The sequence below is a fragment of the Mycobacterium sp. NGS29 genome (genome assembly GCF_059812965.1).
Map to the genome: position 1 here is coordinate 112,551 of NZ_JCALDR010000007.1, position 112,908 is coordinate 225,458.

Below are 112,908 nucleotides of genomic sequence, written 5' to 3' on the forward strand. Positions count from 1 at the left end.
CACCTGGTCGAACATATCTTCGATCAGGTCGTGCTGTGCTTTGAGGTAGGCAACAACTTCTTCCGGAGTTTCAACAATCATTTCGGCCACGCTGATACACCTCCATGGGTGGAGTTTGCGAATGCGGGCGGGGGGCTGTGCGCCGCTAAAGGCGGCATACCCGAGCTGTTGAACGCTAAAACGCCTGACGACCCCCGGCCAGCCGCTGCACCTCACGCAGGTCGAAGGGGGCACGAAGGCCGAGGATCAGGTGATCGGCCCCAGCCTCGACCAGGGATCGCATCAGACCCGGTTCCGCGCGCTCGATCCACGCGGTGCGCTCAATCTGGTGCGGGTCGCGGCCAACTTCGCCACACCACCGGTCGATGACCTGGTTCTTTCGTCGGATGGTCGCCGGATCGCCGTAACCGTTCCACATGTCGGCGTACTGAGCGACCAGACGCAAGGTGCGCTGCTCACCATTGCCGCCGATCAGCAGCGGCAGCCGACCGATCGGAGCAGGCCGAAGCAGCCCGATGCGGTTGCGAATGCGGGGCAGCGCCGCGGCAAGAACGTCGAGGCGCTCGGCTGGAGTCCGGACGGGGTAGCCGTATTCGGTCTCGTCGCGCTCCATCCATCCCGAGCCGATGCCCAGCACCGCTCGCCCACCGGAGAGATGGTCGAGCGTGCAGGCCATATGTGCCAGCAGGTCGGGGTTGCGGTAGCAGGATCCGGTCACCAACATGCCGATCTGGGAAACGTTGGCTGTGGTGACGGCCATGGCCGCCAGAATCTGCCAGCCCTCGAAGTGCGGTTCGTCGGGCGAGCCGTACAGCGGAGGGAAGAAATGGTCCCAGGTCCACAGGCTGTCGACGCCCAGGTCGTCGACCCCTTGCCAACCGGCACGCAGCGCGGCCATGGTCGTGTTCTGCGGGTGAATCTGAACGCCGATCTTCACCATCACCGGTCCGGTAGATCGAATTCGAGTTGCAGTCGCGCGGGTCCGCTCATGCCGAGAAATGGCCGCCACGAGGGGGTTTCGGAACACCTCGGATTCGGCAGCCGGTCAGAGCCATGATCGGCCAGGAACTGACTCACCGAAGTCGCAACCTCGGCGTCGGATTCGGGGCTGGGGCTGATCAGTTCGATGCCCCGATCCCAGTCCAGCAGGACCCGAAGCCCCAGATGCTCCAGATCGATGTCGTTCAAGGTGAACCCAAGTTCGGTGAATAGCTTTCCCACTGCATCTTGCCGCTCCCGTGCCACCGCGAACACGACATGGTGCAACCGTGGCGGGTCGGTCATTAGCGGACCAGACCCCGCGGCTGAATCAAACCGAGATCGTAGTGAGTGAGCCAGCCCGGTGCGGCGTCACAGACGTCGGGAATGGCATTGATAGCGCCCATCGCAGTCCAGTTGTAGCCGGGATGTGAGGTGGTCCCGTCCGGGGATTCGAGCCCTTCCAGGGTCAGGACACTTGCTGGATCGCCCTCGATCACGATGCGGTAGCGGGTTTTTCCCCAGTCCCAGGCTGGCTCGATGCTGGTCGGACCGCTGGTGAGGTAGATGGCGTGGAAAGCGATGAACGGCTGTCCGCCGACCTGTGCCGTCCAGGTGTGATGCTGCGCGGCCACCGTTCCGCTGGCGATGGCGCCGAGTTCGTGCGGGATGTCCTCGGTGGCGGTGGCGACGGCCAGATCTGCGGTGATGTCGTCTATTTCGACGCCCAGCCCATCGGCGATCATGTACATCGATTGGGCGAAGAACGGCAGACCCATGCCCAGAATGGTTGGGGTGGAGAGAAATTCATCCTGGGGCTTACCGAAACCCAACCAGTCGATGTGGTCCAGTGGTGCGTCGGTGAGCACGTTGACGACCTCGTACACTTCGATCTTGTCGATCCTGCTGGCGACGCGGGCGAGGGTGAGCGGCAGTAGGTCTCCGGCGTAGCCGGGGTGGATGCCACCGCCGTGAAAGCTCGTGCCACCGTCACGGCAGGCGGCCTCGATCTTATTCGCTTCCTCCCGAAAGTACTTGGACGGATGAAAGAAACCGCTCGTGGTGACAACGTTCTTGCCCGATCGCAACAGCCGGCAAACGGTGTCGACATCCATGATGATCGGTGTATAGAACACGCAGTCCGCCTCGGTCGCCATGACGGACTCGACGTCGTCGGTCGCGACGATGCCCGTCGGTCCGATGCCGATGATGTCCCCGGCATCCTTGCCGACCTTCTCCGGTGTGTGCACCAACACGGCGACCAGGTCGAAGACCGGATTGTCGGCGAAGTGCCGCAGTCCGACTTGTCCGACATCCCCGGTCATCCATTGGATGACGCGATACTTCTCCGTCATTGTGCGCGCGTCCTTCCGTTGCGTGCCAGGACTCCCCGCGGTAACAGCAGGGGCAGGTCGGTGTAGGTGGCGATGCCGGGTGGCGCGCAGACGACGGCGGGTATCGCGGTGATGGGCGGCATGGCTGTGATGGTGAGACCGAGCATGATGTAGTCGTCGATCGACTCCCCGTGGAAGTCCGGGGGCGGCTCGAAACTCAGTGTGGTCTTGATCGTGGGCCGGCCTTCCACCGTTACGGTATAACCGAAGTTCGTCGACCAACGCGGTTCGAGGGATTGCCCTTTGGTCCACACGGCGCGGGCCTCGACTACCTCGCGGCCTTCGGCGATGCCCCGCCACCGCAGATTGATGCCTGCGACGCAACCTTTTTCGATCGTCCAGTCTCCGGGCAGCAGCAGATCCTCGGTGGTTTGGGCATATTCGACGTCGCATCTCATTTCGTCGAGATCGACTCCCAGGGCATCGGCGATCAGCAACAGGGCCTCGCGGAAGATGCCCGACCCTTTCTCGGTGAGAGCAGGCAGGTCCGGCTGATCAATCGGACGACCGAAGCCCATCGGAATCTCGGTGGCCGGAGAGTTGTAAATCGTCGTGTCGAACGATTCGACGATGCAGATGCGATCCACCCGGTCGGACAGTCCGGCGGTGACGATCGCCAGGAGTTGGATGAACCCGGGATTGATGCCGCTGCCGAAAATGGTTGAGTCGCCTTGCATGCAGGCATCGACGATGCGGTCCCGGGCAGGGCCGAGTTGGTGTCCGGTAATGAATTCCGACGTGGTGACGACGTTGATTCCAGCCCGCAGTATGCGGATCACTTCGTCCACGTCGGCGAACATCGGGTTGTAGACCACGCAGTCGGGTTTGAGGCCGAGCAGCGCGTCGACGTCGTCGGTGGCCTGCACTCCCAGTGGTTCGATCCCGCACAGTCCGCCGACATCACGGCCGACTTTGTCCGGCGACCACGCGTAGCAGCCCACCAGTTCCAACAACGAGTTCTCGGCGATCGCGTGGACCGACTTCCTGCCCACATTGCCGGTGGTCCATTGGACGACGCGCAGCCTCCTGGTCACTTGGCGCCGGCGTGCTGGCGCGCGATGCGTTCATCATGGATGCGCACCAGTTCACGAAAGCCCAGACGGTGGTACTTCGGCGTGGGCTGGATACCCCAGACGTCCCGGGCGGTGTCCTTGCCTTCGGCGCCTTCCGGCGGACCCAACGGTGGGTAGGGGTATTTGCATTCCAGGGCGTCGTCGGAGTAGCGGACTTTGAGCAACTCGCTGCAGATTTCAGTGAGGCTCAGCGTGGGATACCCGTAGTAGACGGCCATGAACGGCAACGTGAATGCGCCCTCGAGCACCAGGGCCACCAGGCACACCAGCACCGCCCGCTTGATCCACTTGTGCATGCGCGCGTAGTAGGGCGTGGTGCCCGGCGGCAGGTCTTCGGCCGGTTCTTTGTCATCTGTGACAGTCGATTTCGTCGTCATGGGGATGCTCCTTCATGCCCTAGTCGGAGAAGATTTCGCGATTGACGGTGTGTAGGTAGGGGATGGCGAGGAACGGCGTGATGTAGAAAATGTCGTAGAGCCACCAGCCGATCACCGGGAAAACCACACCGGCATAACGCACGTCGGCGTACATGGTCATGTTGAAGACGTAGGCACACCAGATGACGGTGCCCATCCAGCATGTGACCACCATCCACTGATGGCCCCACCGTTTCATCTGCAGGAATCCGATAGCCGCGGCGACCCGCATGGAGAACACGGTCAGGATCAGACCGGCTACGTACGCTTTCTCACCCGGCCCCGATGCGCCGCCCACCCAGGATTCGTTGTAGTGCCAGAAGTAACCGGCGTCGAACATGTTGCCCCAGCCGATCATCAGCACCCTGTTGATCAGGGTGTGGTTGGCGACGAGGTCCAGTGCCCATCCCAGGCTGTTCAGCATTCCGTCGATCAGCACCAGGTAGCCGATCAGCGTGACGATCATGGGGCGAACCGACAGCCCGGCACGTAAAGCCTGACGCTGCAGCCACACCCCACGCATGAAGATGGGGAATCCGATCAGGCCCGGGGCCCAGCATCCCATCAACCCGGCACCGACGATCATCCATTTGTCGGCTCGGCGCTGGGCTTGTCGTGATTCGTCGTCATGCTCAGAGAGGTTGACCGAGTCGCCCGGAGAGACGACGGCGGTCACAGGTCCCACCAGCCACGGGCGAAGGACATGTACAGCTGAATGCTGAACATGATCAGCAGGTATCCGTAGATGAAGATCTGAAAGACGATGAGTGCCCGCTTGCGTTTGCGCTCTTGTTGATCCACCATTTCGTCCGCCTTTCCTAGAAAGTCCCTGAGGGTTCGGTGTTCAAGGTCGCTGCTGCGACTTCGCGCAGACCGTCGTTGATGGCACCGTCGGTACTGAGCGGTGCGAGTATGCAGGCTTCGGCCGCGCTGATCTCGGTGGCTCCGGCCGCGATCAGCTTCGCGGCCGTGACCAACACCCGGGTAGAGGGCGGCTCGAAGTGGAATACGGCGTCCGCAGAGCGAATAGCGTTGGCGCAGGAGACAAGTCGGTGCGCCGTCGCGATCTCTACGTCCGATTCCGCCACAATCACCTCGGCCTCCTGCACGGCGGGCAGATATGTCATCGGCAGGGTCGCGAATCGCTGACGGAAGGACGGCTTCAACTCTTTCAACGAACTGCGGTAGGCGGGATTGTAGGAGCAGACCAGCATGAACGAGTCGGGCGCCCGGACGACTTCGTCGGCGCGATCCAGATAGAGAGCGCGACGGTGATCGGTCAGGGAGTGCAGAATCGCCAGTGAGTCGTGTCGGGCCTCGACCACCTCGTCGAGGTAGCAGATGGCGCCGGCCTTGACTGCTCTGGTCAGCGGGCCGTCTTTCCAGATCACATCTCCACCGGTGACCATGAAGCGGCCGACCAGGTCCGAACTGGTGAGGTCGTCATGGCAGCTGATGGTGACGACAGGTTGCCGGAGCAGAGCGCCCATGTGTTCGACGAAGCGGGTCTTGCCGCATCCGGTGGGCCCGGTCAGCATCACCGGAACGTGTTCGCGGTAAGCCTGTTCGAACAACTCCACCTCGTTGCCGCTGGCGATGTAGGTGTCGGTGGTCATTTCTCCCCTCAGGTCTGCGCCGGTCACGCGGAGACAAGCTCTCGGTGGACGTGCGCGAGTACTCGCGGCAGTTCTTCGACACGTTTGATCCGTCGCGACCGGCGGGATCCGAACACCTCGGGTAGCGGATCGACCCGCGTTGGGCCGACGCCCACGTAGTACACCGAGACGCCGGCGTCGTTGGCCTCCTCGACCGCATGCGCCACGTCGGCCCACGCGTAACGGCCTTCGTATCCTTCGTCAGAGATCAGTCCGTCGCCGATCACGATGAGCAGACGGCGTTCAGCCGGTTGGGTCAACAGCCGCGAGGTCAAGTGTCGAATCGGCGCGCCGAGCCGGGTGTAACCACCGGTCATCAGCCCGAGCTTGCCCGGCGCTATGAAGTGGCCGTCCTGAAAGTCTTTGAGACAGCGCACTTCGACGCGGTGCCGGGTGTTTCCGGTGAACACAAAAATGCCATGGCGTTCACGAGCGAGTGTCATCGCGCGGGACAGCGCATCGGCGCATTCGAGTTCCAAGCGGAAAATGCGGCCGCCGTGCACGCCCAGTGAGGAACTACCGTCGAGCAACAGCGCGGTGGCGACGTCGCGGCTGTGCGGCAACAGTTCCCGGAAAATCCTTGGTTCGCTTGCCGTCTGGGTCAACATGTCAATGTAGTGCCGCACGTATTGCTCGACGTCGAGATCGGATCCGTCCTCGAGCCGGTTGGTCATCGCGCGATGCGTGTGCTCCTCGAACCACTTTCGAAGGTTTTCTGCGACCGGGGCCGGGTGACCGGCCTGCGGGTGGGAGGGAAACTCCAGCACTGCAACATGATTCGCCAGGAAGGTCTTTGTCCAGGCGTTCCACTCCGGATACGGGATACCTTGCCGGCGTTCGGGACTGGTGTCGAGGTCGTTATCCTCTGGTCGGCTGGGCGGTGGCAGGTTGGGGTTGCGAACGCCACCATCGCCGCCCACCGGCACCGAATATGGGCGCGGATGACGCTGTTGGGTGCTGGTCCACGGCATCCTGCCGAGTCGCTTGATTGCGCTGGCTAATCCGCCGGCGCTGAGTTGGGTGCGCGACAGCATGCCGAGCAATGGGTGCTCGACGATCGGCTGTCTACCGCGCGCAATGTCGATCGCTTGGTCGAACATGGTCGCGGCATCCAGGTCCGGATCGCGAATCGGAATGTCGGACAACGCTCTTTTTAGCTCAGGCATCAGTCCGGGCCAGTGCGCAGCGATCCAGCCCATCGCGACACCTGCTTCGACGAAAGCCAGGGCGCGGTGTTCGCGGGGCGACAGGTCGGACAACCGGTAGTGGGCGAGGCGTTCTTTGGACGGCGAGCATTGCAACGCGACACCACACGTCAGGGTGCGGCGGGTCCAGTCGTCGCCGACGCCCGGGTAGGGAACGTGCACGAGGTCCAACGCGGGGCTCAAACCGAAGCTGCGGCCGGCACCTGTGAGTAGGCGGGCACCGTCGCGGCGCTGTCCACTGAGCGCCACTGCCGTCAGTGCACAACTGCGCTCGATCGCCATCGCCGATGAATCGGCCGTCCCGGCCACGCGATCAGAACGTTCCGATGTTGGAAAACATCCAGTACCAGAACCAGATGATCAATCCGGTTCCGCCCCAGGCGGCGACGTACCGCAGCAACTCCCAAACCATATCCATACGAATCTCCCTGGTTATTGTCGAGGCTCGAGACTTCGGACTGCCGTCGCGACCAGCTCGGCCAGCATGGTGTCGCGACGGGTCCCGGCGGACGTGGTGCTCAATGCGCCGTAGACGCCGAGCAGGAAGAACACCGCGCTGTAGAACGGATCGACCGCGGCGTGTATCTCGCCGCGGTCACGTGCCTGCTGAATCTGCTTGACCAGCAACACGATCACCGGGTGATCGGTCCATTCCTCGTCGCGCTTGGGCCGCGTGGACGAGAAGTGTATGCCCAGGAAGTCCCGGAAAAGTGGACCGCCCAAACGTTGTTCGAGGTCGACGACCAGGTGCGCCGCCTCGGTCAGCACGGCGGTCAGGTCGGGCGACGTGCCGAGGAACCGGGTGAGTTCAGCGGCGAGCCGCGCCTCTTCGCGGCTTTCCAATTCGAGTAAGACATGCTCTTTGGTGGGGAAGTGGAAGAAGAAGGTGCCGTGCGCGACACCGGCAGCACTGGTGATCACGCCGACCTCGGCAGCGGCCATTCCGCAGCGCTGAAACTCGGCAAGTGCCGCACCGAGCAGGCGCTGCCGGGTCTGCAGTCGCTGCGTTTCGCGCACCGAGGTTCTGACCTGTGCCGTCATGGTGTGTTCTGTTGTAGACCCTTTACTGACTGAAGTCAACGGCGCCGTTCCGGCTCGGCAGCGTTTTCGATGATGAATTGACCTGAATGCATGAGTGATTCAGCACTTAGCCGAACGTGATGTTGCATGACCTCGGTCATCGAGCTAGTCCGAGAAGATCTCGCGGTTGACGGTGTGCAGGTAGGGGATCGCGAGGAACGGGGTGATGTAGAAGATGTCATAGAGCCACCAGCCGACGACCGGGAATATCACACCGCCGAAGCGCACGTCGGCGTACATGGTCATGTTGAACACGTAGCCGATCCAGATGACCGCACCCATCCAGCAGGTGACCACCATCCACTGGTGTCCCCATCGTTTCATCTGCAGGAAGCCGATGCCCGCGGCGATTCGCATGGTGAACACGGTGAAGATCAGGCCGACTTCCCAGCCTTTCTCCCCGGGACCTGCCGCGCCGCCGATCCAGAGTTCGTTGAAATGCCAGAAGTAGCCAGCATCGAACATATTGCCCCAGCCCACCAGCAACACTCGCCCGAGCAGGGTGTGGTTGCCCACCATGTCCAGCGCCCAGCCCACGGTGTTGATGGCGGCATCAATGATGACCAGATAGCCGAGCAGCGTGACGAGCATCGGCCGCACCGACAACCCCGCCCGCTGCGCGCGTCGCAGCAACCAGACTCCGCGCAGGAACAGTGGGAGGCCGAAGACGCCGAGCGCGGCGGTGCCGATCAACAGCGAGCCCGAAATCAGCCACTTGTCGGCCTGTCGCTGCGCGAGTCGGGATTCCTCCATGTGCTCGTCGAAGGCTAATCCGTCCCCGGCGCCGGGGGCCGGCGCGCTGCTCCAGCGGCGAAAGTTCAGCGTCGGCAGATTCAATGTGGCCTCCCTCAACCTCGCCTGTTGTAACGCAGAAACTGACTGAGGTCAACCACGTGGACTCAGCGAGCCGCCATGCTCTGCATCGTTCTGGCCACGTAATCGGCGAGCATGGCATCGCGGGTGGGCCAGGTGTTGGTCGTGATGAGCAGTGCGTACAAACCGAGCAGGAAGAACACTGCACTGTTTATCGGGATGACGTCGGCGGCAACGCTGCCGTTCCGCTGCGCCCGCTCGATCTCGCCGGCCACCGCCATGATCACCGGATGATCTCTGCCGTCCTCGACCGGTGGGCGGGTCTGTGAGAAATGCAGCGCGAGAAAGTCTTTGAACAGACCATCGCCCAGTCGGCGTTCGAGGCCGGCGACCAGTCGAACCGCCTCACCGAGAGCACCGGCAAGATCGTGTTCGGTGACCAGGAATCGGGCGAGCTGGCTCGCGATGCGTTGTTCTTCGCGGCGTTCCAATTCGAGCAGCACGTGTTCTTTGGTGGGGAAGTGGAAAAAGAATGTGCCGTGTGCAACTCCGGCGGCCGCCACGATCGCGGCGACGTCAGCTTCGGCCATCCCGGAACGCTTGAACTCCGCAACCGCAGCACCCAGCAATCGCTCCCGGGTCTGCAGTCGTTTGGTCTCGCGAGCCGAGATCTTGTTGCCTGCCGTCATGTTTCCTCCGCCGAATTCGACTGCAAACAGTATCGCGGCGGCGCTGGTCGGGCCAGTGACACTGCACCCTGCACCGGAGCGGATCGTTGACTTAAGTCAGTTTCAGTCGTTAGATGATGTCGGCGTCAAGTCGGGGCAGAGGAGCTCAGGTGGCTTTGGAGCAGTTCGATTTGGCAGGGCAGGTCGCGATCGTGACAGGCGCCGGCAAAGGTGTGGGTCAGGGCATCGCCCGGGTGCTGGCCGAGGCCGGTGCGACGGTGGTCGGCACCGCGCGGACGGAAGCGGACATCCTGGCAACGATCAACGGCATCGAGGAGGCAGGCGGTCAGGGACTGGCTGTGGTTGCCGACGCGATGAGCCGTCCCGATGGTGAACGCGTGGTCTCGACGGCCATGGAGCGCTTCGGCCGCATTGATATCTTGATCAACAATGTCGGGGGAGCCACCTACGCGAGGTTTCTCGATATCACCGACGACGATTTCAGGCTCGCGTTCGACTGGTGCGTCACGTCTACGTTCATCATGAGTCAGTTGGTGGCTAGGCACATGATCGACGCCGGTCGCGGTTCGATCGTCAATATCTCCTCAGGCTCAGCGCGTTTCGGCATCCGCGCGCTGGCTGCCTACTGTACGGCCAAGGGGGCGCTCGAAGCGCTGACCCGGGCGATGGCCCAGGAGCTGGCCCCCAAGGTCCGGGTCAACGCCATCGCGCTCGGATCATTCGCCACCGATGGGCTCCAAAGCAGTCTCGACCTGATGCCGGGTTCGCTGGAGAAGATGCAGGAGGCGACGCCTCTGCACCGCCTTGGCAACGTCGAGGATCTGGGTCGGCTGTGTGTTTACCTGAGCACATCCGACTGTTATGCCACCAACGCGATATTCCACGTCGACGGCGGAATCGATTCCAACAATTCGCCGCTACCCATCCCCGACTACTGAGGCGGCCGTCGTGCGCAGGGTGATTCAGTTCTCGACCGGCAACGTAGGACGACATTCGTTGCGGGCCATCATCGGACGCCCAGATCTTGAACTGGTCGGAGTCCATGCCTCGGGTCCGGATAAGGTCGGCAGAGACGCCGCCCAGCTGTGCGGGTTGAACGAAGCGACCGGACTGGTCGCCACCGACGACATCGACGCTCTGATCGCGCTCGGGGCCGACTGCGTGGTGTACACCGCGTTGGGTGAGACGCGGCCCATGGAGGCCATCGACCAGATGTCACGATTCCTGGCGGCAGGCACCAATGTTGTCGGCACCTCGTTGGTCTGGCTGGCCACGCCGCACCACGCTGAGGATTGGCTCCGACATCCGCTGCAGAGCGCGTGCGAAACCGGCAACTCATCGCTGTACGTCAACGGTATCGATCCAGGGTTCTCCGGTGACACCCTGGTCTACGCGGCCTGCAGCCTCAGCACCCGCGTTTCCTCGATCACCGTCCAGGAAATCTTCGACTACGGGAATTACGACGACTACGAATTCACCGGTACGTCAATGGGTTTCGGACTGAAGCAGGATGACGATCCGCCGATGCTCTTCCTGCCCGGGGTAATCGTGTCCATGTTCGGTGGCGCGGTGAACAATTTGGCGGAACAGCTCGGGATAGTTCTCGAGGAAGTGCGGCAGCGGGATGAGCGCTGGTACACAACCGAACCAATCGACTGCATCATGACCAAGGTGGAGTCCGGCGGGATGGCTGCGGTCCGGTTCGCGGTCGAAGGTGTGGTGGACGGCGAACCGGTGATTACCATCGAACACATCACCCGACTCACTGACGCTGCCGCGCCGGATTGGCCGTTCCCGCCGGCGGGCCAGCCTGGGGTGCACCGGGTCGTCGTTGAGGGAGAACCCCGGATAGAGATCAATACCCATGTCTCCCATCCGTTGTACGACACGACAGTCGCCGGTTGCATCTCGACAGCGGCGCGCGCAGTCAATGCCATCGAATCAGTGTGCCGTGCCCCAGCGGGACTGATCGCCGTCGAAGAGATTCCGGCTGCCGAGGCGCTGCGCGGCCTCAGGTGGATGGAGTAACAATCACGCAAGCGGCGGGAGCGAAGCCGTCTGCGATGCGCCACCAGGATTCTCACTCACCAGGAGCTTGGACTCGCGAGGCTATGCGGGGTAGTGCGTAGATAATCAGCCCTCGCGCGCCAGGCGAAACCGCTGCATGACCATGTCCAGAATCTCCGGGGTCAACATGCCGCCGGCGTATTCGACCCAGCACCAGCTGCGTGACAGTGCCTCGCCGGACGGATCGCCGGTCAGGTTTCCGAACACATGCAGCGGGCTCCCGCTGCTGGTGAATGTGAAAACGTAGGTGTCGTCACCGATTACCGTCTCTAGGCTGGCGACTTTCCCAGCCGCGTTGAAGCGCGGAGTAGCGACGATGTCGTCATGGACAGTCGTCACGCCGTCCTTCAACTGATAGCCGGGACCGAAAGCCAAGTCATCGCGGCCCTGCCAGAAGCTGCCACCTCCCAAGCGGCCGTCGTCGTATTTGTGCAGCCAGGAGACCCACATCCCCTGCAGGTGACGGGCGATGGGTAATTCGGTGTAAGACATCCCCGGCGGCCCGTAGGCGAAGTCCTGATGCGCATAACCGGAAACCTGCTCGCCGTCGATGGTGCCGGTCACATAGAGCAATTCGTGCCGGTAGTACACGTCGTGGTCGAGGTGATAGTCGCCCTGCTGTTGTGGAACGTGCGTGACCACCACATCACTGACCGTTCGGCCGTGCATCTCCCAACGTCCGCTGGCGTCGTACCAGTGCAAGCCGTCAGCGTCACGCGCAACGCGGCCACTGGCGTAAATCATCTGCAGCGTGTTGCCGTCATCGCTGTACTCGAACGGTTCAAACCAGTCGATGGAGGAGTACTCGTCAAACAGGTGCGGGGCGTCGGATTCCAAAGCCTCTGGCAACGAACGAAATCCACAGATGGGAGACACCACGTGCGTCATGCCGACGACGAAGTCGTCCATGCCGCGCAAGCCCCAGTAGTTGTGACCCGAATCGTCGCTGACGACAGCGCCGAGCCAGATGCCGGCCAAAGCTACGTCGGGACTTGGTGTCCACGATCGGCGGTAGTGATCCAGTGACGCTTGGCAGCCCGTTACTGTGAACTCGATAGTCGGCATTGCGCCCTTCTCACTCGAATGTGATTACGCCGCGGATATTCTTGCCGGCCCGAAGATCCCGCATCGCCTCATTGATGTCGTCGAGTTTGTATTTCTGCGTGATGAGTTGATCCAACTTGATCAGGCCGGCCTCGTACATCGCCAGCAGGCGGGGCATGGCTTCGCGTGGATTCAGCTCGCCATAGAGCGCGCCTTTGAAGGTCTTGCAGGAGTAGATCATGTCGGTGAGGACCATCGGCACCATCAGGTCGCTGACCTTGGGCATTCCCGTCAACACGCAGGTACCCCCTTTGCGCAGCATCATCAGGGCGAGCAGCACCATGTCCGGAGGTACGACACCCGGCGTGAGAATGACCCGGTCGGCCATGAGTCCCCAGGTGATCTCGGTGACCAGTTCCATTGCGGCGCCGGTGTCGACGACGGTGTGGGTAGCCCCGAAGGTCGGCGCCATCTGACGTTTGAAGTCGTTGGGATCGACCGCAACGATGTGCTTGGCACCGGCGATCTTTGCGCCCTGGACGGCGTTCATGCCTACTCCGCCAACGCCGACGACCACGACGGTGTCACCGGCTTCGGTACCGGCGGCCACCGAGCCCGATCCGAATCCGGTTGTCACACCGCAGGAGACCAGACAAGCTGAGTCCAGCGGGATCCAGTCGTGAACTTTCACCAGTGACCGCTCGGATGCCACCACGTATTCGGAAAAGGTGCCGACTTGCATCATCGCCATCAGATCTTCACCGTCGAGGTGGCGGCGCCGCGTGCCGTCGGTGGTCATCGCTTTGCTGTGGATGTCGGCGCCCACGTCGCACAGATAGGTGCGGCCGGTGGTACACCATCGGCAGTTACCACATGACGGATAGAACGAAATAGCAACGTGATCACCAGGTTTCAGGGTCTTGACCTCTGGCCCTATCGTCTCGACGACGCCAGATCCTTCATGCCCGCCAAGCATCGGGAACCACTCGGGCACCGTACGGCCCGCTGCCCGCATCATCTCTTCCATCTCCGGGGTGGGCACACTGTCGCCGGTGTGAAAATGCTCGTCGGAGTGACAGATCCCCGCGTAGGCCATCCTGACCAGAACTTCGCCCGCATGCGGGGGATCGAGCTCGACTTCGGTGACGTCCCAATCGAGTCCGACTCCGCGCAGCACCGCCGCCTTGGATTTCATTGCTGCCTCCATCGTGAAAGAATCTGGGTCACCAATTCCGGAGCTCCTGCACTGCGTCGGACGAGCGCGGGGCCAGTGTCATGTATGGGACGAAACCGCTCTTGCCGCAACGGATTATGTTGTTGACGACGTCGGTCAGATGTTCCTGGTCAATCAGCCCGCCCTGCATGTAATTGTGGTCCATCCAGAATCGGATCGCCTTTTCCAGGACTTCTGGGTCCCAGTCCTTGTTGAACTCGGTCATCGAGTCGCCGGTGCCACCCATGCTGTCGCCCACGGCGAGGCGAGTGAAGCCGATTTCGGGGTGCTCGATACGCCATGCCTCGACGAGCTTGTCCAATGCGGCTTTGGTGACCGCGTACGACCCGAGCATCGGCCACGGTGTCGTGTAGGACGCACTCAGCGAGGACAGATAGACGGCCGAGCCGCCGGCCGCAGCCAGGTGTGGTGCCGCAGCCGCAGTGACGAGGGATGCACCGGTGACATTGGTGGCGAACAACCGTCCCCACTGTTCGGCTGTCACCTCTTGCAGCGGCGCCAACACCCCCATGCCGGTGGTGTACACCAACGCGTCCAGTCCACCCAGCGCGCCGACCACCTCCGCTATCGCTTGCTGGCAGGTCTCGGCGATAGTGACATCACACGCGACGGCCACCGCGCCGTTGCCGGCCTCCTTGGTCGCGTCGACCAAGCGGGGATATCGACGGGCGAGCAGGGCAACATGGGCGCCGCGCTTGGCGAGCCCGGTGCCTATGCACCGGCCAAGGCCGGCGGATGCGCCGACGACCGCGACCCGCAATGGTTGTTGCTCAGTCTGCATGGGGCTCCTGGGTCGCCGGGCTGAGAGCGAAATTATTCACTTGCGCAAACACACATTTACACACGGATCAACGGTTGCCCATAGTCGGAGCAAAACACTCACCGCCGCAGTGCTTTTCGCTCGTCCACCGCAAAGCTCAGCAGCAGACGGTCGAGTACCTTGGCGGCTCGTCGGCGCGCCCTTGCTGGATTCGCCGCGTGCGCGACCATTCTGGAGGCTTCTTCGAGTGCGGCGACGATCATGTGGGTGAGCTCTCCGACGGGTTGATCGTCGATGATCTTGTCTGCGATGGCCGCGCGGACCATTTCATTGATCAAGGCGATGCTGTTGCCCTCTTGAATGGCTCGCAATGTCTGCCAGCCAAGGACCACCGGCCCGTCGACCAGCATTACCCGCTGCACTTCGGGTTCGAGGGCCGCTTCGAGAAATCCCTGCATGCCGCGGGTTAACCGTTGCCACGGGTCCGCACCGGGCGGGGGGTTGGCGATGGAGCGCAGCGTGAGGTCGCTCTCGACTTCTTCGAAGACGGCGCGGAACAACTCAGCCTTGTCTTTGAAATGGTGGTAGAACGCGCCACGGGTACCGACACCCGACTTCGTCACCAAGTCGCCGACGCTGGTGTTGAAGTATCCCTGCGCCACGAACAGTTCTCGCCCCGCATCGATGAGGTCACGCCGCGTTTGATCGCCGCGCGCCCGGCGGTCGTCGTCAGATCCTCCACGCTGGGCCACGACGATGATCGTAGCAACATACGTCCTGTATGTTGCCGGGTATGGCAGACGACGTGGTTCGCGCATACGGGTCGGTCGCACCACTGAAGGTGGGATTGCTGAACGACTATCCGACGAGCGGCGATACCGACGACAACACCGTCGCCGCGTTGCAACTGGTGCTGGACGAGGCTGTCGCCTCGAGATTGATCGACCGGCCCGTCGATCTGATTCAACGCAACGTTGTGGGTCTGCCGAACGGGACCTATCAGGCGGTGGAACGCACCTTCGATGAACTGGTGGCCGAAGGGTGCCTGGTCATTTTTGGACCGTGGGTTTCTGACAACGTGGTGCCACTGCGGGCGCACGTCGATGCGACAGCCAAGGTCCCGATCATCACTTTGTCGGGATCAGAAGGCGCGCTGGGCGAGTGGTGCTTCGCCCTGAACAACGGCTCGATGGCTGAAGAACCGGTGATGCTGGCGGCGGTCATGATTGGCGACGGCCGCTCGCGCATCGCCGTTGCCTACGAGGCGTCGCTGATCGGCAAGGAGTATCTGTCTTTCGCGGAAAAGGCTTATGCGGCTGCGGGTTTGCAAGTGGTTGCAACGGTCGCAATTCCGCAAGTGGAGGCCGATAAGGCCGACACGGTGGCAGCCTTGCGGGCGTCGCATCCGGATGCCGTCGTCCACGTGGGTTTCGGGCACGGCTTGTGGGGGTTCAGCGACGCACTGCGCGCTGCCGGCTGGGATCCTCCCCGGTACACCACCACCGCCTTTGAGATGGCACATATCAATGCCGAGTGGATGCGACACCTCTCGGGCTGGATCGGGCTGGACAGCTACGACGAGCGCAATCTGGTCGGGCAGGCATTCCTGGACCGATTCGAGACCAGATACGCTCGGCGGCCGGGGCATTCGATGCCCGGCTTGTCCCACGACGCCGCCACCGTCATAACTCGGGGGCTGGCCGCGGCGCGTCCGCTGACCGGCGAGGGCGTCAAGCTTGGGATCGAACAAGTCAAGCTCATACCGTCGGCCAGTGGCGCGCCCGGAACCTTCTTGCGGTTCGGCCGATACATCCGGCAAGGCTGGCTGGGGTCGGACTACCTGATCGCCCGTCGGGTGCTGCCGGACGGCTCGGGGCACGTATTCCACGCCGCGCCGAGCGAGCACATCTCACGCGCGGTCGGTGTCGCTGCCGGCTAATTGGATGGCGCCGAATACGGGCGCGGTCACGATCCCGGGCGGTTGACCCAGCACGTACGGAATGGCGCGCACCGCCCCCATCGCGATCATCAGATGGCCCGGCTGGGCGTGCCGCCCCGTGGCCGGTTGTCCATCCCAACCGACATCGAGTTGCAGTTCAAAGCTCGGCACGCCCTTGATGACCGCTCGGATCAGCGGGGACTTCTCACCCGGCGCCAACGGTGTGATGCCCCACTGCGGTAGGTCCCGGGTCAGCACCCATTCCTCATGGATGGCCAGCAGAGGCCGGCCCGACCAGTGACCGACCCAGGAGAACCGCTGTCCGACAACGGTTCCCGCTTCGATCGCACCAGCCGTCACCACGATGTCGTGGGGGAGTGTGGTGGCGTCCACGGACACATCGATGTGTGACAACGAGATTCCCAGGACGTCGGCGGTGGCGTTGAGTGCCTGGCGGTAGGCCAGATCCAGTTTCTTGATGATCGGGGAATCAACGGTGACGTCCTCGGGTGGGCGGCCCATGCCCATGAGGTCGACGAGCATCGGCCGACTGGGGACGGCTGACACATCGGTGGCCTCGTACAGATCGATGCGGTCGATCGTCTTGCTCAACCCGGTGACGGTCGCGATCAGCCGCTCGAACATGAAGCCGGGATTCTCGCCTGCGGCGTGAAAACGCGACTTGCCCTGCCGGCACGCCTGCACAAACGTGGCTTCGGTCTGTGCGCCATAGGTGGGCAGATGGTTGTACGACGTGGTCGTGATGACGTTGGTGCCCACCGCGAGCAACCGGCAGATGTCCTCGGCGTTGGTCTCGACGGCGTGCGCCTTGCTGGCGGCGTGCACCACGACATCCGCTCTCAACGAGACGATTTCGTCCTTGTCCGTCGTGGCGGCGACCCCCGTCGTGGCGGGTAGCCCACACAGTTGTCCCGCGTCCACACCGTTCTTGGCGGGGTCGTATACGAGCACTCCGACCAGTTGATAATCGGGATTCTCGATAAGCTCCTGCAGCGCAGCACGGCCTACCGCGCCGGTAGCCCATTGCACGACTCGAATGGCCAATCGAATACTCCAGGTTGCGCTTTGGGGGTCGGCTCGCTTCTGGTCGGTTCAACATACATCATGTAGGTTTGCAACCGACGGACTGTAGGTTGATACCGGTAGGGAGGCTTACGTGGCGGAGCCGGCGGTCACCGACGATATCGACCAGCGCATCCGCGAAGCGCAGGAGAAGTTCAACGCCGGCATGGGCGCAGACGGAGACGCGACGCCCTATCCGCTGCTGCGCGAGTTACGGGCGAAGGGCGCCGTGCACCCTGGATGGCCGGAGATGGGCGTTCCCGAAGATGTCGGAAACGGTAGAAAAACCTATACCGCGTACTCTTTCGACGCTGTCAAGAGTGTCTTCATCGACAACATCACCTTCAGTACCCGGTGTTACGAAGACGTGGTGCGGCCGTTACAGGGGCCGACAATCCTGGAAATGCAAGAGCCCGAGCACGCCGTCTACCGCAGGTTGCACGAATTCGCTTTCGCACGTTCATCGATGAAGCGTTGGGACGCAGAACTTGTCGGCCCGTTGGTGGACCGCACCGTCGCGAAGTTCCGCGACAACAAGCGCGCCGATCTGGTGGACACGGTCTTCATGCCCATTCCGGTTCGGGTGATCGCCGCCCTGCTGGGGTTACCGCAGTCCGATATCGGCGAGTTTCATCGACTCGCCATTGATTTGCTGGGCTTCCGTGGCGACATGGATCGCGCGATGAAGGCGTCCGCCGAAATGAAGGAGTACTTCGTCGGCGTGCTTGCCGACCGGCGCAAGTCGCCGAAGGACGACATGGTGACCATCCTGTCGCAAGCCGAGATCGACGGCGTCAAGATGTCTGACGAGCAGATCTATGGGTTCATGCGAAACCTCCTACCCGCCGGCGCCGAAACCACGTCCAGATCGACAGCCAGCCTGGCGATGGGACTGCTGACCCATCCCGATCAACTCGACGCCGTGCGCAATGACCGGAGTCTGCTGCCGCAAGCCATCGAGGAAGGCATCAGGTGGGAGACGCCGCTGCTGAACTTCATGCGTGAAGTCACCAGCGACATCGAATTCTTCGGAGTAGGGATCCCCAACGGCGCGACGATGATGCTCAGCCTGGGCAGCGCCAACCACGACGAGACGCGCTGGAACGATCCCGAATCTTTCGACATCTATCGAGAGCGTAAGCCGCACATCGGGTTCGCCCACGGCGCTCACGTATGTCTCGGCATGCACCTGGCACGGCTGGAAAGCATCAGAATCTTCAACGCGCTGTTCGACGAACTGCCCGGCCTGCGACTCGATCCAGAGGCGCCGCGCCCGTATGTCACCGGCACCATGTTCCGTTCACCGCCGCGACTCGACGTGGTCTGGGACTAGGGGGGATCTAGTGCTCAGCTTCGCGGCAGCAGGTCACTCAACTGCTGTGACAGCTCTGACTTCTTGACCTTTCCGGTCGCGGTGAACGGGAGGTCCTGTTTCGCCGCGACCCAGATGTATTTCGGCACCTTGTACGCGGACAGGATGCCGCGCAGTTCCGTTCGCAAGGCCGCCCCGTCGAGAACTGACTCACCGCGCGGTACCACCGCGGCGGCGACCACTGTCCCGTTGTCAGCGTCCTGGACTCCAACTACGTAGGCCTCCAGCACACCCGCGCAATTGGTGAGCGCACGTTCGACTTCGCTTGGTGTGACGTTGGTGCCGCCGCCGGTTTTGATCAAGTCGCCCAACCGGCCGGTGAACTTGATCCAGCCGTCGTCGGATTCGACGCCGCAGTCACCGGTGCGGTAGTAGCCGTCCGGAGTGAATACCTCTTCGCGTTCCTGCTTGTGCAGGCGCTGCATCAGCGAGTAACCGCGTACCCAGATTTCGCCGGGCGTGCCGCGCGGCACCGGGAGGCCGGTATCGGGGTTTACGAGGAGGTGGCTGAGTCCCTCGATGGACACGCCGCCTGTTTCCAACCGATCAACCGGCTGTTGCAGATATTGATCCACACCAATGTGGTTGCCGCACAATTCGGTCATGCCCAGCGCGTTGGGGCCCTTCGGCCGGTGCTCAGGTGGCACCATCGCGGGCATGCTGGTGCGCCGAACCGATTGCAGGTCGCGGCGCGGGAAGTCGGGGTGCTCGGCGAGGGTCTTGCCTTGCTGGGGCCAGCCGAGGGCAATCGTCGCCTGATGGCGTTCGATGAGTTCCAGGGCTTCCCCCGCGTCGAAGGCCGGCTGGGTCACGAGAGTTGCGCCATGGTGAATCACGGCGTGCAAACCGGTGATCAGCCCGCCTACCCAGAAGAACGGCATCGAGGTGAACATGACGTCTTCATGCGTCACGCCGTAGGAGAAGGTCAGATTATAGGTATGGCGAACGAGCGCACCCTGGGTGTGCACCGTGCCTTTTGGATTCCCGGTGCTTCCGGAGGTGTATATGATCGTCACTTCGTCGGCCGGTGTCACACATGATTCGACAGCGGCCAGGAAAGCGGCATCGATGCCCGGCGCCGCAGCGCCGACTGTGGTTGTGGCATAGGCTCGATCGCTGGATCCCCAGACCATGACGGTGCGCAGGAATGGCGCATCAACAACGGCGATTCGTCCCGGCTCGCGCTGATCGGCCATCCCGGGGAGCGCCTCTTCGAGGCGGGCGATGAAGTCATGGTTGCGGAAATGTGACCACGTCAGGACAGCCCGCAGGTCAGCGTGCCGTGCGGTCCAGGCCATCTCGGACGCCTGGTAGAAAGTGTTGAGCGGCACGGCGACCGCACCGATGCGCGTGGTGGCGAACCAGGCCAGCGCCCAGTCAACGCTGTTGGGCATCAGGATCCCGACGTGGTCGCCTTTGCCAATCCCCGCCGCCAGCAACGCGATCGACAAGTCGGCTGAGCGCAGGTCGAGATCGGCGTAGGTCAGCACCCGGCCGTCGACGATCAGAAACGGCTTGTTCCCGAAACGCTCGGCGCACGACCTGATCAGTGCAGGAATCGTGGGCGGGATGTTCGGGAAAGGCACCTTCGTAGGATAGTAGCCTTAACGAAAATCGAGAACACAGGTTCTCAACGTGGGCCCACACCGTCGCCCCGGTCGGCGGCCCTAGTCGGCCAAGCTACCAGCAAGGTAGAATGGTCATTCTCATACGAGATCCCTGAACCTGGTCGACACACCGTAGAAATATTGCTGGATGCAGGGTTGGATTGGGTTGGATTGCGACACCATCATGGCCGATAAGGAGTCCGGGTCGATCCTATGAGCGCCGCCACGTCCGATGAACCCTTGGACTTCGACCCGTTCTCGGACGACTTCTTCAACGGTGCCTTCGCCACCTATCGGCGGATGCGGGATGAAGCACCGGTGTATTACAGCGCGAAGTGGGACTTCTGGGCGCTGACGAGGTACGACGACGTGGCACCGGCTACAAGGGATTACCAATCCTATTCGTCAGCTAAGGGCGCGACCCTGGACATGGTCAAGGCGCACGACAACGCCATTCCGGTGCCGAAGGTGATCATCTCGATGGATCCGCCCGAGCATCAGAAGATGCGCAGACTCGTGAGCAACGTCTTCACCCCGCGCGCTATCGCGGCGCTGGAAGACATGGTGCGCGAGAAGGTCTATGAACGCGTCGAAGCGCTCGATCCCCAATCTTTCGATGTGGTGGCCGACTTCTCGGCGCTGTTCCCCAATGACGTCATCACCACGATGCTCGGGGTGCCCAAAGAAGACCGCGACCAAATCCGGGTCTGGCTGGATCTGCTCTTGGAGCGCCACCCTGGAGAGAACGCCACCACCGCAACAGGTTATGACGCCTCAGTGCAGACCGGGATCTATTACTGGAACCTTGTGCAGAAGCGTCGCACCGAACCGCAGGATGACATGATAAGTCGGCTTATCGAGACCGAGATCGAGCGCGACGGGCAGATCGAGAAGCTCACCGACGTGGATATCACCGGCTTTGCCACCATGCTCGGGGGAGCGGGCGCTGAAACGGTGACCAAACTAATTGGCAATGCCATGGTGGCGTTCGCCGACTTCCCCGATCAATGGCAGAAGTTGCGCGCGGACCGCAGCAAGATTCCGGCTGCGGTTGAGGAATTGTTGCGCTACGAGGCACCGTCTCAATACCAGGTCCGTACCGCGACCAGAGATCTTACGTTGCATGGCAACACGATTCCAGAAGGTGGCGCGGTTTTGCTGGTGACCGGCTCAGCGACACGCGATGAGCGGATGTTTCCCGATCCCGACCGGCTGGACATCGACCGGCAACGCAAGATGGGCTTCAATCTGGCACTTGGTTACGGTGTGCACAGCTGCCTGGGTGCCGCGCTGGCCAGAATGGAAAGCCGTATCGCGTTGGGCGCATTGCTGGATCTCGTTCCCGAATACGAAGTCGACCGCAGCGGGCTGCGGCGGGTGGCGATGTCCAACGTCTGCGGCTGGTCCAACGTTCCGCTGCACAACCTTGCCGTCACACCGCGACCTTGAGTCCTAACTGTTCAATAGCGTTGCCGCCCATGATCTTCGCCTTCGCGGTTTCCGGGATGCCATCGAGTCGGTCTACGAAGCTCAGTGGGTCGCCCATGCCCTCGGGGTGCGGAAAGTCAGAGCCGAACATCACATGGTCCTCACCCATGATGTCGACGATCCCTTTGACGTCGTCTTCGAGGAACGGGTGAATGTAGATGTTGCGCTTGAAAACCTCGACGGGGTGTTCGTCGAATTCCTTGGGCATGATGCGGTACGCCGTGTTGAGTTGTTCCAGCAGATTCCTCACCCAGCCGCTGCCGTTTTCGACACACAGGATCTTCAGTTCGGGAAACCGCGACAGTGCCCCGTGACAGATCATCGCCGCCAGAGTGTCTTCGATAGCTCGGTGTCCCATGACAACCTCGCGCAGGGCACTGGGCTTGAACGACAGGTATTCGCCACCGCCCTCCCACTCCATGAGATGTTTTTGATAGCCGCTGTCCGAAGCGTGCATGGTGACCGGCATGCCGGTCTTGACGACCTCTTCCCAGAACGGGTCGAACTCGGGCAGGCCCATCGAGCGCGATCCGCCGAAGCGACTGGGCACTGGCGCGGGCCGGACCAGGAATGTCTTCATACCGCGCTCGAGTCCCCAGTGGAATTCCCTGATCGCCTCGTCCACCAGCGGTAAACAAATGACCGGCGTCGCGAAGATGCGGTCGTTGTAGTTGAACGTCCAGTGTTCGTGCATCCACTCGTTGAGTGCGTGAATGATCGCGTGGGTCAGGATGACGTCGTCAGTGGTGCGCTCCTCGATGAGACTGGCGAGGGTGGGGTACATAACACATTGGTCGATGCCCAGCTCGTCCATCAGTTCGAGCCGTGGAGCGGGAGCCTGATAGGCGGGTATGACATCCATTGCCTCGCCGACGAACTCGCGGAAGTTGAGACCCTCCGGGTTGTTGCCGAGAAAGTAGTCCTCGGCACTGCCGGGCCTGGCCACCCGCGAGAAGGTCGGGTTGGGGATCATGTGGCTGATGTGATCCTTGACCACGAGCTTGGGGCGGCCGTTGACCTCGACGTAGCCGACCTTTCCCCGGTGTTCCATCGGCAGATATTTGGTGAGCGCGTCCGTCGTCTCGTACATGTGGTTGTCGATATCGAAAACCGGGTACGGCAATGAACGGGCAGGCATCTTATCCTCCTGAGCAGCGAATATGAGCATTTACGCTAAGTGAGAATGACGTTATCACCTTCCTGACCGGGCGTCGACCACCGCCCCGGTGGTGGTGACGGACGCTTCTCCATCAGCCAATGCACGACACGAACCCCGGCGGCGCGGGCGGCGGTGAGCAGTCAGGTGAGGTGCTCTTTACGTCGCGATGAACTCCGTGGCGAAGGCCTGGGACCGCTCGATGACTTCCGCTCGGTCCGCCCCGGTCGGTGCGATGGTGAGCCAGGTGACGCCCGCCGCGTGCAGCCTGTCGATGGTGGCGTGCCGTTCATCGGTCGACTTGTTGTCGTCCAACAGGTTTCCCGCCGAAAAGCAGATGTCGAGCGGTGCAGTACGACCGATCTCGGTTGCGTAGCTCTTGACCCAGTTGATGGCAGCCTCCAGGTCATCGAGCGTCGAGATCTCCGCGGTTCGTGATGCGGTGGCGTAGCCGAACGTGTTGAACGGCGCCCATCCTTGGGCACGGGATACCGCGCGGCGGATCGCCGGCTTGCTGTTGCCGCCCACCCAGACCGGTGGTGTGGCCGGGGGCAGTGGACGTAGCCGGACCCCGCGGGACGCGAATGACGTTCCCTGATAGGCGATGTCTGCACCGGTCAATACCTTGTCGAGCACATCCAGAGCTTCGTCGAGCAGCGCCCCACGACTGTCGAAATCGATTCCAAGGGCGTGGAATTCGGGCCTGAGGTAGCCCGCTGCCGTTCCGAGGATGAGGCGTCCATTGGACAGCACGGCCAGGCTCTGGATGGATTTGGCGCCAAGGAACGGGTTACGGTACGCCGCGATGTAGACATTCGTCAGCAATTTGACGTCGGTGGTGGCGGCAGCCGCGAACGCAAGGGCGACGAACGGGTCCAGCGCGTGGTGACCCCCGCGGTCGAGCCACTTGGCATCCGGTGCGGGATGGTCGGTCACGTGCACGGCCGCGAATCCGCTTGACTCGGCTGCCCTTGCAATGGCGGCGATGGCGTCGGCGGTAACGAACTCGTGCGCCGCCGCGACCCGCTGGGTAGGCAGCTCCAGGGAGAACGAGATGGTCACGTGTGCCCTTTCTGAGCTGAAGTCGCCACGAGCTCACCCAGCCGCTGTGCGTGATAATCCGGGGTTCCAAAGATCAACTGACTTGCCTTGGCGCGACGGAGGTACAGGTGGGCATTGTGTTCCCACGTGAAACCGATGCCACCGTGTATGCGCATGTCGTCCAGGGCAACCTGCAAAAACGCCTCCGAACACACCATTTTCGCGACTGCCGCTGCGGTCGACGGCTCGTCGGCGTCAACCACCTCGGCGGCACGCGTTGCTGCCGAACGCGCCCCCTCAACCAGTACCAGCATGTCCGCGCACCGATGCTTGATCGCCTGGAAGCTGCCGATCGGCCGTCCGAACTGGATGCGGTTTCTCGCGTAGTCGACCGCCATTTCGAGGCAGCGCTGCGCCGCGCCCAGCTGTTCGGCGGCCAGCGCGACAATGGCCACATCCGAAGTACGCGCCAGGAAGTGCGCGGCACCGCCGTCGGCTCCGATCAGCTCGGCTGCGACGCCGTCGAACTCGACCCGGGCGACCTTGCGGGTGCGGTCGAGTCCAGCCATCAGTGTCCGGCGTAGACCGGCTGCGTCGGCGGGTACCGCGAATAGCGAGATGCCTGCTTCGGTGCGGGCCGCCGCGAGAATCACATCGGCGGTGTGGCCGTCGAGCACCAGTGGCGCAGTACCGTGCAACCGATAACCGGTGCGATGTTGCTGTGCACGCAAGCACACAGTGTCCGAGTCCCACGGTCCCAGTTGGCCATTGAGGATCAGGGTGGCGGTGCTCGTCCCGTCGACGAACCCTGGAACGAACTTCTCGGTCGCAGCTTCGTCGGCGCTGGCGAGAATCGCGGGTATGGCCAAAGCAACCGTGGCGAAGAAGGGCGCACACAGCAGAGCGGCGCCCATCTCCTCGAAAACTACTGCCAGTTCGGCCATTCCCGCGCCGGCCCCGCCCCAGGTGTCAGGAACCGCGATGCCAGTCAGGCCCAACTCGCCGGCAAGCTGCCGCCAGGACGCCGCGTCGAACCCGGTGTCTGTTGCCATCAGCGCGCGCACCGTCTCGATGGGTGACGTCGCATCAAGGAACTCGCGGACAGCGGCACGGAGCTCGTCTAGCTCGCTCTTTGCCACGCGATGTCTCCAAACGGACCCGAGATAGTGGTTGGGGGATCAGGATAGTATGTTTTCTGAATTAGAGAATAGCCATTCTCGTAAGAAGGAGCGACGCGGTGACGAAACTCGACTACGGGATTTTCGATTGCGACACCCACTGTTATGAGACCCGGGACGCGTTCACCCGCTATCTTTCCAAGAAGTTTCATGACCGCGCGATCACACCCGTCGTCGGCGCCGACGGCACGGAAGTCATCCTGGCCGGACATCGGATCGCTACGTTCAACAGTGAGGCCGGATTGGGCTTCGATGTGGCCTACCGACCTGGCTCGCTCAAGGAAATGCTCAAGCAGATGGGTTCGGGTAACCCGGACGAGACCTACGAACCGCAGCCGATGCGGCCGGAGTATCTGGAGCGAGAGCCCAGGCTGACGGTCATGGCCCAGCAGAACGTCGAACGCGCGGTAATCTTCCCCGCCGGTATGGCGCTGGCCGCTGAGCATTACGTTGACGACACCGAGGCCCTGTACGCGAACCTGCGCTCGTTCAACCGCTGGTTCGACGAGACGTGGGGCTTCAACTACCAGGACCGGCTGTACGCCACCGCCTTGCTGTCGTTGCGGGACCTCGAATCGTCGATCAAAGAGACCGAAGCGATCATTGAGCAGGGCGCACGGTTGGTGCTGCTGCCGACCGGGCCGGCCTACGGTCGCTCGCCCGGTGACCCGTACTTCGACCCGATTTATGCGCGGCTGCAGGAAGCCGGTTGCACGCTGGTCTTCCACATTCAACCGTTCTGGTATTTCAACGCCATCTCGCCAGCCTGGGGACACAACCCCGACCCGGCGGCGTGGCACATGTCCGCGTGGCAGTGGATGAACATCTACGGCCAGCGTCCGATAGAGGACACGCTGTCAGCGCTGATCTTCGACAACCTGTTCGGGCGATTCCCCGGACTGAATGTTCTTGTTGCCGAACATGGTGCGGAATGGGTGCCGCAGTTCGTCATTCACATGGACAAGAGTCGCGGCATGGGGCGAAACGGTCCGTGGATCGGCGGCAAGCTCACCGAACGTCCGTCACACATTTTCCGCCGCCATGTCGGTGTGGTCCCGTATCCCGAAGACGACATTCCGACCATCGTGGAACGGTTGGGCTATGACGAATGCCTGCTGATGGGCTCGGACTATCCGCACGCCGAAGGGCTGGCCGAACCGGCGGACTTCGTGAAGCTGCTCGACCCGCTCGACGATCCCGCCAAGAAGCGGATCATGCGCGACAACGCCGACCAGCTGCTGCGCCGGAGCTAGACGCTCGATGGCTGACGACCCCGAGGCTGACGTCGACCTCGATCTGCTGCGGGGGTCAGCGCGAAAATTTCTGGCGGAGCGCAACCACAAACAGTCCACAGCCGATCTGGCGACGATGGACTGGACAGGATTGCTGGTCGACGAGGCGTCGGGCGGGGCCGGCTGGCGGCCCGTTGAATCATGCATTGTGGCCGAGGAACTCGGTCGGGCGCAGGACGGATCGGCGTGGTTGGGGACCGTCGTGGCCGCCGCAGCGGTCGCATCCGGGCCCGATGAAATCAGGCAACAATGGCTGCCCGGGTTGCTCAGCGGTGCGTTCACCGCGGGGCTGATCAGCCACGAATCTGCGCGCGCCATCCGCGGAGACGAAGTGAACATTTTCGTCACACTGAGCGACAACGGCATTCACCTTGCCGATGCTTCAAAGGTCCAAGTGCGCCGCCTTGACGGCGATCTGCTGGATGTCACCCGTCCGGTCTGGCGTGTTGAGATCGACGAGGCTTCAACAGTGTTGATCGGATCGCCCGAGCATGCCCGGCAGCTGACCCCGCTGGCCCGGCTGCTGGTCGCTGCCGATTCCGTCGGCGCCGTGTCGATGACTCTCGAGCGGTTGACGTCATATTTGAAGGAGCGCATCGCGTTTGGCGTACCCGTCGCGAGCTTCCAGGCGATCCAGCACCGACTGGTGGAGCTTCTCGTCTTCGTAGTCAAAGCACGCGCTGTCGTGATGAAGGCTGCCCGCGCCGTCGCCGCCGCCGATGATCGGGCGATGGTGCTGGCGACCGTCGCACACGCCTTCGTTACCGCGAAAGCGACTGCCGCCGTGGACGAGTGCATGCAACTCTCCGGAGGGATCGGCTTCACCTGGGAGTATCCGCTGCACTATGAACTGCGCCGGGTTTTCACCAACGGCCACCTGATGGGCACGGCACGATCAAGTCGTGCGCTGGTCGCCGAGGTGTTGCGCTGGTGAATGGTGTGGGCAGCAGGCCGAGCGCGGAACAACTTGCGGCGTTTCGGAACCGGGTAAGGGCGCACATCGCGCAGCACGCGCCGGCCATCGAAGCACGTGAGGGGCATCGCGCGCCGGTTGATGCCGCGCAGGAAGCCCAGTTGCGCAACTGGTTCGCCGGATTGTTCGACGCGGGTTTCGTCGGCGCGGATTGGCCGGTCGAGTACGGTGGGCGCGCCGAGCACCATCCGCTGCATGACCGCGTTGTCAGCGAGGAGATTCTGCGTGCGCGTGCACCGCGCCCCGTCGACCAGGTAAATCTCGCGGCCCATGTGCTGCTGCACTTCGGGTCGCAAGAGCAGAAGCAGGCGTTGCTGCCGCCGATCCGGCGCAGCGAACACGTGTGGTGCCAATTGCTCAGCGAGCCCGATGCGGGCAGTGACATTGCCGCCGTCCGCACCCGCGCTGTGCAACGGATCGACGGCAGTTGGGTGATCGACGGACAAAAGACGTGGATCACCGACGGGCACTGGGCCGACATGGGCCTGGCGCTCGTTCGGACCGACCCGACTTTGTCTCGTCACCATGGACTTTCGGTGTTCACGGTGCCGCTGTCGGCACCCGGAGTCGAGGTCCGACCCATCCGCACCGTCGGAGACGCGATCGAAGTCAACGAAGTCTTCATGACCGGTGTGGTGGTCGACGCGAACAGTCTCATCGGCGAAGCCGGCCATGGTTGGTCGATCATCATGGCGGGCTTGGACTTCGAGCGCTTCGGCATCGGCGGCAACGTGATCCTGCTCGAATTGCTGATCGACGACGTTGTGACCGTGGCACGACAGGCACTCGTCGACGGCGCGCCGGCGCTGACCCACAACGACATTCGCCAAGCCATTGCAGAACTCGCCGTCGAGGTCGAGGTAGCCAAGTCGTTCATCGACGACCACGTCGAACGGCTCGTCATCGGAGCCGACCAACCCGGTGACGGCTCGATCGCAAAGTTGAGCTTCGCCGAGACCTACCACCGGGTTTCGGCCTACGGGGCAGAACTTGCCGCCGCCGCAGTGGATGCCGGCACCGACGACGTTCAGCAGGCGAAAGCGCGTCTGCGAGAATGCTGGTTATGGTCGCGGGCCTATACGATTTCCGGCGGAAGCTCGGAGATGATGCGTAACATCCTCGCGAAACGTCGCCTGCTGTTGCCGAGCGGGTGAGCGGGCAAGTGGGTGGGGAGACATATTGGGGTCTCGTCGACGCGGCGGCGGATGCCCATCCGGACCGCGTCGTCCTGACCGATGACTACGGTCGCAGCCTCACCTGTGCGCAGCTTCGAGATGAAGGTCTGCGCACGGCGGCGGCACTGTCGGAATCCGGAGTAGGCGCGGGCACCGTGGTGTCGTGGCAGTTGCCAACCACGCTGGAGACGGCGGTGGTAATGGTGGCACTCGCCCGCCTAGGCGCGGTGCAGAATCCGATTCTGCCGATCTGGCGCGAAAGCGAAGTCCGTTTCGTCACAGCACAACTCGCCACCGAGGTACTCATAGTCCCGGGCCGGTGGCGTGGGTTCGATCACACCGCGTTGGCTACCGAAGTGGCCGGGCAGCGACCGATGTCAGTGGTGGTGATCGATCACGACGCCCCGATAACGGGGTCTCTTCGGCTACCTGCGGGCGACCCCGCAGCGCTGCCCCCTGCGCCTTCTTCGGGAGAAGGTCCCCGCTGGATCTACTACTCCTCGGGCACCACCGCCGCGCCAAAAGGCGCCCGCCATTGCGACCGCTCGGTGATGGCAGGTGCTGCGGGAGTACTCGGCATCGTAGGGGCGTCGAATACTGATGTGAACCCGATAGCCTTTCCCATCTCGCACATCGGTGGTGCGGCAATGCTCGCGGCTAGTTTGCAGAGCGGCATGCGATTGGTGTTGTTCGACTCGTTCGACCCCGTGGCCACCCCCCAGGCGCTCGCGGTGCACCGGCCGACGCTATTAGGTACTGCCACCCCCTTTTTCGTTGCATTCATGGCTGCGCAGCGCGCCCACGGAGCCGAACCGCTCTACCCCGATCTGCGCGGCTGCGTAGGTGGTGGGGCGCCCATCACTGCCGAATTGGGACGCCAATTGCGGGAAACGTTCTCGGTTAATGGTGTCGCCAATTCGTGGGGCCTGACCGAATTTCCGGTGGCGACGTCGCAGACTCCGGAGGGTGCACCCGACCTGCTTGACCACACGGTGGGACTTCCTGTCCCAGGAGTATCGGTGCGCGTTGTCGACAGCAGTGAACGCGAGGTGGACATCGGTCAGGAGGGTGAACTGCGACTCAAGGGACCGCAGTGCTTCCTTGGGTACGTCGACGAATCGCTGAACGCCAGTGCTTTCGACCGCGAGGGGTGGTTTCGCAGTGGCGACCAAGGAAGACTCGACACTGACGGCAACGTCATCATCACCGGGCGAATCAAGGATGCGATCATCCGCAATGCGGAGAACATTTCGGCTCTCGAGATCGAGGGGGTGCTGGCAACGCACCCGGCGGTTGCCGATGTCGCGGTCATCGGCGTGCCGGATCCGCGGACCGGCGAACGGGTTTGCGCCGTGGTAGTACCTCAACCAGGAAGTCCGGTCACGCTCGCCGCGCTGGCCGAGCATTGCCAGAAGCAAGGTCTGAGCCGGCACAAATCCCCGGAGCGGCTCGAAATCTTGGAAGCGTTGCCGCGAACCCTCACTGGCAAGGTGCTGAAGAACCAACTCCGCGTGCGCTTTAGCGTCTGACGCACCGCCCTCGCGCGTCAAGTGTGGGGGAATTGTATTTCTTCTCAGCGCTTTTCGTTCAAAGGGCCCACACTCGGTGCGGTTCGCGCACGAGCAATCTGCGCGGCCCCGTTCCCGGTGATGAGCCACAGCGTCGCGAGTTGGGCGATGAAATCATCGAGAGATAATTCGACGTCGCCGTTGACGTAGCACAGGATTGCGTCTGCGGTGCCTCCGACGATGAAAGCCGGCGCGACCTTGGCCAATGGGTCGGTCTCCAATTCGACGCCGTGCACCATTCGTCCGTGATCGATCAATACACCGGTGAGGCGGTGCATGACCGTGACGCGGTGGTCGCGCAACTCAGGCGATGCCGCGACGCCCCCCAGCAGTACACGCGCGCGGCGCGGATCGTCAACCAGCTCGCGCACCGCAGCGGCCACACCGGCTAATGCTTGCGCCTCCAGTGGCCCGTCAGCTGACTCGTCTGCTGCCCGGACTGTGGCGGCACGAACATCCTCGGCGATGTCGTCGACAACGGCGGCAGACAAGGCATCGAGATCGGTGAAACTTTCGTAGAAGTATCGCTTGTTCAAACCGGCTGTAGTACAAAGCTTTTCGACCGTCGCACTGCGCCATTCGTCGCGCGACATCACCTCCATCGCGGCATCCAGCAGACGCCGGCGTCGCTGCGCGCGGCGGGAGTCCGCGGATTGTCCACCGTAGGAACGCTGCGTGGAGTCAGGCACCGCTCGATCGTTGCAGATTGACTGCACCCACATAGTCTGGCACGGTGTCGTACCAGATGACCACGAATAAGGAGGGCTCATGATGACCTCGGCCGCAGACGCCATCGAAAACCCGGTAGTGACGACATCAGTGCTTGACGACCTGCGGTTGCTATCCCAGAACTCGCCCGTCCTTGCGCAACGGCAGGGCTGGAGTTACCTCCGCGAACTCGGTGAGGCTGGTCGGCGCGACCAATTGTCCGCACTTTTCGAGCGCGGCGACGCCCCCGACGGTCCGCACGGCGCATTGGAGGGGCTGATCGTCGGCAACCTCTTCGGTATACCGGAGGCCGCCCTGGCCAACCCCTTGTTGAAGATCAATCCGACCTGGCGGGGAAAGACTTTCGATACCGACACCGGCTTCAACCGGCTGGCGCCGTTGGCCCGGTATGCGCTGCGCGCCATTGCGCCCCTCTACTCCGGGCTGCGCAGAGCTGGCTCTGAGATAGAGGGCTTTTCCTTCAATCATCGGATCGACACCGCTGCAGTTGCGCCGTACATCAAGGTGCGAGCATTGGACTACAGCCCTGAGGAGTACCGCAATCCCAGCGTTCGGACATTCCCGATCAAACGGACCCGCGACGAGGTGGTGGAACTCCTGCCCGGTCTTTACCTTGGCCGTGCGTTGTTGATGATGCGTAGCGGCGAAATTCGTCTCATCGCCTACTTCGCACTGCGAGAGTTCGCCGACGAGCGTTCAAGCCGATGATCGACCTCGCCGGAGCGGTTGCGTGCGTCACGGGTGGCGCACGCGGCATCGGTCGAGCGACGGCTGCGGCCTTGGTCGCCCGGCGGGCAACGGTATGGATTGGCGATCTTGACGCCGACGAAGCCGAACGCACTGCCCGCGAAATCGGGGCCAGAGCAACCTGTCTGGATGTGACCGACGAATCCAGTATGGCGGCGTTTCACCAAGCCGCCGCCGCCGACGGTCCGGTCGCGATGCTGGTGAACAACGCCGGCATTCAGTACATGGGCCCCTTCGTCGAGCAGAAGCTTTCGGCCTATCACCGGGAAGTAGCGGTCAACCTGGTTGGCGTCATCAATGGCATGCACGAGTTCCTGCCCGAGATGGTGAACCGCAATCACGGGCACATCGTCAACCTCGCGTCGATGGCGGCAAAGGTGACCACGCCAGGGATCTCGGTGTATTGCGCGACGAAATCGGCCGTGGCCGCACTGTCTCGCGCCGTCCGTGCCGAAATCGCTGATACCGACGTCACTATCACCACGGTCATGCCGACCGCTGTGCACACCGAGCTGACCGCGGGGGTGACGCTGGACCTGCTGCCGACCAGGCAACCCGACCAGATTGGCGCGGTCATCGCCGACAGTGCGCGGCGGCCGGGACGGGAGGTCACCGTGCCGCGGTGGCTGGCACCGTTCGGGCTGGTAGAAGAAGTCACCCCAGAACCCTTGCTGCAGATGATCAAACGGCTCGCCACCCGGAACGAGCCACCCGGGCATTTCGACGAGACCCAGCGCCGCAATTACCTTGATCGGATCGGCGGGTGAGGGCCCTGACGGCCGTCTGGCAACCCTTGTTGCCAAGCATCGCGTGCCGGCGCTTGAACCCGCACTTACCTCATGATTCGCGAGCCGTCATGGGGAATTACGGATTCCCGTTGCTGGGTGATGGGTACGTTGTCGTAACCTTGACTCCTGATTACACGCCTTTTAGCGTGGATTCGGAATCCCGAGGAACTTGTCTCGGACGCTCGAGAATCGACAGCCAGGCTGGTGGCGAATGAGTGCCGTGGGGTCGCGAATCTCTCATGTTGTGCGCGATGCCGCCGGGGGTGGCGTGGCCCTATCCGAAGCGCTGCGCAGAGTTGGCATAGCGAGATGGGGAGGGGAGCGAGAGTGGTCGACGAGCCTGGCGGTAAACGGCCCCGAGTGGTGCATGTGGGCACCGGACTCACTGGTAAAGAGGCATTGCGTGCGGTAATCGGCGATCCTGCGTTGGACCTGGTGGGAGTGAAGGTCTCTACTCCGGACAAGGTCGGCGTCGACGCCGGTCGCCTTGTCGGACAGCAGGACACCGGCGTGACGGCGACGGACGATGTCGAGGCGGTACTGGCCTTGAAGCCGGATTGCGTTCTTTACTGCGCTACCGCCGTACGGCGCGAGGCCGATGCGATCGCCGACATCGTGCAGTACCTCAAGGCAGGCGTCAATGTCGTGACGATCTCGCTGATCCCGCTGGTGTATCCACCTGCTGCGCCGGCAGAGTGGCGCCAAGCCGTGAAAGACGCTTCTGAGCAGGGAATCTCGACTTTCTACGCAACTGGTAGTGAGCCCGGCTTCATCAGCCTCAACCTACCCACTGCCTTACTCTCCGGCGCGGGCACTGTCGAGTCCTATCGGATGGACGAGTACGCGTTCGATCTGGACACGTCCTACCCGATCTGGGACGTCCTGCACGAATCCATGGGTTTCGGGAAACCGGACGGCCACGTTCCGGTCCGTATCGCCTCGGGCAAGGTGAACCATGATTGGGAGACCGTGGTGCGCTATATCGCTGACATCCTTGGGCTGGAACTGGATTCGGTCGAGCTCGATTGGGAGACGTTGCTCGCGCCCTCGGATCTGCAAACCGCCTTGGGCGTCATCGAAGCGGGAACGATTTGCGCTCATCGCTGGCAACTGGCCGGGATCATCGAGAAGAAAGCAGCGGTCGCCGTGCAATATTTCGCTACCGTCAGCAGCACGCCCTGGCCCGACCGCTGGCCCAAGCCGGCGCGAGAAGGTCAAGGCGGCATGGTGTTTCGGATCGAGGGTGACCCCAGCATGAGCTTGGCACTGCATCTTCCACAGTCACCCGCTGATCGCGTGAATCCGGGTATCACGGTCACCGCGATGGCCGCGGTGAACGCGATACCGGATGTCGTGTGTGCGCCACCGGGGCTGCTCACCAATCCGTTGGCGGGTCCGTCAGTCGTGAGCAGGCAGTCGCGCTCTAAAGGCCGATGAGTTCCCTGAGGTTGCCACCCATCACCCGTGCGGTGGTGACGGCGGGCAGGTTCTCGAGTTGCTTGATGAAAGTGGCTGGCTCGGCGAGCCCCTCCGGATGCGGAAAGTCTGAACCGAACATCACCCGATCCGCGCCGATTACCTCGATCAGGTGCGACATATCTTCTTCGTGGAACGGGTTGACCCACACGTGTCTACGGAACACGTCACAAGGATTCTCGTTGAAGTCCCGCGGTTTCTTGCGGTAGACGCGGTCGAACACCTCCATCAGGCGCTGAGCCCACGACCCGCCGTTCTCGACCACCCCGATGCGGAGTCCCGGGAATCTTTCGAACACACCATGGGCGATGAACGCCGCCAGCGTGTCAAAGATGTGCCGGCTCTCCTCGTAGATGAAGCCGCGAAACTTGGTCAGTTGGAAGCCCTGAAACTCGTCGCCGCCCTCCCAGTCGTTCAGGTAGCGGTCATACCCCGCATCAGAGTTGTGCATCTGAACGGAAATTCCGGACGACTCGACCAGACGCCAGAATTCGTCGAATTCGGGCAATGCGGGGGAGCGCGAGGTGCCGTCGTCACGCGGCACCGGTGCCGGCCGAATAAGTATCGTCTTGGCGCCGTTGGCCAGGCACCATTCGAGTTCCTGGACGCCTTGGGCGGGATCGTTGAGCGAGACCGCAGGAACGGCGAGAATCCTGTTCTGATAATTGAATGTCCAGTCATCCAGGAGCCAACGGTTGAAGGCGTGCGTAATCGCATGAGTGAGCTCGGAATCCGACTTCGTCCGTTCCTCGAGCATCCCGGCGGTCGTCGGGAACATCACCGCACCGTCGACACCCTGGCGATCCATCAGCGCCAGTCGCAGATCCGGCCTTCGGAATTCGTCCGGGCACCGGATGGGTTCGGCCAGCTCGCGCAGCGACTTGCCGTCGGGGTTAATGCCCCGGTAGTAGTCGGCCCAGGCGCCCGGGGTGGGGATTACCTCGTAGGTGGGGTTGGGGATGCATTCCGTGACGACACCAAGGATCTGCAGCTTCGTGCGACCCTTCACGTCGACGAACTTCAGTGCCTCGGAATACTTCTCCGGCAGATAGCGGGTGTAGGCGTCGATGGACTCGTACATGTGGTTATCGGCATCCCACACCTCGAAAGCCTGTCCATCCTTCACGGCCGCCTCATCTGCACGTTGCTGTCGGAGACAACTATATCCGAATACGAGAACTGACATTTCCGCTACTGGTCCAAGAGGTCGGTGCAGTAACCGCCGTCAACGCCGGGGGTTGGACTGGGACGTTGCGGATGCGCCATCGGCGAGCACAGCCAGGTCGCGCTTGACAACTTTGCCAACTTCGTTGCGCGGCAGCTGATCCACGAACACAACACGAACCGGAACCCGATAAGGCGTCAGTCGCTCCCGGCACCAGGACAACAGCTCGATCTCGGAGAGCGATTGGTTGGCGCGCACCACAAATGCCCACGGCACCTCGCCCAGCCGCTCGTCGGATACCCCTACCACCGCCGCATCGCGCACTCCGTCGGCGGCCACCAGCACATCCTCGACCGCGCCGGGAAACACCTTGAGCCCGCCTCGATTGATCATGTCCGACACCCGGCCGTCGAGCCACAGGAAGCCGTCGTCGTCGAACCAGCCGAGGTCACCGGTGTGGAACCAGCCGTCCTCGGTGAGACGGTCGAGGAAGGCCGGGTCGATCTTGCGGGCCGCGGTGGTCGGTGTCCGGACCATCACCTCGTCGTCGGTGACCCGCACGTCGATGCCCGGCAGCGGACGGCCCACGGAGCCGAGCTTGGCTTCACCCCATTCGCGCGCGTCGGCGGCCGACCAACCCACTACTTCGCCGCCGAGTTCGGTCTGACCGTAGGAGTTGAGCACCAGCACGCCGAACTTGTCGCGGAATCGCGCGGCCTGAACCGGAGACAGGGGAGCGGTGATGGACCGGACGATCTCGAGCGGCGACAGGTCGGTGACTGTGTCGTCGTGCAACACCATCGTCAACGCCGCAGGCGGTAATACCGTGGAGCGCAGTCGATGTCGCTGAACCAGCGCCGCGAAGTCAGCGGCCGAGAACCGATCCATCAGTACCACACCCGAACCCGCGCGAAACGCGAACAGCACCTGGTAGATGCCCGCCCATAACGACAAAGACAGCGGTACCAAGTTGGGCATCGGGGCACGTCTCCCGCTCTTGCCGGACTTTGCTCCGCGTAGCTTGGCCAGCAACCGGTCAATGAGATCCAACACAGTGGCATGGCGTAGCGGCACCGGTTTCGGCGGGCCGGTGGTGCCCGAGGTGAACTGCAGTAACGCGACATCGGCGTCGTAGCTGCATGGCTCGGACGATTCGGCGATGGATGTGCTCGCCGACCACGTCAGCCCAGAACGCGTGACGACGGGTAGCTCGAAGGCCGAAAACCGTTGAGCCAGCGAAGGGGTGGTGACTACCGCAACGGGCCGCAACGTTTGCAGCTGGGCGACAAGCTCAGCTTCGGCGACCCGCGGGTTCAGCGGGGTGTACACGCCGCCGGCGTGCCAGGTGCCGAAGAGCGCAGCGACCGTCACGGCGTCATTGGGCAGCATCGCGGCGACTACTTGGCCGGTGGTCAAGCCGATGTCAGTGAGCACCCGACCCATCTGCTTTGCGCTGGCGGTGAGGTCTGCGCGGGTCACCTCGCCGTCGAGGGTGTGCACGGCGACGTCGGGCAGGCCCTTGAGAACCTCGGTCAGACTCACGAATCCCTCTGCAACGGCAGCCAATTCGGTGTTCTCTTGTCGGCGAAGGCTAACGGCCCCTCATTCTGGTCAGGGTGTCCCCACATCGATGTCAGATGCTTGGCGCCTGCCCTGCACGCGTCGGTCAGCCCATGCTCCAGCGCACCCCACAGCGCACGCTTGGTGGCCCGCATGGCCGCGGGCGAATTCTTGGCGATCTGCTCCGCAAGCTGCTGCGCGGCGTCCCGCAATCTTTCGGGCGGATCGATGATTTCGCTGATCATCCCGAGTTCGTATGCGCGTCGTGCGGTCAGCCGCTCGTGACTGCCGACCAGCGCCATGCGCAGCACCGCTTCGGCCGGCACTTTGCGCATCAGGGCGATCGTCTCCAAAGCCGAGACCTGACCGATGGAGACATGCGGGTCGACAAATGTTGCGTCGGACGCGGCGATGACGATGTCGGCGTCGGCCACCCAGTGCAGACCGCCGCCCGCGCAGACACCGTTGACCGCGGTGATCACCGGCTTGCCGACGTTGCAGTGCCAGGCGGTGAGTTTGAGGTCGAGTGTGCGCATCGTCTCCTGGAACTGCAGCACGGCTGCACCGTCGAGTTCTTCGACGTCGGCGCCCACCTGGAAACCCCGGCCGTTCCCGGTGTGCACGATGACGCGGACATCGGGGTCGGCGTCCAATTCCGCCCACGCTCTGGGGAATTCTTCGCGCATCGTGGCGTCGTAGGCATTGAGGCGGTCCGGACGGTTGTTGATGATCCAGCCGACGGGTCCGTGCCGCTCCACGACAAGCCGCTGATAGGTCATGAAACCTCCGCGGATTCGAGTGGTTCCCAGCGCGCGGGCCGCTGCTCCGTCCAGGCCCGGACGCCTTCGGCGTGGTCGGGGTGATTCCGGAGGCGCCAGATCTCTTCGGCCGCATCGTTGCGCGCCTGGGTGAGTCCGACCTCCAGCGATCGCCACAGCGCTTTCTTGGTGGCGCGCATCGCCGTTGGCGAGTTGCGGGCGATGACGGCGGCCAGCCGTGCGGCCGCTTCGCGGAGCTCGCCGTCCGGGACCACCTCGGACAGGATTCCCAGCTCGTACGCGCGCTGGGCCGAGATTCGCTCGCCCTTGCCGCTGAGCGTCATTCGGGCGATCGCCTCCATCGGGGACTTCCGCAGCAGGGTGATCGCCTCGTAGGCGACCGCTTGTCCCACCGATACGTGCGGATCGACGAAAGACGCCGACTGGGCTGCGATGACGATGTCGGCATCGGCAACCAGGTGCAACCCCCCGCCCGCGCACACACCGTTGACGGCCGCGATCACCGGCTTCCACACCTGGCAGTGCCAGGACGAGATCATCAGCGCCGCATCCTTGGTCCGCCGTGAGTGCCGGCGCATCGCCTCCTTGTCCCGGGCTACCTGCACGACGTCCATGCCCGTGCAGAACGCGCTACCGTTTGCGGTGTTGACGATCACCCGCACCTCGGGGTCGGCTTCAAGAGTGGCCCACGCGGATTCGAGCTCGTCGAGCATGAGTGCGTCGAAAGCGTTGCCGGCGTCCGGACGATTCAGGATGAGCCATCCGATGCCGTCCGACTTTTCCACTACGAGTCGTTCATAACCGCTCACGAGCGGGGAATGTCTCGCCACGGCTTGCCTTTCCACGGGTCGGGTTCGCGGGGCAGGCCGAGCACCCGCTCGCCGAGAATGTTCTTGTTGATGTCGGTGGTGCCGCCTTCGGTTGCATTGGCGAGGCTGCGCAGCATGCCGTGCACCTCGGGCGGCATGGCATCCGGATCGTCGGCAGCGGGCCATGCGACTGCATCCGTGCCGAGCAGGTCGACCATCAGGTCTTGAATCTGCTGATTGAGGGTGGCTTGGTGCACTTTGCCGATCGACGACGCAGCGCCAGGGGACTGGCCGGCCGAAAGTGCCGCCCGCACGCGGGCATTGGTCCAGCCCCGGACCTTTTCCTGGGCCCACAGACGCATGACTTTCACTCGGACCACTGGATCATCCCAGCGGCCGGTTTCCTGAGCGAGGGTGATCAGCCGCTCGGCGCTGAAGCCGCCGAGACGTCCCATGCCGCCGGACCCCGACCCCGAGACCATCTGGCGTTCGCTGGACAGCGTCGACGCGCTGACCCGCCAGCCGTCATTGATATCGCCGACCCGGTGCTCGTCGGGAACACGGGCACCGTCGAGGAAGACTTCGTTGAATTCCTTTTCGCCGGTGATCTGACGCAGCGGGCGGACCTGGACGCCTGGCTGGCGCATGTCGAGCAAGAAATAAGTGATGCCTTGGTGTTTCGGTTGGTCTGGATCAGTGCGGGCCAACAGGATGGCGAAGTCGGCTTCATCTGCCCAGGTGGTCCAGACCTTCTGGCCGGTAATGATCCACTGATCACCGTCGCGCACGGCACGGGTGGCAAGTGAAGCGAGGTCGGAGCCGGCGCCGGGCTCACTGAACAGTTGGCACCACTTCTCCTCGTTGCGCACGATCGGCGGCAGGAAGCGCCGTCGTTGCTCCTCGGTCCCGTGGCTGAACAGTGCGGCGGCGGCATTATTGAGGCCCAGCGGGTTGAGCCGGGAAAACCGCAACGGCCGCAGCACGGTTTCGATGGCGCGGGCGGCGTCATCGGTGATGCTCAGCCCGCCGTGTTCGGTCGGCCAGGTGGGCGCGACCAAACCCGACTGTGCGAACGCCGGGTACCACTGCCGGTAATCAGACGGACTCCGAACGGTGCGTAAGGCGTCGGGCCCAGCGGCCGCCGCGGCGCGCCACGTTTCTGGCACCTCGTCGGTGATCCACCGCTCTACCGCGGTGACCGCTTCAGCGACGCTGGTGGCAGGGCCGATTGGTACCGGTGTCATCGGCCCTGAAACTTTGCATCGCGTTTGTCGCGAAAGGCAGCCAGACCTTCGCGGAAATCTTCACTGCGGCTGGATAATTCGAGCGCCATCGCCTCATTCTGCAGGTGACGGTCGAGGTCGAGCCCGTTGCCGCTCTGCAGCAGCCACTTGGTGAGGCCGAGCGCAACCGTGGGCGCAGCACTGAGTGTCGACACCAGTTCGGTTGCGGCAGCTTCCAAGTGGTCAACCGAGACTGCACTGTGGATGATGCCCCACTGTGCTGCGGTGGCACCGGAGATCTCTTGACCCAGCATGAGCAACTGGCGGGTGCGGACCATACCGATCAGGCGGGGCAGCAGCCATGCCGCGCCACTGTCGGGCGTGAATCCGCGTGCCATGAATGGTTCCCAGAACCGGGCGTCGTCGGTGGCCACACAGAAATCGGCGGCCATCGCGACGTGAAACCCCAGCCCCGCCGCCCAGCCACGCACTACAGCCACGATCGGCACCTGGGTTTCCAGCATCAACGGGATCAACCGGTTGGCTTTACTGGGCAACCGGCGCTGCGTGCTGCCCACGCGGGGCTTACGTTCCGATTTCGCATTATTGGCGATCAAGTCGGACCCCGCGCAGAAGTCGGCTCCTTCGGCGTCGATTCGGATGACACGCACCGACTCGTCGATTCCCGCAGCCGCGATATGGGCGATCAGGGCGTCGAGCATCACATCGTCGACGGCGTTGCGGCGATCAGCACGATCAAGGGTCAGCCGCAGTGTCGAATCATGTTGTACGGCTTGAAGTCCCGGAACAGTATTGTAAGTCATTTGGTCAGCGCTCGGTGAATTGCGCTGACACGGCGGTCAATAGGTCCGTCAAGTTGGTGGCACTGCCGGGCGGATCAGGTAGTCGCACCGGTCCGCGATCGCGGCTGGGCAATAGAATCGAGGCATGCCCGGGTGCGGTGACCTGACCGCGATGACTGGTCGCGGCCAGCTCAAGATCGACAGCGGGACGGTCGCCTTCGGCGAGGTACTTACGCACGACGGTGCCGGTGATGGTGTGTAGGTCGCCCACGTAATTGAACAGGCGGAATTCGCAATCGAGTTTCCACAGCCAGGCGTCGTCGCCCATCCAGTCCGTACAGAGGTGGATCAGCCAGGTCTCGCGCATCCGGCCGTAATCAAAGGTGCTGGGATTGCCTGCGTTCCTGGCCGCGCCGGGATCCCAGTGCACCCGCTGCTGAACATCGGGCACGCCGTACTCGTTCCGGGTATAGAAGCGGGGAATGCGTTGCCGGTTGCGCCACGCCAACCGCAACGGTCGAACGCCGTACATCCCGGTGCCCATGCCGACGTGCCAGCAGACCATGTCGGTCACCGTCAGCGGCCCTTTGGTCAGCGGTCCGACCACATCCCCTTCGGAGACGTCCTCCCACCAGCGTGGTTCGGCACCGCGCACTGTCTCGTGCGCATAGCGTTCGTCGAGTTCGGCGATCTCCTCGGCAGTCCACGTCTTCAGTTCGACAGCGTCGTACTTCTTGCGGCCGCGGGCCTTAGTTCGCTCGGTGCGAATCATGTTGCGGTACTGGCCGCCCAGGATCACGCCCTCGTCGTCGCGGAACACCTGGGCCGACCACTCGTGGATTGCCCGGTCTGCGAACTCACTGGGTTTGTCCAGTGCCGCCACCAGCGCATTGCGCCGGTATACCCGATGATTGGCGCGCAACGGCGCCCACCATTCCCGCGCGGAGGACGCGTAGAAGGCGTGCACGCCCCGCAACGGGTCGCCCTTGGTCAGGGCGCGGTCATCGTCGGAGAGCGTGTCGACCTCGTCCTCGCCGATCAGCGTGTCGCCACCGACCAGGGCGGGCGGCGCGACTGACTCAGCCCAGACCGACTTGGCCGCGTACTCCGGATCCGCCCACAGCGGGTTGGCGTCACCGTAGCTCTCGGCGACGTGTCGAAACGCGTCCTCATTGGGACGAATGTAGTGGGGAGGTTGCGGGTGCGGGACGGCGATACCGATGGTGGCGCGCAGTCTGGCCAGTCCCTCATCGGTGATTTGGCCGGTCTCCGGCATCGGATCGCCTCCCCGTTGTGGCCGGTGTGCTAGCCGGACAAGGTGGAAATTAAGATACCCGAAAAGCGGAAACGCCGTTAACGCAGGTCTGAACGGGATGGTTTGCGAGATGAATGAAGAAGTGTCCGGAATAGTGGTGTCGCTCGGCGAGGATGCGGTCGCCCGGGTCACGATCGACCGTACTCAGGTAGGAAATTCGTTGTCTCCGTTGGCACGTGACGCGCTGACCGAGGTTTTCCTACGCGCTAAAGATGACTCCGCCGTGCGCGCTGTCCTGCTCGGCGCCGCCGGCACCCGACACTTCTGTACCGGGGCAGGGTTGGCAGCCACCACGGGGGATCCGCAACCAGAGCGGCGGCCCAGCGACGTGGCGCGGATGTTGCAGCAGGGCTGGCAACGCCTCATCGCATCGGTGCTTGACTGCGACAAACCGGTGGTTGCCGCAGTCAAGGGCGCTGCCGCCGGAGCGGGTGCAAGTCTGGTCCTGGCGTGTGATCTGGTGGTGATGTCTGCGCAGGCAAAGCTCGTCGAGGCATTCGTGCATCGCGGCATCTTGCCCGACTCCGGTGCCGTCCACTTGCTGACGAGAATTGTCGGATTGCGCAAGGCCACCGAACTGTTGATGCTCGGTGAGCCGGTCGACGCAGCGACGTGCGAGCGCCTCGGGTTGGCCAATCGTATAGTGGCACTGGGCGATACCGATGCGGCCGCCGAGGAGCTCGCCGTGCGTCTGGCGGCCGGCCCGACGGTGATGCTGGGGCTGACCAAGCGCTTGTTGTCGGTGTCGTCCGAGTCTGGGCGCGACCGGGCTTTCGAGGAAGAGGCCTGGGCGCAGGAGGTGGTGTCGCGAACCTTGGACCTGCAGGAAGGGCTGGCGTCGTTCGCCGAGCGGCGTCAGCCGCGATTCCTTGGGCGCTGATCTCAGGCCGGTCCGCCGCGAATCGTGAAGGTGGCGCTGTCATCGATCTCGTCGATCGAGTCCGCCACTTGTTCCGCCGACAGCGCTGCGTCCTCAATTCCCTTGGTCACACCGATGAACACCCGCGACACCTTCCCGGCGCCCACCGAATAGATGTGCGCCGTGCGGTCACAGCTGCGGTGCGACAGGTAGACCACCACCGGTGTGACCAACTCTGGATCCATCACCTTGCCCGCCTCGCCCAGGATCTTCTCCGTCATACGGGTGCGAGCGATGGGGGCGACCGCGTTGATCGCGATGCCGTTGCGGGCCCCTTCGATGGCCAGCACATGCATCATGCCGATCAGACCCATCTTGGCCGCCCCATAGTTGGCTTGCCCAAAATTTCCGAAAAGACCAGTGCCCGAAGTTGTTTGAACGATCCTGCCGTAATTCTGCGCCCGCATGACCGGCCAGACTGCTCGGGTGACGTTGAAGGCTCCGGACAGGTGCACCGCGATGACGGCATCGACCTGGTCGGCCGTCATGTTCTTGAACGCGGCGTCCCGCAGAATTCCTGCGTTATTCACCAGTACATCGACCCGGCCGAAGGCGTCGGTCGCGGCGTCGACGATCGCGACTCCGCCCTGCTCGGTCGCCACCGAGTCGCCGTTGGCTATCGCGGTGCCTCCGGCAGTGGTGATCTCGTCGACCACCGACTGGGCTGCCGACGTCGAAGCGCCGCTGCCATCGACAGCGCTACCCAGGTCATTGACCACCACCCGCGCGCCCCGGCGAGCGAGTTCGAGAGCGTGACAGCGACCCAGGCCGCCACCCGCGCCGGTGACGATTGCTACCTGATTGTCGAAAGTCATTGATGGCATGGGTGAGAGGTTACATTTGCTCAATCGAGAACTGACATTTGCATCGGAGGACCCATGGGCGGGTTGCTGCACCAGGCACGCCAGCGGGCCGAGGCCTTGCGCCCTCGTTACCGCGCGGCGGGCCTGTGGTCGGCGACGCCTGTCGATCTGGTGCGTAGCACCGCGGCGCGGTATCCCGGCCGGCTCGCGGTGGCCGGGCGAGCGGTTGAAATGACTTATGCCGAACTGGATGAACGCATCGATTCGGCCGCTCAGGCGATGACCGACGCGGGTGTCACGCCCGGGCGCCCGATAGTGGTGGTGGTCGGCAACGACGTCGAGTCGATGGTGGCCGTGCACGCTGCGTTGCGCGTCGACGCAGTGGTGTTGCTGGTACCGCGCAGTGCGGGTGCCGCGCAGGTTGCGGACATCATCACGCGCACCGGCGCGCACCTTGGGGCGGCGCCGAACTGGGCTGCCGAGGTGCCTGAGTGTCGCTGGATCGAGACGGCCGCGGCCGCCGGCGCCGTCACACCCTCGCGCCCCTCGCGGTCCGCCGATGAACCATGTCTCGTGCTGTACACCTCGGGCACTACGTCACGACCCAAGGGCGTCATTCACTCGCTGAGCACCTTGGCCAAAGCCTCGGCCAACTACATCACGGCGGCGGGTCTCGGGTCTGATGACCGGATCTTGCTCGTCAGTCCACTGGCGTCGGTGACCGGAGTGGTGCAGGCCCTGTTCATCGGGCCGATGCTGGCGATACCGGTAATCCTCGAGGATCGGTGGGATCCTGCGTCGACGAGCGACCTGATGGTCACTTCGGGTGCGACGTGGTACGGGGGACCAGATCGGTTGTTGGACAGAATGCTTGACAGCGCAGTGGGACAGGAGTCCACCGTGCCGTTGCGGGCGGTTTTCTTGGGCGGCACCATGCTGGACCGTCGGATCGTCGAACGTATCGAGGACGATTTCGGCGTCGTGGTCATGCGTGCCTACGGCTCGTCGGAAGTGCCGGTGAGCACGGCCGGCTTGCGCGACGAAGCCAGGGATTTGCGACATGCCGACGACGGGGCGGCGCTCGACGATGTCGAGGTGCGGGTCGGTTCGGTGGCAGAGCCGACAGAGTGTTGTATCCGTGGCCCGCACACGTTTCTTGGTTACACCGACAGCGATGACGACGTAGCTGCTTTTGACGGCGAATGGTTCCGCACCGGGGATATCGCGGAACTGGTAGACGGCCGCGTGCGAATCATCGGCCGCATCAAGGACATTGTGATTCGCAACGGGCTCAAGATCCCTGCTGCGGAGGTGGAGGATGCGGTGTCGCGGATCGCGGGTATCCGCGAGTGCGCCGCCTACTCGGTGGCCGACGCCATCACCGGCGAACGTCTGGCGATGGCTGTCGTACTCGAACCCGGCGTCGAGATGTCACTGGCCGACGCCGTTATTGCGCTGACGTCGGCGGGGCTGCCGAAGTACAAGCTGCCCGAGGAACTGGTCATCTGGACCGAGCCGCTGCCCGTCAATGCCAATAGCAAAGTCGAGCGCGCAAAACTCCACGTTGCAGCCGAGGGACGTCGGCGACTGATCGCCGAGCGCCTGGCTGATGCCAAATGAAGGGGTGAAGGATCGGCGGGACGGTGATCCGTTTCATCGATATTACGAGATAGGAGCACGGGCCGGTGCCCGATGAAGCTTGATGCCGCGGTGGGAGGTCGACCGTCCTGCCGCTACTCGGCGTTGGCGGGTCGAAACACAGGGATGACGAAGCCGTCGTCGTCGGTGCGGAAGGCGATTTCCATTTCCATCTCGGCGCATAGATCCTCGGCGCGACAATCCTGCACGACCGTCATCAGGCGGGGTCCCTCCTCGAGATCCACCATCGCAAGCAGGTAGGGCGTGCGCGCATCGAAGGGTGCCGCGTTCTGGTGGACCACGCTCCAGGTGTAGAGGCGGGCCCGTCCGCTCGCCGGCGCCAACGCGACATCCTCACTCCAGCAGTGTGGACAGAACGGCCGGACGTACAAGGACGTCTTGCCGCAGGCGCGGCACGCGTTGACCATCAGCGTCCGATCCTGGACCGCCGACCACCATGCTTGGCTGTCGGTGTCAATCGTCGGCCGGTCGGTCACGGCCGTCGTCCGAGAATCATTGTGGCGCTGTGGGTAAAGAACCCACCCATAGCGTGGACGCAGGCCACCTGCGCGTCGGGGACTTGGCGCGATCCGCATTCCCCCCGCAACTGTTTGACCGCCTCCACCATGAGGAACATGCCGCGCATGCCCGGGTGACACGAGGCCAGGCCACCGCCATCGGTGTTGGTCGGCAGTGCGCCGCCGGGACGCAGGGCACCGGACCCGATGAACGGTCCCCCCTCGCCCTTTGCGCAGAAGCCGAGGTCTTCTACGGTCAGCAGCACGGTGGACGTGAACGAGTCGTAGAGCTGGCACACGTCGACCTCAGCCGGGCGCACCCCGGCCTGTGCGAACGCACGCGGCCCCGACGTTGCCGCCGGGGAGGTGGTGAAGTCAGGCCACTGGCTCATGCTCACATGTGACGTCGCATCGGCGGCACCAAGGATCCAGATCGGTTCGTGGGAAGAATTTTTCGCGACCCGCTCGCTGGCCAACACCACCGCGCCACCACCGTCGGTGCGCAGACACACATGTTTGGTGGTGAACGGGTCAGCCAGCATCGGCGCGGCCGCGACGTCGGCCGCGGTGATGCGGTCGCGCTCAAAAGCGTTCTCGTTCATCACCGCCCACTCATGGGCAGCGACGGCGACTTCAGCCAGTTGATCGACGGTGGTACCGAATTCGATCATGTGGCGCCTGGCTGCCATCGCGTACTTGGCGATCAGGGTTGCGCCGTAAGGCGCTTCGTACTGCAGTGCGCCACCGGCATCCAGCGCAGCTGCCGACGCGCGTATTCTTCGCTTGACGTCGGAGCGTGCGGTTGATCCGTAGGTCAACAGCGCGACGTCGATCTCGCCCGTCGTGATCGCCGCCGCCGCATGACGAGCCATCACTTCCCACGAAGAACCACCGACATTGGTGGCGTCGACCCAGGAAGGTCGCAGACCGAGGTATTCGCAGACTTCTGCCGGCGGGAGCAAGGATCCGTGCCCACCGAAACCTTCGATGTCGTCCTTGGTCAGGCCGGCGTCCGCGATGGCGCGACGCGAGGATTGCGCCATCAGCGCCATGGCGGTTTTGTCGGGAACGCGCCCGCAGTCCGACAGGCCGACGCCCACGATGGCGACGCGGTCGGACGGCATAGCTAATGGGTACCACATTGTAGCGACCACTGATAACGGTCATTACCCAGATGACGGAAACGGTATTCTCACATCGGCTACGGTGAGCCTATGACGGGAGCGTTGCGGGAAGCGTTGCGGGGCGATTCGCTGGTTTTGTGCCTCGCGTTGCAGAATGCCCGCACGCCGGATGTGCCCGCCATCGCCGCGACGTGTGGATACGACGCGGTCTACGTCGATCTCGAACACACCTCTACGTCCCTGGAAACGGCGCAGTTGCTGTGCGGCAGCGCACTGGCGGCGGGTATCTCGGGTCTGGTGAGAGTGCCGTCCCAGGACCCCAGCTTCATCGCGCGGGTCTTGGATGTCGGAGCCGTTGGTGTCATTGTGCCGCATATAAATTCACGTGAACAAGCTCAAGGCGTCGTCGATGCGGCCCGCTTCCCGCCCGTCGGGCACCGATCGATTTCGGGCCCCAACGCGGTCAGCGGCTATGTCGTGCAGCCGGCTTCGGAACTGATTGAGACGCTGGAACGCAGGACGGTAGTGGCGGTGATGATCGAAACGCCGCAAGGGGTGCAGGCGGCTGATTCGATTGCCGCGGTGGCCGGCATCGACATGATCCTGATCGGACCGAGTGATCTGACTGCCGAGATGGGTATCCACGGCCAGTATGAGAATGATCATTTCCGCCATGCAGTAGAATCGGTTGCGGCGGCTTGCCGTAAGCACGGCGTGGCGCTCGGTGTGGCCGGAATCAAGTCCCTCGACCTGCTGGAACGCTACATAGGACTGGGATTGCGATTCATCTCGGCGGGAACGGACGTCGGAATGATGACCGAAGCCGCCACCAACCGTGCGCAGGCGCTCCGTGCACTCGGGAGCCGCAGCGACGATTGACGGACAACAGGAGGACCGGATGCCGACCGCCATCTTCACCGAACAGGTCACCGACCCGATGGGCTGGACCGGTGCGGACTTCGAAGGCAAAGAGGACTTTGCCTTCGACCTGTCCTCGCGCAATGTGGCTGCGCTGGAATCTATTTTGGCCAAGACCGCATCCAAGGACCGCGACGACATCAGTCCTGACGACGCCCGGCATCCCGACCTTGATGAGGATCTTGCGCGGCTCTACTCGGAGCTGATGTTCGGCAAGGGTCTAGCATGCGTACGCGGCTTTCCCGTCGAGCAGCATTCGGTGGAAGACCTGGAACGCATCTACTGGGCGTTCTGTACCCATCTGGGCTATCTGGTGTCGAACAATTCCTTCGGGCACCGCATGGTGCGGGTGCAGGAGGAGGTGCTGCCGGGCGGAGTGCAACCTGCCCGCGGCACCAAGTCGCGGGCCGAGCTCGCCATGCACAACGACGCCGCCGACATCCTGTCGCTGCTGTGCGTCTATCCGGCCGCCCAGGGCGGCGAGAGTCAGTTCGCCAGCGGCCCGGCCGCACACAATCGGCTGCTGGCTGAGCGTCCGGACCTGTTAGGCGTTCTGTACCAGGGTTTCCCGCACCACCGGCGCAGTGAGCAGCCGGACGATCAGCCCGATGTGACGCCGTACGATGTGCCGGTGTTCTCCCAGATCGACGGGCGGATCTGCATCAACTTCACCTACAGCAGCATCCTGCCCGCCATGAAGACACTCGGTCGGGAATTCACCGCCGAACAGGCTGAGGCAATCGAGCTGCTGCGCAATGTCCTTGTCGAACAACAGGTCGAGTTCCGCCTCGAGTCCGGCGAAGCCGCCGTCGCCAACAACTTTGCGATGTGTCACTCGAGGTCCGATTTCGTCAGCAGCACCGACCCGAAGAAGGCGCGGTGCTTTCTGCGCGCCTGGATGGAGGTGCCTCGCCAGGACCGGCGGCTGCCCATCGGTCGCGAGTACTTTCACATGGAGAACAAAGATCTGCGGCTGGGCTACGACGTGGTGTCGGGCCGCGATGGTTCGATCGCGCGCAACGACTACAAGAACGTCGACGCGGCCCTCGCTGACATGTTCAAGGCTGCCCAGGCGAAGCCAAACGTCAAGCGATGACGACTCGTCCGCGACTGGTCTTCGAACGCTGGACCGATCCGGTGGCCGGCGACATTCTCGAATCAACCGATGTCGATGTCGTCAGGCTCGATCTGGACGCACCTGAGCAAGGATGGGCGGCACTCGGTTGCGCCCACGGCTATCAGGTGGCCACCCGCACCGACGTCGCGCCCTTCGCCGACGGTGCGCAGTGGCTGGTCGGACCCAAAATGGTGCAACGCTGCCAGCAGCTACTGGCGGTCTGCTCGGCGGGTGCCGGCTATGACGTGATCGATGTCGACGCGTGCACAAGAGCGGGAATCGCGGTGTGCAACAACTCCGGTCCGGGCGCCGAAGCGGTAGCCGAACATGCTCTCGGATTCATGCTCGATTTGGCTAAGAAGATCACCGTCGCTGATCGCCTACTACGCGATGGGTCCCGTTATGATCGATTGGCCCTGCGGGGCACTCAGCTGCTCGGAAAGACGCTCGGCGTAATCGGACTCGGCGCCATCGGCACTCGCCTGGCGGAGCTGTGCGCGCCGTTCGGCATGGAGGTCCTTGCCTTCGATCCGTATGTCGACCAACCGACTGCGCAGAGCCGTGGCGCACAGTCCGTTTCGCTCGCCGAACTGGTGGCCCGAGCCGATTTCGTCCAGGTGACGTGTCCGCTGACCGCTGAGACGGAAGGGTTGTTCGGCAAGGAGCAGTTCGCTGCGATGAAGCCGACCGCGTTCTTCATCACCACCGCACGCGGACCCGTGCACGATGAACAAGCGTTGTCGGAGGCACTGGCGGACGGCGGCATTGCTGGCGCAGGTCTCGATGTGTTCCATGAGGAACCGCCCCGCCCGGACAATCCATTGCTGGGTCTGCACAATGTGGTCGCCACTCCGCACACCGCGGGCATCACCGTCGAAGCTGCACGCGACCTTGCTATCGCCACAGCCACACAGTGGCAGACGATCTTCAACGGCGGCATGCCGCCGAGACTGCTGAATCCCGATGTCTGGCCACGGTATTGCGACCGATTCGAAGACATCCTGGGCGTCCGACCGAGCACCCGCGTCAAACAAACAATCCCACCAGTGATTTGCGACTAGGGGCACACGTGACGGATTACGGCACCATTGAGGTCGAGGTTCAGGATCACACCGCGTGTGTGACGCTGAACCGCCCTGAAGTGCTGAACGCGATCAACGACGAGATGAGCGCCGAACTCAACGTTGCGTACGCGGAAATTGAGCGTTCGCAGGATATCTGGACCATGATCATCACCGGTGTCGGCCGCGCGTTGTGTGTCGGAGCGGACATGAAAAAGGCCGCTGAGCACGACATGGAGAACGCGGCAGGTATCGACAATCAGGGCGAACCGATCCTGAGCTCGATGCGGCAGTGGGACGCCCCCCAGGAAGCTACGCCGCCGTGGCTGCAGATGACCAAACCCATCATCTGTGCGGTGAACGGCGTCGCGTGCGGCGCGGGCCTGGATTTGGTCACTACCGCTGACATCACCGTGGCCTCCGAGCGTGCGACGCTGATGGATCCGCATGTGAGCATCGGGGTTTCGTCGGGTCGAGAAGCGGTCCGGCTGGCCCGCATCCTGCCGTTGCCGGTCGCGATGCGATTGGTGCTGATGGGCAAGCACGAGAGTCTGGACGCGAAACGCGCCTACGACCTCGGTGTATTCACCGAAGTGGTACCTCACGACCAGCTCATGGAGCGTGCCTGGGAGATCGCTGACGTGGTGAACTCGAATGCGCCACTGGCGGTGCGGGGTTCGCGCATGGCAGTGCGAAAGGGTTTGTCGTTGCCCATCTACGAGGCCGAACTGCTCGCGGAGAACTACCGCATGAAGGTGGCTCTGACCAAGGACGCCGTCGAAGGTCCGCGTGCTTTCTTGGAGAAGCGCAAGCCGGACTGGCAAGCTCGTTAAGCCAGGCCGAAGAACCTTTTCGCGTTGGTGGACAACACCTTACGTTTGGTTTCCTGATCCAGGCCAGCCGTAGCCTTATTGGCGACCTCGAGGCTTCTGGGCCAATTGGTGTCGTTGTGTGGGTAGTCGGTCTCGAACATGAGTTGGTCCGGCCCGACCAGGTCGAGAATGCGGAATGCGACCGGGTCGCCGAAGGTGGAGAAGTAGACGCGTCCGGGAACCTGGTCGCTCGGCGGTTCCGTCAGCAGCGGATGAATGCCACCCCACGCGCGGCGGTCCTCCCATACTTCATCGACACGCTGCAGGTAATAGGGGATCCACCCCGCTTGCGCCTCGGCGAAGGCGATCCTGAGGTTGGGAAATTGTATGAGCTTGGCAGAGAACAGCCAATCAACCAGCGCGATAGTGCAATTGACGGCCATCAGCGCGCTGGTGACGACGTGTGGTGAGTCGGGGGAAGATTTGGTCAGCGACGAACTCGACCCGATGTGCAGCATGATGCCCACGTTGTTGCGCTCGCACGCGGCAAAGAACGGGTCCCAGTAGCCGCTGTGGATGGATGGCAGATCGAGCCGAGACGGCAACTCGGAAAAGCAGACGGCGGGCATGCCTTTGGCGGCCACCCTCGCCACTTCCTTGGCGGCGAGTTCTACGTCCCACAGCGGGATGATGCCGAGTGGGATAAGCCGGCCGCCGGAATCGCCGCTCCACTCGTCGATTTGGAAGTCGTTGTATGCCTGCACGCAGAGCAGTGCGAGTTCCTTGTCCTTACCGTGCAGGAAGCGCTGGCCGCAGAAGCGGACCAGCGTATTGGGGAAGCAGGCCGAGGCCTCGATGCCGGCCAGGTCCATATCGGCAAGCCTGTCAGCCGGCCGGAAGCAGCCAGGGCGCATCTCGTCGTACGTGATCGGGTCGGTACTGAGTTCGTCGAGTTCATAACCGGCAGCCGCGCTGATGAGCGGGATCGGGATGACCGCGTCTTCGTAGTGCCAGATGTCGGCGTCGCGACCGTCCTTGTCTTCGACGAATGCGACGTCGGAAGTGACCGTCGGGTCCATGCGTCCGCGCAGGCGAACGATCCGTGGCCCGATGTCCCGATAGCGCTCGGGCAGCCGACTGGTCCAAAGGTCGGCAGGTTCCACCAGGTGATCGTCCGGCGAGACGATCAGGATGTCTGCGCTCAACGCTGCACTCCTTCAGCAAGGCCTGCGGGTCCAAGCTGTAGCATGTTGATTCCCCCAAGCGAGAATGACCATTTTCACGGTACCGCAAGAGCTGACTCGCGGCGCGCGAGACCCGGTAGGACGGCGACGGTGCTCTCGCTGTCGGTTGCCGACATCATCGTGGGTAGCACGCAAACTCCGGCCACCTACGCGTATTCTGATGTGCATCATGGCTGCGAAGAAGAGCGCCGGCGAGAAACCTGAAGCCGGATTGGAAATAGTCGATCCCACCGTCGAGACGTCCACGACGTGGCAGGAACGCACCATCGAGCGGCGTTTGAGCACCGCGAGAGCGAGGGCTCTTGCCCGCAGTTCCCGCTTCTTGGCCACGGCACTGGAATTGGTCGAAGAGTCGGGCAAGGCCGACTTCACGATTCAGGCGTTGATCGACCGGTCCAATCTGAGCCTGCGGGCCTTCTATCAGCACTTCGCCGGCAAGGAAGAACTGATGCTGGCGCTGTACGAGAACGTCACCAGTCAGTTCACCGAGAACATCCGCCAGGAGGTTGCCGCCGCGGAAGGTCCGATGGAGCAACTGGAGGCATTCTGCCGCGGGTTCCTGTATCGCGCAGAGACTTCCGAGGCGGTAGGCGGTCGGGTGATGACCATCTACAACCTCAGCTTGGAGATCGAGCGTCCGGCCGACTTCGCCAAAGTGTGGGAACCGCACCTGAAATTGTTGACCAAGATCATCACGTCCTGCGCGCGTGCGGGACTGGTGCGTGACGATCTGACGCCGGCGCAGTTGACAACCCTGCTCAACACGACTCTCACCGCGCTGGCACAGATCGGGGTGTTCAGTCTCGGCGGCAGGGGAACCAAGTTGACAGAGGAACAGCTGTGGGCGTGGTGCAAACAAGCCATCAGCCCGCCCGCTGCCAGCGCAAAGTCCAAGGCACCGCGGAAAGCCGCTCCGCGCGCGACGGCGACTCGGCGGGTGCGCAAGCTGACGGGGTAGCCCGGGTTCCACGTTGGGACGATGGTGCGTTGCACTCGCTGGTCCCCACCTGGATCGTGGTGCCCGACGAGAATCGACGCAGGTGGCCAATCGTCCGTGCTCGGACGCCGCCGCCACGTCGTGGATACCTGGTAATGGTGTTATCACTATCTGAGAGGATATGTTCTCACGCCTAGTTAGCGGTGGAGAGGTGCACATGAGTGGCGACGAGCAGTGCAAACCCCGGGTGATCCTGTGGGGTCCCGGGCAGGTCGGGGTCGGTGCGCTGCGCGCCTTGATCACCCATCCCGGTCTGGAGCTGTCCGGCGTGCTCGTGTACTCCGATGCCAAGGAGGGGCGCGACGCCGGCGACTTGTGCGGAATGCCCGCAACCGGGGTCATCGCCACCCGGGACATCGCTGCCGCACTCGCAGGTGACGCTGATGTAGTGGCCTACTTCGCATCGGGTGACTATCGCTATCACGAGGCCGCACAGGACATCGCGCGTTGCCTACGCGCGGGCAAGCATGTGGTGTGTACCTCCCTGGTGCCGCTGTGTTACCCACCTGCGGCAGACCATGAGACCGTCGAACTGTTGGAGTCGGCATGCCGGGAAGGCAATACCAGCTTCTTCAATAGTGGTGTCGACCCCGGCTGGGCCAATGACGTCATTGCGCTGACGATGACCGGATTCAGCAGTCGTGTCGACAAGATCACCATGCTCGAGATCCTTGACTACGGGCCGATCGACCAGCCCGACATCATGTTCGAATTCATGGGATTTGGACACACCCCCGACCACCCGGCACCGCTCTTCGACACCGAACGGCTCGCCGCATTATGGGCTCCTATCGTCCACCTGGTCGCGGACGGTGTCGGCCTCCCACTCGACCGGGTCGAGACAACAATCGAGAAGTGGCTCGCTGCAGAGCGTTACGAGGTCGCGTCGGGTTGGATCGAGCCAGGCACCATGGGCGGGATGCGGTTCAAGCTCGCCGGCATCGTGGACGATGAGGAGCGGATCGTGCTCGAACACATCACTCGCATGGGTAACGGATCGGCCCCGGACTGGCCGCGACATCCCTCACCGCACGGCGGCTACCGCGTCATCGTGGACGGGTTGCCCACCTATACCGTTGACATCGAAATGCATGGTCGCGGAAACAATATGCGCGGCTTGACTTATGCGACCGTGATGCGCGAGCTCAACGCCATCCCTGCGGTCATCGCCGCTCCGCCCGGCCTGTTGTCGACCCTCGATCTGCCGCTGGTCACCGGACCGATGCGGGGCGGCACGTGGCGAGGTGTGCTGCAGCGGGCCGCGCTGGCATGAGCGCGGCACCTGTCGATCTCTGGGAGGTCATGCGGACCGCGTCAACTGTTCGGCGGTATCGCGACGAACCCGTCTCCGACGAAGTGCTCGAGCGGTGCCTGCTCGCTGCCACTTGGGCGCCGTCCGGCGCCAACCAGCAGCCGTGGAAATTCGTGGTGCTGAGATCGGCCGAGGCTCGCGAAGTTGTCACGGCCGGTGCGGCCAGGACGTGGCAGGCATTGGCTGATTACTACGGCCTTTCGGTGCCCGAGGATGCCGCCGACGATCCGCGGTCGCGTGCCTTGCGCACGATGGCCGAGCACACCCGCGTCGGCGGGTCGGCACCTGCGCTTGTCATGTTCTGCATCCAGCCTCAGCCGGGGGCAGCTGAGCTCCAGCAGGGTGGTTCGATCTATCCCGCCGTGCAGAATTTTCTGCTCGCGGCGCGCGCGCAGGGCCTGGGCGCAGCGATCACGCTGTGGCATTACTCGTGTGAGGCGGAGTTGCGTGCCGTGGCAGGTGTGCCCGCCGACTGGCAGATCGCATCTTTGCTGACGGTCGGCTGGCCCAAGGGCAGACACAGGTTGGTGCGGCGCAAACCCCTGACTGAAGTAGCCGTCACGGACCACTGGGACGAGCCATGGGAGCTGCGCTCCGAGGGGTGACCGCTTTCGGCATGCAGATATTGCAGGCGCCGCGTACCGGTCGGGAACAAGATCGGGTGGGCTGGGATTCGCGGTCGACGCGGACACCAAGGGAGATGCTCTGTGCCAACCCTTCCCCCGGACGGCTCGAGGTCCGCGCCGTAGGCTCGACGCCTATGACGCAACGTCCGAAACTCTCGCTGTACCTGCGGACCTTCAGCGACCGCTCCGACGAGGACTGGGCTGCGACGCTGCATATGGCGCAGGCAATGGACGCCGCCGGCGTCGACCGGGTCGTGGTCTCCGACCACGTCGTCTTCGGGGAAAACCTCGCCGCGTACAGCGACCCCGCCGCCGGCGGCACCGCCGGCGGCAAACAACCGACAGGACCTGACGGTCACTGGCTGGAACCGTTGATCTTCCTGACCGCGGTAGCCGCCACCACCACCCGCATCCGGCTCTCCACCGGAGTGCTGCTGGCCGCGCTTCGACGTCCGGTGGTGCTGGCCAAGCAGTTGACCACCCTTGACGTGTTGTCCGGCGGGCGGGTGGACCTCGGAGTCGGAATCGGTTGGCAGCGTGAGGAATACGAGGCCGCAGGGCTTAGCTTCGAACGACGTGGACGACTCCTCGACCACACCCTGGAAGTGTGTCAGACGTTGTGGACGCAGCAACGCGGCGCGTACGACGCACCCGATTTGTCCTTCGACGGCATCCATCAGATGCCCAAACCATTGCAGGCCGGGGGCATACCCATCTGGGTCAGTGGAACGGTCAATCCGGCGGTCGCCCGTCGGTTGAGCCGGTTCGGAAACCGTTGGATCCCTTGGGGTCCGGCGATCAGTGATCTCCGAGGCGCTATCCCGGCCATGAAGGAGGCGATCGTCGACGCCGGGGGAGACCCGGGTGATCTTCAGGTGCAGGGTTCCGCGGCGCTGGTAAGGGGCGCGGATCGCTCGGTCGACGTGCAGGCGTCGGTCGCGGTGGTTCCGCAGCTGCTGGCCGATGGGGCCACCGACATCCGCCTCTCCGGATCGCTGCCCGCCGATCCTGCTCAGGCGGGCGAGGTGCTGTCGGAGTTGGTCAGCGCATTCCGGGCGGTTACGGATTGACCAGCGCGTGCCGCGGCGCGGTGATCGGCAGGTCGAGTGAGGTCGCGATGCCCGCCGGCGCGGCAACCACGTAGGGGATCGCATTGACGACCCGCATGGCAGTGGCCTCCATCCCGGCGTCATTGGCTGCGGCAGGTGTGTCGGCCGCCCCGAGTCGCAAGTCGCAGGTGATCTTCGGCTCGCCATCGATGATGAGGCGGTACGTGCCGTTCGGTGCGCTGGCCCACTCCGGCGCCAGGTCGGGAGCCATCCGGTTGACGTGTTCGATGGTGATGACCGGTTGGCCACCGACCATCCCCATGGTCTGCGCCCGGATCGCGCCGCAGGTACCGGCAGCGATGACCCCGCTCGCCACCACCAGTTCACGTGGGGTCGCGACCCGCTCGTAAGTTTCGGTTACCTCGTCCAGCGTGATGCCCAGTGCGCGGGCGACCATGTTGACCGGCGGACCCCACGCAAACTGCTGTGCGCCATTGAGGGACAGCAACGGTGTGTAGTCCAACGGCCGGCCGAAGCCCATCGCGTCGAACATCACGTAGGTGTTCGGATATTGCGAGTAGTCGAAAATCTCTTGCGTGCGAATGGATTTGATACTGCTGGACAGGGTCGAGAGCAGCACGGCCAACTGGTCACCGGCGAACCCCGGTTCGATGCCCGAGGTGTAGGCGGTGACGCCGCCGGCCAGCGCGGCCTCGCGCACCTCGGCGGCCAGGTGCGGAATCCAGCTGTCGGGAAACATCATGCCCGGGGTGTTGGTGGTGACGAGGTTGATGCCGGCGGACAGGAACCGCACGTAATCGCGCACGGCGGGGGCGTCCATTTCCGGGCTGGCGGCGGTGTAGACGACGCAGTCCGGCTGCAACGCGATGATGTCGTCCAGTTCGCCGGTGGTGTTCACACCGATGGGGTCGATCCCGACCAGTTCACCAGCATCCCGCCCGGTCTTCTCCGGGCTGTGCACCCACACCCCGACCAGGTCGTAGTTGGCGCGTCGGGCGATGGCCCGCACTGCGATGCTGCCCACGCCGCCGGTGGAGATGACTGCCACCCGCAACGGGCTCTCACCTGTCCTCTCAACGGGCAATGTCGGCTCCTACATTCCCGCGACGAGTTTGCTGTATTGCGGGCAGTAGGCCCGAACGGAAACGGCGACAATGTCTTCGGCGTGTGCGCTGAAGTCGGGACTGCTTGCCCGGAACTCTGCTACCACTTCTGCCACCGACATTCTGGCCGCAAAACTCTGACACACCGCCTTGCCGTTCGAGACGGCCACATCGGGGTTGGCGAAGACGATGCCTTTCTCATTGAGGGCCGCGATGTAGCGGCTGTCCTGTTCGGGATCAGAGACGATGGCCGTGGTGGTGGCCGGCGCCGTCGGAGCGGCGGTGGTGCGCGCCGGGGCAGCGTCGGGAGAGGGGTCTCGGAGCAGCACCAGACCCACGACCACGATCACCGCCGCCACCCCGAGGCAGATCAGCAGCACCGCCACCGATCTGCCCAATACGGTGCCCCATGACTGTTCCACGATCGCGGGTTCAGCGAGTGCATCATCGGGGACCCCACCCGGCGGCACGCTCTGGATGTCTGGAACTTCGGTACCGCTAGACCATGCAAGACTCGCCGAGTCCGCATGCGCGCCGGTGTTGTAGTCAGCGCCCCCGACCGGGTCGACCATGAGGTCATGTTAGACCGCGGGGTCCGCGGCCTCAGGTCAGGTAGCGGTCACGCCACCGTGCCACCCGTCCACCGGGAGCCTGGAGGGCAGCCATCACCGAACTCATCGACGATGCCACCGACTTCGCGCGCACGCGATCTCTGGAACCGGCGGCAGCGGGTTCGTCCCCGTCCCACCAGGTCGGCTGCAGGAGTGCCGTGGTGACCGGAATGGCTTTGCCGACGCTGTTGTGTCCCCATTTGCAGGCGCGATCGATAGCCGCGGCGGACGGCGCGAGGTTGATCGGCGACAGGGTGGGCTCGAAGCGGACCAGGTGGTCGGCGTAGGGCAGATTGCGCAGCATCTGCAGCTGGATCGCCTGCAGGATCGGGGCCATCCACAGGTGCCGCGAATCCCATTGCGGGTGAAAGCAATCGAATGCCAGATAGCAGGCGTTCCTGGTGCCAAGCTTCCCGTCGCGGATCCGTTTCCAGGCCAACTCGACCGGCACATTGCTCGCGGCACCGCCGTCGACGAGCGCTGCGACCTCCCGTTCCGCGCACAGTTCGTCCAGCAGTGGCAGCATCCGCGGGTCGCTCGACTCATGATGCAGCACACCGGGGATCGCCGAGGAGAACGACGCCGCATCGAGCACGTCGAAGTCGAGAGCGGGATCGTCGCCGCTGATCACGATCGGCTTGACGACCCGCAAGTCGATGAATGCCGAGACCTGCCACATCCGAGCCGCCACCAGTGGCCCGATTCCGATGGGGCGGAACGGGATTGACCGTCCCTGCAATGCCGCTAGTTCGGGCCGCCGAAATCGGGAGGGCAGCGCGGAATATGGCTGTCTGCGTACCCCCGCGACCACGATGTCGAAAGGGATTGCCAGGTCCGACATGCGAAGGCGTACGCCGTCCTCGCGGCTGAGCAGGGCCTGAGCGAACTGGTCGAATCGCAGCGCGAACAAACCAGCCATGCCGTGGCGACGGCGCATCCGCTCAGGGCCGAGGATCGCCCGGTAGGACACCGTCTTGGCCCACGCGACATATTCCTCGATCGGCACCGGCAGTTCGCGGGCCACCAGGCTGCCGATGATCGAGCCGAAGGACGAACCGATCATGTAGTCGGGCAGCTGATCAGCCTCCAACAGGCGCAGCATCCCGCCGATGTAGACGAAACCGGCGCCCCCGCCACCGCCCATGACTGTGACGAGCTTCTTGTAGCCGACTTCGGTGTCGAGTTCGACGGCGGAGAAGTCGTTGCGGTGACGTTCGATCAGCACACGTCGCTGGTCGTCCTGATCCTCGCTGAGAGCGGGCAACATCTCCCGAGCCGCTGTCAGCGCTTTGACCGGGTCCGACTCCTCGCGCAACGGTTCATACAGTGCGTCGACGACCCTGGACCGCCAAGGCCCGATCTCGGCGCCCACCGACACGTCTCCGCGCCCGCGGCTGCCACCCGGGCCGGCCGCCCCGGGTTCGAAGTCGGCGAGTCGGGCGAAGTTGAGGATGTAACGCAGTCTGCGTAGTTGCTCAACGCTCATGACGTCGTTGTTCAAGTGGTTGCGGACCAGCCGGTTCTCCATCTTCTGCAGCAGCAGCGCGGGATCCGCCGACGGCAGCTCGACGGCGTCGAGCGCGGCGTCGGTGGCTTTGGTTTCTTCGTCCTCGAAGTCTTCAGCGACGTCGACCGAGGACGCCTGCCGCCCTCGTCGGCCCACCCAGCGGCCGCGCAGCGCGTCTGCGAACGGGTTCTGCATGGATATCAACCCTATGCCCTCGCTACCGGCCGGGTGGCACCGAGACGGTCGGCATGGCGGAAGTGCCCGGCCAACAACCGAGGGGACTGATACCCCTATTTATCGCAGCCGTAATACAGTTCTGCACAACAACATTGGGGTCGTTGCTGATCGAGCGGGACAGGATTTCGTTGGCTCTGGCCTGAGCTTCGGCAGTGCGCTGTGACTCCTGCGCGATCGAGGTCTGGGCCCGCTGCTGGTTCAGCTGGTTGATCTTGTCCTCGGTGCCCTGGTCGTACTGGATTGTGGGCACATTAACGTCGAAGATGTCGACCTGGCCGCCCACGTCCTGGCGCATGATGTCGGCGGCACGCTTGGCCAGGTTCGGCAGCGGCGAGACATCGAGATTCTGTGAGTCCAGTGGGTTGAACGCGGCGAACACTTCATTGAGGGCGACCGACAGATTGCGCTCGATCAGGTTGATGCGCACGTTGTCGAACGTCTTGTACTGCTGGAAGAGTTCGGGCGCGGCGTGTTGTTTGATTTGCCAGCGAATACTGACGTCGGCCTGGGCGGTGGATTGGTTGCCCAGTCGCACCAGGATGCGTTCGTCGTGGTCACCGTGCTTGACGTACTTGTCGATCTGTACCGCGCCGTCCATCTGGTGGGCCACCTGCCAGGGCCACTTGCCGTGAAATCCGTTGTTCAGACTCACCCCGTTGGGACGGCCGAAAGTCGTGATGATCGCGATCTGGCGTGTTCCGACCATCGTGAACGAACCCAACACGAAAAACATCGCCGCAGCTGCCAGGGAGCCGAGCGCTACGGTCCGGCGGCGTTGTCGGGCAGGTTCTTTGCGGGTGAAAATCCAACCCGATCCTGCGACGGCCGCGATACTCAATGACAAGACGACCATCACAATCTGCCACGTCATTCTGCACCCCTTCTCCGTTGGTATGAGGGAAGACTAAGCTCCGCTCATGTCGATCGATCGTGCCGCACTTGTTGCGGGCAGCATCCGACTGGCGTCGGGCATGTCGTTCCTCATCGACCCGGTCAAGTCAAACAAGCTGTGGGGCGATCCCGACGATCAAACAGCAACTGCGCAACTGCTGTTGCGCTCCATGGGATATCGCGACGCGCTGATCGGCGGTCTACTTGCCGCTGCGGCGTTGCGCGGCAAGAACACCCGCGGTTGGTTCCTGGCGTCCGGCGGTGCGGACGCGGCCGATCTGATCGGCGGGCTGAGCGTGCACGATCAGCTCAAACCCGCGCAACGGCTCGTCGGGCTCGGTGGGGCGGCAGTGGGCATCGGCGTCGGGCTATGGGGTGCGGCCCGTCCGAGTCGGCGAGCGGCCGTCGAGGCGCCGGCCGACTGAACTCGGCGCCGGTCGGTGTGCAGTGGCCGCTCATGAACTAGCGGCGATCCGGGTCGATCGGTTCCCTTGAATCGTGCCGAATGTGTTTGCGTGCTTCGCATGTTGGTCGGGTTGTCGGTGGTGCTGACAGGCAGGGAATCCCGTCATCCGACGACGATGCGCAACCGTTCCCAGCCGCGCACCGTCGAGGTCGGCGCGAGCTTGAGGCTTTCGTAGTCGACCTCCCACTCGGGCCACCGGTTGAGCAGTTCGTCAAGGGCGACCCTGCCCTCCAGGCGGGCCAGGTTCGCGCCCAGGCAGTAGTGCACCCCTTTGCCGAAGGTCAGATGTGAGATGTTGTTGCGATGAATGTTGAAAATGTCAGGATCGTTGTAGCGCAACGGGTCTCGGTTGGCAGCGCCGAATAGCAGCAGCACCGCGCTGCCAGCCGGCACCGTAGTTCCGTAGAGTTCGAAATCGCGGATCGTGTACCGGCCGACGTGGGGGCCGGTCGGTTCGAAGCGCAACGTCTCGTCGACCGCGCGTGTCAAAAGGGAACGGTCCTGGGCGATTTCGCGACGCTGGTCGGGGTGCTCAGCGAGTACCTTGGCCAGCCAGCCGATCAGCCGACCTGTGGTCTCGTTGCCCGCCCCGGCGACCACCTGGGTGTAATGCAACACCTCTTTGCGGGTCAGCTTTCGGGTGACCCCGTTTTCGTCCTCGAACTCGACGTTGAGCAACGAGGTCATCAGGTCGTCGGAGGGATTTTTGGCGCGCCAGTCCACATAGTCCGCGTAGATGCGGCCATCGGCGATGGCGTCGGGGTTGGCCACTTTCATGGGCGTGCCGGCTTTGGTACGCAGGTTGGCGTCGTTGGCGTCGCGCACACCGATCTGCTCTTCCTCGGGGATACCCAGCAGCATGCCGATCACCCGCATCGGCATCATCGAAGCCAATTCGGCGATGATGTCGAAACTGTCGGACCCCACCAGCGGGTCCAGGCACCGGATGCAGTAACGGCGAATCTGGTCTTCGATGGCCGCCATCCGCCGCGGGGTGAAGACCCGCGACATCACGCCACGGAGCATGGTGTGCTTGGGCGGATCCTCGAACATCATCACGCCGGGCGGCATCGGGAACTTGGACTGGATCAGTTCTAGGATGTCACTTCGGCTGTTGGAGAACGTCTCCCAATCCGACAGCGCCGCTTCGACATCGGCGTGCCGCGAGATGGCCCAGAAGTTGTAGCGCTCGTTGTAGTACAACGGTGCTTCGTCACGCAGGCGACTGAAGATCGGGTATGGGTTGGCGGTGATGTTGACGTCGTACGGGTCGTAATAGACAGCGGTTTCGGCGGTGATGGTCACTTGAGGCAGCTGCCCGCGTCGATGGGAAGGGTGACGCCGGTGATGTAGCGCGCCTCGTCGGAGGCCAGGAACAGCACGGCGTTGCTGATGTCCTCGGCGTTGACCCAGGGGATTGGCAGGGTGTGGAAGGTCTGGCAGATCGGCGCCAGATCGTCCGGGCCAGGATTTTCCAAGTCGGGCCGGAACAAGTGAAATGTCTGCTCGTTGATCAACAGTGGCGTGTTCACATGGGTGGGATGGACCGTGTTCACCCGGATGTTCTGCGGGCCGAGTTCGACGGCAAAGGACCGCATCAACCCGACCACTCCGTGTTTGGCGGCGTTGTAGTGCCCGGTGTGGGTGTAGGCCTTCAGTCCGGCGACTGAACTGGTAAGCACGATCGAGCCGCCGCCAGATGAAAGCAGATGTGGCACCGCGGCTTTGACTGACTTCCAGACGCCGCTGAGGTTGACGTCGATCATCTGCTGCCAGAGGCTCTCGTCCATACGGTGCAGCTTGGGGGCGATGGTGCCGATGCCGGCATTGGCGACGACGATGTCGAGCCGGCCTAGTTGCTCGACACCGCTGTCGAGGGCGGCCTTGAGTGCGTCGTAATCACGGACATCGACCTCGGCGGTAACGATCCGGCGATTGAAGCCTTTGACCAGGTCGGCTGTCTCGGCGAGGTCGTCCGCCGTGGACGCCGGCGCCGGGGAGTTGTCGAAGGGCTGGCACACGTCGACCGCGATGATGTCCGCACCCTCCTGAGCCAGCCGCGCGGCATGGCTTCGGCCCTGCCCCCGCGCCGCGCCCGTGATGAACGCGACTTTGCCTGCAACCCGACCTGGCATCTGCATCTCCTCGTTGAGTAACGGCGTTACACCCTGGTACGGTAACCGTGTTACTCCACGAGAGCAAGGGTGCATGTGGTCAGCGCTGAACGAACGGCCGGCGAAGCCGAACCCAGGCCGGAACGCGGCCGGGACCGCATCGTCGACATCGTGGTGGACATCCTGGAGACCGACGGCTACGACGCGGTGCAACTGCGCGAGGTCGCCAGACGAGCACGCACGTCACTGGCGACCATCTACAAGCGGTTTCCCAACCGCGACGCGCTGATCCTGGCCGCCCTTGAGTACTGGATGAACGAGAACCGGTACGCGGGCCTGGCCGGCCAGGCTCCCGATCCGCACGCCTCTGTCTATGAGCGCCTGATGCGAATATTTCGAACGATTTTCGAGCCATGGGAACGCCACCCCGACATGCTGCGGGCGTACTTCCGGGCCCGCTCCGCCCCGGGCGGCCAGCGGTTGGTGAGCCGGGGTCTGGACGCAGTCATCCCCGCCACTGCCGCCGCGTTGGACGGCGCTGATCCAGACTTGATCGACGACCTGCCGCCGATCATCTCCAACCTCGCCTACGGCCTGGTGGCGCGCTTCGCCGCCGGCGAGATCCCCATCACCGAAATACTGCCGACGCTGGATCGCGCGCTGTTCCGACTGACGGCTAACGCGGCGAAAGGATGACGACCGGGATCTCCCGATCCGTCCATGTCTGATATTTCGCGAAGTCGGCATAGAGCTCGAGCAGCTTGGGCCACAACTCCGCGCGCTGCTCCGGAGTGGCGACGTGGGCCGTCACCTTGACATTGCGCTGACCCGTCACGTGCACCTGGGTGTCGGGGTGGGCGACCAAATTGCGGTACCACTGCGGGTGCTTGGGCATGCCCCCCTGCGAGCCGACGATGACGAAATCATCGCCATCCTGCAGATAGACCAGCGGCGTGGTGAACAGTTTCCCGGACTTGCGACCGCGGTGCTCAAGCAGCAGGGTCGGCACCGGTTTGTGAAAGCCGGCGCCCACCCGCCAGGTCTTGCCGATGCGGCCGTTGGTGAGCTTGAAGATCGCGACGTGCGCCTTGGCCGCATACTTCATGACCTTCGCTGTCACCGGCGACGACAAACCGCCCGGCGCTTCCTCGGGCAACGAAAACCTAGACATACAACCCCTGTCGGCACCGGGGAGCCGTCACCAGCTCGATTGGTGGACCCGTGGGTCCTTGGCGGTACGCCTACATTAGCGTCCGGCCAACTCAGGACGCTTTGGCGAACCTGCGAACCATGTCGTCTTCTTTGAACGTGCTCGCGTGATCCCGGCCCTGCGCGTCGCGGCCGAAGAACGTCCACCGCTGACGCCCGGATTGCGGGCCGCTGATCATTTTGACGATGTAACGGAGATGATCGGCGTCCACCGTACCGATGGCATCACCCACCCGGATCTCCGAAGGATGGATTTCGGGGGCATCCCACCAGTTTTCTATGGCCATGCTTTCCATACTCGCCTACATCTGCCTTATTCGCCGCATCGGCACTGATCGGAACTGAATCCAGCTGTTCGGCAGCGGCCTCGGTGGCGTAGCCTCAGGACCGAGCCGTTTCGTTGTCAGCGGTAGTCAGCTCAGGCTACGCACACCGGCAATGTGATTCCTCCGTCGTTCCGCACCCGCGGGCGTCGACGCTGAATGAAGGAACACCCCTGGTGTGTAATCCGGTACCGCTCTTACGAAATCTCCTGCATCGCCCCGGGTCGGGGTTTGGTCCGCCGACCCCGTGGATTCTGTGATGTCGTCGTTGCTCGGGCGGCGCCAGGCCACCCCGATCCGGCTGACGCTGGCACTGGAGCTCGGGCAGGACATCGACGGGGCGTGGTGGCCGCGTACCGATCGGATCGGCGCGGAGTTGCCGGAGCTGGTCGGAGCGCTGAGCGCGCGGCTTGGCGAGGTCACCGGCATCGCCGTCAACTGGCCACCACTGCAGCGACCGCCCGACTTGAATTGGCAAGGCTGGCAACATAAGCAGCAGCACGTGATCAGCGTGAATGGCGCGGAACAGCTCGCCAACGTCCTGATCGTCCCGTACTGCACCAACGGCACCCTGGCGCAGATGATGTTGCGGCGCGCCGCCGACCTGCCTATCGGACCCGCCCACCGTGACTCCACGCCGTTCCATACCGCAGGCTCGATCATTTACGCTGCGCGTCAACAAGTTACCCGCCGCCCCTGCTGAACGGGAGTGCCAGGATCACCCGGGTTTGCGCAACCGCCCGAGCGTTCGGCGTAGCACTCCGTGCGTTCCGTCCGCAGGCGGTTGCCGGTCGGCGTACGGCCACGGCCGATTGCGTTCGGGGACCGACTCCGCGCGGATCTGCTTGAGTCGCATCCTCAGGTGCCGACGTAGTTCGAGCAGTTCGGGGTCAGCCCAACGGTTTTGCGTCTCGACCGGGTCGGCAGTCAGGTCGTACAGCTCCCACTGATCATCGATCGGGTCCGTACGGTAGGTTTCCCCACCCACTCCGTTGGCGGCCAGGTGTCGCACCCCGGGCTCGGTCCAGGTGGCCGGATCGTCGAAGGTGCGCACCAGCTTCCAGAGATGTCCTGCGCCACCGTCGGCAGCAGCGACGCGTACCACCAGGCCTTCGAAATTGGACGCCACGTGGGCTGGAATCCTGATCCGAAGGGGCGCAGGGGGATTCGTGTTTCTTCCCAACTGGCGGGACAATGCTGAAGCGCCGGTATCACCCTCGAGCACGTTGTCGCGCGTCATCAGATACACCGCCCGCGTCTCGTCGGCGGCGGCTCCGTCGACGATCGGCATCAGGTCGCGACCGGGCAGTGGGTGCACCTCGGAGAAGGACTCGGCCAGTGCTGCGGCGGCGGTGTCGATGTCGATGCCCGCCGCGCCCAGCAGAGTCGGGACCAGGTCGACATGCGAGGTCGGCGTGTCGATGGTGCGCGCGTCGGTGCCGCGGTGACCGATTCGGGCGATCACCAACGGCACCCGGGTGGCCTCGTCGTACAGGTTGAACCATTTCTGGTGCAGTCCGCCGTGCGCACCGAGCAGTTCGCCGTGATCGGAGGTGCGTAGCAGGACAGCATTGTCGGAGCCACCGTCGGTGACCGCCCGGCGCACCCGGTCGAGCGGCGCATCGACCTCGGCGTGCAGGCGGTAGTAGAGGTCGCGGTAGCGCTGCGAGTTGCGTTTGTAGGTGCGGCTGATCACTGGCGCCGGCCCGTACCCGGAGTAGTAGGCCTCCCGGAACGCGATCTGTGCGGCCGGTTTGGTGGACAGGTCCTCCTGCGCGGTGGGTGCCGGCGGCACATGCGGGGGATCCAGGGGAGCAGGCTGCACTGGACTGCGCCGCGCCCAGGCCGGGAAGAGCACGATGTCGTGCGGGTTGACGAAGCTGGCCACCAGCAGGAACGGGCGCAGGGCGGCGATGTCACCGGCGCGGCGACGCGCGTAGCGATCTTCGAGCCAAGCCACCACGCGGTCGGCGATCAACGGGTCGCGCCGGTAGCCGCTGTTGGCGTTGCCCGCCCCGTGCGGTTCGGGACCCACCCAGCCCGAGAAGCCGTACGGGGCCAGCGGGTCGGCGTCCAGGTAGCGCTGCACCGCCACCGGATCGACGACGCCGTCGTCATCGTTGGTCGCCAGCGATCCGCCCGTCTCCGGATCGGTGAGGTCGGCATGCGAAATGTGCCATTTGCCGTCGTAATGGGTGTCGTAACCGGCGGCGCGGAACCAGTTACCCAGCGTCGGCACCTCGCCCACGCGCAGCCAGCGCAGCCGCGAATCGTCGAAGCGCTTGCCGATTCCGTCGGTCTGGGTGACGCCGTGTAGGTCGGGATACTGGCCGGTAAAGATCGTCGGGCGGCTCGGCACGCAGGCCAGCGAACCGGTGTAATGCCGGGTGAAGCTGACCCCGTTGTCGTCGAACCAGCGCCGACCGGGCAGCATCCGCTCGCGCCACTCCTGCAGTTCGGCCGGTTCGTAGGGCGGCGCCGCGCGCTCCTCGTCGGTCATCAGGATGACGATGTCGGGGCGGTCAGACATGCGGGTTCTCCGATCGTCGAGCCGATCCGGCGGGCAGCGCCTCGGCTTGCCGGAGGTGGGCACCTCGTTATCCAAGCACTGTTCGACGACTGAATCCGTCGAAACGGGGGCGCGCGGGGCGGCGCCTTGACCCCACGCCACTGACGGTGCTAAGCAAGTGCTCAGCATTCGATGACGAAAGAGGATCGACGATGACCCTGCATGCGGTACTGGACGAAATCCGTGAACGCCCCGGCACCGGAGATGTCATCCCGGTCATCAATCCGGCGACCGAAGAACAGATCACTGAATTCACCGACTGCGGCGAGGAAGCCGTCAACAACGCCGTCGAGCGGGCCCGGGCAGCTTTCGACTCCGGGGTCTGGTCCCAGTTGCCGGGACGCGCACGGGCAAAAGTCATGTGGCGCATCGCCGATCTGATCGACGAGCATGCTGAGGAATTCGCGCAACTCGACTCGCTCAACACCGGCATGCCACTGATGCAGGCGCAGCTGCAGATGTCCACCTGTTCAGAATTCTTCCGCTACTACGCCGGTTGGTGTTCCAAGATCAACGGCGTCGCCTACGACGTCAAAACCGATGGCATCGCGACGGACGCCTTCGTCAACATGCACGCCTACACGCTCAAGGAGCCCTACGGCGTGGTCGGGCTCATCTTCCCGTGGAACGGTCCGATCTTCAACGCGTGTGCGAAGCTGGCGCCCGCGCTGGCCGCCGGCTGCAGCATGCTGGTCAAGCCCGCCGAGGAGACCCCGCTCTCGGCGCTGCTACTTGATCGGCTGATCCACGAGGCCGGCGTGCCCGACGGTGTGGTCAACCTACTGACCGGATATGGGCACACCGCGGGTGCGGCGATCACCGCGCACCCCGGCGTCGAGAAGGTGGCGTTCACCGGTTCGACCGAAGTGGGCAAGGAGATCGTCCGCGCGTCGGCGGGCAACCTCAAGAAGGTGACCCTCGAACTCGGCGGAAAGTCGCCCGTGCTGATTTTCGACGACGCCGACATGAGCAAGACCATTCTGATGGCGTCGCTGGGCATCTTCGTGCACTCCGGGCAGGGTTGCGTGTGCGGGTCACGGATCTTCGCGCAACGCGGCGTGTACGACCAGGTCGTGGAAGGCATCTCGATGATGGCCAACACGTTCAAGCTCGGCGCCCCCAGTGAGGAGGGCTGCGTCAGCGGCCCGCTGATCAGCCAGAAGCAGCTGACCCGGGTGATGGGCTTCATCGACGAAGGCAAGAACGACGGGGTCGACGTGGTGGCCGGGGGTTACCGTCTGGACCGCAAAGGCTACTTCGTGCATCCCACGGTGCTGACCAACGTCGACCCCGGGATGCGGCTGTACCAGCAGGAGATCTTCGGACCGGTGGTCAGCATCCTGCCGTTCGACGACGAAGACGAGGCCGTGGCCATGGCCAACGACACCACCTACGGCCTGGCCGCCACCGCCTGGACGGAGAACCTGGGGCGCGCACACCGGATCGTCAAGCGGCTGCAGGCGGGCAGCGTGCAGGTGAACTGCCAGCTGGTGTTCGACCACGATGTGCCCTTCGGTGGTCACAAGCAGTCCGGCTGGGGTCACGAGTTCGGCCGCGAGGGCATCGACATGTACATGAAGACGAAGTCGGTGTGGGCCCAGCTCTGACCGGATTGCGGTGTCGCTACGGTTGGGGACGTGTACGAACAGGGCAACACCGACACCACGACGGACCCCACCGACATCGGCTCACGCATCGATCCGGTGCTGGCACGCAGTTGGTTGCTGGTCAACGGCACACACGCTGATCGGTTCGAAGCCGCGGCGCGCTCCCGTGCCGACATCGTGGTCTTCGACATCGAGGACGCGGTCGCGCCCAAGGACAAGGTCAGCGCCCGCGACAACGTGGTGCGGTGGTTGTCCGCCGACAACAATGACTGGGTTCGGATCAACGGCTTCGGGACCCCTTGGTGGGCAGATGATTTGGCCCAGTTGGCCGGTACCCCGGTGGGCGGGGTGATGCTGGCGATGGTCGAATCGGTGGACCACGTCACCGAGACCGCGAAACGGCTGCCCAACGTGCCGATCGTGGCGCTGGTAGAAACAGCCCGAGGGCTGGAGCGCATCACCGAGATCGCCGCGGCCAAGGGCACTTTCCGGCTCGCCTTCGGCATCGGCGACTTTCGTCGCGACACCGGGTTCGGCGAAGACGCGTCCACGCTGGCTTATGCGCGGTCCCGGTTCACCATTGCGGCCAAGGCGGCCGGCCTGCCCAGCGCCATCGACGGCCCGACCATCGGGTCCAACCCGCTCAAGCTGATCGAGGCCAGCGCCGTGTCGGTCGAGTTCGGCATGACCGGCAAGATCTGTCTCTCGCCGGATCAGTGTGCTGTGGTGAACGAGGGATTGTCGCCATCTCAGGACGAAATCGGTTGGGCGAAGGAGTTTTTCGCTGAGTTCGAACGCGACGGGGGAGAGATCCGCAACGGGTCGGATCTGCCCCGCATCGCGCGGGCGACCAAGATTCTCGACCTGGCCCGGTCGTATGGCATCGAGGCGTCGACGTTCGAGGACGAGCAGGGGCATTCACCGGCACCGTCGGACACCTACCACTACTGACCGTTGCCGAGTTGGGCCTCGGCGCGCCGTGACGGCTTGATCACCCACTGATCTCACGCAGTGCGGCGGCGGTGTCCAGATCCGCATAGGCCGCTGAATACCGTTGTGCCAGTGCGATAGCGATGTCCGGTCGTTGCCACAGGTCACCGGCGGAGGCGGTGCACAACCAGATGGCCAGCCCGTGGGCCACTGAAGCGCGGTAGCGCAGCCAGACCTCGTCGCTGCTGGGCAACTCGGCGGCGGGCAGTCCGAGTGCGCCGCGATAGATCTCCAGCAATTCACGTTCGCTGTTGCGGCGATCCGCGACGGTCAGGGCACCCTGCAGGAAATAGCCCAGGTCCAGCGACCAGTTGCCGTGGCGGGCGACCTGCCAATCCAGGAAGCCCACCTCCCCGTCGGCCAGCAGATAAGTGTTGCCGATGTGCGGGTCGCCGTGCAGCAAGGTCTGCGGCGTGGTTGTGAGGGTGCGGATGTACGGCTTCCAGATGGATTCGATCAGCTGGTCGGCGTTGAGCGACAGCACCTCGGCGGGCGCGTCGTCGCCCAGGCGCGCCTGAGCTTCGTGCAGCGGCGCGTATTGCATTCCGTCCCAGGGCAAAAAGGGCTCGAGCCAGTCCAGTGCGGGGTACGCGGCCAGCCGGTGGCCCCAATATCTGCCGTGCATCCGGGCCAACCCCTGTACGCCGGAGGCGACCTGCTCGACCGACATGGGCCGGGTCGCGTCCCGCGGATCGGCGCCGCGCGCACTCAGATCCTCCATGATCAACACGAAGTCGTAGTCGTCCTTGTCGATCAAGGCGGTATAGACCTCGGGGTGCTCGAGTGGTAATTCGACGCCGCAGATGAAAAGCCGCGGCTCGTGGAACATGCCGCTGGTCATGCGGATCATCTCTTTGTGCGCGGGGTCGGCGGCTTTGGCGAACACCGTGGCCGGGCCGGCGCCGGCGGCGTAGGTCAGCGCCAGACGCGCGCGCCGGTTGGTCCCGTCGTCGCGGTCCGCAACGGTGACCGACTCCACGACGATGCCGGGGAACCGGCTGACCAGCGCCGCCGACATCCACCCTGCAGTGATGTCGTCCCACGTCTTGGGCACCGAGAGCGATGCGGTCACAGCGGATCCTTCCGTTGCCTTGGCGAAGATACGACACGTATCGTTTCCTTATGACGGTAACGCAACCAGGCCGCCCACGCGACAGGCAACTCGACCGCGCGATCCTGACCGCCGCACGTGACCTGCTGGCGGCGGGCAGCTACGCCGAACTGTCCATGGAAAGCGTTGCCGCCCATGCCGGGGTGGGGAAGAAGACCGTCTACCGGCGCTGGCCCTCCAAAGCGCCGCTGGTGGCCGAAGCGGTCCTGGAGGCGTATGGCGGGTCAGGCTCGTTTCCGGTCGCCGACACCGGTGACATCCGAGCCGATCTGCGTTCCTGGCTCAACGACCACGCGAACTTTCTGGCCGAGGCGCCCAACGGTGCGCTAATCCGAGCTCTGGTCGCGGCCGCGGCCGCGAACTCGTCCGACGGGGTCGCGCTGTATCAGCAGTTGAGCGCGCCGCAACACGAAGGACTGATGACGCGGCTTCGTCAAGGCATGCGCGACAAGCAAATTCGTGACGACGCGGATCTGGATGCCGTCGCCGACGCACTGATCGGCACGTTGCTACTGCACGCACTGAACCACGGAGCCAGTCCGACCCGGTTGGACGCACTGCTGGATGCGCTGCTGAACGGCATCGGTCAGTAGTCGTACTCCGCCAATGGTGTTCCGGTCCAGTTCTGCGTTCCGTCCAGAGCCATTGCCGCGGGAACCATCTCGCTGGTGACCAATCCGTGCCGGGTGGTCACCGTGTCGACGACGTCGAAGCTGCGCGCGATCGCCTCGGGTGTGTCCACGATGACAGTGGTCACTGGCACGCTGCGGACAAGCTGAAAAATCTTGTCTCCGTGAGGCTTATGGTTTCCCTGAAAGCCCCAGGTGCCACGCAGGACCGTGGCGCCACGCGCGGACTTGGACTGCAACAATCGGTGCACGATGGCGCGGTGGAGCGGTTGGCCGTCGTGCAGAGTTGCCTCGCCGGTGTGGACCATGAGTTTCTGCCACAGGGTGCGCCCCTGGTTGTCGGTCGGTGGCAACTCCTGGGGGCGGGCGAACATCTCGCCGTCGCGTTTGCACAGCCGGACCCGTTCCACGGTCAGCAGCGGGTTGGGTAACAGTTGCGCCAGTTCGGCCATCGCCGCGGACACCTGGGCCGGCAACCCCACCGCGATGATCATCTGCGGCACGTTGACGTTGCGCCCGAAGAACCGGGCTCGCTCGCGCTCACCGTGCACGGTGCCGTCGACGCCGAGAAACACTGTGGCACCGGCGAATCCTTGCCGATGCAGGAGTTCGCAAACGGCGAGGTGCGCCGGTCGGCCGGCCACCCGCACCTGGCGGCCGACGTATACGGTCAGCTTCGCGGCATCCCCGGTTCGGCTGTCGATGTCGGTGGCTGCGTCGGGTCCGCTGTCCTTGGTGACCAGGCGGGCACGTTCCAGCGTCACTAGTCCGCGGCCGGTGATCGCAGCGACCTCGTCGACCAGGGGACCGATCTTGGACGAAAAGTCAACGGCGGCGATCGTTACCGGCGGGTCTTCGGACAAGCTGAGCGAACGATCGCTGCGCAGTTCACCTTTCGAGCCGAAGCCGGAGATGCCGCGCATCATCACGCTGGTGGCGACGCCGCGAGAGCCGAACACATCCAACATGGCGTCGGCCAGGAACCGGCGCGGTGCGCCGACAGCGCGCTGCCGTTCGCCGAAATACGCGGTGAGTTTCAGGCTCTGCTCGCTCATATCAGGCCCGCGATCTGCTGGCCGAGCACGACTGCGGCCAGCCCGAGGAGCACGCTGACGGCGATGTTGGCGAACGACGCGAGCAACTGCCGTTCCTCGCTGAGCCGCTGAGTCTCGAGCATCCAGGTGGAAAACGTGGTGTAGGCGCCGACGAAGGCGGTTCCGGCCAGCAGCGCGGCGTCCTTGGACAGCGCCAGACCGCCCAGGAAGCCGAGCAACGCCGCGCCGGTCAGGTTCACCGTCAAAGTGCCGTAGGGGAACGGGCCGGGCGTTCGGCGCGCGACCGAACGGTCCACCAGGAAGCGGGCGACCGATCCGACACCGCCGATGAGCATGACGGCGAGCCAGAGCAGGACCGTCGTCATCGGAGCCGGACCCGGCGCACCAGGGCGGTAGCCAGGTAGACCGCCAGCAGTCCCAGCGTGATGCTGACGACGGTGTACGCGCCGGCCAGCGCCCAGTGTCCGTGCTCGATCATCCGGACCGTCTCGACCTGCATCGTGGAGAACGTGGTCAGTCCGCCGCACAGACCGGTGCCGAGCAGCGGGCGGCGATAACTGGACAGCGGCAACCGTTCCAGCAGTCGGGTGGTGAAGTAACCGACCAGGAAAGCGCCGACGATGTTGACCGCGAACGTCGGCCATGGCCAGCGCGCCGGATCGGGGACGGCAAGGGTGGCGAGGGCGGCGCGGGCCAGCGAGCCCAGCGCGCCGCCGGCGAAAATCGCTGCCAACTCCCGATAGTCGTGGCGTGCCACCGGTTGTTTCCCTCTCGTGTGCCAACTGTGCGCCTAGCAGCTTAGGGCGGTGCCGTGGCCTATGGGCAGAATTGTGACCATGGCCCACCCGCGAGCCGGTCGACCGGCGCAACCCGATGACCTCGTCGATCTGCCGCATCTGGTGACGGCGTATTACTCGGTGCAGCCCGATCCCGACGATGTGGCGCAACAGGTGGTGTTCGGTACCTCGGGCCATCGGGGCTCGGCATTGAACGGTGCGTTCAACGAGGCGCACATCCTGGCGACTACCCAGGCCATCGTGGAGTATCGGGCCGGGCAGGGCACGACCGGTCCGTTGTTCATCGGCCGTGACACACATGGCCTTTCGGAGCCCGCCTGGGTCACGGCGCTGGAGGTGCTGGCCGGCAACGACGTCCTGGCTGCCGTAGACAGCCGCGACCGCTACACCCCGACTCCGGCGATCAGTCACGCCATCTTGACCTACAACCGCGGACGCAAGGACGGGTTGGCTGACGGGATCGTGGTGACGCCGTCGCACAACCCGCCCTCGGACGGTGGCTTCAAGTACAACCCGCCCAATGGCGGCCCGGCCGACAGCGACGCGACTGGCGTGATTGCCAAGCGCGCCAACGAGATTCTGCGTGACGGGCTGTCGGCGGTGCGGCGGGTGCCGTTGGCGCGTGCATTGGGTTCGGCACAGCGACACGACTATCTGGCTGCCTACGTCGAAGATCTGCCGAACGTGGTGGACATCGAGGCGGTGCGCGCAGCGGGGGTGCGCATCGGCGCCGACCCGCTCGGCGGGGCCAGCGTGGACTACTGGGGCGAGATCGCATCGCGCTTCGATTTGGACCTGACCGTGGTCAACCCGCTGGTCGACGCAACCTGGCGGTTCATGACGCTGGATCACGACGGGAAGATCCGGATGGACTGCAGCTCACCGGATGCGATGGCCGGGCTGATCGCCAATCGGGACCACTACCAGATCGCCACCGGCAACGATGCCGACTCCGACCGGCACGGCATCGTCACCCCGGACGGGGGGCTGCTGAATCCGAACCATTACCTGGCGGTCGCGATCGACTACCTGTTCACGCACCGGCCCGGGTGGCCCGGCGAGGTGGGGGTCGGCAAGACCGCGGTGAGTTCGTCGATCATCGACCGGGTGGTGGCGGGCATCGGGCGTTCGCTGGTGGAGGTGCCGGTCGGATTCAAGTGGTTCGTCGACGGGCTGATCGGCGGCACCATCGGCTTCGGTGGAGAGGAGTCGGCGGGGGCGTCGTTCCTGCGGCGCGACGGAACGGTGTGGACCACCGACAAGGACGGCATCATTCTGGCGTTGCTGGCCTCGGAGATCTTGGCGGTAACCGGTCGGACCCCGTCGCAGCGGTACCGAGAGCTGGTGGGTTCGTACGGCGAGCCGTTTTATGCGCGAGTTGATGCGCCGGCCGACCGGGAGCAGAAGGCCCGGCTGTCGCGATTGTCTTCCGAGGAGGTGTCGGCGACCGAACTGGCGGGGGAGCCGATCGAAGCCAAGCTGACCGCCGCGCCGGGCAACGGTGCACCGCTGGGTGGGCTGAAGGTGGTCACCGCGAACGCCTGGTTTGCTGCGCGGCCCTCGGGCACCGAGGACGTCTACAAAATCTATGCCGAGTCGTTCCTGGGGCCCGAGCATTTGGCGGAGGTGCAGGAAACGGCTCGCGAGGTGGTCAATAAAGTCATTGGGTGACCAATACCCTGCGACTTGCGCGCCCGAGGGGTCGCGGGACTACCCCGCTGCCGCGCGAAGTCTGGCTTCTCAGCGGGGCGAACGTGGTGGTCGCGCTGGGCTACGGGGTCATCTCGCCGGTGATGCCTTCCTTTGCGCGCACATTCGGCGTCAGCATCGATGCGGTGACCTTTCTGGTCACCGTTTTCGCGTTGAGCCGCATGTTGTTTGCCCCGATGAGCGGTGCGCTGGTCCAGCGGTTGGGGGAGCGGCGCATCTATATCACCGGTGTGCTGATCGTGGCGGTCACCACCGCGGCATGCCCGTTTTCTCAAACTTATTGGCAGTTAACGGTTTTGCGTGCCCTCAGCGGTGTCGGCTCGACGATGTTCTTCGTCTCGGCGCTCGGCTTGCTGATTCACATCAGTCCTCCCGATGCGCGCGGGCGCGTCGCCGGGTTGTTCACCACATCCTTCATGGTGGGTGCGGTCGGCGGCCCGGCGGTGGGCGGTCTGGCCGCCGGTGGGGGACTAGCCGCGCCGTTCCTCGCCTACGGAGCCGCACTCCTGGTTGTCGTCGTGGTGTTGTTCTACAGCTTGCGGAACTCGGAGTTGACGGCTCCCGGGCTCCCGACGCGATCAACCGTGACGATGCGCCAAGCGCTGCGCGTCCGCGCGTACTGGACGTCGCTACTCGCCAACTTCGCGACAGGTTGGTCGGCGTTCGGGCTTCGGGTCGCGCTCGTCCCGTTGTTCGTCACCGACGTGATGGGCCGCAGCGTCGGGGTCATCGGTCTGGCGCTGGCGACATTTGCCGTCGGCAATGCGTTACCCGTCGTGCCCGTCGGCGACCTCTCTGATCGGATAGGGCGTCGTACGTTGCTGATCATCGGGCTGGCGGCGACCGGCGTGGCGACCGCCTGGCTGGGCTTTGCGACGTCGTTGCTGTGGTTTCTGGTCGCGGCGTTCGTAGGCGGAGTGACGACGGGCATCTACATGTCGCCGATGCAGGCCGCGGTCGCGGACATCCTCGGAAGTGAGGCACGTGCCGGCGCGCCGGTGGCGATGGTGCAGATGGTGTCGGATCTGGGTGCCATCGTCGGCGCCACCACCGTGGGATGGGTCGCCGGGCACGTGAGCTACGCATGGAGCTTCGCGATCAGTGGAATCGTGCTGCTGATCGCCGCTGTCGGGTGGTTGCTGGGGCCGGAGACGCGGCCGGCCGCGGATACCTCGACCGGGCTGGCGCAGGCGGTGTCGGGTGGTGGGTCAGCCTGACCAGCAACTTTGAACCACGGTTGCCGGTGGTGTAGCTTCGACTGGCACGACATTCGGGGCTATGGCGCAGCTGGTAGCGCACCACACTGGCAGTGTGGGGGTCAGGGGTTCGAGTCCCCTTAGCTCCACTCAGATACAAGCAGGTCACAGACCTACCGATGGGCCAGACAAGATCCGCGTCAAGACTCTCGTCAAAATGAAGCCGACCGGCGCGACTGGATCCCCAATCGATTCGTACTCATGCGCGTAGCACGAGGTTCGCTGGCACCCTGGTTTCGACACCCGGATATTAGGCCAGGATGAAGCTATGCATCCCAGGTTGACCGCACGCGTGGAACAGGCGCGTTCGCTGCCGGTACTTCTGTGGCAATTCGCCGAGCCTCGGCTGTGCGTGTCGTCGGGTCCGCTCGGCGGCGGCATCGCCGCCCGGAACTGGGTGCTCAACGCGACGGTCCCGTTCGATTACGACCGGACCGACCCGGATCGTCACCTGACGGAGATCGGTGCCGCGCTCCAGCTCGCCGGCACCGGTTGCGGGCTGCTCACCGCCGTCGACGTCTCCCGGTACCGGCTGGCCGAAGACACCGGCGTGGTTGCGACCGCGACAGTCGGGCTCTCGCACCCGACCTGGGCAGCAGCACCTGACCGGCACCTTCGCCGCGAATTGCCTTGCGGCGTAAGAACAGCCGAAGGTGGCGTGTTCGAGACCGTCGATTACCGACCGTTGCTAGCCGGCGACGAGTACCGGGTGGGCACCATCAACGTTGTGGTCGAGGTGCCGCAGCGGCTGTCCGAGGCAGCTCTGGTCAACGCGGTAACTACTGCGACGGAGGCGAAAGTGCAGGCGTTGTACGAGGCTGAAGTACAGGCCAGCGGAACCGCCTCGGACGCGATCGTCGTGCACTGCCCGACGGACGGAACTGCGGAGGCATACGGTGGGCCCCGCTCTGTGGTCGGCGCCCGGATCGCGCGAGCGGTGCACGCGGCAGTGCTCGCCGGCACCCGGTGCTGGATTTCAGATCCTGCCGGACGCAACTCCAACCCGTGGGGATGAACGACGTTGCCCCGCGCTCACGGATGCAGACTCCACTGCCCGCAATCCTGGGCGAGGACGTCGTTGACGTCGACTTCCTGCCCGCCGACGGTCGGGCCGGGATTCGACGCCGTGCTGACCACTCGTTGGTAGAGGACCGCGGCAGGATCGACTCGACTGCCCGACCACGCCTTGGTCTGCCAGGCCCACCGGTGGCCCGGCGTGCGCGAGTTGCCGATGACCCCGTCGGCGGCGGCCCACTGGCACACGTCAATGCCGCCGTAGACGCCGGTGCGCTGCACGCCCAGCACCGAATTGATACCGCGAAACCACTTCAGCGCTACGGTGTTCCAGGTGTCGCGGTTGATGTCCTCGTCGATGGTGAAGAAGATGGGCGCACTCTGGCCGCCGCCGGCCTCGGTGTGCAGCTTCCAGGCGGTGCGAGCGTCGGCGACACCACCGTCGAACCCACGCTTGAAATCCGACGGCGCTGTCCCGCCGGGCTTGCCGTACTGGTAATTGCTGACAATCATCAGCCCCGCAGCTTTCAGCTGTTCGGCGTAGGGCCGGGTGATCGGCTTGGCGCCGAAGGACGAACCGGGGCGCGACAGCGAGACGTAGTTGATGACGCCCGAATAGCCCGCTGCCCGAATGTGCTCCGCCGGAATCTGGTGCATGGCGAAGTCGATTAATTTGGGGGCGGCAGCCGCGGCCTCAGGGACGCCGCCATACGCCGAGACCGTGCAGATCCCCGGCAACACAGACATGGCAACGGCATAGCGCATCACTTCACGTCGGGATAATGAACGTGATTGTCGGAGGCATGAATTCACCGACGTGTCCTGCATCGCGCGACGTTAACAATCTGACTGCTGCGAAAAGAAGTAGCGTTTGCCAGCTGATACCGAATCGACGCCGTGTCGTGTGCGTAGCTACTCCACGCCGGCAAAATTGCAGCTCACAGGCGCGGTTGCGGAGCGAGCGGTTTTGTTACGGCGCGAGCGCGATGATGCCGGGTTCGACGGGCGGTAGCGGGGCCGCTCCGCCGGTACCGCCACCAGTGCCGCCGCCTCCGCCGCCGCCCCCTGGCGGAGGACCGACGACGGGGGGCGCCACCTTGCGTGCTGGAGGGGGAGCCGCCGCCTGTGGCGGCGTCAGGATCTGGATGTCGGGTCCACCTGGTACCGGCGGTGACGGGTTGTCCGGGTTGGTCTCTTTGATCCGCGAAGCAAGTACCACCCGGTGCGTCGCGTTGTTCCAGCCGGCAGGGACAGAACCTATCCTGCCGAGATTGTTGGGACAGTAGGCCTCTACTGCCGCAGCAAGGAACCGGCCTTCGGTACGCACGAGTCGGCCTCGCTCGGCACCCGGAGTGACGTTGTTCGCGTTGTCTACCAGTGCGTCCACCAGGGCATTTGCCGACACCCCAGCGTCAAGATTGCCGCAGATCTCGTGCGCCGTGGCGATCAGACTCGGCACGCCCGACAGGGCGGAAACACCTTTTTGATTCAGCAGGGCCAGGAACTGGTCGTCTTGGCTCGAGTCGGCAGATGCTGCACCGCCACCCAGAATTGCCGCTCCGCTCAGCGCCAGCATCGAAGTCAACACGGTTCCGGCAGAGACGGCGAGGCGGGTGAACATGACGAGGCTCCGTTTCTGCTACGCCCCCGGCAGATTGTGGGGTGGGACCTGTGGTTGCCCGTCGGCCGCTGCGGTGCGCCAGGAGTTCACGGGCAGTTTACCCGACGTTAACCGTTAAAATCACCATGCGTGAAAATTTGGCGAGTCGCCGGGTAGATGTCCCCGGCGATGGCCGGGCTCGACTCGCGTCGGCACTCTCTCACGGCCGGGCAGCGGTGGGGTTGCAGAAACAGCTGTGGGCTTCCGTGGGAAACGTCGCTGGCGCGTCGGATCGGAATTGAGCCGAAACTGCTTCGCGCGCACCATGTCTTGCCGTCATTGGAGCGCGCCGAAAGTCACCGGAAGCGTGGAACGGGTGCCCGTTCACTTCCAACTTCCCGTACGCGAACGGCTACTGACGTTGACCCGCAGGTGCGCCCGGACCGGCCGGAACACACGCAGCTCTTGGTCGCGAACGCGGATGGACGTTCGGGCTACGGCCGCGCCGCATGTTGACGGTTCGGCTTCTCGCAGCTATGGCTCTCCCGGGGAACGGAATCGCCGGGTCAGATATGAATCCAGCCCAGTCGATCGCCCCGTGGCGACGTTCGCGCGCGGTGCTTCGCCGAATGTCGTTCTGACGCAGAAGAATTCGTCGCTCTGACTGCCGTCGTCGACCGTGTACCGGTGCCCGCAGGCCAAGACTGTGCGGGCACCGGCCAAACGGCTACTTCGGTGGCATCCGGATGCCGCCGTCCACCCGCACGACTTCGGCGTTCATGTACGAATTGGTGAGCAACTCGACGACCATCGAGGCCAACTCGTCGGGTTTGCCGAGACGGTGCGGAAACAGCACCGACTCGCCGAGTTTGGCTTTGAATGCCTCCGAGGCTTCACCCTCGCCGTAGATCGGGGTGTCGATCAGGCCGGGGGCGACGGTATTGACGCGGACGCCGACCGCCGACAAGTCGCGCGCGACCGGCAGGGTCAGACCCACCACGCCGCCCTTGGACGAGCTGTAAGCGGCCTGACCGATCTGACCGTCGAACGCCGCGACACTGGTCATGTTGACGATGGCACCGCGTTCCCCGGTCTCGGTCGGTTCGTTCTTGCTCATTTGGGTCGCGGCGATCCGGATGCAGTCGAAGGTGCCGACCAGGTTGATGGCGATCACCTTCCGGTACGCATCCAGGTTGTGCGCCGAGGAGAATTCGCCGTCCTTGCCGATGGTGCGCTGGGCCCATCCGATACCCGCCGAGTTGACCAGGGCGCGCAGCGGACCGAGGTCCGCGGCGGTCTTGACCGCGTCGATGATCTGGTCAGTGTTTGTGACGTCGACGGTGACGAAGACACCACCGATTTCGTGGGCGAGAGCCTCGCCCTTGTCCGCCTGCAGGTCGGCAACCACGACCCGGGCACCCTTGGCGGCCAACTGACGCGCAGTCGCCGCTCCGATTCCTGACGCGCCACCGGTGACGATCGCGCTCGCTCCATTGATTTCCACGTCGTCACGGTATCGGGGACCGGGTGGCCGCCGAGCGGACCCCGGCCAAAATTCGTGCGGTGATCTCTGGGGCCATTCAAAGTGCCTGGTGTTCAATGCGATTGGCTACAGCGGGGCCAGCCCGACACCCGTCGTCGGTGATGCCGGGCGCTGGGACGGAACCGACCGGCGAATACCTGGCGGCTACGAAGTAGCCTCGGTTGAGGGGGACGGCCACCGGCACCCCCACGGCGTCCTGTGAGGTCGAAGAGGAGGGTCATCGGCATGCCCATCAATTACAACAAGCCGCCCAAGCAACCGGCGCAGTCGCAACAGCCGCCAGCTCAGCCGCCCCCGCCCCCTCCCGCGCCGCCCTATCAGCCACCACCCCCGCCTCCGGCGTACCCGCCACCACCGCCGCCTCCGCCATATCAGCAGCAACCGCCCTATCAGCCGCCCCCGCCGCCCTACCAGCAGCAGCCGTACCCGCCGGCGCCGCCGTATCCGCCGCAGCCCTACCAGCAGCAGCCGTACCAGCAGCAGCCGCCGGCGCCGCCGCAGGGCCCGCCGGTCAGTCTGTCGAAGGTGACGCTCACCAAACAGGCGCCGACAGTCTCGTTGAGCAAGGGGAGTGGCGGTTCGGGCGTCATCCGGGCAAACCTGAACTGGACCCAACGGCAAACCGGCGGCGGATTCTTCAAGCGGCTCGCCGCATCCGGCGGAGACATCGACCTCGACCTGGGCTGCCTGTTCGAGTTCGTCGATGGCGACAAGGGCGTCGTGCAGGCGCTCGGCAACCAGTTTCAGGTCAGCCCACTGTCCGGTGGACCAAAGATCATCTGGCTCTCCGGCGACGATCGGTCGGGGGCGAGTCAGGGCGGGGAAGACCTGTTCATCGACCTCTCGCGGGCGAACCACATCCGCCGGGTCCTCATCTTCGCCTACATCTACGAAGGCACCCCGAACTGGGCCGCCGCCAATGCGGTGGTGACCGTCTTCCCGCAGACCGGCCCGCAGATCGAGGTCCGGCTCGACGAGCACGATCCAGGCTCCCGGATGTGCGCCATCGCGATGCTGACGAACACCAACGGCGAGATCACGATCAACCGCGAAGTGCGCTACATCCGCGGCGGCCAGTCGTTGCTGGACCGCACCTACGGCTGGGGCATGGACTGGACACCGGGCCGGAAGTAACGACCTAGGCCCGGTGCCGGTACACCGCGACCCGGGCGGCCCGGACGGTGCGCCCGGTCGTCGTCACCCGCAGCCCCGGCGTGAGGAGCGCGGCGACCAGCCGGTCCTCAGCTGCCGAATGGGCGGGCCGGACCTCCGCCGCGTCCATGGTCGCGGGGTCGAAATCGGTCCCCGGCGCCGGCACCACGATTTCGCCGCCGCGGCCCGCGATGAGGCGCTCCAACGCCGCCGCCAGAGCCTCGAATCCGGCTCGCTCCCGGTTGCTGCGCGACGTCGCGGCGCAGGCGGTGGCATCGGAGTGCACCGCGTATAAGTCCACCAACAACGAAATGTCCGCCCCCGCAACGTCTTTGGCCTGGCGAGCGCGCGCATCCTCGGCGAGGTGGTCGATGCCGGCGGATTGCCGTCGCAGCGCGCGCGCCAGATCGTCGAGGCGCTCGACGATCGCGGTCTGTAGGTCATCCTCGGCCACGGGCATCGATAGTACGGAAGGCGTTCAGTCGCCCGACGGTCGTCGCTACGCTCACCAGAGTGACCATTCATGGGATTGACCTCGGGACAACGAGCTCGGCGATCGCCAGGACGGGTCGCGACGGATACCCGGAAGTCCTCAGCGGTTTCACCGGCGATCTGACGACACCCTCCGTGGTCCTGTTCACCAATCGCGACGAATACCTGGTCGGCGAGGGTGCGCGACGGCAGGCGCGGCTCGACCCGGAACGGGTGTGCACGCTGGTCAAGCGCCGCATGGGCGATGCCGAGTGGCGGTTCGTCGCGAACGGCAACGCGTGGTCGGCCCCGGCCGTGTCGGCCTTGATCCTGCGCAGCCTCACCGCCGACGCCGAATACGCCACCGGCGAGCCCGTGCTTAAGGCTGTCATCACCGTGCCCGCCTACTTCGGCGACGAGGAACGCCGCGCGACCGTGCTCGCCGGCACCCACGCCGGACTCGACGTGGCCGGCGTGCTCTCCGAGCCCATTGCCGCGGCGCTGTCCTACGGCTTCGGGCGCTTGGACGGCCAGCACAGCATGGCCAAGGAGGGTCACCGGGAAACGGTCCTGGTGTACGACCTGGGCGGGGGCACCTTCGACGCGACGGTCATTGAGCTCGCCGACCGCCGGATCACCGTCCTGGCGGTGGAGGGCGATCACCAGCTCGGCGGCGCCGACTGGGACGAGCGGCTGGCCCTGCATCTGTCCCGGCGGTTCTGCGCGGCCAACCCGCAGGCCGAAGATCCGCTGGACGACTCCGCCGGCGCCCAGGAATTGGTGATCGCGGCCGAGCGGGCCAAGCATGAACTCTCCGACCGTGACGTCACCCAGGTGATCGTCACCCACGACGGTGCCCGCGCGGTCATCGACATCACCCGCACCGAGCTGGAGGAGATGACCTCGACGCTGCTGCGCCGGACCTTAGACCTGACCCGCGACTGTCTGGCCGCCGCCCGTCGCCGCGGCGCAGACAGCGTTGACCGCATCCTGTTGGTCGGTGGTTCCTCGCGCATGCCTGCCGTCGCGACCGCACTGCACACCGACTTCGGGATGCGCCCCGAGCTCAACGATCCGGAACTCTCCGTCGTCCGCGGAGCCGCGCTCTACGGCGAGAAGCTCGAAATGGAACGCATGGTCGCCAACGATCTGATCACCCGTGGCCGGCTGGCGCCGGGCGCACTACCGGAGGACGCACGCCCCAGCGATCTCAACGACGCCTGCAGCAGGGTCGCCGACGCGTATGACCTGCCGCTGGCCCAGGTGCGCCGCGCGGTGCTGATCCGGGTCGACACCGTGGTCTCCCGCGGATTCGGCATCCTCTCGCTCGGGGAGCAGACGCTGTCGTTGCAGGCGACCTGGCTGGTACGCCGCAACGACCCACTGCCCATCTGCGTGCACCGCAGCTTCGGCACGGTCCGCGACGATCAGGACGCCATCAGGCTCGTCGTCGTCGAGCAGCAGGGCCAGGTGGCGTCGTCCCGACCGGAGGACGCGAAAGTGTTGATCTCAGGCATGATCGAGGGCATCCCACCGGGATTCGGCGAAGGCAGCGATGTCCGCATCACCTTTGCGATGGGCTTCGACGGAGTGTTGCAAGTGACGGCCCGGCACATCGAGGCGAACATGCCGCTGGTGCTGACCGCAGAAACCGGGGCGACCATGTCGGCCGCGGAGGTGGAGCGGGAACGGCAACAGGTCCAGCGTTCCCGACGGCGCGACGCCGGTCGGTGACGCTGTGACGACGGGATCCAGATGACTGCCGGGCTGCATCCGTTCGAACCGAACGCCTACCGCAAGCGGGTGCTCGCCGCGGTCGAGGCCCGGGGTGGCCCGCAGAACTCTGATCCCTTTGAGCTGTACGACATTCCGCTCGAGGACGTCGAAAGCCTCAGTGAGACAGATGTTTCCGAGCGGGTTACCGAGGTCTGGGCGTTCTGGCAGCGGCAGCGGGACCACCCCAAGTACCGGGTGCTGGTCGCCGCCCTGCTGGCCGCGCACGATGCCAACAGCGCCGCGCTGCTCGATCCGCGCGCCCGCGCCGAACTGGTCGCACGGGCCCACCGGCAACGTGCCGGACATGACGCCGCCCGCTACGAACTGTTCGACGCTGCGCTGGCCGCGCTCGCGGCCAGACACGGTGGCATACCGCACGAGAAGCTGGCCCAGCTCGAGCACGTCGGTCGCGACTCCGGCCTGACCGAGGCGGAGGTCGCGGCCCGGTTGCAGATGCACCGGGTGATCGGCGCGCCCGCGATGCCGGCCGGCGAGCTCGTGCCGGAGCATCGCCGTCGCCAGATCCGCGCACTGTTAGAAGAACTCGGCCGGATCTGGGAGTCCCCGCCGCCGGCGACGCTGTTTTCGTTGCTGGGCTGCGATCCGGACGCCGACGAGGCCGAGGTCGCGGCGCGGGGCGCTGCGTGGCGTGCCCGGGCCCGTGAGCTGCCGTCCGACCGGCTGCGCACCGTCATCGATGAGCTGCTCGTACACGTCGGCGACCTGCTGGAGGCCGGCCCCGCGCTACGCGAGGCATACCTGGACGGCCTGGCGACCGACTTGACGGACAAGCTGCGGCCCCGGGTCCGGGCGGCCGTGCTGGTGGAGGATCGGCTGACCGTCGACGACCACGCCCATCTGGTGGCCGAAGCCGTCGATCTTGGGCTGGATGCCGCCCGGGCGTCACGCGTATTGGTCGCTCTCGCAGCTGAATTCGGTGCGCCCGTCGACACCGCGGTACCTGCGTCGCAGCCGCCCCCACGCCACGAGCCGGTACCGCCGCCGCCCGCCAAGCCGGACTGGTCGGCACCGTTGCGGGCGGCGCGCAAGGCGCTTCGGGAAGGCCGGCCGGTGGCGGCGCAGCGGCTCGCCGAGGATGCCCGCCGGCGCGCGCTGCCGGAACGACAACCGTCGATCGCCGCGGTGGCCGACGAGATCGAATCGGTGCTCGCCGATGCGCGGCAGCGTTGGCGGGCGGCCTCGGCGGCGCTGCAGGCGCGCAGGTACGCCGACGCGGCCGACCAGTTGGAGCACCTGACCCGCGTCGCCGCCGACCTGGCCGACCCGAACGGCGCGGTCGACGCCCAGCCGGCGTTAGCCGCCGCACGCGCCGCGGTCGCCGAAGCGGACCGGATCGTCCAGGCCGCAGCCGCCGGCCCGCAGACCTCCCGTGCGGCGCAGTTGATGGCTGCGCTTGATGCCTGTCCCGGGCACCCGCGCGCGTTAGCGGCCCTGGCCGCGTTGCCGTTGGCCGGACCGGCCCGGGTCGCGGCGACCCGGGCGGCCGGCGGCGACGTGACGATCAGCTGGGACCGGTCGCCCGATGCCGGTGTCACCTACAAAGTCACCCGACTCGATCCCGACGGCGCGTGGCGCACGGTGGGCCGGACGGGCGCCGTCTCGATAACCGACGGCGGGGCTCCCGCGGGGCCGGGGACCCCGGTCTACGCCGTCGTCGCGCTGCACACCGGGCGGGCCTCGGCGGCGGTCCGCTCCGATGCCGGAACCAATCCGCCGCCCGCCAATCGGAACCGGACTGGACGTTCCCTGGTGCCGCCGCGTTCGCCCGTCCCGCCGCCGATGCCTACGGCAGGCCCGTTGCCCGCACCGCGGCAGGTACACGCACAGCGTGGCGCTGACGGCAGCGTGCGGGTTTCGTGGGTGCCCGCGGACAGCGCGGCCGACGTGGAATACCAGGTCGCCCGCCGTGCCGACGACGGCACCTGGCGAGTCCTCGGCCGCACCCGGGGCACGTCGATGGACGACGGCGGGGCGCCCGACGGACCGCTACCGCAATACGGCGTGATGGCGCGCGCCGGTGGTGTCGCCTCAGCGCGGGCGGTGTCGCCCGGCACGGCGTGACTGCGGCGCCGCACCGCTCACTGCAGCGAGTCCCAGAACTTCTCGAGGACGGCGGCCCCGCGCGCCGGATCCTGCAGCATCCACCAATGACCAAGGCCGTCAAGAACTTCCGTGCGGGCACCGGCCCGGTCGGCGGCACGCCGGCGGATGTCGGGGGAGCCGACGTAGGTGTCTTCGGTCGCCAGTATCGACAGTCCCGGGCGCGCCGCCGCGTGCTCCAGCGCCCGCCCCGCCTCGGCCGTCGCCGGCTGCGCCGCCGAACGGTAGAGCAACAGGATGGCCCGACCCATCTCCGGCCCCTGCGCCTGGGCCAGCGCGGTCGCGATGTCAGGGGTGATGCCGAGACCGGCCAGCAGGGCGGCACGTTCCTCGACGGTTCCGCTCATCATGGTGTCGACCAGTTCCTCGCCCTGCCCGGGTGTCTGCCACACCTGGGCCATGTCGTGCCAGACGTAGTCGGCGTCGAACACGCCGAGGATGTCGCTGGCCCAGCTGCGTACCAGCTCGGGTCGGTGCATCACCAGGTTCACGACGTGGCCGCCACCCCAGTCGTGACCGACCAGATCGATCGGCCCGTCGATGTTCTCCAGCTCACCCGCCAGCCAGTCGCGGTAAGCCAGGTACGTCGCCGGGAAATCGCCGGGCAGCGGTGCACCGAATCCTGGCGGGGACAGCAACACCACATCGTTGCGCCCGAGGACGTCGACCAGCGGCCCCCAGATCGCCGTTGTCTCCGGATTGCCATGGACCAAGACGACCGGCATGCTCTGCTCCTCGTGTGCGCGGGATCTGCTCTGACAGCCTGCTTTAGGCTACTGGTGCCCCCGGAACTGTTGTCGGACAGAAAGCGAACACACTCATGGCGCCCACGCTGCGCCCCCGCCGATCGGCCCTCTACCTCCCGGGCAACAACGCCCGTGCCCTGGAGAAGGGCAAATCGCTCGCGGCTGATGTGTTGATCTTCGACCTCGAGGACGCGGTCGGTCCCGATGCGAAGGCCGACTCACGCAGCAGGGTGTGTGCAGCTGTCGCAAGCGGGGAGTATGCGCCCCGCGAGATCGTGGTGCGTATCAACGGCCTGGATACCGACTGGCACGACGACGATCTGGCCGCCGTGGCCGGTTCGGCCGCCGACGGCGTGCTGGTGCCGAAAGTCGAGACAGGCCAACAGGTTCAAGCGCTGACGGCGCGGTTGGAGGAGCTGGGTGCCGCGGAGTCGCTGCAGTTGTGGGTGATGGTCGAGACGCCGCGGGCGTTCCTGCGGATGGACGAGGTCGCCTCGGCCAGCGACCGGCTGGCCGCGCTGGTGGTCGGCACCAACGACCTGGTGAACGAGCTGCACGGACTGCACGTGCCCGGACGCGCCCCCGTCGTGCCCGCGTTGGCGCTGGCCGTGCTCGGGGCACGCGCCGCCGGCAAGGTCGTGCTGGACGGAGTGTTCAACGCCATCAAGGACGATGCCGGATTCCGCGCCGAAGCGCGCCAGGGCCGCGAGATGGGATTCGACGGCAAGACCCTGATCCATCCCTCGCAGGTGGATCCGGCCAACGCCGTATTCGGACCGTCGCAGGACGAGCTCGCCGACGCCACGAAGATCGTGCAGGCCTACGAACAGGCGCAGGCCGCCGGCGAGAGCGTCATCACCGTCGACGGCCGCATGATCGAAAGCCTGCACGTGCGGAACGCCGAGCGGATCCTGGCGCTGGCCGACCGCATCGCCGAACTGCAGTCGCAGACCCGATAGGCCGGCTCGATGCGGTTCAATTAGGTATTGCCGCCAATCGGCATTATTCTTGCGCGCGGCCCATCGTCGTCCCAGGAACACACCATGCCTCTTCAGCCCACTCTGCGGCGCGCACATTCGGTGCGCAGGGTTCGTAGTCCTCGCGTGAAATGCGTAACCGTTGGCCAGTGCTTCGACATCGATATCGCCCGCGATGCGGACGGTTGGTCGATCCGGATACCCGAGGTAGACGGGGTCGCCCGTGCCGCGGATCGGGCGGCGGTGGAATTGGCGGCCCGCCGCTGCATCGCGAGCCGGACCGGTATCCCGATCGGTTATGTGTCCGTCTTCGTCACACGCGAGATCGGTTAGCCGACACCCGAATTGCGGGCCGGTGTCAGATCTTCACCGTCAGCGGCCAGACCTTCCAGATGTCATCGCAGTATTCGGCGATCGCGCGATCTGACGAAAACTTGCCGCTGCGTGCGGTGTTCAGGATCGACATCTTGGTCCACGCGTCCCGGTCCACCCACGCTTCGCTGACCCGTTGCTGGCATTCCACATAGGACGCGAAGTCCGCACACACCAGAAACGGGTCGTGGTAGCGCAGATTGTCCACCAACGGCCGGAACACCTCCGGGTCGCCGTGTGAAAACAGCCCGCTGTCAATCAGATTCAGGACCGCCGCGAGCTCCTCGTTGCTGTCGATGTAGTCCGCCGGCCGATACCCGGCGGCCTGCAGGGCCTCGACCTCCTGCACGGTCATCCCGAACAGGAAGAAGTTCTCCGCGCCCGCCTCCTCGCGGATCTCGACGTTGGCGCCGTCGAGGGTACCGACGGTCAGGGCGCCGTTGATCATGAACTTCATGTTTCCGGTGCCCGATGCCTCCTTGCCCGCAGTCGAGATCTGTTCGGACACATTGGCCGCCGGGTAGATCAGGTGCGCGTTCTGCACGTTGAAGTTCGGGATGAACGCCACCTTCAGGAACTTGTTGACCTCCGGGTCGGCGTTGATGGTCTCGGCCACTGCGTTGATCAACTTGATGATTCGCTTGGCGATGAAATAACCGGGCGCCGCCTTGCCGCCGAAGATGAAGGCCCGCGGCGGAATCGAGAGACCGGGGTTCTGCTTGAGCCGGTAGTACAGCGCGATGATGTGCAGGACGTTGAGATGCTGGCGCTTGTATTCATGGATGCGCTTGACCTGAATGTCGAATATCCATTCCGGGTTCAGTTCGACACCGGTCGCCGAGCGGATGAACGAGGCCAAGCGAGCTTTGTTGGTGCGCTTGATGTCCCGCCACTGCTCGCGGAACGCGCTCTTGTCGACGAACTCCTCCAACCCGCGCAGCTGGTCGAGATCCTTGAGCCAGCCCTCGCCGATGGTGCGGTCCAACAGCTCCCGCAACCCGGGGTTGGCCAGCGCCAGGAAGCGTCGGGGCGTCACCCCGTTGGTCTTGTTGCTGAACCTTTCCGGCCACATTTCGTAGAAGTCTTTGAGCACACTGTCTTTCAGCAGTTCCGAGTGCAGCGCGGCGACACCGTTGATGGCGTGGCTGCCGACGGTGGCCAGATGCGCCATCCGGACGAACTTGGCGCCATCCTCGCCGATCAGCGACATCCGCCGTACCCGCTCGGCGTCGCCGAGGAACTTGATACGCACCTCGTCGAGGAACCGGCTGTTGATCTCGTAGATGATCTCGAGGTGCCGCGGCAGTGATTGGCCGAACATCTCCAGCGGCCAGGTCTCCAGCGCCTCGGGCAGCAGCGTGTGGTTGGTGTAGGCGAAGGTCGCCACGGTGATGTCCCACGCCTCGTCCCAGTCCAGCTGACGTTCGTCGATCAGCAGGCGCATCAATTCGGCGACACCGATGGACGGATGAGTGTCGTTGAGCTGTAAGGCAAACCGCTGGGGGAGCTCCCGGACTCCCGCATCGGCCAGGTCGTCCATGATGTGCAGCACGTGCTGCAGCGAACAGGAGACGAAGAAGTGCTGTTGCAGCAGGCGCAGCCGCTTGCCGGCCTCCGGCTCGTCGTTGGGGTATAGCACCTTGGTGACCGTCTCGGAGGTGACCTCGTCCTCGACGGCCTTGTAGTAGTCGCCGGTGTTGAACGCTTCCAACGCAAAGGACTTGACCGCACGCGCGCTCCACAGGGTCAGTACGTTGCAGGTGTTGACGCCGTAGCCCTGGATGGGGGTGTCGTAGGCGGTGCCCTTGAGCATCAGGCCCGGCACCCACCGGGCGCGGTCGCGGTCGTTGTCGTCGGTGTAGTGCTCGACGTGACCGCCCCACTTGACCAGATAGTTGACGTCGGGTTTGGCTATCTCCCAAGGGTTTCCGCTGTCCAGCCAGTTGTCGGTCTGCTCGACCTGCCAGCCGTCGTGGATCTCCTGGTCGAAGATGCCGAACTCGTAGCGGATGCCGTATCCGATGGCGGGGCGTTCCAGGGTGGCCAGCGAGTCCAGGTAGCACGCGGCGAGCCGGCCCAGGCCGCCGTTGCCCAGACCCGGTTCCTCCTCGCACGCCAGAACCTCGTCGAGGCGCTGGCCCATCGCGGCGAGCGCGGTCTTGGCCGCCCGCTCCAGACCGAGGTTCAACAGATTGTTGCCCAGTTGCGGGCCCATCAGGAACTCGGCGGACAGATAGCAGGTCACCTTGCGACCGAGATCCAGGGAGACCTGCGTGGAGGCCACCCGGCGGTCCTGCATGCGGTCACGCACAGCCAGGGCGAGCGCGCGGTAATAGTGCTCGGGCCGCAGGGCGGCGGCCGGACGTCCGATCGAATACCGCAGATGGTCGGTGATCGCCCGTTGCAGGGCGGCCGCACCCATTCCGGTGCGCGAGTGCTCGTTCAGCTCCGAGCGCGCGCCGGCGTCGTTGGTGGTGCGGTCGAGGTCGGTCATGGTGAGTCCTACTCTCTCGAGATTCTTCGACAGTCGCACCGACTTACCCGGCGGCAGCAGAAAGTGGGTCTGGCAGCGATGCTTGCACACCCGGCTCGCTTTTGCCTTCCTGATCGCCGTCAAAAACGTGAACGGCACGCCACGTCCTTACGACGCGCCGTCGACGGCCAGGCCGCGCAACGCCCGCGGCAACGGACCCTGGTGCAGCACGCCCAGGCGCTGCGTGGCGCGGGTCAGGGCGACGTAGAGCTCGGCCGCCCCGCGTGGATTCTCGGCCAGGATCCGTTGCGGCTCCACGACCAGGACCGCGTCGAACTCCAGGCCCTTGGTCTGCGACGGAGGTACCGTGCCCGGCACATCCGACGGCCCGATCACCACACTGGTACCCTCGCGGCCGGCCTCGTCCCGAACGAATTCTGCTATCGCAGCGGGCAATTCGTGGGCATCGAGCTGCTTGGACCAGGGCGGTACGCCGCTGGCCCGGACCGACTCCGGTGGCGCGGTATCGGGCGCGAACTCGGCCAGCAACCCGGCGGCCACCGCCATGATCTCTGCCGGGGTCCGGTAGTTCACCGACAGCGACCGGTAAACCCACCTGCCGGGAACGTAGGGCGCCAGCACCGATTCCCAGGACCTCGCACCGGCCGCCGACCGGCGCTGGGCCAGATCACCGACCACGGTGAAAGACCGTGCCGGGCAGCGCCGCATCAACACCCGCCAGTCCATCTCAGAAAGCTCCTGGGCCTCGTCGACCACCACATGCCGGTAGGTCCAGGTACGGTCGGCGGCGGCGCGCTCGGCCAGCTCACGAGCGTCGCCTTCGACGAACCGCTCGGCCAGGTCCTCGCCGTAGAGCAGATCCTGGGCCAGCAGCTGATCCTCGTCGTCCATCAGGTCCTCGCGGCTGACCATCAGATCCAGCACGCCCGCGGCGTACGCGGCCTCCTCACGTTGCTCGCGTTCGGCCTGCTGCCTGGCCAGTTCTTCGGCTTCCTTGTTGGTGCCCAGCAGGTCGACGAGTTCGTCCAGCAGCGGCACGTCCGACACCGTCCACGCGTCGCCGACGGCGCGCAGCAGCGCCGGATCGGCACCCGCCGCGCGCAGTCTCTCGGGGGACTCCAAGAGCGCGGACAGCAGTGCCTGCGGCGTCAGGATCGGCCAGAGCTCGTCGAGCGCAGCGGCGAAGGCGTCGTTGTCGGCGAGCTCCTCGATCAGTTCGTCCCGCAGCTTCTCCCACGCGTCCCGGTCCGAACGGGTCAGCCAGCCCCGCCCGATCTTGGCGATCGCCCGCTCGGTCAGCACATAGGTGACGATGTCGGTGAATGCGGCGCGGGCAGCGTTGTGTGGCAGCTTGGTGGCGCGCGCCTCCTCTCGCGCCCACTGCGCGGTTTCGGCGTCGATGCGCATCGTCACGTCGGACAACTTGATCAACAACGGATCCTGCGGCAGCTGTTGGCGGTCGGCGATGGCCGCGGTGAGTACGTCCAGGATCTGCAGCGATCCCTTCAGGGCTGCCGCCTCCGGTTCGTCCTCAGCGGTGACGGACAGCCCCGGCACCAGATCGCCGGTGGTCATGAACACCACCGTCGACTCGCCCAGCGACGGCAGCACCTGGCTGATGTGGTTGAGGAAGGCCGGGCTGGGTCCAATCACCAGCACCCCGTGGCGTTCCATCCGCGCCCGCTGGGTGTAGAGCAGGTAGGCGACGCGGTGCAGCGCGACCACCGTCTTGCCGGTGCCTGGACCGCCTTCGACGACCAGGACGCCGGCGTGGTCCAGGCGGATGATCTCGTCCTGCTCGGCCTGGATGGTCGCCACGATGTCGCGCATTCCGTCGCCACGCGGCGCATTGATCGCCGCCAGCAGCGCGGTGTCGCTTGAGCTTTGGTGTCCGTCACCGGATTCGGCCGGGTCCGGGCGGCCGAGCACTTCGTCGGTGAAGGCGACGATCCGACGGCCGCGGGTGTGAAACTGGCGGCGCCGACGCATGCCCTCGGGGTGGGCCGCGGTGGCTGTGTAGAACGCCCTGGCCGCCGGCGCCCGCCAATCGAGCAGCAGCGGCTCATACTCGTCGGACTCGTCGAGCAGCCCGATGCGGCCGATGTAGGTCGGGTGGCCTGCGACGCTGTCCAACCGGCCGAAGCACAGGCCGTCGTCGGCGACGTCGAGGCGCTTGATCCGCTTGGCCAGCGCACGCACCTCCACGTCGCGGTCCATCGGTGTTTCAGTCTCTGCGCGTAACGCCGCGCGGTACCTGGCCTGGGCGCGGGCGCGTTCATCGTCCAGCCGTGCGTACAGGCCGTCGACATAGGCCTGTTCTGAGCGCAGTTCGTCGGTCGCGCGGGTCAATGGGCACCGGCGAAATTCAAGGTGATCACCCCGGCAATGATCAGGCCGACGCCGACCACCTTGCCTGCCGACACCGGAGAACCGAGAAACATGACCGCGATCAGCACTATCGCGGCGGTGCCGACCGCCGACCACAGCGCGTAGGCGACGTCGGTCTGCATGCCCCGCGCGATCGACAACGACAGCAACGCAAACGACGCGGCATAACCGAGCAGGCACACCGCGGTGGGCCACAATCGGGTGAACCCGTCGGTGCTCTTGAGCAGGCTCGTCGCTCCGACCTCGGCGAAGATCGCGACGAACAGGAACAGATAGGCCAGCATTGGTCTCCTCGCGCAGCTCTACATCTACAGACCTACACGAAGTCCGACCTCCGTAACGTAGGGGCATGACCGAGAATCTGACGCACCGCCTCGTCGGCTATTCGCCGGCAGTGTTGAGCCTGTTCCGCTTGGTTTATGGCCTGCTTTTCGCCGGTCACGGTTCGATGATTCTGTTCGGCTGGCCCGTCGCCACCGGGCACCACGTCGGGGTCGGCGACTGGCCGGGTTGGTATGCCGGACTGATCGAGCTGGTGACAGGGGTGTTGGTCGCGGCGGGGCTGTTCACCCGTGCCGCCGCATTCCTGGCTTCTGGCACGATGGCCGTCGCGTACTTCTGGATGCACCAACCGAATGCGCTCTGGCCGATCGGTGAGGCACCGGGTGGCAACGGCGGAACCCCGGCGATACTGTTCTGCTTCGGTTTCTTCCTGCTGGTGTTCCTGGGTCCGGGCAGGTATGCCGTCGACACGATTCGAACTGCGAAAGCTCAACGCCCGCAAGGATAATCAGGCGTCGAGGTCGGTGCTCGTGGTGGTCTTCTCCCAGGCCGAAATCTCCTTGGCGCGGCGCTCGGCGATGAAGCGGTACGAAAACAGCGCGTCTTGGCCGAGCAGCAGAAACGCCGGAGGTTCGTCGGCCTCGACGGCGGCCATGATCGCCGCACCGGCTTTCGCGGGGTCACCGACCTGGGCGCCGTGCATGGTGTCGTTCTCTTTGCGGCGCCGACCGGCGGTGTCGGCGTAGTCGTCGATGACGGTGGACGTCTGCTTCAGGGACCGGCCGGCGAAGTCGGTGCGGAACGCGCCGGGTTCGACGACGGTGACCGAAATGCCCAGGGGCGCAAGCTCGCCGTGCAATGCCCCGCTCATCGCCTCCACCGCAGCCTTGGCCGCCGAATAGTAGCCGGAGCCGACCGGGGTCAGTTGCACGCCGATCGAGGAGATGTTGACGATGGCGCCGGAGCCGCGCTCCCGCATGCTGGGCAGCACGGCCTTGATCATGGCGATGGTGCCGAAGAAGTGCGTCTCGAACAACGCGCGCACGTCCGCGTCCTCACCCTCCTCGATCGCCGCGCGGTAACCGTAGCCGGCATTGTTGACCAGCACGTCCACGCCGCCGAAACGGTCCTGTGCCTGCTCGAAGGCCGACGCGATCTGCTCGGGGTCGGTGACGTCCAGGGCGACCGCGAGCACCCGTTCGGCCGTGGCCTCGGCCAGCTTTTCCACGCTGGACACATCGCGGGCGGTGACGACTGCGTTATGACCGGCTGCGATGACAGCCTCGGCCAGGGCGCGGCCGAGGCCGGTCGAACAGCCGGTGATGAGCCAGGTGGACAACCCAGTGGTTCCTTTCGGTCACGATCGCCAGCGAGCCGACCGGAACTACCAATTATTTTGACAAGCAGACGATTTCGCCGACGCCAATGCTAGAAGCCCATCTTTCGGCACTTGGCGGTCCGATTCTGGCAAAACATCCCGCTGCCGGTCCAGTCTTTGGCGCCGGGCACACCGAAGTTGTTGGGCGTGTCCGTCGAGCGGAAATCCTGCGCCATGCCCGGTTGAATGACGGTCAGGAAATCCTCGATCAACGGTGGGGATGTGTCTTCCGGGTCCGCTGCGGCTACGCCGGTTCCGCCGACCAGGGCCGCAACGGTCATCAGACCGGCGGCAAGTGCCGAAGCGAACTTAGGAAGGCTCATCGGTCGCCCTCTCTGCTTGTGACGCGAATCACGGGCCGGCATCAAGCGTACCCGCGAACTGATGTGCGATCCGAGCCTGCCGAGTCTTCGTCGCAAACCGGCCACAAACTCACAACAACTCTGATTGCGGCGGCCAGCAAAGCGTTTGGCAAACCAGGCCGTGCATACCGTGAAGCGCGTGATGCCGATGTCCGCCGTGGTTCGTCGTGCCGCGGCCGTCGCTGTGTGTCTGGTCACGTCCATGACCACACCCTCGGCGGCTGCCCAGCCGGACGCCGAACCGGCAGGAGCGGTCGCTGGCGGAGCCGTACCCCCGGGCGTTCCTGTCCGGATCACGACGCCCGACGGCTGGATCCTGGCGCTCGGCGCCAAAGACGAGCGGCATGTTCCGGTGGCGCCGCTGACGACTGCGGTCTCGTCGCGTGAATACCTGTCCAGCGGAGTGTTCGTGGCTTCGCTGACCGGGCCCGAACCTCCGCACGGCGTGCTCGAAGTGGGGTACGAGATCGGTTGCGGCATCGACATGAGCACGGCCAACGGCGTCACCATGGCCAACGGCGCCGGTGTCTCGCCTTCGCTCGGCGCGGTGGTGCCGTTCGGGCCCGGGGAGCCGTTCCAGCTGCTACCGATCCTCGGCGCGCAGTACAACAGCGTGGTCAGTGTCGGGCTCAAACCCGGATTCGTGGTGGTGGTCCCGGTGGTCCGCAAAGAGTTCAAAGGCCCGAACCCGTGGATCATGATCAACGAGTTCCACATGAAGATCGACGGCTGCGTCGGGCAGTCCTTTGTCCGCTCGTACTCGACCCTGACCCGCATCACCGACGAGTCTGATGTGGTGTTGTCCTACGTCGGGTCCACCAAGGCGGTCTGAGTCAGGAGTACGAAGCTCCGAAGTTCGGCACCGCCTGGAAGCCGTCGGCGTGGGCGGCGGCGGCCGCGCGTCGGATCGGCAGGATCAGCGGCACGAACAGGATCTGGTCCAGCATGATCGGCGTGATGAGCCGGTTGTGCACGAAGGCGAACGAACTCTTGGTCACCGGGTCGGCCCAGCCGATCGTCCCGCCCAGGCCGGCGTGCCCGAATCCGCGGAGCAAGCCGGGCACCGGCGAGCCGTGGTAGCCGAGGTGGAACGACATCGGCACCACCAGATTGAGGTCTGGTCGCAGACTGGTTTTGCCGAGCAGATCGCGCGCCAATTCCGTTGACAGTAACTGTGTTTGGCCGGTGTGGCCGTCGTTGGCCAGCGCTCCGTACATGCGCGCCAGACCGCGCGCCGTCACCACGGCGTTGACGGACGGGATCTCACCGTCGAGCAGGGGAGTGTCGCCCTGGATCAACGAGGTGATGCCGGGGACGTAGATCGCGCCCAGACCGCCGGCGACCGGGAGTTCCGACAGCCAGGGTGCGAGCCGGTCGAACAGCGGGTTCGCCCGGGTCGTCTGCGGGAACATGATTTGCGCGGCCGTGGTGGGCGCGTCCGCCGGCGGACGGCCCAAGTGCAGGCCATCGGTGTCGAGTGGTTGGGCGACCTCGGTGCGGAACAACTCGCGCATGCCCTTGCCGGTGATGGCGCGGGCCAGTCCGGAGGTGAGCCAACCGTAGGTGAACGCGTGGTAGGCCGCCCGGCCGGCGTGGCGGTCGACGGGCGCGGCGGCGAGTCGTTCCTCCATCAACCGGTGGTCGAGCAGTTGCTCCTTGGTCACGCCCTTGAGGTGGGACAGCCCGGTCTTGTGCCCGAGCATGTCGCGCACGGTGATCGCGGACTTGCCGTTGGCGCCGAACTCGGGCCAGTACCGCGCGACCGGTTCGTCGTAGGCCAATTGGCCGCGGTCGACCAGGCGGTGCAGGATCGTCGCGGCGACCCCCTTGCTGGCCGAGAAGACCATGGCGCCGGTATCGGCCGTCCACGGGATCTTGCCGTCCCGGTCTGACCAGCCTGTCCAGATGTCGACGACCGGTTCGCCGTCGACGTAGACCGACAGGGAACCGCCGCCGAATCGCGGATCGCCGTTGAACAGCTTGGCGAAGGTGCGGACCGCGCAGGAAAAACGGGGGTCCGCGGCGCCGTGCACATGCCCCGGTAGGTCGGAATCGACGTCGACAATCGCTGGCTTCGTCATGGTAATCATATTACCCAAAATGGATAACTATATTCTGTGAGCTAGTCCGCCAACGCGCGTCCGACGATGAGCGGGTCGGGCTCGCCGACCAATTCGTGGTCTTTGTCCGCGTAGTCGAACTTGGCGAGCAGATGGCGCATCGCGTTGATGCGGGCACGCTTCTTGTCGTTGCTCTTGACCACGATCCACGGGGCGAAGTCGGTGTCAGTGGCAGCGAACATCTCCTCCTTGGCCGCGGTGTAGGCCTCCCACCGGTGAATGGCCTCCACGTCCATTGGGGAGAACTTCCACTGCTTGACCGGGTCCACGAGCCGGATGGCGAACCGGGTGCGTTGCTCAGCCGGCGACACCGAGAACCAGAGTTTGGTCAGGTTGATGCCGTCGTCGACCAGCAGGCGCTCGAAAGACGGTGTCTGTTCCAGGAATTGGGCATGTTGTTCGGCGGTGCAAAAACCCATCACCTTCTCCACGCCGGCGCGGTTGTACCAGGAGCGGTCGAATAAGACGATGTCGCCGGCGGCCGGGAGATGGGACACATAGCGCTGGAAATACCACTGGGTCTTCTCCCGATCGCTCGGCTTCTCCAGTGCGACCACTCGGGCGGTGCGCGGGTTGAGATGCTCGGTGAAACGCTGGATGGTCCCACCCTTGCCGGCGGCGTCGCGGCCCTCGAACAAAATCAGATGCCGGGCACCGGTCTGGCGGCTGTGGTTCTGCAGCTTGAGCAACTCGATCTGCAATCGCCGCTTGAGCCGGTCGTACTCGTCGCGGGGCATGCGCTCGTCGTAGGGGTATCGCTCCCGCCAGGTGGCGACCGGGTTGCCGTCGCGGTCGAGCAGCACCGGGTCGTCGTCATCGCTGTCGTCGACGGTGTAGCCGTGCTCGGGAGTGGACAGGTCGTCCAGATCGATGTCGGGCATGATCCCGAATTACCCGGTAGCGATCGCGACTATCACAACCGTGCAGCGGCCCGCGTGAGCCGGAAGGTGCGTTGGAAGCCGGCCGGCTGCGTCGTCACGGTGACTTCCACCGCACCACCTGGCGCGACAACGTAGCGTTCCTCCACGTCGGGTCCCTCGCTCCACCGGTCGATCGGCTGGTGACCGAGATTGTCCCGGTCGTGCAGTGCGGGGTCGAACGGGAAGAACACCGGGTCGTAGGGTGTGACGTCGCCGTCGGGCCGGCCGTCGACCAGCCGGCTGCACTCCACGAACCGGAAATGTCCGATGTTGTGGGCCGCACGGTAGGTCCGGCTGACCACCAGCGGTGTATGACCGTCGACGGGCAGCGGTACATCCTTGGGCACGATCGGATCGAAGACGACGTCGGCGCCTGCCCTGGCCTCCCGGAAGACCCCGAAATGTCGCGAGAAGCGTTCGGAGAGAACAAAACCGGAGTTGATGTCCAGGAAGACCGCAAGACCGATGGCGGTTGCGGCGAACGGGTGCGGCGACCGTTTGACGCGCTTGTCGCCGAAATTGCTGCGCAGCATGCGCGCGACGAGTGGGAAGCTGCCTGCCCCGCCCACCACGTAGATGCCGGCCACTTCCGACCACGGCACATCCCGGCCGTCGCCGGCCGGGTCGCGCAGCACGCGGGACAGCAGGCCGGCAGTCTCGGCGACCAGCGGCGCGCACGCCGCATAGACGTCGTCGATACCGCAGGAGAACGGGGCTCGCTCGATCCCGTCGAAAGTCACATCCGCCAGGAAACGCCGGGTCTGCGGCCCGACGGCCTCTTTGCGGGCGGCGCATTCCTCCAACAGCAGCTCATAGCCGGCGCTGTCCAGCGGCGGCAGCTCGCAGCCGGCCAACACCAGTTGCGCGATCGCCTCGTCGAAGTCGTCACCGCCGAGCCGTTGGATGCCTTCGCTGACTACGACCTCGTTGACGTGGCCCGCCATCTTCAGCAGCGACGCGTCGAAGGTGCCGCCGCCGAGGTCGTAGATGAGGACGTACTCACGCTTGGCCGTGATCGTCGAGCGGTATCGGTGGGCGTACTCCAGGCCGGCGGCCGACGGTTCGTTCAGCAACGCGACGACGTCAAATCCCGCCGCCGCGAACGCATCCAGGGTGAGGAAGCGCTGTGCGCTGGTGGCGTTGGCCGGCACGCTGATCGCGGTCTCGACGGGGTCGTCAGGGCCGAAGCCGGCGTTGGACCGGTGATAGAGGTCGTGCCTGAGCTGTGCGAGGAAGCCGGTGAGCAGATCGGCCAGCGCATAGCTGCGGCCGGCCAAGGTGACCTGGGTGCGCGGTCCGGCGTCGTTGAGCAGCCTTTTCACCGAGCGCAGTATTTGCCACCCGGGTTCGTGGCGGACCGCGGCGGCGTCCGGGCCGAACCGCAGGTCCCCGGCCGCGTTGGCGGCGATCAGAGACGGCCATGCATCGACGCCGTCGAAGGCGACGACCGGGTAATTGCCACGGTCGACGATCGCAGCGACGGTGTGGGTGGTGCCGAAGTCGATACCGACTCTCATCAGACCCGATTCTAGGGGCGATTGTGCCTGCAACACATCAGGGCTACATTCTGCCGACATGGAGCCCCAGTGGCGGCCACTGCAGGATCCGACTGCCCGCGGTGCGTGCCGAGGTCATCGTCTCGATGAAGTTCCCGCCCGGCGTGGAATGGGGAACCCACTACCGCACCGGAATTGTTGTAGCGCACACCATTAGCGGAGCTTGGCGCTATCGGGAAAGCGACTGGGTATCTCGCGCGGGTGACACCCTCTATGAAGTCGCGGGCTCGTCGCACACGCCCGAAAGCTTCGAGGACACCGAGGTGTTCTTCTACATGATCGGCGAACTGCTCTTCCTCGATGGCGACAAGATCCTCTGGCAGGAAAACCACCAGACTTCCCTCGAGCGTTATGCCAATTACTGCGTCGGTAACGGAATTCCGATGCGAGACCTGACCAGCTGGCACGCCTAGCCGTTGCGGGGCAGGGCATCCCACTGACTTTGCACATCCCGCTCGGCGGCGGTGGGAATCAGACCCGCTGGCGCGAATCGCTTGGACGACACCGGATCGTCCTCGCTCGAAGGCCGCCCGGAACCGCGAATCACCTTGACTGCCATGATGATTCCGGCAGCGAATACCACCACGACGACCATCGCGAAGATGGCCGACAGGGTGCATTGGATCAAGGTGTTGCGGACGACGGCGTCGAGTTGATGGACGTCGGTCGCCGACCCGAACGCGGTCTTCCCGGCCTTCTTGGCGGCTGTGTACTGGGCGTGCTGCGTCCAGTACCCGACGGCGGGGTCCCCGGAGAAGATCTTCTGCCATGACGCGCTCAAGGTCACGGCTAAGTCCCACAGCAACGGTATGCCCGGTATCCACGCCCACTTGACTCTGCCCGCCTTGATGACGATGACGGTGATGAGCGTGAGCGCAATCGCTGCGAGCAGCTGGTTGGCGATGCCGAAGAGTGGGAAAAGGGTGTTGATCCCGCCGAGTGGATCGGTCACGCCGAGCAGCAGGATGCCGCCCCACGCGGCGACGACCACCACACTGCACAGCCACCCGCCGGGCCGCCAGCTCGGATTGCGCAGCGCGCGCAGTGGGCCACCGATGTTGCCGAGCGCATCGGAGATCATGAACCGGGCGACGCGGGTGCCGGCATCGACGGTGGTCAAGATGAACAGCGCCTCGAACATGATCGCGAAGTGGTACCAGAACGCCTTGAGACCGGTGCCGCCGAAGACCCGCTGCAGCATCTCGGACATGCCGAAGGCCAGTGTCGGCGCACCGCCGGTGCGCGACACGATGTATTGTTCCCCGACGCTACGGGCGGCCTGGTCGAGCTGGGCGGCGGTCGCCGGGCCGCCCGGCAGACCGAGACCGTTGACGTAGTGCGCGGCGCCGGCGGCGGTGTCATGGGTCTGGGCCGACGGCGCGTTGAGGGTGAAGTACAGGTGCTGGTCCAAGATCGCGGCGGTGAGCAGCGCCATCACCGCCACAAACGACTCGGTCATCATGCCGCCATAGCCGATCAACCGCATCTGGCCTTCCTTCTCCAACATCTTGGGCGTGGTGCCTGAGGAGATGAGGGCGTGGAATCCGGACAGCGCGCCACAGGCGACGGTGACGAACAGGAACGGGAACAGGGAGCCGGCGAACGCCGGACCGTTGGTCTGGGTGGCGAAGCGGGAGACCGCTGGTGCCGCGATCGTCGGGTGGGCGATGCAGATGCCGGCCGCGAGCAGCGTGATGGTGCCGATCTTCATGAACGTCGACAAGTAGTCGCGCGGAGCCAGCAGCAACCACACCGGCAGCACCGACGCTGCGAAGCCGTAGCCGATGAGCAACCAGCACAACGTGACCGGCGACAGGGTGCACCACCTGACACCCCACGCGGTGTTGGCGACCCAGTTGCCGGAGACCACCGCGAACAGCAGCAGCCCCGCGCCGACCCCGGATACCTCCGCGACCCGCCCGGGCCGCAGGAAGCGCAGGTAACAGCCCATGAACAGGGCGATGGGGATGGTCATGGCGATGGAGAAGACGCCCCACGGGCTCTTAGCCAGCGCCCGCACCACCACCAGGGCCAGCACCGCGATCAGGATCGTGATGATGATCGGGATGCCGATCAACGCGGCGGCACCTGCGGTCGCCCCCAATTCATCGCGGACCATCTGGCCCAGCGAGCGGCCCCGGCGTCGGGTGGAGATCCACAGCACCAGGTAGTCCTGGACGCACCCGGCCAGCACCGCACCGACGACGATCCAGATGGTGCTGGGCAGATAGCCCATCTGGGCGGCCAGCACCGGGCCGACGAGCGGGCCGGCGCCGGCGATCGCCGCGAAGTGGTGACCGAACACCACGCGCCGGTCGGTCGGCACATAGTCGCTGCCGTCGTCGAAGACCTCGGCCGGGGTGGCGTGATCGTCGCGGGGACGGACGATCTTGCTTTCGATCAACCGCGCATAGAACCGGTAGGCGATGAGGTAGGTGCAGACCGCCGCGACCACCACCCACACCGCGTTCACCCGCTCGGCCCGGACGATCGCGATGACGGTCCAGGCGATGGCGCCGACGACGGCGATGAGGCCGAAGAACACCTTGTGGCGCAGCGTGATCGGAGACTGGTCGAGGATCGCGACGGGCGGCAGGTCGGGCTCGGTGTTGATGTAGCTGATCTGCTGGTCGGCCACGGCCAGAACCCTACAAGGGCGAACCCGCTCTTGGCGGGTCAGTACATCGCGCGCACGGCGTCGATAGTGTCGGCTTCCGCTGGACGCTTGTCGTCGCGGTAGCGCACCACCCGCGCGAACCGCAGTGCGACTCCGCCCGGATACCGCGACGAGCCCTGTACGCCGTCCAGCGCGATCTCGACGACCTGCTCGGGCCGCACGTGCACGACGTACCCGTCGGTGCCGCCGGTGGCGAGTTCGCTGAACCGCGCGGTCTGCCAGTCCAGCATGGCGTCGGTCATGCCCTTGAACGTCTTGCCGACCATGACGAATCCGCCGGTGTCGGGATCGCGGGCACCGAGGTGGATGTTGGACAGCTTGCCGCGGCGCCGCCCCGAACCCCATTCCACGGCCAGCACCACCAGGTCGAGGGTGTGCACCGGTTTGACCTTCACCCAACCCGCGCCCCGTCGGCCCGCCTGATACGGCGCGTCCGGGGCCTTGGCCATCACCCCCTCGTGACCGGCGGCCAGCGTCGCCTCCAGGAACGCCGCCGCCGCCGCAGGGTCGGAGGTGTGCAGGCGGTCGACGCGCTGGGACGCCGGCACCAACCCGTCCAGCGACGCCAGCCTTTCGCTGGTCGGCGCGTCCAGCAGGTCAGTGCCGTCTCGGTGCAGGATGTCGAAGAAGAACACCGACAGCGGCTGCTTGGCGCGGGCGGCGGCGACGTCCACCGAGCGGCCGAACCGCGATGCGGTGACCTGGAACCGGTGCGGACGGTTGTCCGGCCGCAGCGCGATCGCCTCGCCGTCGGCGATCAATTCGTGCACCGGTAACGCCAGGGTGGCCTCCACCACCTCCGGTAGCCGGGCGGTGACGTCGTCCAGGCTGCGGGTATAGACGGTGACCTGCTCGCCGGCGCGATGGATCTGAACCCGGGCGCCGTCCAGCTTGGCCTCGAATAGCGTTGTGCCGCCGTGCTTTTCGAGTGCTTCGGGGATGCTCGCCGCGGTTTGGGCCAGCATCGGGCCGACCGGGCGGCCCACCCGCAGCGTGAACGCGTCCAACGACCCGCCACTGAGCGCCGCGGCGGCGACCGCCGGCAGATCCCCGCCCAGCATCGCCGCACGCTGGACCGCGGCAGGGGGCAGGCCGGCCGCTTTGGCCACCGCGTCGGCCATGATGCCGGCCAGTGCGCCCTGGCGAAGCTCGCCGCCGAGCAGCCGCAGCAGAAAAGTCTGCTCGGTGTCGGTCGCCGCGGTGAACAGGCCGTTCAGCAGTGCCGCGCGGCGCGCCTGGGAGCCCTTACCGGAAATGCCACCGATCTCGGTGAAGACGGCGTCGACCTGACCGACCGTCAGCACCGGGTCCGACGCCGCCGGCGGCGGCGACCGGAGCGCGGCCCAGCCCACGCCGATCTGCCGTTGCCGCAGCACCCCGGAAAGCCACGACACGACGGTTGCGACCAGCTCGGCGTCCGGAGCGGCACGCCGCAACAGGTCGGCGATGTGGGCGACCTTGGTCAGCCGCGAGGATGTGCCGCCGACGTCAATCGACGTGCTGGCCAACTCGAGAAGGAGCACAGTGCTGAGCTTGACACGACTCACCGACAACCCCGCCGGACAGACCGGCTAGCGTGCCTCGGTAACGTTACAAATTCACGGGAATATGACAACCCAACAAACGGAGGTCCGGATGGAGATCAGCGGGAAGAAGGTCGTCGTCATCGGCGGTGCTTCGGGGATGGGACGTGCCAGCGCCGAACTGCTGCATGAACGCGGCGCGCAGGTGGCCGTGTTCGACCGGGAGAACTCGGACGGCAAGGAGGTCGCCGAGGCGATCGGCGGCAAGTTCTACCCCGTCGACGTCACCGACTTCGCCGGCACCGAGCAGACCTTGCAGGCCGCCGTCGACGACCTCGGTGGGCTGCACGTCACCGTCACCACCGCCGGCGGCGGTATCGCCAAGCGCACCATGACCAAGACCGGCCCGCACGACCTCGAGTCTTTCCAGTCCGTCATCGATCTCAACCTGATCGGCACCTTCAACATCAGCCGGTTGGCCGCCGCGCACATGAGCAAGAACGAGCCCGAGGACGACGAGCGCGGCGTCATCATCAACACCGCGTCCATCGCGGCCTTCGAGGGTCAGATCGGGCAGGTCGCCTACACCGCCGCCAAGGCGGGCATCGCGGGCATGTGCCTGACCATGGCGCGTGACCTGGGATCGCTCGGCATCCGGGTGCTGGCCATCGCCCCGAGCCTGTTCGCCACCGGCCTCACCAAGGGCATTCCGGACGAGTTCGCCACTGCCCTGACCAAGGACGCGGCCTTCCCCAAGCGCTTGGGCCGGCCCGAGGAGTACGCGAAACTGGTTGCGGCCATCGTGGACAACCCGATGCTCAACGGGCAATGCCTGCGCCTGGACGCCGGACAGCGGTTCGCGCCCAAGTAATGACCCACCGGTCGCGTCACCGGCGGTGAGTAGTCTCTGTAACTGATCCAGGAGCCCGCGACGGTGCGGGTCCTGCAGTGCCGCGAGGAGGGCCCGCATGGGTATCGCACTGACCGACGACCATCGCGAACTCGCCGAGGTAGCCCGCGCGTTCCTGACGTCGCAGAAGGCGCGGGCCGCCGCGCGGTCACTGCTGGACTCGCCGGAGGAGGCACGGCCCGGGTTCTGGCAGGGCATCGTCGAACTGGGTTGGCTCGGTCTGCACATCGACGAGGAGCAGGGCGGCTCCGGCTACGGCCTGCCCGAGTTGGTGGTCGTGGTCGAGGAACTCGGCCGTGCGGTGGCGCCCGGACCGTTTGTGCCGACCGTGATCGCCTCGGCGGTGATCGCCCACGACGGCAGCGACGAGCAGCAGTCGCGACTGTTACCCGGACTGCTCGACGGCACCGTCACCGCCGGTGTCGGGTTCGGTGGCGCCGTGCAGGTCTCCGACGGCGTTGCCGACGGCGCGGCGGGTGTGGTGCTGGGTGCCGGGCTGGCCGAACTGCTGCTGATCACGGCCGGTGACGACGTGCTGGTGCTGGAACGCGACCGCGACGGGGTGTCGGTGCAGGTACCCGAGAACCTGGATCCGACCCGGCGCTCCGGGCGGGTTCGGCTGGACAACGTCAAGGTGAGTGCCGACGACATCCTGCCGGGCGCCAGCGCGGCGGCTCTGGCCCGCGCCCGGACGTTGCTGGCCGCGGAGGCCGTCGGCGGAGCGACCGACTGCGTGGAGTCCGCGGTCGAATACGCCAAGGTGCGCAAGCAGTTCGGCCGTACCATCGCGACTTTCCAAGCCGTGAAGCACCACTGCGCGAACATGCTGGTGGCTGCCGAGTCGGCGCTGGCCGCGGTGTGGGACGCCGCGCGGGCGGCGGGTGAGGACGAACAGCAGTTCCGGCTCGTCGCCGCGGTCGCTGCTGCGCTGGCCTTCCCCGCCTACGCCCGTAACTCCGAACTCAACATCCAGGTGCACGGTGGGATCGGCTTCACCTGGGAGCACGACGCGCATCTGCACCTACGCCGCGCACTGGTGTCCTCGGCGGTCCTGGGTGGGGACGCGCCGGCGCAGGATGTCTTCGATCTGACGGCCGCCGGTGTCGCCCGGGACAACAGCCTCGATCTGCCGCCGGAGGCTGAGGAGCTGCGCACCCAGATCCGCGCCGACGCAGCCGAACTCGCCGCGCTGGACAAGAAAGCGCAGCGCGACAAACTGATCGCGACGGGTTACGTGATGCCGCACTGGCCCAAGCCATGGGGCCGGGCCGCGGATGCGGTGGCGCAGTTGGTCATCGAAGAGGAATTCCGCGAGGCGGGGATCAAGCGTCCCGACTACGGAATCACCGGCTGGGTCATCCTGACGTTGATTCAGCATGGAACCGACTGGCAGATCGAAAGATTCGTGGAGAAGGCGCTGCGCAAGGACGAGATCTGGTGCCAGTTGTTCTCCGAACCCGACGCCGGTTCGGACGCGGCGGCCGTCAAGACCCGGGCCACCCGCGTTGACGGTGGCTGGAAGATCAACGGCCAGAAGGTGTGGACGAGTGGGGCGCACTATTGCGCGCGCGGCCTGGCCACCGTGCGCACCGACCCGGAGGCGCCCAAGCACGCCGGAATCACCGCGGTGATCGTCGACATGAACGCCCCCGAGGTGGAAGTGCGCCCGCTGCGGCAGATCACCGGGGGTTCGGACTTCAACGAGGTGTTCTTCAATGACCTGTTCGTGCCGGACGAGGACGTGGTGGGGGCACCCAATTCGGGTTGGACGGTCGCGCGGGCCACGCTGGGCAACGAACGGGTCAGCATCGGCGGCAGCGGTTCGTTCTACGAGGCGCTGGCACCCGAGCTGGTCAAACTGGCTCAACAACGCTCAAATGAGTTGGCGGGCATCGTTATTCGGGTAGGCCGCTACCTCGCTGAGGAGAATGCGCTGCGGTTGCTGAACCTGCGCCGCGCGGCGCGCAGCGTGGAAGGCGCGGGCCCGGGGCCGGAAGGCAATGTCACCAAGCTCAAGCTGGCCGATCACATGATCGAGGGCGCGGCCATCTCGACGGCGCTGGCCGGACCCGAGACGGTGCTGCTGGACGGCGCCGGCGCGCTGGCGGGCCGGATGGTGATGGGGGCCCGCGGCATGGCGATTGCCGGCGGCACCTCAGAGGTGACCCGCAACCAGATCGCCGAGCGAATCCTCGGTATGCCCCGTGACCCGCTGATCAACTGAGGCGCACCGCGCGGATACCGGTCAGGCCGGGGCGAACAGCGGTGCGCCGCCGGAACTCTTCGCCGGCTGGACCTGCACGGCCATTCCGCAGATCACCGAATCTGGTTCGCAGTCGACAATATTGGCGGCGACACGCAGTCCGGGCTGCTCACTGAGCTCGATCAGGGCGATGACGTACGGCGTCGGGATCTCCGGGTTGTACGGGTGATGGTTGACCGTGTAGGTGAACACCGTCCCTCGTCCGGAGACCGGTTTCGCCGTCAGCTCGGCTCCGCAATCCCGGCAGCTACCGGTCGCGGGATGCACCCAGCGCGCGCAGTCGTCGCAGTGTTCGACGAGCAGCGGGGAGGTGGTTGGCTCGGTTGTCACGGGCAATACAGTACGCTCTACCGGATCCCTTCTCAGATGCGCGCGACGGACGGTGCCGATGGAGTACTTCGAAAAAGACGCGATCCTGTCCGGCATCGGTATTTCCCGAATCGGGCGTCGCACCGGCATTGCGGGACGGGAATTGACCTTGGAGGCGGTGCGCGCCGCCATCGGCGACGCCGGATTGCGGCCCACCGACATCGACGGCATCGCCACGCTGGGTGACACGCCTGCCGCCGAGGTCAACGCCGAACTGCAGATCGAGGCGGGGGACTGCGGTAGCGGGTTCGGTACCGGCGGCCTGCTGAGTCCGGTGATGTCGGCGTGCCGTGCGGTCGCTGAACGACGTGCCCGCCATGTGGTGATCTACCGGACCATCCAGATGCTGGGCGGCACCGTGTTGCAGCAGGACAAGGATGCGCCGGCTCCGCCGCTGGCACGCATGTTCGAGATACCCGAAGGTGCGGACGCCCCCGCGGTCGGTGCGATGGACGACATCAACGATCTCATTGCGGCGCATGCCTATTCGGCGGCAAACTGGCTGGCGCTGAATTGTCGTAGGCACATGGAGCTGTACGGAACCACCAAGGAGCAGCTGGGCTGGGTCGCTCTCAACGGCCGTCGCAACGCGGCGCTGAATCCTCGGGCGGTGTATCGCGCTCCGATGACGATGGCCGACTACCTGGGTGCGCGCCTGGTGTCCACACCGTTCGGACTACTGGATTGCGATGTGCCCATTGACGGTTCGATCGCGGTGGTGGTTTCGCACGCGGAGTACGCCGACGACTGTCCGCACCGCGCCGTGCGCGTGGCGGCGATCGGCGGTTCCGACGGGGCGGGCGGCTGGTTCCACCGTGCCGACTATCCCAAGATGGCGATGTCGGATGCGACCGCCCAGATGTGGTCGCGCACCGAACTGACGCCCGACGACATCCAGGTCGCACAGCTGTATGACGGATTCACCTACCTGACGCTGGCCTGGCTGGAAGCCATCGGAGTGTGCGGCGACGGCGAGGCCGGTCCATTCGTCGAGGGCGGCGCCCGCATCGCCCGCGACGGCCAACTGCCGCTGAACACTTACGGGGGCCAGCTCTCCGCCGGGCGCATGCACGGCTATTGGGCGTTGCACGAAGCATGTCTACAGCTGCGCGGCGAGGCCGGGGAGCGTCAGGTAGCGCAGCGTCCCGAAGTCGGGGTGGTGTCGGTCGGCGGCGGTCCCGTCGCGGGATGCATGTTGCTGACCTGCTGAGGCTCGGCTATTGCGGAACCGCGGTGATCTCCGGGTCGATCGGGACACTCGGCGTCACTTTGTTGCAGCCGGTTGCCAACAGCGCATAGGCTGCGAAAAGCACGGCTGCAATCGCGGTCGCGACCTTTTTCCTGGTCCTCATCTTCCTGACCTTTCCTTGTCCGCATATTGGTTCTTCGACGAACGCGTTTGATGTTAGCGACGGTGTCGAAAAGCATTGGCACTTTGGAAATATTGCCTCCCTGGCGTGTGCCAATAGCTGAATTTCTTTTCCGGGTTTCTCCGTCCGGCAACTACATTCGCTAGTTATCTGGCAGTCGAATATCCAATATCACCAGTCGGATCCCACGTCCTTGGGCAGGTCTCGCACAGCGCGATAACGGCGGCACGGTGGGCGAAAAAACTTGCGTCTGACGGTCGTGGCGGTCTAATGTCACCGATCGTGCATCTTCTCGAGTGTGCCGTAGTAGCCAGCACCCGCAGCGGGGTCTGATCCAGACCGACCCCCCGCTGTGGGTCGGACGCTACTACCGTCGGTCGCTCCTTCGAGCCAGAGAAGACCGGCATCATGACGCTTTCCACTTCCATCGATCTGCCCGACAAATGGGCTGACGCCTGGTTCGAGGACCACTTCGGTGTCTCCCTACCGCGCGGCCTGCGCGAACAGGCCACCGCTACGTCCTGGGCGGACTTCGCGGCCACCTACGGTCCGACGGCCGGGCCCCTGCGCCTCGGGCAGTGGGCATGCACCGACCCGCAGCGCCGGACCACCCGGTTGGGTCCGCAGGCCCGCAACTTCCGCGCGGTGATCGCAGTCGGCGACCGCATCAGCACCTCCGAAGCGTCGGCGAGCGGACCCGTCGCAGCGCTCACGGCGATGCTGCACGCGCGCGGAATCATGGTGGAAACGTTGAACTTTCACCAAATCAGCGCGGGCGGCGACACGGTCACCTTCGTCTACGGCACCAATGGTGCCCGCGCGGAGTGGGCGATGGGCTGGGCGCCGGACCCGATTCAGTCGGCGCTGCGGGCGGTGATCGCGTGCGCCAACCGGCTGGCGGGCTGATTCACAGCGGGCGCAGAACGATATGCATTCCGTCCATCGGGACGGGCATGCCGCCGTAGTCCCAGCGCGGCTGGTAGCCGGGGTGGGGAAGTTCCAGGCGGTAACGGCGCAGCAGCCGGTGCAGGATCGTCTTGACCTCGAGCTGGCCGAACACCATCCCGATGCACTTGTGGGCGCCACCGCCGAACGGAGTGAACGCATACCGGTGTCTCTTGTGCTCGTTGCGTGGCTCGGTGAACCGCTCGGGGTCGAATTTCATTGGGTCAGTCCAGAATTCGGGCAGGCGGTGATTCATTCCGGGGAACGCGGTGACGTTGGTGCCCTTGGGCAGGTAGTAACCCAACAGGTCGGTGTCGCGTACGGTCTGGCGCATCGCCCATTGCACGGGCGTCACCAAGCGGATCGACTCGTTAAGCACCAGGTCGAGCGACTCCAGTTTCTCCAGCGACTCGATATCCAGCGGTCCGTCACCGAGCCGGTCGGACTCGTCGCGGCAGCGCTGTTGCCATTCCGGATGTTTGGCCAGGTAGTAGATCATCGTGGTGGCCGTCGAGGTGGACGTATCGTGGGCGGCCATCATCAGGAAGATCATGTGGTTGATGATGTCGTCGTCGGAGAAGCGGTTGCCCTCTTCGTCCTCGGTCTGACACAGCACGCTTAGCAGGTCGTTGCCTTCTTTGCCGCGCTGCTCTTTGACCCGGTCGGCGAAGTAGTTCTCCAGCAGCTCGCGGGCCTTGATGCCCCGCCACCAGGTGAACGGTGGCACCGCGGTTCGGATCACGGCGTTTCCGGCGCGGGTGGTCGTGGTGAACGCCTTATTCACCTTCGTGACGAGTTCGTGGTCGGTGCCGGGTTCGTGGCCCATGAACACCATGGAGGCGATGTCAAGGGTGAGCTCCTTCATCGCCGGGTAGAGCAGGAAGCGCGAGTCGTCGGTGACCCAGTCGTGGGAGACAACCTGCGACACGACCTGATCGATGTGCTCGACGTAACCGACCAGCCGGGAGCGGATGAACGCCTCCTGCATGATCCGGCGATGAAACATGTGCTCTTCGAAATCGAGGAGCATCAGACCGCGACGGAAGAACGGACCGATCACCGGCGTCCAACCCTGCTGCGAGAAGTCCTTGTTGCGGTTGGAGTAGATGGCCTGCGCGGCGTCGGGGCCCAGCGCCACGACGAACGGCATCACCGGTGAGTCGGCGAACACCACCGGGCCCTTGTTCTCGTAGAGGAACATCAGGTAGTCCGGACCGCCACGCAGCATCTCGATCATGTGCCCCAGGATCGGCAGTCCTCGGTCACCGACCACGGGTTGCAGCCCGCTGCCCGGTGGGGGATCGGCGAGCTGTGTCTCCGGAAACTGGACATCTCGCAGCTTGCGTTCGATGAGGCCCATGCCGGGGAAATTGTTGAACGACGGCGTCAACCGTCGCTGAGCTTGATCAAGCAAGTACGCGGGGGTGCTGATGGTGGCTCTGCTTGTCACCATTGACATGCTCCTTTACCGGCTGTGGCGGCCGTCACTGTCGTCTATATTTCGGGATGAAGTTGACGCCTGTCAAGTTTTTCTTCGGGGCGGCATGATGCAATGGTCGAGTGGTGATCGACAGTGAATAGCAACGCAGCCGGTCAGGACGACGCCGGCCCCGTCCTGCGCCGGCGCGGCGACAAGCACCGGGTGGCGATCATGCAGGCGGTCCGCGACCTGCTCCAGGAGAGGCCGTTCTCCGAACTCTCGGTCAGCACCATCAGCCTGCGGGCGGGCGTGGCCCGCTCGGGTTTCTACTTCTATTTCGATTCCAAATATTCGGTGCTGGCGCAGATCCTGGCCGAGGCCGCCGAAGAACTCGAGGAGCTCACCCAGTATTTCGCGCCGCGCCAGCCCGGCGAGTCCCCGGAGCAGTTCGCCACCCGGATGGTCGGCAGCGCCGCAGTGGTTTACGCGAACAACGACCCGGTGATGACTGCATGTAATGCGGCGCGCCAGAACGACGTCGAGATCCGCGAAATTCTCGACAAGCAGTTCGAGATGGTGCTTCGTCAGATCGTCGCCGTCGTCGACGCGGAGGTGAAAGCCGGGACTGCGCAGCCCATCAGCGACGACCTTCCGACGCTGATCCGCACCCTGGCAGGGACCACCGCGCTGGTACTGACCGGAGACCCGATCCTGGCCGGGCACGACAATGACGTTGAGCGACGTGTCCGGGTGCTCGAGCAGTTGTGGCTCAACGCGCTGTGGGGCGGACCAGCGCGGTAGTCGCCAGGACCGCCGGTAGGGTCACGTCCATGGGCGATTCCGGAGATTATTTCGCGGGAAAACGGTGTTTTGTCACGGGTGCGGCCAGCGGGATCGGACGCGCCTGCGCACTACGGCTGGCCGCGCACGGCGCAGAGCTGTTCCTGACCGATCGCGACGCGGACGGCCTGGCCCGCACGGTCGCCGATGCCCGGGCCCTCGGGGCACAGGTCCCGGCGTACCGGGTGCTGGACATTTCCGACTATGACCAGGTGGCCGCCTTCTCCGTCGACATCCACACCACGCACGGCAGCATGGACGCGGTGTTCAACATCGCCGGAATCTCGGCGTGGGGGACCGTGGACCGGCTCACGCACGACCAGTGGAGCAAGCTGATCGCGATCAATCTGATGGGGCCGATCCACGTCATCGAGTCGTTCGTTCCACAGATGGTCGCGGCCGGTCGGGGCGGGCACGTGGTGAACGTGTCATCGGCGGCCGGGATCGTCGCACTGCCGTGGCACGCGGCCTACAGCGCCAGTAAGTACGGGCTGCGCGGATTGTCCGAAGTGCTGCGATTCGACCTGGCCAAGCATCGCATCGGGGTGAACGTCGTGGTGCCCGGTGCTGTACAGACGCCGCTGGTCAACACGGTTGAGATCGCCGGCGTGGATCGCGACGACCCGCAGGTCGCGCGCTGGGTCGACCGGTTCAGTGGGCACGCCGTGTCCCCGGAGCGGGCCGCCGAGAAAATCCTGGCCGGCGTGGCTAAGAACCGCTACCTGATCTACACCTCGCCGGACATCCGGGCGCTGTATGCGTTCAAACGGCTCGCGTGGTGGCCCTACAGCGTGGCGATGCGCCAGGTCAACGGCATCTTCACCCGCGCGCTGCGGCCGGGCCCGCCGACCCGGGGTCTTTAGTCCGGCGGCATGTCGAGTTCCAGACGCACCCCGAGCAGTCGGACCGGGCGGTCCAGTTCGAACAGGTCCAGGACGCGCAGCGCGGCCGCGATGATCGCGTCGGCGTCCGTGCCGGGCTGATCGAGCTTGCGGATCTTGGTGCGGGTGTAGAACGTCGAGGTACGCACCGTGACCGCGACACGTGTCACGACGCGCGACTCGGCGACCACGTCGTGGAGCGTTTGCCGGGCCAATTCCGTTATCGCCGAGTCCATTTCGGACCGCTCGGTGAGGTCCTGCGGGAAAGTGACCACATGACTGCGTGAGCGCGGCACCCAGGGTTCTGCGCTGACCTCGGTATCGCCGCCGCCCTTGGCCAGCAGCAGCAGCCCCAGACCGGTGCGCGGCCCGAAGGTCGACGCCAGCAACTCACCGTCGCTGTGAGCCAGCTGCCGTACC

General features: G+C 64.9%; 109 protein-coding genes, 1 tRNA gene and 2 pseudogenes (2 of these 112 running past the window's edge). 46 read left to right on the top strand and 66 right to left on the bottom strand.

The genetic code is table 11. The annotated features are described in order from the left end of the window. From AC5Y5Z_RS12335 to AC5Y5Z_RS12395, 13 genes are all read right to left on the bottom strand, one after another. Positions 1-90, bottom strand: the start of a protein-coding gene (locus AC5Y5Z_RS12335) for a hemerythrin domain-containing protein (protein WP_499925350.1). Its footprint begins 477 nt before the window's first position; the window shows 90 of its 567 coding nt (coding positions 1-90); it begins with the start codon at positions 88-90; the stop codon falls past the left edge of the window. Between the two features lie 85 nt (positions 91-175). Continuing rightward, positions 176-940 carry an LLM class F420-dependent oxidoreductase gene (locus AC5Y5Z_RS12340; protein ID WP_499925352.1) on the bottom strand — a complete coding sequence of 255 codons (765 nt, stop codon included), beginning with the start codon at positions 938-940 and terminating at the stop codon, positions 176-178. Then, positions 940-1,284, bottom strand: a complete 345-nt coding sequence (locus tag AC5Y5Z_RS12345) for a hypothetical protein (protein WP_499925353.1) — start codon at positions 1,282-1,284, stop codon at positions 940-942. The genes AC5Y5Z_RS12340 and AC5Y5Z_RS12345 overlap by 1 nt, the downstream gene beginning before the upstream one ends. Next, positions 1,284-2,333, bottom strand: coding sequence for an NAD(P)H-dependent amine dehydrogenase family protein (locus tag AC5Y5Z_RS12350; RefSeq protein WP_499925355.1), 1,050 nt, complete (start codon positions 2,331-2,333; stop codon positions 1,284-1,286). The genes AC5Y5Z_RS12345 and AC5Y5Z_RS12350 overlap by 1 nt, the downstream gene beginning before the upstream one ends. Further along, the gene (locus AC5Y5Z_RS12355) at positions 2,330-3,406 is read right to left on the bottom strand and encodes an NAD(P)H-dependent amine dehydrogenase family protein (RefSeq protein WP_499925356.1); all 1,077 of its coding nucleotides are present in this window, start codon (positions 3,404-3,406) and stop codon (positions 2,330-2,332) included. Before AC5Y5Z_RS12355 ends, AC5Y5Z_RS12350 begins: the two co-directional genes overlap by 4 nt. Continuing rightward, positions 3,403-3,822, bottom strand: a complete 420-nt coding sequence (locus AC5Y5Z_RS12360) for a hypothetical protein (RefSeq protein WP_473139071.1) — start codon at positions 3,820-3,822, stop codon at positions 3,403-3,405. Before AC5Y5Z_RS12360 ends, AC5Y5Z_RS12355 begins: the two co-directional genes overlap by 4 nt. Positions 3,823-3,841: 19 nt before the next feature. Continuing rightward, entirely contained in the window at positions 3,842-4,447 is a 606-nt protein-coding gene (locus tag AC5Y5Z_RS12365) for a hypothetical protein (RefSeq protein ID WP_463827795.1), read from the bottom strand. A gap of 86 nt (positions 4,448-4,533) precedes the next feature. Beyond that, positions 4,534-4,665 carry a hypothetical protein gene (locus AC5Y5Z_RS12370; RefSeq protein WP_463827705.1) on the bottom strand — a complete coding sequence of 44 codons (132 nt, stop codon included), beginning with the start codon at positions 4,663-4,665 and terminating at the stop codon, positions 4,534-4,536. A gap of 14 nt (positions 4,666-4,679) precedes the next feature. Further along, the gene (locus tag AC5Y5Z_RS12375) at positions 4,680-5,477 is read right to left on the bottom strand and encodes a CbbQ/NirQ/NorQ/GpvN family protein (RefSeq protein WP_463827706.1); all 798 of its coding nucleotides are present in this window, start codon (positions 5,475-5,477) and stop codon (positions 4,680-4,682) included. 23 nt (positions 5,478-5,500) lie between these two features. Next, on the bottom strand, positions 5,501-7,003 hold the full coding sequence (locus AC5Y5Z_RS12380; RefSeq protein WP_499925465.1) for a nitric oxide reductase activation protein NorD: 1,503 nt from the start codon (positions 7,001-7,003) through the stop codon (positions 5,501-5,503). A 150-nt stretch (positions 7,004-7,153) separates the two neighbouring features. Then, positions 7,154-7,762: a TetR family transcriptional regulator gene (locus AC5Y5Z_RS12385; RefSeq protein WP_473139069.1), complete on the bottom strand. Its 609-nt coding sequence runs from the start codon at positions 7,760-7,762 to the stop codon at positions 7,154-7,156. A 144-nt stretch (positions 7,763-7,906) separates the two neighbouring features. Next, positions 7,907-8,554 (bottom strand): hypothetical protein, encoded by a 648-nt coding sequence (locus AC5Y5Z_RS12390; RefSeq protein WP_473139271.1) that lies wholly within the window; start codon positions 8,552-8,554, stop codon positions 7,907-7,909. Positions 8,555-8,700: 146 nt separating this feature from the next. Next, on the bottom strand, positions 8,701-9,303 hold the full coding sequence (locus AC5Y5Z_RS12395) for a TetR family transcriptional regulator (protein WP_473139068.1): 603 nt from the start codon (positions 9,301-9,303) through the stop codon (positions 8,701-8,703). A gap of 149 nt (positions 9,304-9,452) precedes the next feature. Here AC5Y5Z_RS12395 and AC5Y5Z_RS12400 point away from each other — a divergent pair, with 149 nt between their 5' ends. Next, positions 9,453-10,241 carry an SDR family NAD(P)-dependent oxidoreductase gene (locus tag AC5Y5Z_RS12400; RefSeq protein WP_499925360.1) on the top strand — a complete coding sequence of 263 codons (789 nt, stop codon included), beginning with the start codon at positions 9,453-9,455 and terminating at the stop codon, positions 10,239-10,241. A 10-nt stretch (positions 10,242-10,251) separates the two neighbouring features. After that, on the top strand, positions 10,252-11,331 hold the full coding sequence (locus tag AC5Y5Z_RS12405; protein ID WP_499925362.1) for an NAD(P)H-dependent amine dehydrogenase family protein: 1,080 nt from the start codon (positions 10,252-10,254) through the stop codon (positions 11,329-11,331). 105 nt (positions 11,332-11,436) lie between these two features. On the opposite strand, the gene AC5Y5Z_RS12410 is transcribed toward AC5Y5Z_RS12405, so the two are convergent. The 4 genes from AC5Y5Z_RS12410 to AC5Y5Z_RS12425 all read right to left on the bottom strand — a co-directional run bounded on the left by AC5Y5Z_RS12410 (position 11,437) and on the right by AC5Y5Z_RS12425 (position 15,160). Next, on the bottom strand, positions 11,437-12,435 hold the full coding sequence (locus tag AC5Y5Z_RS12410) for a hypothetical protein (protein ID WP_499925363.1): 999 nt from the start codon (positions 12,433-12,435) through the stop codon (positions 11,437-11,439). 10 nt (positions 12,436-12,445) lie between these two features. Continuing rightward, complete coding sequence (locus AC5Y5Z_RS12415) at positions 12,446-13,609, bottom strand: NDMA-dependent alcohol dehydrogenase (protein WP_499925365.1); 1,164 nt, start codon at positions 13,607-13,609, stop codon at positions 12,446-12,448. Positions 13,610-13,637: 28 nt separating this feature from the next. Then, on the bottom strand, positions 13,638-14,429 hold the full coding sequence (locus AC5Y5Z_RS12420) for an SDR family oxidoreductase (protein WP_473139063.1): 792 nt from the start codon (positions 14,427-14,429) through the stop codon (positions 13,638-13,640). Between the two features lie 98 nt (positions 14,430-14,527). Further along, entirely contained in the window at positions 14,528-15,160 is a 633-nt protein-coding gene (locus AC5Y5Z_RS12425) for a TetR/AcrR family transcriptional regulator (protein ID WP_473139270.1), read from the bottom strand. Between the two features lie 41 nt (positions 15,161-15,201). On the opposite strand from AC5Y5Z_RS12425, the gene AC5Y5Z_RS12430 reads away from it, so the two are divergent. Continuing rightward, on the top strand, positions 15,202-16,347 hold the full coding sequence (locus AC5Y5Z_RS12430; RefSeq protein WP_499925367.1) for an ABC transporter substrate-binding protein: 1,146 nt from the start codon (positions 15,202-15,204) through the stop codon (positions 16,345-16,347). On the opposite strand, the gene AC5Y5Z_RS12435 is transcribed toward AC5Y5Z_RS12430, so the two are convergent. Beyond that, positions 16,318-17,397 (bottom strand): dihydrodipicolinate synthase, encoded by a 1,080-nt coding sequence (locus AC5Y5Z_RS12435; protein ID WP_499925467.1) that lies wholly within the window; start codon positions 17,395-17,397, stop codon positions 16,318-16,320. The two genes, AC5Y5Z_RS12430 and AC5Y5Z_RS12435, sit on opposite strands and share 30 nt — an antisense overlap. Positions 17,398-17,524: 127 nt before the next feature. On the opposite strand from AC5Y5Z_RS12435, the gene AC5Y5Z_RS12440 reads away from it, so the two are divergent. Continuing rightward, positions 17,525-18,763, top strand: a complete 1,239-nt coding sequence (locus tag AC5Y5Z_RS12440) for a cytochrome P450 (RefSeq protein WP_473139061.1) — start codon at positions 17,525-17,527, stop codon at positions 18,761-18,763. A 14-nt stretch (positions 18,764-18,777) separates the two neighbouring features. Here the strand turns inward: AC5Y5Z_RS12440 and AC5Y5Z_RS12445 are convergent, their stop codons facing one another. Then, the gene (locus tag AC5Y5Z_RS12445) at positions 18,778-20,388 is read right to left on the bottom strand and encodes a class I adenylate-forming enzyme family protein (protein WP_473139060.1); all 1,611 of its coding nucleotides are present in this window, start codon (positions 20,386-20,388) and stop codon (positions 18,778-18,780) included. Between the two features lie 234 nt (positions 20,389-20,622). Here AC5Y5Z_RS12445 and AC5Y5Z_RS12450 point away from each other — a divergent pair, with 234 nt between their 5' ends. Continuing rightward, positions 20,623-21,858, top strand: a complete 1,236-nt coding sequence (locus tag AC5Y5Z_RS12450; protein ID WP_499925369.1) for a cytochrome P450 — start codon at positions 20,623-20,625, stop codon at positions 21,856-21,858. On the opposite strand, the gene AC5Y5Z_RS12455 is transcribed toward AC5Y5Z_RS12450, so the two are convergent. The 3 genes from AC5Y5Z_RS12455 to AC5Y5Z_RS12465 all read right to left on the bottom strand — a co-directional run bounded on the left by AC5Y5Z_RS12455 (position 21,842) and on the right by AC5Y5Z_RS12465 (position 25,233). Then, positions 21,842-23,035: an amidohydrolase family protein gene (locus AC5Y5Z_RS12455; RefSeq protein WP_473139058.1), complete on the bottom strand. Its 1,194-nt coding sequence runs from the start codon at positions 23,033-23,035 to the stop codon at positions 21,842-21,844. The genes AC5Y5Z_RS12450 and AC5Y5Z_RS12455 overlap by 17 nt on opposite strands. Positions 23,036-23,212: 177 nt before the next feature. Then, entirely contained in the window at positions 23,213-24,115 is a 903-nt protein-coding gene (locus AC5Y5Z_RS12460; RefSeq protein ID WP_499925371.1) for a TIGR03619 family F420-dependent LLM class oxidoreductase, read from the bottom strand. Next, the gene (locus AC5Y5Z_RS12465; RefSeq protein ID WP_499925372.1) at positions 24,112-25,233 is read right to left on the bottom strand and encodes an acyl-CoA dehydrogenase family protein; all 1,122 of its coding nucleotides are present in this window, start codon (positions 25,231-25,233) and stop codon (positions 24,112-24,114) included. The genes AC5Y5Z_RS12460 and AC5Y5Z_RS12465 overlap by 4 nt, the downstream gene beginning before the upstream one ends. A 98-nt stretch (positions 25,234-25,331) precedes the next feature. Here AC5Y5Z_RS12465 and AC5Y5Z_RS12470 point away from each other — a divergent pair, with 98 nt between their 5' ends. Genes AC5Y5Z_RS12470 through AC5Y5Z_RS12485 form a run of 4 tightly spaced genes read left to right on the top strand, consistent with a single transcriptional unit; the run spans position 25,332 to position 30,241 of the window. Continuing rightward, positions 25,332-26,525 (top strand): amidohydrolase family protein, encoded by a 1,194-nt coding sequence (locus AC5Y5Z_RS12470; RefSeq protein ID WP_499925374.1) that lies wholly within the window; start codon positions 25,332-25,334, stop codon positions 26,523-26,525. Between the two features lie 7 nt (positions 26,526-26,532). Next, a complete protein-coding gene (locus AC5Y5Z_RS12475; RefSeq protein WP_499925377.1) occupies positions 26,533-27,498 on the top strand; it encodes an acyl-CoA dehydrogenase family protein in 966 nt (321 codons plus the stop codon). Next, positions 27,495-28,691 (top strand): acyl-CoA dehydrogenase family protein, encoded by a 1,197-nt coding sequence (locus AC5Y5Z_RS12480; RefSeq protein WP_499925379.1) that lies wholly within the window; start codon positions 27,495-27,497, stop codon positions 28,689-28,691. The genes AC5Y5Z_RS12475 and AC5Y5Z_RS12480 overlap by 4 nt, the downstream gene beginning before the upstream one ends. 8 nt (positions 28,692-28,699) lie before the next feature. Next, the gene (locus tag AC5Y5Z_RS12485; protein WP_499925468.1) at positions 28,700-30,241 is read left to right on the top strand and encodes a class I adenylate-forming enzyme family protein; all 1,542 of its coding nucleotides are present in this window, start codon (positions 28,700-28,702) and stop codon (positions 30,239-30,241) included. A gap of 44 nt (positions 30,242-30,285) precedes the next feature. Here AC5Y5Z_RS12485 and AC5Y5Z_RS12490 read toward each other — a convergent pair whose 3' ends face one another. Beyond that, on the bottom strand, positions 30,286-31,002 hold the full coding sequence (locus AC5Y5Z_RS12490; RefSeq protein ID WP_499925470.1) for a TetR/AcrR family transcriptional regulator: 717 nt from the start codon (positions 31,000-31,002) through the stop codon (positions 30,286-30,288). Positions 31,003-31,051: 49 nt separating this feature from the next. Here AC5Y5Z_RS12490 and AC5Y5Z_RS12495 point away from each other — a divergent pair, with 49 nt between their 5' ends. The 3 genes from AC5Y5Z_RS12495 (at position 31,052) to AC5Y5Z_RS12505 (ending at position 33,981) form a co-directional block, all read left to right on the top strand. After that, positions 31,052-31,717: a hypothetical protein gene (locus tag AC5Y5Z_RS12495; protein ID WP_499925380.1), complete on the top strand. Its 666-nt coding sequence runs from the start codon at positions 31,052-31,054 to the stop codon at positions 31,715-31,717. Continuing rightward, positions 31,714-32,523, top strand: coding sequence for an SDR family NAD(P)-dependent oxidoreductase (locus AC5Y5Z_RS12500; RefSeq protein ID WP_473139050.1), 810 nt, complete (start codon positions 31,714-31,716; stop codon positions 32,521-32,523). Before AC5Y5Z_RS12495 ends, AC5Y5Z_RS12500 begins: the two co-directional genes overlap by 4 nt. A gap of 348 nt (positions 32,524-32,871) precedes the next feature. Further along, positions 32,872-33,981: a dihydrodipicolinate reductase gene (locus AC5Y5Z_RS12505; RefSeq protein WP_499925382.1), complete on the top strand. Its 1,110-nt coding sequence runs from the start codon at positions 32,872-32,874 to the stop codon at positions 33,979-33,981. Here the strand turns inward: AC5Y5Z_RS12505 and AC5Y5Z_RS12510 are convergent. The 7 genes from AC5Y5Z_RS12510 to AC5Y5Z_RS12540 form a co-directional block, all read right to left on the bottom strand. Continuing rightward, a complete protein-coding gene (locus AC5Y5Z_RS12510; protein WP_499925472.1) occupies positions 33,968-35,101 on the bottom strand; it encodes an amidohydrolase family protein in 1,134 nt (377 codons plus the stop codon). The two genes, AC5Y5Z_RS12505 and AC5Y5Z_RS12510, sit on opposite strands and share 14 nt — an antisense overlap. A gap of 144 nt (positions 35,102-35,245) precedes the next feature. After that, positions 35,246-36,727 (bottom strand): class I adenylate-forming enzyme family protein, encoded by a 1,482-nt coding sequence (locus AC5Y5Z_RS12515; RefSeq protein WP_499925384.1) that lies wholly within the window; start codon positions 36,725-36,727, stop codon positions 35,246-35,248. Further along, positions 36,724-37,524, bottom strand: coding sequence for an enoyl-CoA hydratase/isomerase family protein (locus AC5Y5Z_RS12520; protein WP_499925386.1), 801 nt, complete (start codon positions 37,522-37,524; stop codon positions 36,724-36,726). Before AC5Y5Z_RS12520 ends, AC5Y5Z_RS12515 begins: the two co-directional genes overlap by 4 nt. After that, positions 37,521-38,333 carry an enoyl-CoA hydratase/isomerase family protein gene (locus tag AC5Y5Z_RS12525; protein ID WP_499925387.1) on the bottom strand — a complete coding sequence of 271 codons (813 nt, stop codon included), beginning with the start codon at positions 38,331-38,333 and terminating at the stop codon, positions 37,521-37,523. The genes AC5Y5Z_RS12520 and AC5Y5Z_RS12525 overlap by 4 nt, the downstream gene beginning before the upstream one ends. After that, entirely contained in the window at positions 38,330-39,577 is a 1,248-nt protein-coding gene (locus AC5Y5Z_RS12530) for an acyl-CoA dehydrogenase family protein (protein ID WP_473139045.1), read from the bottom strand. Before AC5Y5Z_RS12530 ends, AC5Y5Z_RS12525 begins: the two co-directional genes overlap by 4 nt. Next, complete coding sequence (locus AC5Y5Z_RS12535) at positions 39,574-40,380, bottom strand: enoyl-CoA hydratase/isomerase family protein (RefSeq protein ID WP_473139044.1); 807 nt, start codon at positions 40,378-40,380, stop codon at positions 39,574-39,576. Before AC5Y5Z_RS12535 ends, AC5Y5Z_RS12530 begins: the two co-directional genes overlap by 4 nt. A gap of 4 nt (positions 40,381-40,384) precedes the next feature. Then, positions 40,385-41,635, bottom strand: a complete 1,251-nt coding sequence (locus AC5Y5Z_RS12540; protein ID WP_499925389.1) for a hotdog family protein — start codon at positions 41,633-41,635, stop codon at positions 40,385-40,387. Between the two features lie 109 nt (positions 41,636-41,744). Between AC5Y5Z_RS12540 and AC5Y5Z_RS12545 the strand changes: the two genes are divergently transcribed. Next, positions 41,745-42,554 carry an enoyl-CoA hydratase/isomerase family protein gene (locus AC5Y5Z_RS12545; RefSeq protein WP_499925391.1) on the top strand — a complete coding sequence of 270 codons (810 nt, stop codon included), beginning with the start codon at positions 41,745-41,747 and terminating at the stop codon, positions 42,552-42,554. A gap of 2 nt (positions 42,555-42,556) precedes the next feature. Here AC5Y5Z_RS12545 and AC5Y5Z_RS12550 read toward each other — a convergent pair whose 3' ends face one another. Then, entirely contained in the window at positions 42,557-43,417 is an 861-nt protein-coding gene (locus tag AC5Y5Z_RS12550; protein WP_499925393.1) for an SDR family NAD(P)-dependent oxidoreductase, read from the bottom strand. 96 nt (positions 43,418-43,513) lie between these two features. Between AC5Y5Z_RS12550 and AC5Y5Z_RS12555 the strand changes: the two genes are divergently transcribed. Further along, positions 43,514-45,016, top strand: coding sequence for a class I adenylate-forming enzyme family protein (locus AC5Y5Z_RS12555; RefSeq protein ID WP_499925474.1), 1,503 nt, complete (start codon positions 43,514-43,516; stop codon positions 45,014-45,016). Between the two features lie 113 nt (positions 45,017-45,129). Here AC5Y5Z_RS12555 and AC5Y5Z_RS12560 read toward each other — a convergent pair whose 3' ends face one another. Both AC5Y5Z_RS12560 and AC5Y5Z_RS12565 read right to left on the bottom strand, forming a co-directional pair. Next, complete coding sequence (locus AC5Y5Z_RS12560) at positions 45,130-45,531, bottom strand: Zn-ribbon domain-containing OB-fold protein (protein ID WP_499925395.1); 402 nt, start codon at positions 45,529-45,531, stop codon at positions 45,130-45,132. Next, on the bottom strand, positions 45,528-46,676 hold the full coding sequence (locus AC5Y5Z_RS12565) for an acetyl-CoA acetyltransferase (RefSeq protein WP_499925397.1): 1,149 nt from the start codon (positions 46,674-46,676) through the stop codon (positions 45,528-45,530). Before AC5Y5Z_RS12565 ends, AC5Y5Z_RS12560 begins: the two co-directional genes overlap by 4 nt. Positions 46,677-46,726: 50 nt before the next feature. On the opposite strand from AC5Y5Z_RS12565, the pseudogene AC5Y5Z_RS12570 reads away from it, so the two are divergent. The 4 genes and pseudogenes from AC5Y5Z_RS12570 to AC5Y5Z_RS12585 all read left to right on the top strand — a co-directional run bounded on the left by AC5Y5Z_RS12570 (position 46,727) and on the right by AC5Y5Z_RS12585 (position 50,605). Beyond that, positions 46,727-47,555: pseudogene (locus tag AC5Y5Z_RS12570) on the top strand (HpcH/HpaI aldolase family protein). Between the two features lie 19 nt (positions 47,556-47,574). Next, the gene (locus AC5Y5Z_RS12575; protein WP_473139038.1) at positions 47,575-48,690 is read left to right on the top strand and encodes a TauD/TfdA family dioxygenase; all 1,116 of its coding nucleotides are present in this window, start codon (positions 47,575-47,577) and stop codon (positions 48,688-48,690) included. Continuing rightward, positions 48,687-49,772, top strand: coding sequence for a hydroxyacid dehydrogenase (locus tag AC5Y5Z_RS12580; protein WP_473139037.1), 1,086 nt, complete (start codon positions 48,687-48,689; stop codon positions 49,770-49,772). The genes AC5Y5Z_RS12575 and AC5Y5Z_RS12580 overlap by 4 nt, the downstream gene beginning before the upstream one ends. 8 nt (positions 49,773-49,780) lie before the next feature. Next, on the top strand, positions 49,781-50,605 hold the full coding sequence (locus AC5Y5Z_RS12585; protein WP_499925400.1) for an enoyl-CoA hydratase/isomerase family protein: 825 nt from the start codon (positions 49,781-49,783) through the stop codon (positions 50,603-50,605). Here AC5Y5Z_RS12585 and AC5Y5Z_RS12590 read toward each other — a convergent pair. Then, a complete protein-coding gene (locus AC5Y5Z_RS12590; RefSeq protein ID WP_499925402.1) occupies positions 50,602-51,789 on the bottom strand; it encodes an amidohydrolase family protein in 1,188 nt (395 codons plus the stop codon). The two genes, AC5Y5Z_RS12585 and AC5Y5Z_RS12590, sit on opposite strands and share 4 nt — an antisense overlap. A 208-nt stretch (positions 51,790-51,997) precedes the next feature. Here AC5Y5Z_RS12590 and AC5Y5Z_RS12595 point away from each other — a divergent pair, with 208 nt between their 5' ends. From AC5Y5Z_RS12595 to AC5Y5Z_RS12610, 4 genes are all read left to right on the top strand, one after another. Further along, a complete protein-coding gene (locus AC5Y5Z_RS12595; protein ID WP_473139034.1) occupies positions 51,998-52,786 on the top strand; it encodes a TetR/AcrR family transcriptional regulator in 789 nt (262 codons plus the stop codon). Between the two features lie 226 nt (positions 52,787-53,012). Beyond that, positions 53,013-54,098, top strand: coding sequence for an NAD(P)H-dependent amine dehydrogenase family protein (locus tag AC5Y5Z_RS12600; protein WP_499925476.1), 1,086 nt, complete (start codon positions 53,013-53,015; stop codon positions 54,096-54,098). Beyond that, on the top strand, positions 54,095-54,742 hold the full coding sequence (locus AC5Y5Z_RS12605; RefSeq protein WP_473139033.1) for a nitroreductase family protein: 648 nt from the start codon (positions 54,095-54,097) through the stop codon (positions 54,740-54,742). Before AC5Y5Z_RS12600 ends, AC5Y5Z_RS12605 begins: the two co-directional genes overlap by 4 nt. 155 nt (positions 54,743-54,897) lie before the next feature. After that, positions 54,898-55,833: a TIGR03619 family F420-dependent LLM class oxidoreductase gene (locus AC5Y5Z_RS12610; protein ID WP_499925404.1), complete on the top strand. Its 936-nt coding sequence runs from the start codon at positions 54,898-54,900 to the stop codon at positions 55,831-55,833. Here AC5Y5Z_RS12610 and AC5Y5Z_RS12615 read toward each other — a convergent pair. From AC5Y5Z_RS12615 to AC5Y5Z_RS12630, 4 genes are read right to left on the bottom strand one after another with little or no spacing between them, the layout of a single operon-like run. After that, positions 55,823-56,917 carry an NAD(P)H-dependent amine dehydrogenase family protein gene (locus tag AC5Y5Z_RS12615; RefSeq protein ID WP_499925406.1) on the bottom strand — a complete coding sequence of 365 codons (1,095 nt, stop codon included), beginning with the start codon at positions 56,915-56,917 and terminating at the stop codon, positions 55,823-55,825. The two genes, AC5Y5Z_RS12610 and AC5Y5Z_RS12615, sit on opposite strands and share 11 nt — an antisense overlap. A gap of 9 nt (positions 56,918-56,926) precedes the next feature. Beyond that, positions 56,927-57,508, bottom strand: a complete 582-nt coding sequence (locus AC5Y5Z_RS12620; RefSeq protein WP_473139030.1) for a DUF732 domain-containing protein — start codon at positions 57,506-57,508, stop codon at positions 56,927-56,929. Positions 57,509-57,539: 31 nt separating this feature from the next. Next, positions 57,540-59,249, bottom strand: a complete 1,710-nt coding sequence (locus AC5Y5Z_RS12625; protein WP_463827715.1) for a patatin-like phospholipase family protein — start codon at positions 59,247-59,249, stop codon at positions 57,540-57,542. A 22-nt stretch (positions 59,250-59,271) separates the two neighbouring features. After that, positions 59,272-60,162, bottom strand: coding sequence for an SPFH domain-containing protein (locus tag AC5Y5Z_RS12630; protein WP_499925409.1), 891 nt, complete (start codon positions 60,160-60,162; stop codon positions 59,272-59,274). A 46-nt stretch (positions 60,163-60,208) separates the two neighbouring features. On the opposite strand from AC5Y5Z_RS12630, the gene AC5Y5Z_RS12635 reads away from it, so the two are divergent. After that, on the top strand, positions 60,209-60,607 hold the full coding sequence (locus tag AC5Y5Z_RS12635; RefSeq protein ID WP_463827717.1) for a DUF4267 domain-containing protein: 399 nt from the start codon (positions 60,209-60,211) through the stop codon (positions 60,605-60,607). Positions 60,608-60,750: 143 nt separating this feature from the next. Here AC5Y5Z_RS12635 and AC5Y5Z_RS12640 read toward each other — a convergent pair whose 3' ends face one another. Both AC5Y5Z_RS12640 and AC5Y5Z_RS12645 read right to left on the bottom strand, forming a co-directional pair. Then, complete coding sequence (locus AC5Y5Z_RS12640; protein ID WP_473139029.1) at positions 60,751-61,953, bottom strand: cytochrome P450; 1,203 nt, start codon at positions 61,951-61,953, stop codon at positions 60,751-60,753. Continuing rightward, entirely contained in the window at positions 61,950-62,783 is an 834-nt protein-coding gene (locus AC5Y5Z_RS12645; RefSeq protein ID WP_473139028.1) for a mycofactocin-coupled SDR family oxidoreductase, read from the bottom strand. Before AC5Y5Z_RS12645 ends, AC5Y5Z_RS12640 begins: the two co-directional genes overlap by 4 nt. 75 nt (positions 62,784-62,858) lie before the next feature. On the opposite strand from AC5Y5Z_RS12645, the gene AC5Y5Z_RS12650 reads away from it, so the two are divergent. Beyond that, positions 62,859-63,458: a TetR/AcrR family transcriptional regulator gene (locus AC5Y5Z_RS12650; RefSeq protein WP_499925412.1), complete on the top strand. Its 600-nt coding sequence runs from the start codon at positions 62,859-62,861 to the stop codon at positions 63,456-63,458. Here the strand turns inward: AC5Y5Z_RS12650 and AC5Y5Z_RS12655 are convergent. Next, entirely contained in the window at positions 63,439-63,933 is a 495-nt protein-coding gene (locus tag AC5Y5Z_RS12655; protein ID WP_499925414.1) for a nitroreductase family deazaflavin-dependent oxidoreductase, read from the bottom strand. The two genes, AC5Y5Z_RS12650 and AC5Y5Z_RS12655, sit on opposite strands and share 20 nt — an antisense overlap. Before the next feature lie 91 nt (positions 63,934-64,024). Further along, the gene (locus AC5Y5Z_RS12660) at positions 64,025-64,258 is read right to left on the bottom strand and encodes a hypothetical protein (RefSeq protein ID WP_463827722.1); all 234 of its coding nucleotides are present in this window, start codon (positions 64,256-64,258) and stop codon (positions 64,025-64,027) included. 295 nt (positions 64,259-64,553) lie between these two features. On the opposite strand from AC5Y5Z_RS12660, the gene AC5Y5Z_RS12665 reads away from it, so the two are divergent. Next, positions 64,554-64,997: a DUF5994 family protein gene (locus tag AC5Y5Z_RS12665; protein ID WP_499925417.1), complete on the top strand. Its 444-nt coding sequence runs from the start codon at positions 64,554-64,556 to the stop codon at positions 64,995-64,997. 15 nt (positions 64,998-65,012) lie between these two features. Here the strand turns inward: AC5Y5Z_RS12665 and AC5Y5Z_RS12670 are convergent, their stop codons facing one another. After that, positions 65,013-66,824, bottom strand: coding sequence for a sulfatase family protein (locus AC5Y5Z_RS12670; RefSeq protein WP_499925419.1), 1,812 nt, complete (start codon positions 66,822-66,824; stop codon positions 65,013-65,015). Between the two features lie 191 nt (positions 66,825-67,015). Here AC5Y5Z_RS12670 and AC5Y5Z_RS12675 point away from each other — a divergent pair, with 191 nt between their 5' ends. Both AC5Y5Z_RS12675 and AC5Y5Z_RS12680 read left to right on the top strand, forming a co-directional pair. Further along, entirely contained in the window at positions 67,016-68,470 is a 1,455-nt protein-coding gene (locus tag AC5Y5Z_RS12675; protein WP_463827725.1) for an aldehyde dehydrogenase family protein, read from the top strand. A 30-nt stretch (positions 68,471-68,500) separates the two neighbouring features. Continuing rightward, on the top strand, positions 68,501-69,421 hold the full coding sequence (locus AC5Y5Z_RS12680) for an HpcH/HpaI aldolase/citrate lyase family protein (RefSeq protein ID WP_463827726.1): 921 nt from the start codon (positions 68,501-68,503) through the stop codon (positions 69,419-69,421). A 40-nt stretch (positions 69,422-69,461) separates the two neighbouring features. Here AC5Y5Z_RS12680 and AC5Y5Z_RS12685 read toward each other — a convergent pair whose 3' ends face one another. Beyond that, positions 69,462-70,478: a phosphotransferase gene (locus AC5Y5Z_RS12685; protein WP_499925477.1), complete on the bottom strand. Its 1,017-nt coding sequence runs from the start codon at positions 70,476-70,478 to the stop codon at positions 69,462-69,464. Between the two features lie 104 nt (positions 70,479-70,582). Between AC5Y5Z_RS12685 and AC5Y5Z_RS12690 the strand changes: the two genes are divergently transcribed. Further along, a complete protein-coding gene (locus AC5Y5Z_RS12690; protein ID WP_473139025.1) occupies positions 70,583-71,164 on the top strand; it encodes a TetR/AcrR family transcriptional regulator in 582 nt (193 codons plus the stop codon). Here the strand turns inward: AC5Y5Z_RS12690 and AC5Y5Z_RS12695 are convergent. From AC5Y5Z_RS12695 to crcB (AC5Y5Z_RS12705), 3 genes are read right to left on the bottom strand one after another with little or no spacing between them, the layout of a single operon-like run. Further along, positions 71,158-72,255: a DUF190 domain-containing protein gene (locus tag AC5Y5Z_RS12695; protein ID WP_499925421.1), complete on the bottom strand. Its 1,098-nt coding sequence runs from the start codon at positions 72,253-72,255 to the stop codon at positions 71,158-71,160. The genes AC5Y5Z_RS12690 and AC5Y5Z_RS12695 overlap by 7 nt on opposite strands. Then, positions 72,252-72,620: a fluoride efflux transporter CrcB gene (crcB, locus tag AC5Y5Z_RS12700; RefSeq protein ID WP_463827729.1), complete on the bottom strand. Its 369-nt coding sequence runs from the start codon at positions 72,618-72,620 to the stop codon at positions 72,252-72,254. The genes AC5Y5Z_RS12695 and crcB (AC5Y5Z_RS12700) overlap by 4 nt, the downstream gene beginning before the upstream one ends. Beyond that, entirely contained in the window at positions 72,617-73,012 is a 396-nt protein-coding gene (gene crcB / locus AC5Y5Z_RS12705; RefSeq protein WP_463827730.1) for a fluoride efflux transporter CrcB, read from the bottom strand. The genes crcB (AC5Y5Z_RS12700) and crcB (AC5Y5Z_RS12705) overlap by 4 nt, the downstream gene beginning before the upstream one ends. Positions 73,013-73,091: 79 nt before the next feature. On the opposite strand from crcB (AC5Y5Z_RS12705), the gene pgm reads away from it, so the two are divergent. The 4 genes from pgm to AC5Y5Z_RS12725 all read left to right on the top strand — a co-directional run bounded on the left by pgm (position 73,092) and on the right by AC5Y5Z_RS12725 (position 77,033). Beyond that, on the top strand, positions 73,092-74,723 hold the full coding sequence (gene pgm / locus AC5Y5Z_RS12710; RefSeq protein WP_499925423.1) for a phosphoglucomutase (alpha-D-glucose-1,6-bisphosphate-dependent): 1,632 nt from the start codon (positions 73,092-73,094) through the stop codon (positions 74,721-74,723). 86 nt (positions 74,724-74,809) lie between these two features. Beyond that, a complete protein-coding gene (locus AC5Y5Z_RS12715) occupies positions 74,810-75,979 on the top strand; it encodes an MFS transporter (protein ID WP_463827799.1) in 1,170 nt (389 codons plus the stop codon). A gap of 55 nt (positions 75,980-76,034) precedes the next feature. Beyond that, positions 76,035-76,107 (top strand) — tRNA-Ala (locus AC5Y5Z_RS12720). A gap of 179 nt (positions 76,108-76,286) precedes the next feature. Continuing rightward, complete coding sequence (locus AC5Y5Z_RS12725) at positions 76,287-77,033, top strand: adenosylcobinamide amidohydrolase (RefSeq protein ID WP_463827736.1); 747 nt, start codon at positions 76,287-76,289, stop codon at positions 77,031-77,033. Positions 77,034-77,050: 17 nt separating this feature from the next. Here AC5Y5Z_RS12725 and AC5Y5Z_RS12730 read toward each other — a convergent pair whose 3' ends face one another. The 3 genes from AC5Y5Z_RS12730 to AC5Y5Z_RS12740 form a co-directional block, all read right to left on the bottom strand. Beyond that, positions 77,051-77,860 (bottom strand): DUF1906 domain-containing protein, encoded by an 810-nt coding sequence (locus AC5Y5Z_RS12730; protein ID WP_499925425.1) that lies wholly within the window; start codon positions 77,858-77,860, stop codon positions 77,051-77,053. Positions 77,861-78,002: 142 nt separating this feature from the next. Next, positions 78,003-78,653 (bottom strand): DUF732 domain-containing protein, encoded by a 651-nt coding sequence (locus AC5Y5Z_RS12735; protein ID WP_473139020.1) that lies wholly within the window; start codon positions 78,651-78,653, stop codon positions 78,003-78,005. Positions 78,654-79,359: 706 nt separating this feature from the next. Further along, positions 79,360-80,136 carry an SDR family NAD(P)-dependent oxidoreductase gene (locus AC5Y5Z_RS12740; RefSeq protein ID WP_473139019.1) on the bottom strand — a complete coding sequence of 259 codons (777 nt, stop codon included), beginning with the start codon at positions 80,134-80,136 and terminating at the stop codon, positions 79,360-79,362. A gap of 264 nt (positions 80,137-80,400) precedes the next feature. Between AC5Y5Z_RS12740 and AC5Y5Z_RS12745 the strand changes: the two genes are divergently transcribed. Further along, positions 80,401-81,309, top strand: coding sequence for a TerD family protein (locus tag AC5Y5Z_RS12745; RefSeq protein WP_499925427.1), 909 nt, complete (start codon positions 80,401-80,403; stop codon positions 81,307-81,309). Positions 81,310-81,313: 4 nt separating this feature from the next. On the opposite strand, the gene AC5Y5Z_RS12750 is transcribed toward AC5Y5Z_RS12745, so the two are convergent. Next, positions 81,314-81,781 (bottom strand): nucleotide exchange factor GrpE, encoded by a 468-nt coding sequence (locus AC5Y5Z_RS12750; RefSeq protein ID WP_499925428.1) that lies wholly within the window; start codon positions 81,779-81,781, stop codon positions 81,314-81,316. A 59-nt stretch (positions 81,782-81,840) separates the two neighbouring features. On the opposite strand from AC5Y5Z_RS12750, the gene AC5Y5Z_RS12755 reads away from it, so the two are divergent. Next, positions 81,841-83,532, top strand: a complete 1,692-nt coding sequence (locus AC5Y5Z_RS12755; protein ID WP_499925430.1) for an Hsp70 family protein — start codon at positions 81,841-81,843, stop codon at positions 83,530-83,532. Positions 83,533-83,553: 21 nt separating this feature from the next. Then, positions 83,554-85,656, top strand: coding sequence for an Ig-like domain repeat protein (locus tag AC5Y5Z_RS12760; RefSeq protein WP_499925431.1), 2,103 nt, complete (start codon positions 83,554-83,556; stop codon positions 85,654-85,656). Positions 85,657-85,673: 17 nt separating this feature from the next. Here the strand turns inward: AC5Y5Z_RS12760 and AC5Y5Z_RS12765 are convergent, their stop codons facing one another. Next, positions 85,674-86,420: an alpha/beta fold hydrolase gene (locus tag AC5Y5Z_RS12765; RefSeq protein ID WP_473139014.1), complete on the bottom strand. Its 747-nt coding sequence runs from the start codon at positions 86,418-86,420 to the stop codon at positions 85,674-85,676. Between the two features lie 95 nt (positions 86,421-86,515). On the opposite strand from AC5Y5Z_RS12765, the gene AC5Y5Z_RS12770 reads away from it, so the two are divergent. Then, on the top strand, positions 86,516-87,400 hold the full coding sequence (locus tag AC5Y5Z_RS12770) for an HpcH/HpaI aldolase/citrate lyase family protein (RefSeq protein ID WP_473139013.1): 885 nt from the start codon (positions 86,516-86,518) through the stop codon (positions 87,398-87,400). A 144-nt stretch (positions 87,401-87,544) separates the two neighbouring features. Next, a complete protein-coding gene (locus tag AC5Y5Z_RS12775; protein ID WP_463827746.1) occupies positions 87,545-87,751 on the top strand; it encodes a long chain fatty acid-CoA synthetase Faa4p in 207 nt (68 codons plus the stop codon). A gap of 25 nt (positions 87,752-87,776) precedes the next feature. On the opposite strand, the gene AC5Y5Z_RS12780 is transcribed toward AC5Y5Z_RS12775, so the two are convergent. The 3 genes from AC5Y5Z_RS12780 to AC5Y5Z_RS12790 form a co-directional block, all read right to left on the bottom strand. Further along, complete coding sequence (locus AC5Y5Z_RS12780) at positions 87,777-90,284, bottom strand: glycogen/starch/alpha-glucan phosphorylase (RefSeq protein ID WP_463827802.1); 2,508 nt, start codon at positions 90,282-90,284, stop codon at positions 87,777-87,779. 147 nt (positions 90,285-90,431) lie between these two features. Further along, positions 90,432-92,633: an RNA polymerase recycling motor ATPase HelR gene (helR, locus tag AC5Y5Z_RS12785; protein ID WP_499925433.1), complete on the bottom strand. Its 2,202-nt coding sequence runs from the start codon at positions 92,631-92,633 to the stop codon at positions 90,432-90,434. Then, positions 92,630-92,953, bottom strand: a complete 324-nt coding sequence (locus AC5Y5Z_RS12790) for a DMT family transporter (protein ID WP_463827803.1) — start codon at positions 92,951-92,953, stop codon at positions 92,630-92,632. The genes helR and AC5Y5Z_RS12790 overlap by 4 nt, the downstream gene beginning before the upstream one ends. Positions 92,954-93,021: 68 nt before the next feature. On the opposite strand from AC5Y5Z_RS12790, the gene AC5Y5Z_RS12795 reads away from it, so the two are divergent. Then, complete coding sequence (locus AC5Y5Z_RS12795; RefSeq protein WP_499918008.1) at positions 93,022-93,462, top strand: DoxX family protein; 441 nt, start codon at positions 93,022-93,024, stop codon at positions 93,460-93,462. Here AC5Y5Z_RS12795 and AC5Y5Z_RS12800 read toward each other — a convergent pair whose 3' ends face one another. Both AC5Y5Z_RS12800 and AC5Y5Z_RS12805 read right to left on the bottom strand, forming a co-directional pair. After that, the gene (locus tag AC5Y5Z_RS12800; protein ID WP_499925435.1) at positions 93,463-94,293 is read right to left on the bottom strand and encodes an oxidoreductase; all 831 of its coding nucleotides are present in this window, start codon (positions 94,291-94,293) and stop codon (positions 93,463-93,465) included. 89 nt (positions 94,294-94,382) lie between these two features. Continuing rightward, a complete protein-coding gene (locus tag AC5Y5Z_RS12805) occupies positions 94,383-94,898 on the bottom strand; it encodes a hypothetical protein (protein ID WP_463827808.1) in 516 nt (171 codons plus the stop codon). Between AC5Y5Z_RS12805 and AC5Y5Z_RS12810 the strand changes: the two genes are divergently transcribed. Next, positions 94,837-95,526: an MspA family porin gene (locus AC5Y5Z_RS12810; protein ID WP_463827804.1), complete on the top strand. Its 690-nt coding sequence runs from the start codon at positions 94,837-94,839 to the stop codon at positions 95,524-95,526. The two genes, AC5Y5Z_RS12805 and AC5Y5Z_RS12810, sit on opposite strands and share 62 nt — an antisense overlap. Before the next feature lies 1 nt (position 95,527). On the opposite strand, the gene lipL is transcribed toward AC5Y5Z_RS12810, so the two are convergent. The 3 genes from lipL to AC5Y5Z_RS12825 are packed head-to-tail and all read right to left on the bottom strand — an operon-like array spanning position 95,528 to position 99,251. After that, positions 95,528-96,775: an esterase/beta-lactamase LipL gene (lipL, locus tag AC5Y5Z_RS12815; protein WP_499925437.1), complete on the bottom strand. Its 1,248-nt coding sequence runs from the start codon at positions 96,773-96,775 to the stop codon at positions 95,528-95,530. Positions 96,776-96,816: 41 nt separating this feature from the next. Next, positions 96,817-97,695, bottom strand: a complete 879-nt coding sequence (ppk2, locus tag AC5Y5Z_RS12820; RefSeq protein ID WP_463827751.1) for a polyphosphate kinase 2 — start codon at positions 97,693-97,695, stop codon at positions 96,817-96,819. A 32-nt stretch (positions 97,696-97,727) separates the two neighbouring features. After that, positions 97,728-99,251 (bottom strand): Hsp70 family protein, encoded by a 1,524-nt coding sequence (locus AC5Y5Z_RS12825; RefSeq protein ID WP_499925439.1) that lies wholly within the window; start codon positions 99,249-99,251, stop codon positions 97,728-97,730. 101 nt (positions 99,252-99,352) lie between these two features. Here AC5Y5Z_RS12825 and AC5Y5Z_RS12830 point away from each other — a divergent pair, with 101 nt between their 5' ends. After that, positions 99,353-99,703, top strand: a complete 351-nt coding sequence (locus AC5Y5Z_RS12830; RefSeq protein WP_499925482.1) for a cupin domain-containing protein — start codon at positions 99,353-99,355, stop codon at positions 99,701-99,703. Here the strand turns inward: AC5Y5Z_RS12830 and AC5Y5Z_RS12835 are convergent. Continuing rightward, a pseudogene (locus AC5Y5Z_RS12835) lies at positions 99,689-101,892 on the bottom strand (carbon starvation CstA family protein); the annotation flags it as partial. The gene AC5Y5Z_RS12830 and the pseudogene AC5Y5Z_RS12835 sit on opposite strands and share 15 nt — an antisense overlap. Before the next feature lie 74 nt (positions 101,893-101,966). Next, complete coding sequence (locus tag AC5Y5Z_RS12840) at positions 101,967-103,490, bottom strand: ATP-dependent DNA ligase (protein ID WP_499925479.1); 1,524 nt, start codon at positions 103,488-103,490, stop codon at positions 101,967-101,969. A gap of 112 nt (positions 103,491-103,602) precedes the next feature. On the opposite strand from AC5Y5Z_RS12840, the gene AC5Y5Z_RS12845 reads away from it, so the two are divergent. Together AC5Y5Z_RS12845 and AC5Y5Z_RS12850 are read left to right on the top strand one after the other, a co-directional pair. Continuing rightward, positions 103,603-104,361, top strand: a complete 759-nt coding sequence (locus tag AC5Y5Z_RS12845) for an SDR family NAD(P)-dependent oxidoreductase (RefSeq protein WP_463827753.1) — start codon at positions 103,603-103,605, stop codon at positions 104,359-104,361. Between the two features lie 97 nt (positions 104,362-104,458). Next, on the top strand, positions 104,459-106,624 hold the full coding sequence (locus AC5Y5Z_RS12850) for an acyl-CoA dehydrogenase family protein (protein WP_473139007.1): 2,166 nt from the start codon (positions 104,459-104,461) through the stop codon (positions 106,622-106,624). A 21-nt stretch (positions 106,625-106,645) separates the two neighbouring features. Here AC5Y5Z_RS12850 and AC5Y5Z_RS12855 read toward each other — a convergent pair whose 3' ends face one another. Next, complete coding sequence (locus tag AC5Y5Z_RS12855) at positions 106,646-106,999, bottom strand: Zn-ribbon domain-containing OB-fold protein (protein ID WP_463827755.1); 354 nt, start codon at positions 106,997-106,999, stop codon at positions 106,646-106,648. A gap of 52 nt (positions 107,000-107,051) precedes the next feature. On the opposite strand from AC5Y5Z_RS12855, the gene AC5Y5Z_RS12860 reads away from it, so the two are divergent. Beyond that, entirely contained in the window at positions 107,052-108,242 is a 1,191-nt protein-coding gene (locus AC5Y5Z_RS12860; protein ID WP_499925441.1) for a thiolase family protein, read from the top strand. Positions 108,243-108,249: 7 nt separating this feature from the next. Here AC5Y5Z_RS12860 and AC5Y5Z_RS12865 read toward each other — a convergent pair whose 3' ends face one another. Beyond that, a complete protein-coding gene (locus AC5Y5Z_RS12865) occupies positions 108,250-108,384 on the bottom strand; it encodes a hypothetical protein (protein ID WP_463827757.1) in 135 nt (44 codons plus the stop codon). 426 nt (positions 108,385-108,810) lie between these two features. Here AC5Y5Z_RS12865 and AC5Y5Z_RS12870 point away from each other — a divergent pair, with 426 nt between their 5' ends. After that, positions 108,811-109,308, top strand: a complete 498-nt coding sequence (locus tag AC5Y5Z_RS12870; protein ID WP_499925442.1) for a homocitrate synthase — start codon at positions 108,811-108,813, stop codon at positions 109,306-109,308. Between the two features lies 1 nt (position 109,309). On the opposite strand, the gene AC5Y5Z_RS12875 is transcribed toward AC5Y5Z_RS12870, so the two are convergent. Further along, on the bottom strand, positions 109,310-110,800 hold the full coding sequence (locus tag AC5Y5Z_RS12875) for a cytochrome P450 (RefSeq protein ID WP_473139003.1): 1,491 nt from the start codon (positions 110,798-110,800) through the stop codon (positions 109,310-109,312). Positions 110,801-110,920: 120 nt separating this feature from the next. Here AC5Y5Z_RS12875 and AC5Y5Z_RS12880 point away from each other — a divergent pair, with 120 nt between their 5' ends. Together AC5Y5Z_RS12880 and AC5Y5Z_RS12885 are read left to right on the top strand one after the other, a co-directional pair. Next, on the top strand, positions 110,921-111,568 hold the full coding sequence (locus AC5Y5Z_RS12880; RefSeq protein ID WP_473139002.1) for a TetR/AcrR family transcriptional regulator: 648 nt from the start codon (positions 110,921-110,923) through the stop codon (positions 111,566-111,568). A gap of 29 nt (positions 111,569-111,597) precedes the next feature. Next, positions 111,598-112,470 (top strand): SDR family oxidoreductase, encoded by an 873-nt coding sequence (locus tag AC5Y5Z_RS12885; protein ID WP_463827761.1) that lies wholly within the window; start codon positions 111,598-111,600, stop codon positions 112,468-112,470. On the opposite strand, the gene AC5Y5Z_RS12890 is transcribed toward AC5Y5Z_RS12885, so the two are convergent. Beyond that, a protein-coding gene (locus AC5Y5Z_RS12890; RefSeq protein WP_499925444.1) for a DNA polymerase IV crosses the window boundary here: on the bottom strand, positions 112,467-112,908 show its end. 599 nt of this gene lie beyond the right edge of the window; the window shows 442 of its 1,041 coding nt (coding positions 600-1,041); its start codon lies beyond the right edge, outside the window; its stop codon occupies positions 112,467-112,469. The two genes, AC5Y5Z_RS12885 and AC5Y5Z_RS12890, sit on opposite strands and share 4 nt — an antisense overlap.

Bases quoted from the DNA above. Each gene is read 5' to 3' on its own strand.
- AC5Y5Z_RS12690 (WP_473139025.1), top strand. From the start codon at position 70,583: ATGACGGTAACGCAACCAGGCCGCCCACGCGACAGGCAACTCGACCGC.
- AC5Y5Z_RS12540 (WP_499925389.1), bottom strand. From the start codon at position 41,635: ATGCCGGAGACCGGCCAAATCACCGATGAGGGACTGGCCAGACTGCGC.
- AC5Y5Z_RS12670 (WP_499925419.1), bottom strand. From the start codon at position 66,824: ATGTCTGACCGCCCCGACATCGTCATCCTGATGACCGACGAGGAGCGC.
- AC5Y5Z_RS12340 (WP_499925352.1), bottom strand. From the start codon at position 940: ATGGTGAAGATCGGCGTTCAGATTCACCCGCAGAACACGACCATGGCC.
- AC5Y5Z_RS12360 (WP_473139071.1), bottom strand. From the start codon at position 3,822: ATGACGACGAAATCGACTGTCACAGATGACAAAGAACCGGCCGAAGAC.
- AC5Y5Z_RS12770 (WP_473139013.1), top strand. From the start codon at position 86,516: ATGGCGCCCACGCTGCGCCCCCGCCGATCGGCCCTCTACCTCCCGGGC.
- AC5Y5Z_RS12535 (WP_473139044.1), bottom strand. From the start codon at position 40,380: ATGACTTACAATACTGTTCCGGGACTTCAAGCCGTACAACATGATTCG.
- AC5Y5Z_RS12610 (WP_499925404.1), top strand. From the start codon at position 54,898: ATGACGCAACGTCCGAAACTCTCGCTGTACCTGCGGACCTTCAGCGAC.
- AC5Y5Z_RS12805 (WP_463827808.1), bottom strand. From the start codon at position 94,898: ATGGACGTGACCAGACACACAGCGACGGCCGCGGCACGACGAACCACG.
- AC5Y5Z_RS12415 (WP_499925365.1), bottom strand. From the start codon at position 13,609: ATGAAATCCAAGGCGGCGGTGCTGCGCGGAGTCGGACTCGATTGGGAC.
- AC5Y5Z_RS12500 (WP_473139050.1), top strand. From the start codon at position 31,714: ATGATCGACCTCGCCGGAGCGGTTGCGTGCGTCACGGGTGGCGCACGC.
- AC5Y5Z_RS12870 (WP_499925442.1), top strand. From the start codon at position 108,811: ATGACGCTTTCCACTTCCATCGATCTGCCCGACAAATGGGCTGACGCC.
- AC5Y5Z_RS12455 (WP_473139058.1), bottom strand. From the start codon at position 23,035: ATGCCTGCCCGTTCATTGCCGTACCCGGTTTTCGATATCGACAACCAC.
- AC5Y5Z_RS12420 (WP_473139063.1), bottom strand. From the start codon at position 14,429: ATGCAGACTGAGCAACAACCATTGCGGGTCGCGGTCGTCGGCGCATCC.
- ppk2 (WP_463827751.1), bottom strand. From the start codon at position 97,695: ATGCCCGACATCGATCTGGACGACCTGTCCACTCCCGAGCACGGCTAC.
- AC5Y5Z_RS12395 (WP_473139068.1), bottom strand. From the start codon at position 9,303: ATGACGGCAGGCAACAAGATCTCGGCTCGCGAGACCAAACGACTGCAG.
- AC5Y5Z_RS12410 (WP_499925363.1), bottom strand. From the start codon at position 12,435: ATGCCGACTATCGAGTTCACAGTAACGGGCTGCCAAGCGTCACTGGAT.
- AC5Y5Z_RS12845 (WP_463827753.1), top strand. From the start codon at position 103,603: ATGGAGATCAGCGGGAAGAAGGTCGTCGTCATCGGCGGTGCTTCGGGG.
- AC5Y5Z_RS12730 (WP_499925425.1), bottom strand. From the start codon at position 77,860: ATGCAGGACACGTCGGTGAATTCATGCCTCCGACAATCACGTTCATTA.
- AC5Y5Z_RS12375 (WP_463827706.1), bottom strand. From the start codon at position 5,477: ATGACCACCGACACCTACATCGCCAGCGGCAACGAGGTGGAGTTGTTC.
- AC5Y5Z_RS12760 (WP_499925431.1), top strand. From the start codon at position 83,554: ATGACTGCCGGGCTGCATCCGTTCGAACCGAACGCCTACCGCAAGCGG.
- AC5Y5Z_RS12630 (WP_499925409.1), bottom strand. From the start codon at position 60,162: ATGACGTGGCAGATTGTGATGGTCGTCTTGTCATTGAGTATCGCGGCC.
- AC5Y5Z_RS12645 (WP_473139028.1), bottom strand. From the start codon at position 62,783: ATGCCAGGTCGGGTTGCAGGCAAAGTCGCGTTCATCACGGGCGCGGCG.
- crcB (WP_463827729.1), bottom strand. From the start codon at position 72,620: ATGACGACGGTCCTGCTCTGGCTCGCCGTCATGCTCATCGGCGGTGTC.
- AC5Y5Z_RS12810 (WP_463827804.1), top strand. From the start codon at position 94,837: ATGCCGATGTCCGCCGTGGTTCGTCGTGCCGCGGCCGTCGCTGTGTGT.
- AC5Y5Z_RS12795 (WP_499918008.1), top strand. From the start codon at position 93,022: ATGACCGAGAATCTGACGCACCGCCTCGTCGGCTATTCGCCGGCAGTG.
- AC5Y5Z_RS12345 (WP_499925353.1), bottom strand. From the start codon at position 1,284: ATGACCGACCCGCCACGGTTGCACCATGTCGTGTTCGCGGTGGCACGG.
- AC5Y5Z_RS12365 (WP_463827795.1), bottom strand. From the start codon at position 4,447: ATGATCGTCGGTGCCGGGTTGATGGGATGCTGGGCCCCGGGCCTGATC.
- AC5Y5Z_RS12865 (WP_463827757.1), bottom strand. From the start codon at position 108,384: ATGAGGACCAGGAAAAAGGTCGCGACCGCGATTGCAGCCGTGCTTTTC.
- AC5Y5Z_RS12655 (WP_499925414.1), bottom strand. From the start codon at position 63,933: ATGTCTAGGTTTTCGTTGCCCGAGGAAGCGCCGGGCGGTTTGTCGTCG.
- AC5Y5Z_RS12350 (WP_499925355.1), bottom strand. From the start codon at position 2,333: ATGACGGAGAAGTATCGCGTCATCCAATGGATGACCGGGGATGTCGGA.
- AC5Y5Z_RS12390 (WP_473139271.1), bottom strand. From the start codon at position 8,554: ATGGAGGAATCCCGACTCGCGCAGCGACAGGCCGACAAGTGGCTGATT.
- AC5Y5Z_RS12620 (WP_473139030.1), bottom strand. From the start codon at position 57,508: ATGGTCGACCCGGTCGGGGGCGCTGACTACAACACCGGCGCGCATGCG.
- AC5Y5Z_RS12675 (WP_463827725.1), top strand. From the start codon at position 67,016: ATGACCCTGCATGCGGTACTGGACGAAATCCGTGAACGCCCCGGCACC.
- AC5Y5Z_RS12850 (WP_473139007.1), top strand. From the start codon at position 104,459: ATGGGTATCGCACTGACCGACGACCATCGCGAACTCGCCGAGGTAGCC.
- AC5Y5Z_RS12545 (WP_499925391.1), top strand. From the start codon at position 41,745: ATGAATGAAGAAGTGTCCGGAATAGTGGTGTCGCTCGGCGAGGATGCG.
- AC5Y5Z_RS12430 (WP_499925367.1), top strand. From the start codon at position 15,202: ATGGCAGACGACGTGGTTCGCGCATACGGGTCGGTCGCACCACTGAAG.
- AC5Y5Z_RS12595 (WP_473139034.1), top strand. From the start codon at position 51,998: ATGGCTGCGAAGAAGAGCGCCGGCGAGAAACCTGAAGCCGGATTGGAA.
- AC5Y5Z_RS12450 (WP_499925369.1), top strand. From the start codon at position 20,623: ATGAGCGCCGCCACGTCCGATGAACCCTTGGACTTCGACCCGTTCTCG.
- AC5Y5Z_RS12825 (WP_499925439.1), bottom strand. From the start codon at position 99,251: ATGAGAGTCGGTATCGACTTCGGCACCACCCACACCGTCGCTGCGATC.
- lipL (WP_499925437.1), bottom strand. From the start codon at position 96,775: ATGACGAAGCCAGCGATTGTCGACGTCGATTCCGACCTACCGGGGCAT.
- AC5Y5Z_RS12495 (WP_499925380.1), top strand. From the start codon at position 31,052: ATGACCTCGGCCGCAGACGCCATCGAAAACCCGGTAGTGACGACATCA.
- AC5Y5Z_RS12735 (WP_473139020.1), bottom strand. From the start codon at position 78,653: ATGTTCACCCGCCTCGCCGTCTCTGCCGGAACCGTGTTGACTTCGATG.
- AC5Y5Z_RS12780 (WP_463827802.1), bottom strand. From the start codon at position 90,284: ATGACCGACCTCGACCGCACCACCAACGACGCCGGCGCGCGCTCGGAG.
- AC5Y5Z_RS12490 (WP_499925470.1), bottom strand. From the start codon at position 31,002: ATGTGGGTGCAGTCAATCTGCAACGATCGAGCGGTGCCTGACTCCACG.
- AC5Y5Z_RS12685 (WP_499925477.1), bottom strand. From the start codon at position 70,478: ATGTCGGCGGCGCTGGTCAGCCGGTTCCCCGGCATCGTCGTGGAGTCG.
- pgm (WP_499925423.1), top strand. From the start codon at position 73,092: ATGGCCCACCCGCGAGCCGGTCGACCGGCGCAACCCGATGACCTCGTC.
- AC5Y5Z_RS12765 (WP_473139014.1), bottom strand. From the start codon at position 86,420: ATGCCGGTCGTCTTGGTCCATGGCAATCCGGAGACAACGGCGATCTGG.
- AC5Y5Z_RS12605 (WP_473139033.1), top strand. From the start codon at position 54,095: ATGAGCGCGGCACCTGTCGATCTCTGGGAGGTCATGCGGACCGCGTCA.
- AC5Y5Z_RS12565 (WP_499925397.1), bottom strand. From the start codon at position 46,676: ATGCCGTCCGACCGCGTCGCCATCGTGGGCGTCGGCCTGTCGGACTGC.
- AC5Y5Z_RS12550 (WP_499925393.1), bottom strand. From the start codon at position 43,417: ATGCCATCAATGACTTTCGACAATCAGGTAGCAATCGTCACCGGCGCG.
- AC5Y5Z_RS12745 (WP_499925427.1), top strand. From the start codon at position 80,401: ATGCCCATCAATTACAACAAGCCGCCCAAGCAACCGGCGCAGTCGCAA.
- AC5Y5Z_RS12530 (WP_473139045.1), bottom strand. From the start codon at position 39,577: ATGACACCGGTACCAATCGGCCCTGCCACCAGCGTCGCTGAAGCGGTC.
- AC5Y5Z_RS12725 (WP_463827736.1), top strand. From the start codon at position 76,287: ATGCATCCCAGGTTGACCGCACGCGTGGAACAGGCGCGTTCGCTGCCG.
- AC5Y5Z_RS12635 (WP_463827717.1), top strand. From the start codon at position 60,209: ATGTCGATCGATCGTGCCGCACTTGTTGCGGGCAGCATCCGACTGGCG.
- AC5Y5Z_RS12575 (WP_473139038.1), top strand. From the start codon at position 47,575: ATGCCGACCGCCATCTTCACCGAACAGGTCACCGACCCGATGGGCTGG.
- AC5Y5Z_RS12385 (WP_473139069.1), bottom strand. From the start codon at position 7,762: ATGACGGCACAGGTCAGAACCTCGGTGCGCGAAACGCAGCGACTGCAG.
- AC5Y5Z_RS12475 (WP_499925377.1), top strand. From the start codon at position 26,533: ATGGCTGACGACCCCGAGGCTGACGTCGACCTCGATCTGCTGCGGGGG.
- AC5Y5Z_RS12380 (WP_499925465.1), bottom strand. From the start codon at position 7,003: ATGGCGATCGAGCGCAGTTGTGCACTGACGGCAGTGGCGCTCAGTGGA.
- AC5Y5Z_RS12520 (WP_499925386.1), bottom strand. From the start codon at position 37,524: ATGACCTATCAGCGGCTTGTCGTGGAGCGGCACGGACCCGTCGGCTGG.
- AC5Y5Z_RS12580 (WP_473139037.1), top strand. From the start codon at position 48,687: ATGACGACTCGTCCGCGACTGGTCTTCGAACGCTGGACCGATCCGGTG.
- AC5Y5Z_RS12665 (WP_499925417.1), top strand. From the start codon at position 64,554: ATGTCGTCGTTGCTCGGGCGGCGCCAGGCCACCCCGATCCGGCTGACG.
- AC5Y5Z_RS12370 (WP_463827705.1), bottom strand. From the start codon at position 4,665: ATGGTGGATCAACAAGAGCGCAAACGCAAGCGGGCACTCATCGTCTTT.
- AC5Y5Z_RS12875 (WP_473139003.1), bottom strand. From the start codon at position 110,800: ATGGTGACAAGCAGAGCCACCATCAGCACCCCCGCGTACTTGCTTGAT.
- AC5Y5Z_RS12860 (WP_499925441.1), top strand. From the start codon at position 107,052: ATGGAGTACTTCGAAAAAGACGCGATCCTGTCCGGCATCGGTATTTCC.
- AC5Y5Z_RS12510 (WP_499925472.1), bottom strand. From the start codon at position 35,101: ATGTACGAGTCCATCGACGCCTACACCCGCTATCTGCCGGAGAAGTAT.
- AC5Y5Z_RS12625 (WP_463827715.1), bottom strand. From the start codon at position 59,249: ATGCAGAACCCGTTCGCAGACGCGCTGCGCGGCCGCTGGGTGGGCCGA.
- AC5Y5Z_RS12885 (WP_463827761.1), top strand. From the start codon at position 111,598: ATGGGCGATTCCGGAGATTATTTCGCGGGAAAACGGTGTTTTGTCACG.
- AC5Y5Z_RS12660 (WP_463827722.1), bottom strand. From the start codon at position 64,258: ATGGCCATAGAAAACTGGTGGGATGCCCCCGAAATCCATCCTTCGGAG.
- AC5Y5Z_RS12695 (WP_499925421.1), bottom strand. From the start codon at position 72,255: ATGAGCGAGCAGAGCCTGAAACTCACCGCGTATTTCGGCGAACGGCAG.